The organism is Pseudarthrobacter sp. PH31-O2 (assembly GCF_030063265.1).
In the GTDB taxonomy this organism is placed as follows: domain Bacteria; phylum Actinomycetota; class Actinomycetes; order Actinomycetales; family Micrococcaceae; genus Arthrobacter.
Map to the genome: position 1 here is coordinate 1 of NZ_JASIST010000005.1, position 113,450 is coordinate 113,450.

106 protein-coding genes, 3 tRNA genes and 1 pseudogene (1 of these 110 running past the window's edge) are annotated in these 113,450 nt (G+C 66.4%); 68 read left to right on the plus strand and 42 right to left on the minus strand.

Going from position 1 to position 113,450, the window contains the following annotated elements; all coding sequences use genetic code 11:
• Positions 1-310: 310 nt before the first annotated feature.
• Positions 311-612: pseudogene (locus tag QMG72_RS09130) on the minus strand (recombinase family protein); the annotation flags it as partial.
• A gap of 547 nt (positions 613-1,159) precedes the next feature.
• Here QMG72_RS09130 and QMG72_RS09135 point away from each other — a divergent pair.
• Together QMG72_RS09135 and ppsA are read left to right on the plus strand one after the other, a co-directional pair.
• Positions 1,160-3,772 (plus strand): cation-translocating P-type ATPase, encoded by a 2,613-nt coding sequence (locus tag QMG72_RS09135; protein WP_226774696.1) that lies wholly within the window; start codon positions 1,160-1,162, stop codon positions 3,770-3,772.
• Positions 3,773-3,879: 107 nt separating this feature from the next.
• Positions 3,880-6,270, plus strand: coding sequence for a phosphoenolpyruvate synthase (gene ppsA, locus QMG72_RS09140; RefSeq protein WP_283480315.1), 2,391 nt, complete (start codon positions 3,880-3,882; stop codon positions 6,268-6,270).
• On the opposite strand, the gene QMG72_RS09145 is transcribed toward ppsA, so the two are convergent.
• Positions 6,218-8,143, minus strand: a complete 1,926-nt coding sequence (locus QMG72_RS09145; RefSeq protein ID WP_226774651.1) for a heavy metal translocating P-type ATPase — start codon at positions 8,141-8,143, stop codon at positions 6,218-6,220. The genes ppsA and QMG72_RS09145 overlap by 53 nt on opposite strands.
• A 175-nt stretch (positions 8,144-8,318) precedes the next feature.
• Between QMG72_RS09145 and QMG72_RS09150 the strand changes: the two genes are divergently transcribed.
• The 3 genes from QMG72_RS09150 (at position 8,319) to QMG72_RS09160 (ending at position 13,728) form a co-directional block, all read left to right on the plus strand.
• The gene (locus tag QMG72_RS09150; RefSeq protein WP_226774650.1) at positions 8,319-9,434 is read left to right on the plus strand and encodes an SDR family oxidoreductase; all 1,116 of its coding nucleotides are present in this window, start codon (positions 8,319-8,321) and stop codon (positions 9,432-9,434) included.
• Positions 9,435-9,466: 32 nt separating this feature from the next.
• On the plus strand, positions 9,467-10,444 hold the full coding sequence (locus QMG72_RS09155; RefSeq protein WP_283480316.1) for a polysaccharide deacetylase family protein: 978 nt from the start codon (positions 9,467-9,469) through the stop codon (positions 10,442-10,444).
• Between the two features lie 77 nt (positions 10,445-10,521).
• The gene (locus QMG72_RS09160) at positions 10,522-13,728 is read left to right on the plus strand and encodes an HAD family hydrolase (RefSeq protein ID WP_282359519.1); all 3,207 of its coding nucleotides are present in this window, start codon (positions 10,522-10,524) and stop codon (positions 13,726-13,728) included.
• Here the strand turns inward: QMG72_RS09160 and QMG72_RS09165 are convergent.
• From QMG72_RS09165 to QMG72_RS09185, 5 genes are all read right to left on the minus strand, one after another.
• Positions 13,720-14,727, minus strand: coding sequence for a zinc-dependent alcohol dehydrogenase family protein (locus QMG72_RS09165; protein ID WP_226775892.1), 1,008 nt, complete (start codon positions 14,725-14,727; stop codon positions 13,720-13,722). The two genes, QMG72_RS09160 and QMG72_RS09165, sit on opposite strands and share 9 nt — an antisense overlap.
• Before the next feature lie 163 nt (positions 14,728-14,890).
• Complete coding sequence (locus QMG72_RS09170) at positions 14,891-16,063, minus strand: YihY/virulence factor BrkB family protein (protein WP_226775893.1); 1,173 nt, start codon at positions 16,061-16,063, stop codon at positions 14,891-14,893.
• Between the two features lie 84 nt (positions 16,064-16,147).
• Complete coding sequence (locus QMG72_RS09175) at positions 16,148-16,756, minus strand: DUF3618 domain-containing protein (RefSeq protein ID WP_226775894.1); 609 nt, start codon at positions 16,754-16,756, stop codon at positions 16,148-16,150.
• An 18-nt stretch (positions 16,757-16,774) separates the two neighbouring features.
• Entirely contained in the window at positions 16,775-17,176 is a 402-nt protein-coding gene (locus tag QMG72_RS09180; RefSeq protein WP_282359520.1) for a phage holin family protein, read from the minus strand.
• 8 nt (positions 17,177-17,184) lie between these two features.
• Positions 17,185-18,015 carry a hypothetical protein gene (locus QMG72_RS09185; RefSeq protein ID WP_226775896.1) on the minus strand — a complete coding sequence of 277 codons (831 nt, stop codon included), beginning with the start codon at positions 18,013-18,015 and terminating at the stop codon, positions 17,185-17,187.
• A gap of 212 nt (positions 18,016-18,227) precedes the next feature.
• Between QMG72_RS09185 and QMG72_RS09190 the strand changes: the two genes are divergently transcribed.
• On the plus strand, positions 18,228-19,148 hold the full coding sequence (locus QMG72_RS09190; RefSeq protein WP_226775897.1) for a spermidine synthase: 921 nt from the start codon (positions 18,228-18,230) through the stop codon (positions 19,146-19,148).
• Positions 19,149-19,179: 31 nt separating this feature from the next.
• Here the strand turns inward: QMG72_RS09190 and QMG72_RS09195 are convergent, their stop codons facing one another.
• Positions 19,180-20,097 carry a LysR family transcriptional regulator gene (locus QMG72_RS09195; RefSeq protein WP_283480319.1) on the minus strand — a complete coding sequence of 306 codons (918 nt, stop codon included), beginning with the start codon at positions 20,095-20,097 and terminating at the stop codon, positions 19,180-19,182.
• Positions 20,098-20,238: 141 nt separating this feature from the next.
• Between QMG72_RS09195 and QMG72_RS09200 the strand changes: the two genes are divergently transcribed.
• Positions 20,239-20,988 (plus strand): 3-hydroxybutyrate dehydrogenase, encoded by a 750-nt coding sequence (locus QMG72_RS09200; protein ID WP_226775899.1) that lies wholly within the window; start codon positions 20,239-20,241, stop codon positions 20,986-20,988.
• Here QMG72_RS09200 and QMG72_RS09205 read toward each other — a convergent pair.
• Together QMG72_RS09205 and QMG72_RS09210 are read right to left on the minus strand one after the other, a co-directional pair.
• Positions 20,985-21,224 (minus strand): helix-turn-helix domain-containing protein, encoded by a 240-nt coding sequence (locus QMG72_RS09205; protein WP_226773450.1) that lies wholly within the window; start codon positions 21,222-21,224, stop codon positions 20,985-20,987. The two genes, QMG72_RS09200 and QMG72_RS09205, sit on opposite strands and share 4 nt — an antisense overlap.
• 17 nt (positions 21,225-21,241) lie before the next feature.
• Positions 21,242-21,457: a hypothetical protein gene (locus QMG72_RS09210; protein WP_226773449.1), complete on the minus strand. Its 216-nt coding sequence runs from the start codon at positions 21,455-21,457 to the stop codon at positions 21,242-21,244.
• 401 nt (positions 21,458-21,858) lie between these two features.
• On the opposite strand from QMG72_RS09210, the gene QMG72_RS09215 reads away from it, so the two are divergent.
• From QMG72_RS09215 to QMG72_RS09285, 15 genes are all read left to right on the plus strand, one after another.
• Positions 21,859-22,710, plus strand: coding sequence for an IclR family transcriptional regulator (locus QMG72_RS09215; protein WP_226773448.1), 852 nt, complete (start codon positions 21,859-21,861; stop codon positions 22,708-22,710).
• Between the two features lie 159 nt (positions 22,711-22,869).
• Complete coding sequence (gene hutU / locus QMG72_RS09220; RefSeq protein ID WP_282359522.1) at positions 22,870-24,573, plus strand: urocanate hydratase; 1,704 nt, start codon at positions 22,870-22,872, stop codon at positions 24,571-24,573.
• Complete coding sequence (gene hutH / locus QMG72_RS09225) at positions 24,570-26,192, plus strand: histidine ammonia-lyase (protein ID WP_226773446.1); 1,623 nt, start codon at positions 24,570-24,572, stop codon at positions 26,190-26,192. The genes hutU and hutH overlap by 4 nt, the downstream gene beginning before the upstream one ends.
• 149 nt (positions 26,193-26,341) lie before the next feature.
• Positions 26,342-26,578 carry a hypothetical protein gene (locus QMG72_RS09230; protein ID WP_226773445.1) on the plus strand — a complete coding sequence of 79 codons (237 nt, stop codon included), beginning with the start codon at positions 26,342-26,344 and terminating at the stop codon, positions 26,576-26,578.
• Between the two features lie 189 nt (positions 26,579-26,767).
• The gene (locus QMG72_RS09235; RefSeq protein ID WP_226773444.1) at positions 26,768-27,880 is read left to right on the plus strand and encodes a DUF475 domain-containing protein; all 1,113 of its coding nucleotides are present in this window, start codon (positions 26,768-26,770) and stop codon (positions 27,878-27,880) included.
• Positions 27,881-27,928: 48 nt separating this feature from the next.
• A complete protein-coding gene (locus tag QMG72_RS09240) occupies positions 27,929-28,519 on the plus strand; it encodes a TerD family protein (RefSeq protein WP_226773443.1) in 591 nt (196 codons plus the stop codon).
• Between the two features lie 36 nt (positions 28,520-28,555).
• The gene (locus QMG72_RS09245; RefSeq protein WP_226773442.1) at positions 28,556-29,137 is read left to right on the plus strand and encodes a TerD family protein; all 582 of its coding nucleotides are present in this window, start codon (positions 28,556-28,558) and stop codon (positions 29,135-29,137) included.
• A gap of 64 nt (positions 29,138-29,201) precedes the next feature.
• Positions 29,202-29,783: a TerD family protein gene (locus QMG72_RS09250; protein ID WP_226773441.1), complete on the plus strand. Its 582-nt coding sequence runs from the start codon at positions 29,202-29,204 to the stop codon at positions 29,781-29,783.
• A gap of 29 nt (positions 29,784-29,812) precedes the next feature.
• Entirely contained in the window at positions 29,813-31,000 is a 1,188-nt protein-coding gene (locus QMG72_RS09255; RefSeq protein ID WP_226773440.1) for a toxic anion resistance protein, read from the plus strand.
• 34 nt (positions 31,001-31,034) lie between these two features.
• Complete coding sequence (locus QMG72_RS09260; RefSeq protein WP_282359523.1) at positions 31,035-31,562, plus strand: hypothetical protein; 528 nt, start codon at positions 31,035-31,037, stop codon at positions 31,560-31,562.
• Positions 31,563-31,570: 8 nt separating this feature from the next.
• The gene (locus tag QMG72_RS09265) at positions 31,571-32,113 is read left to right on the plus strand and encodes a TerD family protein (RefSeq protein ID WP_283480453.1); all 543 of its coding nucleotides are present in this window, start codon (positions 31,571-31,573) and stop codon (positions 32,111-32,113) included.
• Position 32,114: 1 nt separating this feature from the next.
• The gene (locus QMG72_RS09270; RefSeq protein ID WP_283480322.1) at positions 32,115-32,942 is read left to right on the plus strand and encodes a hypothetical protein; all 828 of its coding nucleotides are present in this window, start codon (positions 32,115-32,117) and stop codon (positions 32,940-32,942) included.
• 47 nt (positions 32,943-32,989) lie between these two features.
• The gene (locus tag QMG72_RS09275) at positions 32,990-34,174 is read left to right on the plus strand and encodes an HpcH/HpaI aldolase/citrate lyase family protein (RefSeq protein WP_283480324.1); all 1,185 of its coding nucleotides are present in this window, start codon (positions 32,990-32,992) and stop codon (positions 34,172-34,174) included.
• Positions 34,175-34,212: 38 nt separating this feature from the next.
• On the plus strand, positions 34,213-36,846 hold the full coding sequence (locus QMG72_RS09280; protein ID WP_226773436.1) for a phosphoribosyltransferase domain-containing protein: 2,634 nt from the start codon (positions 34,213-34,215) through the stop codon (positions 36,844-36,846).
• Positions 36,843-37,742, plus strand: coding sequence for an HAD family hydrolase (locus tag QMG72_RS09285; protein WP_226773435.1), 900 nt, complete (start codon positions 36,843-36,845; stop codon positions 37,740-37,742). Before QMG72_RS09280 ends, QMG72_RS09285 begins: the two co-directional genes overlap by 4 nt.
• Here QMG72_RS09285 and hutG read toward each other — a convergent pair.
• Positions 37,723-38,691 (minus strand): formimidoylglutamase, encoded by a 969-nt coding sequence (hutG, locus tag QMG72_RS09290; RefSeq protein ID WP_283480325.1) that lies wholly within the window; start codon positions 38,689-38,691, stop codon positions 37,723-37,725. The genes QMG72_RS09285 and hutG overlap by 20 nt on opposite strands.
• A gap of 179 nt (positions 38,692-38,870) precedes the next feature.
• On the minus strand, positions 38,871-40,313 hold the full coding sequence (locus QMG72_RS09295; RefSeq protein ID WP_253031409.1) for an NCS2 family permease: 1,443 nt from the start codon (positions 40,311-40,313) through the stop codon (positions 38,871-38,873).
• Between the two features lie 111 nt (positions 40,314-40,424).
• On the opposite strand from QMG72_RS09295, the gene QMG72_RS09300 reads away from it, so the two are divergent.
• On the plus strand, positions 40,425-41,054 hold the full coding sequence (locus QMG72_RS09300) for a copper resistance CopC family protein (protein ID WP_283480326.1): 630 nt from the start codon (positions 40,425-40,427) through the stop codon (positions 41,052-41,054).
• Positions 41,055-41,060: 6 nt separating this feature from the next.
• On the opposite strand, the gene QMG72_RS09305 is transcribed toward QMG72_RS09300, so the two are convergent.
• Positions 41,061-41,675 (minus strand): NAD(P)/FAD-dependent oxidoreductase, encoded by a 615-nt coding sequence (locus QMG72_RS09305; protein ID WP_283480327.1) that lies wholly within the window; start codon positions 41,673-41,675, stop codon positions 41,061-41,063.
• 385 nt (positions 41,676-42,060) lie between these two features.
• On the opposite strand from QMG72_RS09305, the gene QMG72_RS09310 reads away from it, so the two are divergent.
• The 5 genes from QMG72_RS09310 to QMG72_RS09330 all read left to right on the plus strand — a co-directional run bounded on the left by QMG72_RS09310 (position 42,061) and on the right by QMG72_RS09330 (position 47,100).
• Complete coding sequence (locus QMG72_RS09310; RefSeq protein WP_226773430.1) at positions 42,061-43,098, plus strand: universal stress protein; 1,038 nt, start codon at positions 42,061-42,063, stop codon at positions 43,096-43,098.
• A 58-nt stretch (positions 43,099-43,156) separates the two neighbouring features.
• Entirely contained in the window at positions 43,157-43,894 is a 738-nt protein-coding gene (locus QMG72_RS09315; protein WP_283480328.1) for a hypothetical protein, read from the plus strand.
• Between the two features lie 123 nt (positions 43,895-44,017).
• Entirely contained in the window at positions 44,018-45,181 is a 1,164-nt protein-coding gene (locus tag QMG72_RS09320) for a LolA family protein (protein WP_283480329.1), read from the plus strand.
• Between the two features lie 19 nt (positions 45,182-45,200).
• Entirely contained in the window at positions 45,201-46,193 is a 993-nt protein-coding gene (locus QMG72_RS09325; protein ID WP_283480330.1) for an ABC transporter ATP-binding protein, read from the plus strand.
• 106 nt (positions 46,194-46,299) lie between these two features.
• Positions 46,300-47,100, plus strand: a complete 801-nt coding sequence (locus QMG72_RS09330; RefSeq protein ID WP_256446502.1) for an ABC transporter permease — start codon at positions 46,300-46,302, stop codon at positions 47,098-47,100.
• 38 nt (positions 47,101-47,138) lie between these two features.
• On the opposite strand, the gene QMG72_RS09335 is transcribed toward QMG72_RS09330, so the two are convergent.
• From QMG72_RS09335 to QMG72_RS09350, 4 genes are all read right to left on the minus strand, one after another.
• Positions 47,139-48,575 carry a C40 family peptidase gene (locus QMG72_RS09335; RefSeq protein ID WP_283480331.1) on the minus strand — a complete coding sequence of 479 codons (1,437 nt, stop codon included), beginning with the start codon at positions 48,573-48,575 and terminating at the stop codon, positions 47,139-47,141.
• A 269-nt stretch (positions 48,576-48,844) separates the two neighbouring features.
• The gene (locus QMG72_RS09340; RefSeq protein WP_226773424.1) at positions 48,845-49,297 is read right to left on the minus strand and encodes a metallopeptidase family protein; all 453 of its coding nucleotides are present in this window, start codon (positions 49,295-49,297) and stop codon (positions 48,845-48,847) included.
• A 21-nt stretch (positions 49,298-49,318) separates the two neighbouring features.
• Complete coding sequence (locus tag QMG72_RS09345) at positions 49,319-50,311, minus strand: DMT family transporter (protein WP_226773423.1); 993 nt, start codon at positions 50,309-50,311, stop codon at positions 49,319-49,321.
• Positions 50,312-50,440: 129 nt separating this feature from the next.
• Positions 50,441-51,013: a LysR substrate-binding domain-containing protein gene (locus tag QMG72_RS09350; protein WP_226773422.1), complete on the minus strand. Its 573-nt coding sequence runs from the start codon at positions 51,011-51,013 to the stop codon at positions 50,441-50,443.
• Between QMG72_RS09350 and QMG72_RS09355 the strand changes: the two genes are divergently transcribed.
• From QMG72_RS09355 to QMG72_RS09430, 16 genes are all read left to right on the plus strand, one after another.
• Positions 50,946-51,146: a LysE family transporter gene (locus tag QMG72_RS09355; RefSeq protein ID WP_396021214.1), complete on the plus strand. Its 201-nt coding sequence runs from the start codon at positions 50,946-50,948 to the stop codon at positions 51,144-51,146. The two genes, QMG72_RS09350 and QMG72_RS09355, sit on opposite strands and share 68 nt — an antisense overlap.
• 52 nt (positions 51,147-51,198) lie before the next feature.
• The gene (locus QMG72_RS09360; RefSeq protein ID WP_226773421.1) at positions 51,199-51,837 is read left to right on the plus strand and encodes an FMN-binding negative transcriptional regulator; all 639 of its coding nucleotides are present in this window, start codon (positions 51,199-51,201) and stop codon (positions 51,835-51,837) included.
• 148 nt (positions 51,838-51,985) lie between these two features.
• A tRNA-Glu gene (locus QMG72_RS09365) sits at positions 51,986-52,058 on the plus strand.
• Between the two features lie 96 nt (positions 52,059-52,154).
• A tRNA-Asp gene (locus tag QMG72_RS09370) sits at positions 52,155-52,228 on the plus strand.
• 48 nt (positions 52,229-52,276) lie between these two features.
• Positions 52,277-52,352: transfer RNA gene (locus QMG72_RS09375), tRNA-Phe, on the plus strand.
• A gap of 184 nt (positions 52,353-52,536) precedes the next feature.
• Positions 52,537-52,992: a hypothetical protein gene (locus tag QMG72_RS09380; protein WP_283480333.1), complete on the plus strand. Its 456-nt coding sequence runs from the start codon at positions 52,537-52,539 to the stop codon at positions 52,990-52,992.
• A gap of 108 nt (positions 52,993-53,100) precedes the next feature.
• Entirely contained in the window at positions 53,101-53,565 is a 465-nt protein-coding gene (locus tag QMG72_RS09385; RefSeq protein WP_226773419.1) for an Asp23/Gls24 family envelope stress response protein, read from the plus strand.
• The gene (locus tag QMG72_RS09390; RefSeq protein WP_226773418.1) at positions 53,562-53,753 is read left to right on the plus strand and encodes a hypothetical protein; all 192 of its coding nucleotides are present in this window, start codon (positions 53,562-53,564) and stop codon (positions 53,751-53,753) included. The genes QMG72_RS09385 and QMG72_RS09390 overlap by 4 nt, the downstream gene beginning before the upstream one ends.
• Positions 53,750-54,127: a hypothetical protein gene (locus QMG72_RS09395; RefSeq protein ID WP_226773417.1), complete on the plus strand. Its 378-nt coding sequence runs from the start codon at positions 53,750-53,752 to the stop codon at positions 54,125-54,127. The genes QMG72_RS09390 and QMG72_RS09395 overlap by 4 nt, the downstream gene beginning before the upstream one ends.
• Positions 54,124-54,798, plus strand: coding sequence for a DUF6286 domain-containing protein (locus tag QMG72_RS09400; protein ID WP_226773416.1), 675 nt, complete (start codon positions 54,124-54,126; stop codon positions 54,796-54,798). The genes QMG72_RS09395 and QMG72_RS09400 overlap by 4 nt, the downstream gene beginning before the upstream one ends.
• Positions 54,795-55,406, plus strand: coding sequence for a hypothetical protein (locus QMG72_RS09405; RefSeq protein ID WP_226773415.1), 612 nt, complete (start codon positions 54,795-54,797; stop codon positions 55,404-55,406). The genes QMG72_RS09400 and QMG72_RS09405 overlap by 4 nt, the downstream gene beginning before the upstream one ends.
• Before the next feature lie 236 nt (positions 55,407-55,642).
• Entirely contained in the window at positions 55,643-56,932 is a 1,290-nt protein-coding gene (locus tag QMG72_RS09410) for an ABC transporter substrate-binding protein (RefSeq protein ID WP_253031390.1), read from the plus strand.
• A 7-nt stretch (positions 56,933-56,939) separates the two neighbouring features.
• On the plus strand, positions 56,940-57,977 hold the full coding sequence (locus QMG72_RS09415) for a carbohydrate ABC transporter permease (RefSeq protein WP_226773413.1): 1,038 nt from the start codon (positions 56,940-56,942) through the stop codon (positions 57,975-57,977).
• A complete protein-coding gene (locus tag QMG72_RS09420) occupies positions 57,974-58,861 on the plus strand; it encodes a carbohydrate ABC transporter permease (protein WP_226773412.1) in 888 nt (295 codons plus the stop codon). The genes QMG72_RS09415 and QMG72_RS09420 overlap by 4 nt, the downstream gene beginning before the upstream one ends.
• A 10-nt stretch (positions 58,862-58,871) precedes the next feature.
• Entirely contained in the window at positions 58,872-59,126 is a 255-nt protein-coding gene (locus tag QMG72_RS09425) for a hypothetical protein (protein WP_226773411.1), read from the plus strand.
• A gap of 92 nt (positions 59,127-59,218) precedes the next feature.
• On the plus strand, positions 59,219-60,307 hold the full coding sequence (locus tag QMG72_RS09430; RefSeq protein ID WP_226773410.1) for a LacI family DNA-binding transcriptional regulator: 1,089 nt from the start codon (positions 59,219-59,221) through the stop codon (positions 60,305-60,307).
• A 7-nt stretch (positions 60,308-60,314) separates the two neighbouring features.
• On the opposite strand, the gene QMG72_RS09435 is transcribed toward QMG72_RS09430, so the two are convergent.
• A complete protein-coding gene (locus QMG72_RS09435; RefSeq protein WP_226773409.1) occupies positions 60,315-61,199 on the minus strand; it encodes a DUF8083 family protein in 885 nt (294 codons plus the stop codon).
• A 31-nt stretch (positions 61,200-61,230) separates the two neighbouring features.
• A complete protein-coding gene (locus QMG72_RS09440) occupies positions 61,231-62,037 on the minus strand; it encodes an exodeoxyribonuclease III (RefSeq protein ID WP_226773408.1) in 807 nt (268 codons plus the stop codon).
• 164 nt (positions 62,038-62,201) lie between these two features.
• Here QMG72_RS09440 and QMG72_RS09445 point away from each other — a divergent pair, with 164 nt between their 5' ends.
• The 4 genes from QMG72_RS09445 (at position 62,202) to QMG72_RS09460 (ending at position 66,520) form a co-directional block, all read left to right on the plus strand.
• Complete coding sequence (locus QMG72_RS09445; RefSeq protein WP_226773407.1) at positions 62,202-63,701, plus strand: CoA-acylating methylmalonate-semialdehyde dehydrogenase; 1,500 nt, start codon at positions 62,202-62,204, stop codon at positions 63,699-63,701.
• A complete protein-coding gene (locus QMG72_RS09450) occupies positions 63,701-64,768 on the plus strand; it encodes an enoyl-CoA hydratase/isomerase family protein (RefSeq protein WP_226773406.1) in 1,068 nt (355 codons plus the stop codon). Before QMG72_RS09445 ends, QMG72_RS09450 begins: the two co-directional genes overlap by 1 nt.
• Positions 64,761-65,678 (plus strand): 3-hydroxyisobutyrate dehydrogenase, encoded by a 918-nt coding sequence (mmsB, locus tag QMG72_RS09455; RefSeq protein WP_226773405.1) that lies wholly within the window; start codon positions 64,761-64,763, stop codon positions 65,676-65,678. Before QMG72_RS09450 ends, mmsB begins: the two co-directional genes overlap by 8 nt.
• A 62-nt stretch (positions 65,679-65,740) precedes the next feature.
• Positions 65,741-66,520 carry an enoyl-CoA hydratase gene (locus QMG72_RS09460; protein ID WP_226773404.1) on the plus strand — a complete coding sequence of 260 codons (780 nt, stop codon included), beginning with the start codon at positions 65,741-65,743 and terminating at the stop codon, positions 66,518-66,520.
• Positions 66,521-66,641: 121 nt separating this feature from the next.
• On the opposite strand, the gene QMG72_RS09465 is transcribed toward QMG72_RS09460, so the two are convergent.
• The 3 genes from QMG72_RS09465 to QMG72_RS09475 form a co-directional block, all read right to left on the minus strand.
• Positions 66,642-67,070, minus strand: coding sequence for a DUF1761 domain-containing protein (locus QMG72_RS09465; RefSeq protein WP_226773403.1), 429 nt, complete (start codon positions 67,068-67,070; stop codon positions 66,642-66,644).
• 88 nt (positions 67,071-67,158) lie between these two features.
• Positions 67,159-67,665 carry a MarR family winged helix-turn-helix transcriptional regulator gene (locus QMG72_RS09470; RefSeq protein ID WP_226773402.1) on the minus strand — a complete coding sequence of 169 codons (507 nt, stop codon included), beginning with the start codon at positions 67,663-67,665 and terminating at the stop codon, positions 67,159-67,161.
• A gap of 36 nt (positions 67,666-67,701) precedes the next feature.
• Positions 67,702-69,447: an AMP-binding protein gene (locus QMG72_RS09475; RefSeq protein WP_226773401.1), complete on the minus strand. Its 1,746-nt coding sequence runs from the start codon at positions 69,445-69,447 to the stop codon at positions 67,702-67,704.
• A 264-nt stretch (positions 69,448-69,711) separates the two neighbouring features.
• On the opposite strand from QMG72_RS09475, the gene QMG72_RS09480 reads away from it, so the two are divergent.
• Complete coding sequence (locus tag QMG72_RS09480; protein ID WP_226773451.1) at positions 69,712-70,845, plus strand: acyl-CoA dehydrogenase family protein; 1,134 nt, start codon at positions 69,712-69,714, stop codon at positions 70,843-70,845.
• A 156-nt stretch (positions 70,846-71,001) separates the two neighbouring features.
• Here the strand turns inward: QMG72_RS09480 and QMG72_RS09485 are convergent, their stop codons facing one another.
• Positions 71,002-72,807, minus strand: coding sequence for a sensor domain-containing diguanylate cyclase (locus tag QMG72_RS09485; RefSeq protein ID WP_226773400.1), 1,806 nt, complete (start codon positions 72,805-72,807; stop codon positions 71,002-71,004).
• Positions 72,808-73,002: 195 nt separating this feature from the next.
• The gene (locus tag QMG72_RS09490) at positions 73,003-73,206 is read right to left on the minus strand and encodes a cold-shock protein (RefSeq protein WP_013599688.1); all 204 of its coding nucleotides are present in this window, start codon (positions 73,204-73,206) and stop codon (positions 73,003-73,005) included.
• A gap of 158 nt (positions 73,207-73,364) precedes the next feature.
• Here QMG72_RS09490 and QMG72_RS09495 point away from each other — a divergent pair, with 158 nt between their 5' ends.
• The gene (locus tag QMG72_RS09495) at positions 73,365-74,108 is read left to right on the plus strand and encodes a glycosyltransferase family 2 protein (protein WP_226773399.1); all 744 of its coding nucleotides are present in this window, start codon (positions 73,365-73,367) and stop codon (positions 74,106-74,108) included.
• Here QMG72_RS09495 and QMG72_RS09500 read toward each other — a convergent pair.
• From QMG72_RS09500 to QMG72_RS09510, 3 genes are read right to left on the minus strand one after another with little or no spacing between them, the layout of a single operon-like run.
• Positions 74,105-75,043 carry an alpha/beta fold hydrolase gene (locus tag QMG72_RS09500; protein WP_226773398.1) on the minus strand — a complete coding sequence of 313 codons (939 nt, stop codon included), beginning with the start codon at positions 75,041-75,043 and terminating at the stop codon, positions 74,105-74,107. The genes QMG72_RS09495 and QMG72_RS09500 overlap by 4 nt on opposite strands.
• A gap of 58 nt (positions 75,044-75,101) precedes the next feature.
• Positions 75,102-76,157 carry an alpha/beta hydrolase gene (locus QMG72_RS09505; protein WP_226773397.1) on the minus strand — a complete coding sequence of 352 codons (1,056 nt, stop codon included), beginning with the start codon at positions 76,155-76,157 and terminating at the stop codon, positions 75,102-75,104.
• A gap of 43 nt (positions 76,158-76,200) precedes the next feature.
• Positions 76,201-77,256 (minus strand): zinc-dependent alcohol dehydrogenase family protein, encoded by a 1,056-nt coding sequence (locus QMG72_RS09510; protein WP_226773396.1) that lies wholly within the window; start codon positions 77,254-77,256, stop codon positions 76,201-76,203.
• Positions 77,257-77,600: 344 nt separating this feature from the next.
• Here QMG72_RS09510 and QMG72_RS09515 point away from each other — a divergent pair, with 344 nt between their 5' ends.
• The 5 genes from QMG72_RS09515 (at position 77,601) to QMG72_RS09535 (ending at position 85,524) form a co-directional block, all read left to right on the plus strand.
• Complete coding sequence (locus QMG72_RS09515; protein ID WP_226773395.1) at positions 77,601-79,529, plus strand: hydantoinase/oxoprolinase family protein; 1,929 nt, start codon at positions 77,601-77,603, stop codon at positions 79,527-79,529.
• Between the two features lie 49 nt (positions 79,530-79,578).
• Positions 79,579-80,019 (plus strand): acetone carboxylase subunit gamma, encoded by a 441-nt coding sequence (locus tag QMG72_RS09520; RefSeq protein WP_256446489.1) that lies wholly within the window; start codon positions 79,579-79,581, stop codon positions 80,017-80,019.
• 27 nt (positions 80,020-80,046) lie between these two features.
• A complete protein-coding gene (locus QMG72_RS09525; protein WP_226773393.1) occupies positions 80,047-82,173 on the plus strand; it encodes a hydantoinase/oxoprolinase family protein in 2,127 nt (708 codons plus the stop codon).
• A 63-nt stretch (positions 82,174-82,236) separates the two neighbouring features.
• Positions 82,237-84,579: a hydantoinase B/oxoprolinase family protein gene (locus QMG72_RS09530; RefSeq protein ID WP_226773392.1), complete on the plus strand. Its 2,343-nt coding sequence runs from the start codon at positions 82,237-82,239 to the stop codon at positions 84,577-84,579.
• Between the two features lie 123 nt (positions 84,580-84,702).
• Positions 84,703-85,524 (plus strand): hypothetical protein, encoded by an 822-nt coding sequence (locus QMG72_RS09535; protein ID WP_226773391.1) that lies wholly within the window; start codon positions 84,703-84,705, stop codon positions 85,522-85,524.
• A gap of 11 nt (positions 85,525-85,535) precedes the next feature.
• On the opposite strand, the gene QMG72_RS09540 is transcribed toward QMG72_RS09535, so the two are convergent.
• From QMG72_RS09540 to QMG72_RS09555, 4 genes are all read right to left on the minus strand, one after another.
• Positions 85,536-88,253, minus strand: coding sequence for a helix-turn-helix transcriptional regulator (locus QMG72_RS09540; protein WP_283480346.1), 2,718 nt, complete (start codon positions 88,251-88,253; stop codon positions 85,536-85,538).
• 294 nt (positions 88,254-88,547) lie between these two features.
• Positions 88,548-89,732, minus strand: coding sequence for an acetyl-CoA acetyltransferase (locus QMG72_RS09545; RefSeq protein ID WP_226773389.1), 1,185 nt, complete (start codon positions 89,730-89,732; stop codon positions 88,548-88,550).
• Positions 89,729-90,415, minus strand: coding sequence for a CoA transferase subunit B (locus tag QMG72_RS09550; RefSeq protein ID WP_283480347.1), 687 nt, complete (start codon positions 90,413-90,415; stop codon positions 89,729-89,731). The genes QMG72_RS09545 and QMG72_RS09550 overlap by 4 nt, the downstream gene beginning before the upstream one ends.
• A 32-nt stretch (positions 90,416-90,447) precedes the next feature.
• Complete coding sequence (locus QMG72_RS09555) at positions 90,448-91,188, minus strand: CoA transferase subunit A (RefSeq protein ID WP_282359555.1); 741 nt, start codon at positions 91,186-91,188, stop codon at positions 90,448-90,450.
• Between the two features lie 201 nt (positions 91,189-91,389).
• Here QMG72_RS09555 and QMG72_RS09560 point away from each other — a divergent pair, with 201 nt between their 5' ends.
• Entirely contained in the window at positions 91,390-92,166 is a 777-nt protein-coding gene (locus tag QMG72_RS09560) for an IclR family transcriptional regulator (RefSeq protein WP_226773386.1), read from the plus strand.
• A 33-nt stretch (positions 92,167-92,199) separates the two neighbouring features.
• Here QMG72_RS09560 and nadE read toward each other — a convergent pair whose 3' ends face one another.
• On the minus strand, positions 92,200-93,021 hold the full coding sequence (gene nadE, locus QMG72_RS09565; RefSeq protein ID WP_226773385.1) for an NAD(+) synthase: 822 nt from the start codon (positions 93,019-93,021) through the stop codon (positions 92,200-92,202).
• Positions 93,022-93,160: 139 nt separating this feature from the next.
• Here nadE and QMG72_RS09570 point away from each other — a divergent pair, with 139 nt between their 5' ends.
• Positions 93,161-94,390, plus strand: a complete 1,230-nt coding sequence (locus tag QMG72_RS09570) for an FAD-dependent oxidoreductase (protein WP_283480348.1) — start codon at positions 93,161-93,163, stop codon at positions 94,388-94,390.
• Positions 94,391-94,439: 49 nt separating this feature from the next.
• On the opposite strand, the gene QMG72_RS09575 is transcribed toward QMG72_RS09570, so the two are convergent.
• Genes QMG72_RS09575 through acsA form a run of 5 tightly spaced genes read right to left on the minus strand, consistent with a single transcriptional unit; the run spans position 94,440 to position 99,957 of the window.
• On the minus strand, positions 94,440-94,682 hold the full coding sequence (locus tag QMG72_RS09575; protein WP_226773383.1) for an acyl carrier protein: 243 nt from the start codon (positions 94,680-94,682) through the stop codon (positions 94,440-94,442).
• 41 nt (positions 94,683-94,723) lie between these two features.
• Positions 94,724-96,094: a dihydrolipoamide acetyltransferase family protein gene (locus QMG72_RS09580; protein ID WP_226773578.1), complete on the minus strand. Its 1,371-nt coding sequence runs from the start codon at positions 96,092-96,094 to the stop codon at positions 94,724-94,726.
• Positions 96,087-97,067: an alpha-ketoacid dehydrogenase subunit beta gene (locus QMG72_RS09585; protein ID WP_226773577.1), complete on the minus strand. Its 981-nt coding sequence runs from the start codon at positions 97,065-97,067 to the stop codon at positions 96,087-96,089. Before QMG72_RS09585 ends, QMG72_RS09580 begins: the two co-directional genes overlap by 8 nt.
• Positions 97,064-98,098 carry a pyruvate dehydrogenase (acetyl-transferring) E1 component subunit alpha gene (gene pdhA / locus QMG72_RS09590; protein ID WP_226773576.1) on the minus strand — a complete coding sequence of 345 codons (1,035 nt, stop codon included), beginning with the start codon at positions 98,096-98,098 and terminating at the stop codon, positions 97,064-97,066. The genes QMG72_RS09585 and pdhA overlap by 4 nt, the downstream gene beginning before the upstream one ends.
• Positions 98,095-99,957, minus strand: coding sequence for an acetate--CoA ligase (gene acsA / locus QMG72_RS09595; protein ID WP_226773575.1), 1,863 nt, complete (start codon positions 99,955-99,957; stop codon positions 98,095-98,097). The genes pdhA and acsA overlap by 4 nt, the downstream gene beginning before the upstream one ends.
• Before the next feature lie 136 nt (positions 99,958-100,093).
• Here acsA and pyrE point away from each other — a divergent pair, with 136 nt between their 5' ends.
• From pyrE to QMG72_RS09615, 4 genes are all read left to right on the plus strand, one after another.
• On the plus strand, positions 100,094-100,678 hold the full coding sequence (gene pyrE, locus QMG72_RS09600; RefSeq protein ID WP_226773574.1) for an orotate phosphoribosyltransferase: 585 nt from the start codon (positions 100,094-100,096) through the stop codon (positions 100,676-100,678).
• A gap of 93 nt (positions 100,679-100,771) precedes the next feature.
• Positions 100,772-101,545 carry a GAF and ANTAR domain-containing protein gene (locus tag QMG72_RS09605; protein ID WP_283480349.1) on the plus strand — a complete coding sequence of 258 codons (774 nt, stop codon included), beginning with the start codon at positions 100,772-100,774 and terminating at the stop codon, positions 101,543-101,545.
• A gap of 96 nt (positions 101,546-101,641) precedes the next feature.
• On the plus strand, positions 101,642-102,220 hold the full coding sequence (locus tag QMG72_RS09610) for a hypothetical protein (protein ID WP_226773572.1): 579 nt from the start codon (positions 101,642-101,644) through the stop codon (positions 102,218-102,220).
• Positions 102,221-102,346: 126 nt separating this feature from the next.
• Complete coding sequence (locus QMG72_RS09615) at positions 102,347-103,330, plus strand: thioesterase domain-containing protein (protein ID WP_226773580.1); 984 nt, start codon at positions 102,347-102,349, stop codon at positions 103,328-103,330.
• 6 nt (positions 103,331-103,336) lie between these two features.
• On the opposite strand, the gene QMG72_RS09620 is transcribed toward QMG72_RS09615, so the two are convergent.
• Entirely contained in the window at positions 103,337-104,191 is an 855-nt protein-coding gene (locus QMG72_RS09620) for an HAD-IIA family hydrolase (RefSeq protein WP_226773571.1), read from the minus strand.
• Between the two features lie 67 nt (positions 104,192-104,258).
• Between QMG72_RS09620 and QMG72_RS09625 the strand changes: the two genes are divergently transcribed.
• From QMG72_RS09625 to QMG72_RS09635, 3 genes are all read left to right on the plus strand, one after another.
• Positions 104,259-104,936 (plus strand): TrmH family RNA methyltransferase, encoded by a 678-nt coding sequence (locus QMG72_RS09625; RefSeq protein ID WP_396021218.1) that lies wholly within the window; start codon positions 104,259-104,261, stop codon positions 104,934-104,936.
• A gap of 237 nt (positions 104,937-105,173) precedes the next feature.
• Positions 105,174-106,193, plus strand: a complete 1,020-nt coding sequence (gene fbaA / locus QMG72_RS09630; RefSeq protein ID WP_226773570.1) for a class II fructose-bisphosphate aldolase — start codon at positions 105,174-105,176, stop codon at positions 106,191-106,193.
• 2 nt (positions 106,194-106,195) lie between these two features.
• The gene (locus QMG72_RS09635) at positions 106,196-106,624 is read left to right on the plus strand and encodes a DUF3151 domain-containing protein (RefSeq protein WP_226773569.1); all 429 of its coding nucleotides are present in this window, start codon (positions 106,196-106,198) and stop codon (positions 106,622-106,624) included.
• Positions 106,625-106,710: 86 nt separating this feature from the next.
• Here QMG72_RS09635 and QMG72_RS09640 read toward each other — a convergent pair whose 3' ends face one another.
• On the minus strand, positions 106,711-107,343 hold the full coding sequence (locus tag QMG72_RS09640; RefSeq protein ID WP_226773568.1) for a uracil-DNA glycosylase family protein: 633 nt from the start codon (positions 107,341-107,343) through the stop codon (positions 106,711-106,713).
• Positions 107,344-107,516: 173 nt separating this feature from the next.
• A complete protein-coding gene (locus QMG72_RS09645; RefSeq protein ID WP_226773567.1) occupies positions 107,517-108,725 on the minus strand; it encodes a cobalamin-independent methionine synthase II family protein in 1,209 nt (402 codons plus the stop codon).
• A gap of 396 nt (positions 108,726-109,121) precedes the next feature.
• On the opposite strand from QMG72_RS09645, the gene QMG72_RS09650 reads away from it, so the two are divergent.
• The 4 genes from QMG72_RS09650 to QMG72_RS09665 all read left to right on the plus strand — a co-directional run bounded on the left by QMG72_RS09650 (position 109,122) and on the right by QMG72_RS09665 (position 112,580).
• Positions 109,122-110,411 (plus strand): adenylosuccinate synthase, encoded by a 1,290-nt coding sequence (locus QMG72_RS09650; protein WP_226773566.1) that lies wholly within the window; start codon positions 109,122-109,124, stop codon positions 110,409-110,411.
• A 262-nt stretch (positions 110,412-110,673) separates the two neighbouring features.
• The gene (locus QMG72_RS09655) at positions 110,674-111,159 is read left to right on the plus strand and encodes a hypothetical protein (protein ID WP_283480350.1); all 486 of its coding nucleotides are present in this window, start codon (positions 110,674-110,676) and stop codon (positions 111,157-111,159) included.
• 87 nt (positions 111,160-111,246) lie between these two features.
• The gene (locus QMG72_RS09660; RefSeq protein WP_226773904.1) at positions 111,247-111,795 is read left to right on the plus strand and encodes an RNA polymerase sigma factor; all 549 of its coding nucleotides are present in this window, start codon (positions 111,247-111,249) and stop codon (positions 111,793-111,795) included.
• Positions 111,792-112,580 (plus strand): hypothetical protein, encoded by a 789-nt coding sequence (locus tag QMG72_RS09665; protein WP_283480351.1) that lies wholly within the window; start codon positions 111,792-111,794, stop codon positions 112,578-112,580. The genes QMG72_RS09660 and QMG72_RS09665 overlap by 4 nt, the downstream gene beginning before the upstream one ends.
• Positions 112,581-112,690: 110 nt before the next feature.
• Here the strand turns inward: QMG72_RS09665 and QMG72_RS09670 are convergent, their stop codons facing one another.
• Both QMG72_RS09670 and QMG72_RS09675 read right to left on the minus strand, forming a co-directional pair.
• Positions 112,691-113,188 carry a CoA-binding protein gene (locus QMG72_RS09670; RefSeq protein ID WP_283480352.1) on the minus strand — a complete coding sequence of 166 codons (498 nt, stop codon included), beginning with the start codon at positions 113,186-113,188 and terminating at the stop codon, positions 112,691-112,693.
• Positions 113,185-113,450 carry the final stretch of an O-acetylhomoserine aminocarboxypropyltransferase/cysteine synthase family protein gene (locus tag QMG72_RS09675; RefSeq protein ID WP_283480353.1) on the minus strand. It continues 1,060 nt past the right edge of the window, so 266 of the gene's 1,326 nt are visible here — the last part of the coding sequence; its start codon lies beyond the right edge, outside the window — the gene reads right to left on this strand; the stop codon is at positions 113,185-113,187. The genes QMG72_RS09670 and QMG72_RS09675 overlap by 4 nt, the downstream gene beginning before the upstream one ends.

Sequence of the window (113,450 nt, forward strand, 5' to 3'; positions counted from 1 at the left end):
CGGAACGGCGCCCAGGCGGGGCCGCTTGATAGACGGCTCAAGATAACTACGTCCACCAGGAAGATTTCCGATCCACTGAGCCGCGTGCTGGACGTCATGGCCACGTCTGACCGGACTCTAGATAACGACCGTTTCCGCTACAAGCAATCAGGCGCGTTCAAGAGTGTCGTTTTTCGGAGTCGTCTGCACAAGCACCCGTTAAAGTACGGGGTTGTGCAGACGACTCTGAACATTTAGTTGCTTGAACCCGCCTGCGCAACTCGGCGTTTTGCATCGAAGATGTCTGCACGGAACGGTTGCGGCTATTGCGTTAAGGCCTTCGCTCGGGGCTCCGACGAAATTCCACGCTAAGCGGTCCCGTGGGGTCGCCTGCGCGTTTGATGGTGCCGTAGACGGTGGAACGCGCGACCGCGAAGAGTTCGGCCAGTTCCACGGTCGTGTGGGTCGCTGCCCGGTGTACGCAGACCAGGTGCGCTTCCTGTTTTTTGAGAGCGTGGGCTGCTTCCCCCGCAGGCGGCCCTTCGCCTTGGCGACGGCCATTCCCTCACGGGTTCGTGAGCGGATCAGGTCGGCTTCGAATTCGGCGACCATGGCCAGGACGTTAAAGAGGAGCAACTCATCCGGGCGTGCGTGTTGAGCCAGATCAGGGCCACCGCTACTGTCCACCGTCGCAGGCGTCGACGGGATGGCTGGACAACAAGCCTAAGCGTGCATGCCGGAGATATTTGCGACGGCGGGGTCGACACCACGCATTACCTGGCGGACGGATGCCCACCAGGCAGTGAAACCGCTTGGTCGAGAAGTGTTCCGTGGGACGTTCCCTACGGAAATTTAGTGGGTAGTGCAGACGAGTGTGGACATTCCGTGCAGACGACTTCGGAAACTGACATTTTGTGGCTCACAACCACCTGACCGAATTGCCGCTGCCATGAGCCGGTGCAGCCGTTTCGGTGACTGCGGGATTCCTCGTGGCAGTCCCTCGTCCACACCCGCCGTGACCTTTGGCCCTAACGTGGGCCGGGCGTGGAGGCGCACCCTCAAGCCATGAGCTACCTGATCCGGGTTGGTCCGCAATGTTGCGCCTAAGCGGCTCCGGGGAGCCGTGACGCCGGGGGCCACTTCCGGACGGAGCGGCGTCGGCGGCCCGAGCGCCGGAGCCGTGCCGGGCGTCGCGGGACTGAGTTCGGCGGAGGCCGCCCGGAGGCTGGAACACTTCGGGGCGAACAAGCTCCCGGAGGCCGGCACGGTACCCGGCTGGCGCAGGCTGCTGGCCGAACTCACGCATTTCTTCGCCGTGCTGCTGTGGTGCGCCTCCGTGCTGGCCTACCTGGCAGGGATGCCGCAGTTGGCCATCGCGATCGTCGTTGTGATCCTGGTGAACGGAGTGTTCGCCTACATCCAGCAGGAGCGCGCTCAGCATGCCGCAGCGAAGCTGCGCGAACTGCTCCCGGCGATGGTCTCGGTCCGGCGGGATAACCGCATCATCAAGGTCCACACCACCGAGCTGGTGCCCGACGACGCCGTCGTACTGGTTGCCGGCGACCGGGTCCCGGCGGATCTCCGGCTGGCGTTGGCGGCAGGCTGTTCCGTGGATGAATCGATGCTCACAGGTGAAAGCGAGGCGCTCGCCAAGATCCCCGGCGACACCGTGTTTGGCGGGACTTTTTTGGTTAACGGCCAGGCTGAAGGTGTGGTCGCGAGCACCGGCGGGAAGACCCGGCTCGCCGAAATCGCGGCCCTGACCGGAAAGGTCGAGGCGCCGCCCAGCCCCCTGGCCCGGGAACTGCAACGGATCGTCCGCATCACGGCCGCGATGGCACTGGGCATCGGCGTACTGTTTTTTGTCCTCTCCCTTTTGGTGGGAATCTCCTGGCGGGACGCCTTCCTGTTTGCCATCGGGGTCGCCGTGGCACTTGTGCCCGAGGGCCTGCTGCCGACGGTCACGCTGTCCTTGGCGGTGGGGGCGCAGCGGATGGCGCGGCGCAACGCACTCGTCCGGAACCTGGAAGCGGTGGAGACCCTCGGCTCCACCACCTTTATCTGCACGGACAAGACCGGGACCCTGACCCAGAACCGGATGAACGCCGTCGAGGTCTGGACCCCTGCCGGATTGGTCAGCATCATCGGCGCAGGGTACGGCCCGGAGGCCGAGGTCACCGGAACGGGAACCGGGGAGGCAGGGCACCTCAGCACCGCGGCGCTGGCCGCGTCCGTGGGCCGTGCGGTGCTCCACGAGGGGCAGTGGATCGTCGAGGGCGATCCGATGGAGGCCGCCATCGATGCGCTGGCGGCCCGGCTGGCAGGAACCGGACAGCGCCCCGCTGAGCCCGCGGTGTCGCACCGCTTCGCCTTCGATCCCCGGCGGCTGCGGGAATCCGCAATCGCTGGGACCACCTTGTACGTCAAGGGCGCCCCGGAGTCCGTGATTCCGCTGTGTGGCGGGGCGGGCGGGGACGGTGCCGACGGCGCCGACCGCGCCGTGCAAATGGTCGACCAGATGGCCTCGCACGGGCTCCGGGTACTGGCCGTCGCCGAGCGGAGCCTGCCTGGCCTGCCCGGCGCCGATTTCAAGCTTGAGGACGTTGAACGCGGACTGACGCTGCTGGGGCTGATCGGCCTGCACGACCCACCCCGCGCCGAGGTCCGGGTGGCGCTCGAGGCGGCCCGCGGGGCCGGAATCAAAGTGGCCATGGTTACCGGAGACCATGCCTTCACGGCAGCCGCCATCGCCCGGGAGACCGGGCTGATCGGAACCCCGGAGCTTGTGCTGGAGGGACACCACCTGCCCGAGGACGACGCCGTCCTGACCGCGCTGCTGGACCGCGACGGGGTGGTGGTCAGCCGGGTTACCCCGGAACAGAAACTCCGGGTCGCCCGCCTGCTGCAACGCCGCGGCCACGTCGTGGCAATGACCGGCGACGGCGTCAACGACGGCCCGGCACTCCGGCAGGCGGATATCGGTGTGGCGATGGGGCGCAGCGGCACGGACGTGGCCCGGGAGGCGGCGGACCTGGTGCTGCTCGATGACGACTTCGCCACCATCATCGCCGCAGTGGAGCAGGGACGCGCCACCTACGCGAACATCCGGCGCTTCCTGACCTACCACCTGACGGACAACGTCGCCGAACTTACTCCCTTTGTCATTTGGGCGCTCTCCGGCGGGCGGTTTCCGCTGGCGCTGAGCGTGCTGCAGGTCCTGGCCCTCGACATCGGCACCGACCTGCTGCCCGCGCTGGCGCTGGGCAGCGAGGCCCCGAGCAAGGGAACACTGAAACGGCCCCCGGAGCGGCGGCACCTGATGGACCGGGGGCTGATGATCCGGGTGTTCGGAGTGCTGGGGCCGGTCGAGGCGGTCTTCGAAATGACGGCGTACACCGCTGTCCTGTTCGGTGCGGGCTGGACCCCCGGGGCGGCACTGCCCGCGGCGGATGTGCTGATGGCCGCCTCCGGAGCCGCGTTCACCACAGTGGTCTTGGCCCAGCTCGCTAACGCCTTCGCCTGCCGCAGCGCCAGCGTGCCGCCGTGGCGGCTGGGCTGGTTCAGCAACCGGCTGCTGATCTGGGCGGTGCTGGCGGAGCTGGGACTGTTGGCGGTCTTCCTGTTCCTCGGGCCGCTGGCAACGCTGCTGGGCCAAGCCCCGCCCTCGCCCGGCGGTCTGGCCGTGGCCCTTGCCGCCATCCCAGCCGTGCTGCTTGCGGACTGGCTCTACAAAACGGTCCGTCACCGCCGGGTCGCTCGGGCCGCCGCGGCATTCAAGGTCCAAAGCCTCTGACATCGGATGGTCCGCCGCCACAGGATGGCTCCAGGGGCGCCGGACGCCAGCGGTCACCATCGTGTCCAGTGTTTTCCTTCCCAATTGCCGAAAGCAGGAGTTGCGACATGGCTGAATCCCCGGTGCTGTGGTTTGAAGAGATCGGTATGGGTGACGTCCCGCAGGTGGGGGGCAAAAACGCCTCCCTCGGCGAACTCATCCAGTCCCTCAAAACCAAGGGTGTGCGCGTGCCGGGCGGCTTTGCGACCACCGCGGACGCCTACCGCCGGTTCATCGAGGCCAACGGCATCGAATCGGCGATGCGCTCACAGATCCAGTCCTACCGCGCCGGCGAAACGTCCCTGCGCGCCACCGGGGAAGCCATCAGGGAGCTCTTCCTGGACAGTGAGTTTCCCGAGGACACCGCCGCGTCCATCCGCTCCCACTACCGGGAACTCGGGGAGCGGGCCGGGGTGGACCGGCTCTCCGTTGCTGTCCGCAGCAGCGCCACCGCCGAGGACCTGCCGGATGCGAGCTTCGCCGGGCAGCAGGAGACCTTCCTGAACATCGCCGGGGAACGCGAACTCCTGGACGCCTGCCGGCGCTGCTACGCCTCACTGTTCACCGACCGTGCCATCAGCTACCGCGAGGTCAAGGGCTTCGACCACCTCGACGTTGCGCTCTCGATCGGTGTGCAGCGGATGGTGCGCTCCGACGTCGGCGCCTCCGGCGTGATGTTCTCCATCGACACTGATTCCGGCTTCCCGGGCGTGGCAGTGGTCAGCGCCGCCTGGGGGCTTGGCGAAACCGTGGTCCAAGGCACCATCAATCCGGACAAATACGTCGTCTTCAAGCCGCTCCTGGCCCAGCCGGAGTTCGCTCCGATTATCGAAAAGACGCTGGGCTCCAAGGACCGGAAAATGGTCTACAGCCGGGGCGGCCACGCCCGCACCAAAATGGTGGACACCTCCGACGCGGAACGCCGCGCTTTTGTCCTGGACGACGCCGAGATTCTCGCGCTGGCGCGCTGGGCCGTGAGCGTGGAAGAGCACTATGCCCGGCCGATGGACATGGAGTGGGCCCGGGATGGTGTGACCGGCGAACTGTTTATGGTCCAGGCCCGGCCGGAAACGGTCCAGTCGCAAAAAACCGGCTCCCGGTTCACCCTCCACCACCTGCTGGAGGCGAGCAGCGTACTGGTGCGCGGCGCCGCGATCGGCGATTCCATCGCCCACGGCACGGCCTGCGTGATCCGCAGCGCCGCTGACATTGACAACTTCCGCGACGGCGCCATCCTGGTCACCGAGATGACCGACCCGGACTGGGTTCCGATTATGAAGCGGGCAGCAGGCATCGTGACCGACCGCGGCGGCCCTACCAGCCACGCGGCGATCGTGAGCCGGGAACTCGGGGTACCCGCAGTCGTGGGTACAGGCAATGCCACCACTGTCCTCGCGGAAGACCAGTCCGTGACGATTTCCTGCGCCGAAGGCGACGAAGGCCGGGTCTACCAGGGCAGCCTCGCGTTTGAGACCGAGGACGTGGACCTCGGTGAACTGCCCGAGACGCACACCAAAGTTATGGTCAACATCGCCAGCCCCGCGGCAGCCTTCCAGTGGTGGCGGCTGCCGGCCGACGGCGTCGGGCTCGCCCGGATGGAATTCATCATCAGCGCCCTGATCCGGGTCCACCCGATGGCGCTGGTTCACCCCGAGCGGGTCACCGACCCCCACGAGGCCGAGCAGATCCGTGCCCTGACCAGCGGCTTTGCCGACCCGAAGGACTACTTCGTGGACGCCCTGGCTCTTGGCATCGCCAAGATCGCAGCACCCCACTTCCCCCGGCCCGTGATCGTCCGGCTCAGCGACTTCAAAACCAACGAGTACGCGCACCTGATCGGCGGTTCCGCCTTCGAGGAACCGGAGGAAAACCCCATGCTCGGCTTCCGCGGCGCCTCCCGCTACTACGACGAGCGGTACCGCGAGGGATTTGCCCTGGAGTGTGCCGCCCTCAAACGGGTCCGCGAGAAGCTCGGGTTTAGCAACATTATTGTGATGGTGCCGTTCTGCCGCACCCCCCGGGAAGCGGACAAGGTGCTGGCCGTGATGGCGGAGCACGGCCTGGTTCGGGGCCAGAACGGCCTGCAGGTCTACATGATGTGTGAGATCCCGTCCAACGTCGTCCTCGCCGACAAGTTCGCCACCCGCTTCGACGGCTTCTCCATCGGCTCCAACGACCTCACCCAGCTTGTCCTGGGCGTGGACCGGGATTCGGCGCAGCTGGCCGCACTCTTTGACGAGCGGGATGAGGCCGTGATGGCCATGATCAGCGAGGCTATCCAAAAGGCGCATGCGGCCGGCATCAAGATCGGCATCTGCGGCCAGGGACCCAGCAACCACCCGGAGTTCGCGGCGTTCCTGGTCGGTGAAGGCATCGATTCGATCTCGCTGAATCCGGACAGCTACCTCAGGACCGTTCCGCGGATCGCGGAAGCCGAGAAACTGCCTGCTTCCCGGTAGCGGCGGGCGCCTGCTTCCCGGCCTTCGCTGAGGTGCCCGGACTGAGTGCGCGCAGCGCATTGAGGATTGTCGCCAGGTCCACGAGTTCCTGGGACAAGGCACCTGCGATGGCCGGGACGAAGCCTGCAGCCGCGGCGAGCATCAGCGCCACGCTCAGCGCTATGCCGATCCAGATGCTTTGCAGCGCCACCTTGATGGTGCGCTGGCCGATCCGCACGGCCGCGGCTACCTTGGACAGGTCGTCCAGGATGATCACGACGTCGGCCGACTCGCCGGCCGCCGTCGAGCCGCGGGCACCCATCGCGATGCCGACGTCGGCGGCGGCCAGCACGGGGGCATCGTTGACGCCGTCCCCCACCATCATGACCGGTCGCAGCGGCAGGTCCCGGACGGCTTCGACCTTGTCCGCCGGCAGGCACTCGGCGCGGACATCGGTGAGCCCGGCCGCGTCCGCGATGTGTTCGGCGGTCGCAAGCGCATCGCCGGTCAGCATCACCGTCTGGATAACGCCGAGTTCGGTTAGCTCGGCCAAGGTGCGGCGGGTTTCCCCGCGGATGGGGTCGCTCATCACCAGGGCCCCGGCGAATTCCCCGGCGACGCCGACATAGATGGCGAGTTCGCCGCTGGCCAGCTCGATTTCCTCGACGCCGCCGGCCGATTCAGCCACGAACTTCGGCTTGCCAACCACCACGTCGCGGCCGTCGAAGCGTGCCCGGACGCCGTGCGTGGCGAATTCGTTGGCCTCCGTTGCGGTTTCGAAGACGAGCCCGCGGTTCCGTGCAGCCTCCATTACGGAGGCGGCGAGCACGTGGGAGGAATATTGTTCGGCGGAGGCCGCCAGGGCCAGGACGTCGTCCTTGGTGAAGGACCCGGAGGTCCGGACGCCGACCAGGGAGGGGCGGCCGTAGGTCAGGGTCCCGGTCTTGTCGAAGGCGACCGTTTTGATCCGGCTCAACTGCTCCAGCACGCCGGCGTATTTGACGATGATGCCGCCGCGCGCGGCACGGCTCATGCCGCCCAGGAACGCCACGGGGGCGGCGATCAACAGCGGGCACGGGGTGGCGACCACAAGCACCTCCGCGAACCGGGCCGGGCTGCCGCTGATGATCCAGCCGATCGCGCCGAGAAGGTACGCGAGGGCGGTGAACGGGACGGCATACCGGTCCGCGAGCCGCACCATGGGTGCCTTGCTGTCCGCGGCTTCCTTGACCAGGGCGACGATGCGGCTGTACTGCGAATCCGCCATCAGGGCCGTGACCCGCATCCGGACCGCGGCTTCGCCGTTGAGGGAGCCGCTCATCAGCCCGTCCCCGGCAACCCGTTCCACCGGAAGGCTTTCCCCGGTGAGGGAGGACTCGTCGAAGCTGCCGGATTCAGAAAGCAGGATGCCGTCCAGCGGCACCACTTCACCGGGTCTGACCAGCAGGATGTCTCCGATCCGGACGTCGGTGGCGGCAACATCCTCGAGCTGGCCGCCTGTGCTGGTTTCGGCGGCGGAGCTGCCGTCCCCTTCCCGGTGGGCAGTCTGCGGGACGCGTTCCAGCAGGGAGGTCAGTTCCTTTTTGGCCCGGCCGGCGGCGAAGTCCTCGAGGGCTGTGCCGCCGGCCATCATCAGGACAATGATCATGGCGGCGATGAATTCGCCCACCAGGACGGTGCTGACAATGGCGGTGACCGCCAGGATGTCGATGCCCCACTGGCCACCCATCAGCCGGCGGACCATGCCGACGGCCAGATAGGCCGCTACCGCCAGGGCGTAGCTGCTGGCTGTGATCTGCGCAATCGGCTCCTGCCCGGACAGGAGCAGGATAAGCACGGCGAGCAGGGCCGCGACTGTGCCTGCAACGAGCGGATATCGGAGAAGGATTTTCACGGATATCCTGCCTTAGCATTCGCTGGTTGGTGAGGCGCACTCCACTGCCTTTATCCTACTGCCCGCCCCGTTCGGTCTGTGAGAGGCTGGAGCGGGCGGAGAATGACCTTGGTCTGGCCCGCCGTGCCCCCTGTTGGGACGGCGAGGCGCAGCGGACAGTACGAGGAGGAACAGCGTGGCAAGCAGTTCAGGCACCATTGATACGAGGACCGCCTTGGTGGTCGGGGCCAGCGGCATTGCCGGATCGGCTCTGGTTGACCGGCTGGCCGATGAGGGCTGGGACGTTGTGGCCCTCTCGCGGCACCCGATCCGGCGCGGCGATGTCCGGCACGTGAGCGCGGACCTGACCTCCGTGGAGAGCCTGCGTGAAGCCTTGGCGGGTGAACGGCTCAGTCACGTGTTCTACACCGCGTGGTCGCGGATGGACACGGAACAGGAAAACATCGACACCAACGCTGCCATGCTGCGGAACCTGCTCGCGAGCCTCAGCGGCCAGCCAGTGAAACACGTGGCCCTGATGACCGGGTTGAAGCACTATCTGGGTCCGTTTGAAGCGTACGCGGCGGGGGAGATGCCGGACACGCCGTTCCGCGAATGCGAGCCCAGGTTGCCGACGCCTAACTTCTACTACGCCCAGGAAGACGAGTTATGGGCTGGCGCGGGCCGGCAGGGCTTTGGCTGGTCCGTGCACCGGGCGCATACGGTCATCGGGCATGCGGTCGGCAACGCCATGAACATGGGTCTAACGCTCGCGGTCCAGGCGTCCATCTGCCGGGAACTCGGCCTGCCGTTCATCTTCCCGGGTTCCGAGACGCAGTGGAACTCCCTGACGGACATGACCGACAGCGGGCTTCTGGCAGAACACATGGTCTGGGCGGCCACCGCCGACGGGGTAGCCGACCAGGCGTACAACATCGTCAACGGAGACCTCTTCCGCTGGCGCCGCATGTGGCCTGCGCTGGCCGCCTATTTCGGCGTCGAACCCGTTGGGTACGAGGGCCGGCCACGCCCGCTGGAACAGCAGATGTCCGGCCAGGAGGGCGTCTGGGCAGGCATCGCCGCCCGCCACGGGCTGGCCGAACCCGAGCTCGCCCGGGTCGCGTCCTGGTGGCACACAGACGGTGACCTGGGCCGTAACCTCGAAGTTGTCACGGATATGAGCAAGAGCCGGCTTGCGGGTTTCACCGGCTACCGCCGCACGGAAGACTCTTTCATCCGCTTGTTCGACCGGTACCGGGCCGACCGGCTGATACCGGCAGCGTCGCCGCCCGCCCGGGCCTTTCAGCCCTAGTCCGGCTGTCGCCGGCGGTGCCACAGTCAAGCATGTGGCCGAACCTTTCCGGCCGACGCCGGTGGCTGGTGGCCGCCGCTGCGGTGCTCTTGCTGGCCGCCGCCGTGGTGCTTGCAGTTGTGTTGAGAGCCAACCCGCCGGCGGCTGCCCCGACATCACCGCCGCCGGCGTCGTCAGCTCCGGCGTCGTCACCTGTGGACACCGCCGGCCCGTCGGAGGAGCCGCCGGGCAGCCCGACGCCGGGTTCGTCGCCGTCGGACGCTCCGGTCCGCACCCCCAGCGAAACGGCTCCGGCCGGGCCGGTACCGTTGCCTGCCATCCCGGCGCCCGAGCCGCCCCCGCCCCCGGCGCCGGAGCCGCCCCCGGCCCCGTTCCCCGCCGCGCTCGCCGGCCGCGATCTGGAGGTAGTCCCGGGTGTGGGTGCAGTGGTGGCGCTGACCTTCGACGCCGGAGCCAACGCCGCAGGGTTGCCCAGCATCCTGCAGACACTGGCCACCACTGGCGTTCGCGGCACGTTTTTCCTGACCGGCAACTGGGCGGCCGGCAACCCGGCGGGTGTCGCGGCGATCGTCGCGGGCGGCCACCGGGTGGGGAACCATTCGATGACCCACCCTGGTTTTACCGGGCTCCCCGACGCCGCGATCGGGGACCAGCTGGTTCGGGCGCAGCAGGCCATCCTCGCGGGCGGAGGTGACCCCCGGCCCCTGTTCCGCTTTCCCTTCGGTGAACGCGACGCCCGGACCATCGCTGCCGTGAACGCCTACGGCTACGTGGCCGTCCGCTGGAGCGTGGACACCCTGGGCTGGAAGGGCAGCAGCGGCGGGATCTCGGCGCGCATCGTGGCTGACCGGACACTCGCCGGCCTTCAGCCCGGGGAGATCGTGCTGATGCACATCGGTTCCAATCCCGACGACGGGACCACCCTGGACGCCGATGCCCTGCCCGGGATCATCGATCGGATCCGCCAGGCCGGCTATGGCTTTACCACCCTCGATTCGCTGCTTGGCTGACGGCTATCAGGCCGGCGGGCCGGAATAGCGGTACAACGCCACTGTCGCAGTTGCCGCAGGCCTGATACGACTGAGGAATGACGGAGTCGCCCACCCTAGCCGCAGCCCTGGCGCCCGTCGATGCCGTGATCCTTGACCTGGACGGGGTGGTCACCGACACCGCCGGTCTTCGCTCGGCGGCATGGAAGCAACTCTTCGACGCAGTCCTCCAGGACCCGCGGCTTCCAGCCGGGACCCGCCGGGATCCGTTCTGCACCGAAGACTACCTGGACCTCGTGGCAGGCCGGACGTGGGAAGACGCGGTAACCTCTTTCCTGGCCTCCCGCGGCGGGGCAGTCCCGGACGGCAACCCCTCAGATGGCTCGGGGGAATGGACCGTCTTCGGGCTCGCCGCACGCCAGAACGAACTGTTCGAAAAGCTGCTCGGTGACCAACCGGTCCGGGCGTTCCCGGGCACAGTGGACCTCCTCGGCCGGCTGAAAGCGGGGCGAATTCCGGTGGTGCTTGCCACCTGCGCCAGAAACGCCGGCGCGCTGCTGGCCGCCGCCGGCCTCGGGGACTTCTTCGACCACGTCGTCGACGGTCAGACGGCCCTGGACCGCGACGTTGCGGGCAAGCCGGCCCCCGCGCTGCAGTTGGAAGCGGTGCGGCGGCTCGGGATCCCGCCCGCCCGGGCCATGGTCATCGAGGAATCAGCGGCCGGGGTGGAAGCCGGCCGGCGCGGCGGCTTTGGGCTGGTCGTTGGCATCGACCGGTCCGGGCGCCGGGGACCGCTGGAAGCGGCGGGCGCCGACGTCGTCGTCGAGGATGTCAGCCAACTGGACATTGGACTCGTCATCACGCACCCGTGGCTGCTGGTCTACGAAGGCTTCGACCCGGTGCATGAGGGCCACCGCGAAGCCCTCACCACCCTGGGCAACGGCTACCTGGCCACGCGGGGCGCCGCCCCCGAACACCGGGCCGGGGCCGTGCACTATCCCGGCAGCTATCTCGCCGGCGTTTACAACAGCCTGCGCAGCGTTGTGGCGGACCAGGAAACTGTCGACGAACACATGGTCAACATTCCCGACTGGCTGCCGCTGGACCTCCGGATCGGCGAAGGGGCGTGGTGGTCCGAGGGCGGACTTTCGCTCCGCAGCGAGCGCCGCACCCTGGACCTGAAACGGGCGGTGCTGACCCGGGAGGCGCTTTTGGAGGACAACACCGGCCGGCAGCTTCTGCTGGTGCAGCGCCGCTTGGTGTCCATGGCCGTCCCGCACCTCGCCGCGATGGAAACGGTCGTCACGGCCGTCGGCTGGGACGGCGGCGTCAGCGTTCGCAGCGGCTGTGACACCGGGGTCACCAACTCCAATGTCCCCGAGGACGCGGCGCTGTCCAAGCGGCACCTGGGTTCCGTCCGGGCTACGGCGGCCGGGGACGGCCCGGGTGCCGCCGAACTCACAGTGGAGGTCCGGACCGTCACCAGCGGAATCGGGATCGCCCTGGCGCTCCGGACGGAAATCTCCGGGTCCGACGGGCCGCCCGGGGCAGGGATTCCCGAACAGCTGAATGGGCTGCACACCCACCGCTTCGAAGTTTTCGTGACAGCGGGTGCGCCGCTGACGATCCTCAAGACAGTGGCCGTGACCTCCTCCCGCGATCACGCCATCGCATCTCCCCGAACGGCGGCCCGGGCCGTCCTGGCCCGCGCCTCGGGCGGTTTCACGGCGCTGCAGGCCGAGCACGACGCCGCATGGGCCGTCCTGCTCCAACCCTTTGTCATAGAGTTCGACGCCAGCTCGCAGGCCCAGCTGATCCTGAACCTGCACGTCTTCCACCTGTTGCAGACCCTCACCACCCACACCGCCGAAGTCGACGCCGGTGTACCGGCCCGCGGGCTGCACGGCGAAGGGTACCGGGGGCACGTCTTCTGGGATGAGCTTTTTGTCCTCCCACTGCTGAATTCGAGGCTGCCCGCCCTCGCCCGCGAGCTCCTCGATTACCGCTGGAGGCGGCTCGGCGCGGCCCGGGACGCGGCGCGGGACGCGGGACTTAAGGGGGCCCTGTTCCCATGGCAAAGCGGCAGTGACGGCACTGAACAGACGCCGAAGCTGTTGTTCAACCTGCGGTCCGGGCACTGGATGAAGGACTATTCGCGGCTCCAGCGCCATGTCGGCCTCGCTGTCGCCTACAACGCCTGGCAGTACTTCGAGGCCACCCAGGACCGCGGGTGGCTCACCGGGCATGGGGCGGAAATCATCGTGGAAGTCGCCCGGCTGTTCGCGTCCATGGCGGAATTCGACCCGGTCGAAGACCGCTTCCACCTCCGGGGAGTTATGGGCCCGGATGAATACCATACCGGCAACCCGGGTGACCCGGGCGGCGGGCTGAACGACAATGCGTACACCAACGTGATGGCGGCCTGGGTGTTCGACCAAGCCGTCTGGATGATGCATTCCGTGCGTGGATTCGACATGGACGAACTGCGGACCAGGCTGCTGGTCACCGCCGCCGAGATGACGGCCTGGGAACACCTCAGCCGCCGCATGTTCGTTCCGTTCCACGACGACGGCGTCATCAGCCAGTTCGACGGCTACGCCGCGCTCCGGGAACTTGACTGGGACCACTACCGCCGAAGCTACGGGCTCATCGAGCGGCTGGACCTGATCCTGGAGGCGGAAGGGGACAGCACCAACCACTACCGGCTGGCCAAACAAGCCGACGTCCTGATGCTGCTTTACGTCCTGGGCGAGGACCAGCTGATCCGGTTCCTGGCCCGGATGGACTATACCGTTACCGCAGCGCAGATGGCAGCCACTGTGGACTTCTACCTGGCCAGGACAGCGCACGGATCAACGCTCAGCCGGGTGGCCCACGCCTCGGTGCTGGCGCAGCGGAATCCCGAGCGGGCGTGGGAAACGTTCCGGGAGGCGCTGGACGCGGACCTGGATGACACCCAAGGCGGAACTACCCGCTGCGGCATCCATCTCGGCGCCATGGCCGGCACGATCGACGTAGTGCAGCGCAGTTTTGCCGGGCTGCAGATTACGCGCGATGCCCTCGACTTCGTCCCCCGGCTGCCCGTCGAGCTCAGCCGCGTGGACTTCCAGGTCCGCTACCGGGACCAGATGCTCGCCGTTCACCTGGAGCGCGACCGTCTCAGGGTATCGGCAGCGCCTGGCGACGCGGCCCCGGTGCTGGTGCGGGTGGGCGCCCGCAGCGTCCTGATCCAGCCGGGCCAGGAACACGAATTCCTGCGCGCGGACGACCGATCCGGCCTGCCCGCCACTGGCCGGCTACGTTGAGTCCATCCGGAGCACCGCCGCTCCGGTGACCCGGTCCTCGGACAGATCCAGCAGCGCCCGGTCCGCGGCCTCAAACGGGTAGGCCACTGTGGTGGGCCGGAGCGGGATCTCCGCGGCGACGCGCAGGAACTCCTCGCCGTCGGCCCGGGTGTTGGCTGTGACGCTGCGCAGCTGGCGTTCCTGGAACAAGTCCGTGGCATAGTTCAGCGCCGGAATATCACTTAGATGGATGCCGGCAACAGCGAGGGTGCCGCCACGGTCCAGGGCGCGCAGTGCTACCGGAACCAGGCCGCCGGCCGGGGCGAACAGGATCGCCGAGTCCAGCGGATCCGGCGGCTGCTCATCGGCGCCGCCGGCGAAGGTCGCGCCGAGCTCCAGGGCGAGGGTCCGGGCCTCCTTGGATCGGGTCATTACATACACACGCGCGCCCTGGAAAAGGGCAATCTGGGCCGCCAAATGCGCGGATCCGCCGAAACCGTAGATCCCCAGCCGACCGCCGATGGGCAGATCGGCCCGGCAGAGCGCCCGGTAGCCGATGATCCCCGCGCACAGCAACGGCGCGGCCTCCTCATCCGAGAAGCCCGACGGGAGCCGGTAGGCGAAGTCTTCGGCCACCGTGATGAGTTCGGCGTAACCGCCGTCGCGGTCCCAGCCGGTGAACACGGGGGAGAGGCAGAGGTTTTCATCTCCGCGCAGGCAAAAACGGCAGGAGCCGCAGGTCCCGCCAAGCCAAGGGACGCCGACCCGGTTTCCCGGTGAGAACCGCGTGGCGCCGTCCCCGCACTTAATGACATCCCCAACGACCTCGTGGCCGGGGATGACACCGGGCCGGCGCGGGGCGAGATCGCCCTCAGCCAGGTGCAGGTCCGTGCGGCAGACTCCACACACCCTTACCCGCAGCAATACCTCCCCGGGGCCCGGTTTGGGGTCGGGGCACTCGGCTTGCACAAGGGGGCCTGTCCTCATCGGCCCGGGCTGCCCTACCCGCCATGCTCGCACGGGCGTCCTCCTCTCCAAGTCACCTCCAGCTCCCCTCTGAAGGATTGGTCCGGTGAAGCATGGTCAGCGCACAGTCAAGGCATTGCCGCGCGCTTTGTTCAGGTCAGCCGTGTCCGCCTCCGGTCGGTACTGCGCCCAGTAGAACTCAATGGGTCGGAGCGGGCTAGGGGCTTTGGTCCCGCGGGTTGGGCCGATCCCCCTCGGTAGCGGCAGTGCGACCCGGGACGGCCCCCGCGCCCGCTGTGCTGTGCTGTTCACGGAGTTCGCGGCCCCGTTTGATGTCCTCCTCTTCACGCGCCTGCAGCTTGTCACTCTGCTTGGTGTCCCGGGGTGGCAGCTGGATGGTTTCCTCAGCCTCAATCCCGGCCTGCAGTTGGCGGCCGCGTTCCATTTCGGCGTCGAATTCGGCGCCGAAGAGCAGTGACAGGTTCAGGATCCAGAGCCAGAGCAGCGAGATGATGACGCCGCCGATCGCGCCGTAGGTCCGGTTGTAGCTGCTGAAGTTGGCAACGTAGAACGCGAAGGCCAAGGATGCCAGCAGGAAGATCACCAGGGCGATCAGCGAGCCCAGGCTCATCCAGCGGAATTTGGGCTGCTTTACGTTTGGGGTCGCGTAGTAGAGGATGGCGATCGCAAGCACCACAAGCAACAAAATGACGGGCCATTTGAGGATGTTCCACGCTGTCAGGACGGCACCGCCCAAACCAATGGCGCTGCCGATGGACTCGGCCACGGGGCCGCTGAGGACGAGCATGGCCGCCAGCAGTACAACAATCAGCACGGTGGCGATCGTGACGGCGAGCATCGTGCCCCGGAGTTTGATGAACGGCCGGCCCTCGTCGATTTCGTAGATCCGGTTCATGGCCCGCCCGAACGCCCCGACATACCCGGATGCGGACCAGAGAGCGGTAAGAAGTCCGATCACCAGGGTGAGTCCGGCGGCGGAGGAGCTGCTGAGCTGCTCGATTGGCTGGCGGATCGCTTCCACGGTTTCAGCAGGCGCGAATCCCCGGGCGATCTCCAGGAACGCGGCGGTGGTCTTTTCGGCTTGCCCAAAAATCCCCAGCAAGGACACCAGCGCCAAGAGCGCCGGAAAAACTGAGAGGACCGAGTAGTACGTCAGGGCCGCGGCGAGGTCGGGGCACTGGTCCTTGGTGAATTCCCGCAGCGTTTTCTTCGCGATGAACTTCCACGACGGTTTGGTGACGTCCGTGGGGCTGTCCGGCTTGCGCGAATCGTCCGGAGCGGGCGCCGTGCGGGCCTTGGCTGTGCTGCTCTCCTGGGTTTCGGCGTCGTTTATGCTGCTATTTTCTGCCGTGGCAGGGTTTTGGGTCATGGGATTTTTTCCTTTGTCGGGTTAAGCGCATCGGCCGGCCGTCCGGCGCGTGAGCGCAGGTCGGCCGGCCGGGTTCTCGCGGGATCAGGCCTGCTGGACGGTGTCCTTGGCCTCTGCGGTCCGCTCTTTGACGTCCGCGACCGCGCCTTGGCCCTCGGCTTTGACGGCCTCGGTGGCATCTGCAGCGCTGGCCTTGACGCTTTCCATCGCAGCCTGGGCGGGCTCTTTCAGTCCCTCGGCCATGTGTTTGGCGGCCTCGGTCAGTTCGGTGGTGAACGGCTCGGCCGCTGTCTTGAGGGCATCAGCAGCTTCGCGTTCCTTCTGGCTGGCCGGGATCAGGGCGGAGGCCAACAGGCCCGCGCCGAAGGCAATCAGGCCCGCCGCGAGCGGGTTGCCCCGGGTCCTCGTTTTGACCTGCGCGGGGGCGCCCCCCATCGCTGCCCCGGCGTTGCCGAGGTGCGCACCCGTGTTTCCGGCGGCGGTGTGGACGTTGCCGGCGGTGTGGTCGGCAGCGCCCATGACTTTTTCCTTCACTCCGAAGACGGCGTCCTTGACGTTCGCTTTGACCCTGTCGGTCTGCCGCTGGACGATGTGCGACGGTGTGACCTTGTCCGCTACGGCATCGACGTTCGTGCCCAGCCGTGCGCGGGTTGCTTCAATATCTGCTCGGATGGCATCCGGGTTTTCACTCATCGTGTTTCCTCGCTGGATCTAGGGGGTGGGTTTGAGCGTGGGAGGGATTTCCTGCAGCGTAGCGACGGTCTGGGGCAAGCCCCTGATGGCGTTGAGTTCCTTGCGGCCCGTGGCTGCCAGGGCTGCGGCGATGATTCCCCAGATGACGGCGACGACGACGCCGGACCAGCCCAGTCCCAGGAGCGTCCCGAGCGCCCACCAAAGCGCCAGGGACAGGAATAGCAGGACGAAGTGGCCCGCGACGCCGGCACCGGCCAGCATCCCGCCGCCCTTGCCGGCGCGGGCCGCTGACTGTTTGAGCTCGACCTTGGCCAGCTCCACTTCCTGCCGCATCAGGGTGGACATGTCCCGCGTTACCTCGCCCAGGAGGTCACCCAAGGACGAGGATTCAGCTTTGGCGTGCGCGGCGGTCTGAGGCATGTCGCTGGTCATCGACGGCCGCCGTCAAAGGGGTCATCGCGGAGCGGATCCTGCCGGAGCGGCTCAGTCACGACAGGCTCGGAGGCCCAGCGGTCCTGCCGGGCGGTGTCACCGAACGGGTCATTCCCGGCGGGAGCCGGCGGGTACGTGTCCGCGAAGCCCGCCGTCGTGGTTTCCGGGGCGGGCAGCTGCACGGGCGGCGGCGGGACTGCCCTGCCGGTGTCCGGGACCCTGGTGCCGGGGTTTGCGGTGGCACCGGCGGCGGCCGGTTCCGGTGCGCCGGCGCTGAGGCTGCGGCTGAGCCGGCCGGCCAGCACGCCGGCTCCGGCCGCCAGGAGCAGGAAGGTGCCGGGCCGCTCGCGGGCAAAGGACTTCACCTCGGTCAGCAGCGAGCCCGGATCGCGGCCATCGAGCCACCCGGCGACGGCCGAGGAGCGTTCGGCGGCCTGGCGCACCAGGTCGGTGGCGACGCCGGGCTGTTCGGAAGCTGCGGCCATGGTGTGCAGTTCGGTGGAAATGGAGTGCAGGCCCGCGGCTACCTTCTGCTGCTGCGTGCCGGCCTGATCCGTGAGGTCCGACTTCGCCTGCTGCAGGAGATCCCGGGCGTTCGTCTTCACCTCGGCGGCAACAGTGGCTGCTTCCGTCTTGGCCGTCTCGGACACGTTCCGGGCCGAATCCGCGGCCTGGCGCTTCACATCCGCCGCCTCATCCTTGGCGGCGTCGGTCTTTGCGGACCCGTTGGACGGCGGCGGGAACGTGGATTCCGGCCGGAGGGCCGTCTGCTGGGTAGCCGCAGGAGTGCCGTTGCTGCCGCCCTGGGGCCAGTGGTTCTCTGTCATCTTCGCGCTCTTTTCACGATCGGCTGCTGATCACAAACCAGCAATTGCTGGGGAGTAAATACTAAGCATGATTACTACCTAATAGTAAGTACCCTTTGCTTTATTTCTTTTGTGATGACGGATCGGCGTGCGCCCGCCGCCTCCGGCTCATGGTGACGGCCGCGCAGAGCGGTGAACTACGCTTGAATCATGAGCAAAACGGTGCACAGCTGATGGCGAAGCGGGGCCGGGCTGCTGGCCGAAGCAGCACCGAAAGGACGGCTGGGGTGGTGGAACTCCCGAAGGGAACCCGCCCCGACGGGCCGGTAGAAGGCGTCTATTACATCGACACCGGTGACTGCGAGCTGATCGCGGACCAGGACAACTCCAACGGCTGGCTGTTGCGGATCAATGGTGTGATGAGCTCGCACATCGATCTGGCCGATCCCTTGTTCCTTGACTTCGAGTACATGCGCTGGATCTCGGCCCTGGTGGAATCCCGCTGGGCCCGGGATTCCCGGCCCAAACTGCGTGCCCTGCACCTTGGCGGCGGAGCGTGCTCGCTGGCGCGCTACTTCCACGCCGCCTACCCGGACGCGCGCCAGGTGGTGGTGGAGCTCGACGGCAAACTGGCCGGGTATGTCCGGGGCTGGTTCGACCTGCCGAAGGCCCCGCTGATGCGACTCCGGGTGGGGGAGGCCCGCGCGGTTACCGAAAGCCTGACGCCGCAGACCCGGGACCTGATCATCAGGGACGTTTTCGCCGGCTCGCTGACGCCGCGCCCACTTACTACCAGGGAGTTCAACGAGTACGCCCGGGGCGTCCTGGCACCCGGTGGGATGTACGTGGTCAACTCGGGTGACGCGCCGGACCTTCGGAATGCCCGCGAGGACGCGGCGACGATCGCTGACGCTTTTAAGTACACAGTGATCATCGCCGATCCGGCCATGCTTAAGGGCAGGCGCTTCGGGAATATGATCATGGCCGGAAGCGATGTGCCGTTCGACGACGATCCCGGGCTGGCTCGACGCCTGCTGGGCGGCGGGGTGCCTGCCCATATCTGGAACGACGCCAAGGTTCGGGCGTTTGCCGCCGGCGCGTCAGTCCGTCACGACCCTCCGGCCGCGGACCCGCCGTCGCAGGCTGCTTCTTAGCGGTCCTGCTGCGGCGGGGACGGCGCGGCGCCTACGGGGCCGCGGGCGACATCCGTCCCCGGCCCATCAGCGACTCATGGTGCGCTGTCGTCTGCTCCCGAAGCGCCTGCACCACGGCGGCGACGGCGGGCCGGCGCATGGAGTCAGGCCGCAGCACCATCCAGTACGGCAGCAGTTCGGCGAACTGCGCCGGCAGCAGGCGGACCAGGTCCGGGTGCAGGTCGGCCGCAAAACAGGGCAGGAAGCCGATGCCGGCACCGGCACGGGTCGCCTCCACGTGGACAAAGACGTTGGTGGAGCTCAGCCCGTCCCGCATGGTCGGCACCAGCCGCCGCGGTGCGTCAAGATCGTCCACCTGGAGCATGGAATCGACGAAATACACCAGTGAATGGGCGGTCAGTTCCTCGATAGTTGTGGGCGTGCCGTATTCAGCGAGGTAGCCGCGGGAGGCGTACATGCCGAGCATGTACTCACCCAGCCTGGCGGCCGCGGCCCGGTGCACCTGCGGTTCGCCCACCACGACTTCGATGTCCAGCCCGGAACGCTGCTGGAGTGCCCGCCGGGTCACTGTGATGATCTCGACGCTGAGTCCCGGATGGTCCCGGCGCAGCCTCGCCACGGCCGGGGCCGCAATGTAAGCGCTGAAGCCGTCAGTCGCGGTCATCCGGACGACGCCTGTGATCGGGTCCGGGGCCCGTCCCGGCTGTTCGAGTGTGCAGATCGCAGCCTCCACCCGCTCGGCGACCTGCACTGCTTCCGCACCCAGATCCGTCAGCTCCCAGCCGCCGGAGGCACGCGAGAGCACCCGCCCGCCCAAAGCCTTCTCCAGGGCAGCGATCCGGCGCGAGACCGTCGTATGGTTCAGCCCGAGGGCTTGGGCTGCAGTGGTGAACTTCGCGGAGCGGGAGACGGCTAGGAGCACCAGCAAGTCGTCAGGGTTTGCATTCATATCTGCAATTCTGCACATAAGACGTGCTTGTTTGACCATTGAATCGCCCACTTTGTGCGGCAATACTCAGTGAAGCTGCTCAGTGACGTGCCTCGCGCCTCCTCTGGGCCGTTGACGACCGCGAAACTGAGGAGTGCAGACATGGAGAGCAGCTTGAACGGGCGCAAAGCGCTGGTGACCGGCGGAGCCGGCGGAATCGGAGCCGCCAGCGTCCGCGCCCTCGCAGCACGCGGTGCGAAAGTGGTGATCGCGGATCTGGATGAGGCCGGCGCAGCAGCGCTCGCCGACGAGGTGGGCGGCACCTCCTGGGCGGTCAATCTGCTCGACGTCGAGGCGCTTGAGACCGTCAGCCTGGACTGCGACATCCTTGTCAACAACGCCGGCATCCAGCGGATCAGCCCGATTGAGGACTTCGACCCGGCAGACTTCCGGCGCATCATCACGTTGATGCTGGAGGCGCCCTTCCTGCTGATCCGGGCAGCGCTGCCGCACATGTACGCGAACAACTTCGGCCGGATCATCAACCTGTCGTCAGTGCACGGGCTCCGCGCCTCGCCGTTCAAGAGTGCCTACGTCTCCGCCAAACACGGTCTCGAAGGCCTGAGCAAGGTCACCGCGCTCGAAGGCGGCCAGCATGGCGTCACTTCCAACTGCATCAACCCCGGCTATGTCCGGACGCCGCTGGTCGAGTCCCAGATTGCAGACCAGGCCAAGGTGCACGGGATCCCGGAGTCCGAGGTCCTCGCCAACATCATGCTGACCGAGGCCGCCATCAAGCGGCTGGTGGAACCGGAGGAGGTCGCCTCCCTCGTCGCTTGGCTGTCCTCCGACGGCGCCGGTATGGTCACCGGAGCGAGCTACACGATGGACGGCGGCTGGTCGGCCCGCTAGTGCGCAGCCGACGGGTCCTCGCCGGTGTCGCTGTCCGGTCGCGGCGTGGCCGGTTCTGTGGAGCGGCGGATGTAGTCGTTGACGGCGTCCTCGGGAACCCGGAAGGACCGGCCCACCCGCACCGCCGCGATGGCATGTGACTTCACCAGCCGGTACACGGTCATTTTGGAGACCCGCATGGCCGCCGCGACTTCCGCGATGGTCAGGAAGTGCGAGGACACGTTCGCTGCGCTCATTTCTTCTGGCCTGTCCACTAGTCGGGGCTCTGGAGTTGGCGGTAATCGTAGAAGACCACGTCATCGGGGGAATTGCCGGTTGTCCGGAGGCCCACGTAGGGAGCCTCGATGACAGCCACTTTGCCCAGGTGCCGGCCGTTGAAGGGATCATCGCCAATCAGGACCTGTCCCACCCGGAACGGAATCCGTGGAGTTCCTGCCCGGCCCACTTTTCCGGAGAGAAAACCGGCCATGGTGCGTCTTTGGCGTTGTGTGTGTGGAGATGCGGGGAAAACCATCTGAACCACTCCCTCGGTAGGCGTGCCATTCGGAGATACGGCGAGCCCGGGCCGGCCGCGGCAGGGCTCCCCAGCCAGCGTTCCGGCCGGTCCGGTGCCGCCGTGCAGCCAATGTAACCTTCAGTCCCTTTCGTCACACGAGTAACTTCTACCCCTACCGAAGCTGGCACCACTTGGGTTGCAGCGCCGACTACTTGTCAACCGCAATGCCGGGAGCCGGCCCGGGATCCCGGCGGGCAGCTCACTGGATGTCCGGCATACCAGACACTGCAGCGGGCTTGGGCTGTGCGGGGCGCCCTCCCGGGGGCATGCTTAAGTACGGGATACCGGACACCGTGCAACGTAAATGAGGATCCATGCCAGCCCCCACCAGCACCACAACAGCCAGCGCCGCACCGGCCAGCGACACCACCTCGAAGTCGGTCTCCAAGGTTCCGGCCGCGGAAAACACCCTCCGCATCCTCAAGCTGCTCGCCTCCAGGCGGGGGCCGATGGCGGCCTCAAACATAGCCACCGCGTTGGGCCTGCCGCGCTCCAGCGTCTACCACCTGCTGGGTGTGATGGAGGCCAATGGCTTTGTGATGCATCTGCATGAGGAGCAGCGCTACGGGCTGGGCATCAGTGCCTTCGAACTCAGTTCGGCGTATTCGCGGCAGGAGCCGCTGTCCCGGTTAGGCCGGCCGATGCTCGCCTCGCTGGTGGACGTGATCGGCGAGAGTGCGCACCTGGCCGTGTTGCACGGCCGCGATGTGCTCTACATCGTCGAGGAACGGGCGAAGAACCGCCCGTCGCTGGTGACCGACGTCGGGGTCCGGCTGCCGAGCCACCTCACCGCGAGCGGGCGCGCCATTCTCGCAGCGCTGCCCAAGTCCCAGGTCCGGGCGCTGTACCCGAACGCCGCGGCCTTCAGCGCCCGGCACGAGACGGAATCGCCCATCATGAAGTACTCGGCACTGTCCTCGCATCTGGACCAGGTCCGGCAGCGCGGCTACGCCACCGAGCACGGGGAAGTCACACCGGACTTCGGTTCGATCGCCGCCGCGGTCACCGACCACGTGGGCTGGCCGACGGCCGCCGTTGCCGTGACGTTCCTGGAGGACAAACTGCCGGCGGACCAGTGGCCGGCCCTGGCCGCCAGGGTGCGGAAGGTCGCGGACGAGCTCTCAGTCCGGATCCACGGCCGCCCCGGCCCAACTAGCTCGCAGTAGGTGTCGTTTTGAGCGCCCAAAACGACAATAACTGCGAGCTAGTTGGGTCTGGGATCCCGGACAGCTCCCGCTGATACCCCCTGTTTCCGGGGCTCCGGACAAGCTTTAGTTGATACAGAACCTCATCCCCAAACCAGCAACAGAACAAAGGAGCCCCTGATGGCACCCGCCGATTTCACCACCGGTGCCCGCCCGGTCAAAGCAGCCCGCGGCACCGAGCTCACCGCCAAGTCCTGGCAGACCGAAGCCCCGCTGCGCATGCTGATGAACAACCTGGACCCCGAGGTGGCCGAACGCCCGGACGACCTCGTAGTTTACGGCGGTACCGGCCGCGCCGTCCGCTCCTGGGCCGCGTTCGACGCCATCACCCGCACCCTGGAAACCATGGAAAAGGACGAGACTTTGCTGGTCCAGTCCGGCAAGCCGGTCGGCGTTTTCCGCACCAACGAATGGGCCCCGCGCGTGCTGCTGGCCAACTCCAACCTCGTCGGTGACTGGGCCACCTGGCCCGAATTCCGCCGGCTCGAGGCCGAGGGCCTGATGATGTACGGCCAGATGACCGCCGGATCCTGGATTTACATCGGCACCCAGGGCATCCTGCAGGGCACCTTCGAGACCTTCGCGGCGATCGCCCGCAAGCTCACCGGGGACGAGGACGGCACCCTCGCCGGCACCCTGACCCTCACCGGCGGCTGCGGCGGCATGGGCGGCGCGCAGCCGCTCGCCGTCACCCTGAACGACGGCGCCTGCCTGATTGTCGACGTCGACGAAAGCCACCTCCGACGCCGGGCCGGCAAGCGCTACCTCGACGAGGTGGAAACCGACCTCGACGCCGCGATCGCCAAGGTGCTCAAAGCCAAGGAGGAACGCCGCGGCTGGTCCGTCGGCTACGTCGGCAACGCCGCCGAGGTCTTTCCGGAGCTCCTGCGCCGCCAACGTGCCGGCGAGCTCACGGTCGACATCGTCACGGACCAGACCTCCGCCCATGACCCCCTGAGCTACCTGCCCGAGGGTGTCACGGTGGAGGAATGGCACCGCGAGGCCGCGGCCGACCCGGAAGGCTTCACCAAAAAGGCCCAAGTCTCGATGGCCAGGCACGTGGCGGCCATGGTCGAATTCCAGGACGCCGGCGCCGAGGTCTTCGACTACGGCAACTCCATCCGCGACGAGGCCCGCAAGGGCGGCTACAACCGGGCCTTCGAATTCCCCGGCTTCGTCCCGGCCTACATCCGGCCGCTGTTCTGCGAGGGCCTTGGCCCCTTCCGCTGGGTGGCGCTCTCCGGCGACCCCGAGGACATTGCGGTCACGGATGCGGCCATCAAGGAACTCTTCCCGGAGAACAAGCACCTGCACCGCTGGATCGACGCGGCGCAGGAACGGGTCGAATTCGAGGGCCTGCCGGCGCGCATTTGCTGGCTGGGCTACGGCGACCGCGCCAAGGCTGGGCTGCTGTTCAACCAACTGGTCAAAGAGGGCAAGGTCAAGGCGCCGATTGTGATCGGGCGCGACCACCTCGACTCCGGCTCCGTCGCCTCCCCGTACCGCGAGACCGAGGCGATGGCCGACGGCTCCGACGCGATCGCCGACTGGCCGTTGCTGAACGCCCTGCTCAACACCGCCTCCGGTGCCACCTGGGTCTCCATCCACCACGGCGGCGGCGTTGGCATCGGCCGCTCCATCCACGCGGGGCAGGTTTCCGTCGCGGACGGCACGGACCTCGCCGCGCAGAAGCTCGAACGCCTGCTCACCAACGACCCCGGGATGGGCGTGATCCGCCACGTCGATGCCGGCTACGACCGCGCCGTCGAGGTTGCCGCCGAGCGCGGCGTCCGCATCCCGATGAACGAAGGAACCACAAAGTGACGATCCTCCCCACGAACTCCCGAACCTCGCAAGTCTCCACCCACGAACCACTCACCGTCACCCTCGGCTCCAGCGGTGTCACCCCCGAGGATGTTGTCGCCGTCGCCCGCCACGGCGCCCACGTGGTGATCTCCCGGGAAGCCCTCGACGCCGTCGCCAAGGTCCGCGCCCACATCGACAACCTCGCGCACAGCGGAACTCCGGCCTATGGCATCTCTACCGGCTTCGGCGCCCTGGCCAACCGGCACATCCCGAACGAGCTGCGCACCCAGCTGCAGAAGTCGCTGATCCGCAGCCACGCCGCCGGTATGGGCCCGGCCGTAGAGCGGGAGGTGGTGCGCGGCATTATGTTCCTGCGCGCCAAGACCCTCGCCTCCGGCCGGACGGGCGTTCGCCCCGTGGTGCTGCAGACCATGGTGGATGTGCTGAACGCCAGCATTACCCCGGTGGTCCGCGAATTCGGCTCCCTTGGCTGCTCGGGTGACCTTGCGCCGCTCTCGCACTGCGCCCTGGTCCTGATGGGTGAAGGCGAAGCGATGGGTCCCGACGGCGAGCTGTACGGAGCCAAGGGCGGCCGTCCGGTTGCTGAACTCCTCGCCGCGCACGGGATTGAACCGGTCACCCTGGCCGAGAAGGAAGGCCTGGCCCTGGTCAACGGCACCGAAGGTATGTTGGGCATGCTGCTGATGGCCATCGCGGACCTCCGGCAATTGCTCACGACGGCGGACATTACGGCAGCACTCAGTGTCGAGGCGTTGCTGGGCACGGACCAGGTGTTCCTGCCCGAGCTGCACGCCGCGCTGCGGCCGCATCCGGGCCAGGCCGCCGCCGCGGACAACATGCTCCGGGTGCTGTCCGATTCCCCGATCGTGGCCTCGCACCGGATCAACGACACCAAGGTCCAGGACGCATACTCGCTGCGCTGCGCACCCCAGGTGGCCGGCGCCGCCCGCGACACCGTGGACCACGCCGCACTTGTCGCCTCCCGTGAACTGGCCGCGGCGATCGACAACCCGGTGGTGCTGCCCGACGGCCGGGTCAGCTCCAACGGCAACTTCCATGGCGCCCCGGTGGCCTACGTACTGGACTTCCTGGCCATCGTCGTCGCGGACCTGAGTTCGATCGCCGAGCGCCGCACGGACCGGATGCTGGATCCGGCCCGCTCGCACGGGCTGCCTGCTTTCCTGGCCGCTGACCCCGGCGTTGATTCCGGCCTGATGATCGCCCAGTACACCCAGGCCGGGCTGGTCTCGGACAACAAACGGCTGGCCGTACCGGCGTCGGTGGACTCGATCCCGAGCTCCGCGATGCAGGAGGACCACGTGTCGATGGGCTGGCACGCGGCCCGCAAGCTCCGCCGTGCGGTGGAGAACCTGCGCCGGGTGCTGGCGATCGAGCTGGTGACGTCAACGCGGGCGCTGGACATCCGCAGCCAGCTCTCCGGCGGCCAGCTGAGTCCCGGCCCCGCGGCGGCGGCCGTGATCGCGGCCGTGCGCGACGTGGTCGACGGCCCGGGTACGGACCGTTTCCTCTCGCCGGAACTGGAGGCGGCAGATCACCTTGTTGCCTCGGGCAAGGTCCGGGCGGCCGCCGAATCCGCGGTGGGGAATCTTGCCTGAAAGCAAACAAAGTGCAGGACGGGTGACATTTTCCGGCGCCCCCGAAATAGACGGCAACACGGCGGGCGGGGGCCCGGGAAGTGTAGTACAAAGGGGAAATCACAACAATGAAGTTGTGAGCACGAACCAATACAAAGGGGTAGACGTTCATGAAAGCACGCGGGACGGTTATGACCAGGCGCCTGGCATCGGCCAGTACGGTTTCCGATTGGCGGAGCCTGCAAGCCGGTGACCGGGTCGAAGTCATCAAAAACGCGCAGATTTTGGCGGCCGGTGAAATCGAGGAAGTCTCATTAAGCGGCAGTGTTTTCTGGCTGCTCGCGGCGGACCCGTCCGAGGCCCAGCTCTTCTTAAAATCCGACGGCGTTCAGGTCCGGCGTAGTTAGCCGCGTCTCGTGCTTGTCCGCGCAGAAAGCTGAGTGCCGGCGCCATTGCGCTGCGGGAGGACACGCTGGATAGGGGCAGACCCGGCGGCTAAGATAGGGGCACGAAGTCTTGGGGATAGCTTCCGGGACATTTTCGCCTTCCCGTCGTTCTCGGATCGACGGGACCATCGGTCCAGGAGTTGTTCCAGCGTGTTTTTGAAGACTTTCGGTTGGTCGTTTGCGATCACCAGCATTGCGTTGGTGGTCGCCTTTCTCTATGGCGGCCCCCAAGCCCTGATTCTCTGCCTCATTCTGGGTGTCCTGGAGATCAGCCTGAGCTTTGACAATGCAGTTGTCAACGCCCGCATCCTCGAGCGGATGAACCCGTTCTGGCAGAAAATGTTCCTCAGCGTGGGCATCATCATCGCAGTCTTTGGCATGCGGATCTTGTTCCCGCTCCTAATCGTGGGCGTCACCGCGCAACTGAACCCGGTGGAGGCTGTTAGCCTCGCGATGGAAAAGGGCGATCCCACGGTGCCCGGCACCTACGGTTACGTGCTGCACGAGGCGCACCCGCAGATCGCGGCTTTCGGCGGTATGTTCCTGCTGATGCTGTTCCTGGACTTCATCATGGCTCATCGTGAGATCAAGTGGATCAAGTTCCTGGAGATTCCGCTGGCCCGGCTGGGCAAGCTTGAAGGCGCGTCCCTTATTACCGGATTGGTTGCCCTGGCAATCGCCGGCGCGGCCTCGGGAGACAAGCAGGGAATTGTGCTGCTGTCCGGGCTGCTGGGCCTCATCACCTACTTCCTGGTGAACGGCCTCGGCAACTTGTTCGACGTCGACCAGGACGGCGATGTAGACGCGGACGACGCCAACGCCGTGGTCCATTCCGGGCCCACCGGTGCCGCCAAAGTGGCTGGCAAGGCCGCCTTTATGCTTTTCCTTTACCTGGAAGTCATTGACGCCTCGTTCTCCTTCGACGGAGTCATCGGCGCCTTCGCCATCACCTCGGATCCGATCATCATTGCCCTCGGACTCGGCTTCATCGGCGCGATGTTCGTCCGTTCCCTCACAGTCTTCCTGGTCCGGCAAGGCACCCTTGATGAGTTCGAATACCTCGACCACGGCGCGCACTGGGCCATTGGTGCGCTGGCGGTCATCCTGCTGGTCACCATCGTGGTCCCGATCAACGAAGTCGTCACCGGCCTGATCGGGGTGGTCTTCATCGGCGCCGCGTTCGCAGGCTCGATCCGGCGCAATCGGCGCGCCACCGCTGCCGGCGAGCACGGCAGCCTGCAACCAACTGACGCGGGCAGCTAGTCCACGCTTCAGGATCCACAACCACCACCAAGGAAAGCGAGTACGGCAATGGGTTTGAGTTTGAAAAAAGGCCAGTCACTGTCCCTGACGAAGCAGAACGGTGAATCCCTGACCAACGTCCGGTTGGGGCTCGGGTGGGATTCCGCGGTTCCGGCGAAGCGGGGCTTCTTCGGCGGCACCAAAACCGTCGAGATCGACCTGGACGCGTCGGCCCTTATGTTCGACGCCGCGGGCACTCACCTCGACACGGTGTTTTTCAACCAGCTCACCAGCAAGGACGGCGCCATCCGCCACACCGGTGACAACCTCACCGGCGCCGGCGAGGGCGACGATGAGACCCTGATGGTGAACCTGCCCGGGGTCTCCCCGGCGGTCGCGCACATTGTTTTTGTCATCACGAGCTACAGCCAGCAGACCTTCAATATGGTCGAAAATGCGTTCTGCCGCGTGATCGACGACTCGGTAGCCGGTAGCCCGGAGGTCGCCCGCTACGCCCTCACGGAGTCGGGACCGAACACGGCAATGGTTATGTCCAAGCTCTCGCGCAACGGCAGTGTTTGGAACTTCACGGCCATCGGCGCCCCCGCCAACGGCAGGACCGCCGGCGAGGTCCTCGGCGCCGCTGCCGCCGCCCTCTGATTCCCGTTCAGTACCAGAGCACCTAAGGAGCACCACGTGGCTAGCCTGACCCTGAGCAAGGGAAGCAATCTTTCATTGACAAAAGCGGACCCCGGGCTTCGCAAGGCCATGATCGGCCTCGGCTGGGACCCGCGGACAACGGCCGGGGAACAGTTTGACCTGGACGCCTCGGCGCTGCTTGTCCGGGCTGACGGCAAGGTCCGTTCCAATGACGATTTCATCTTCTACAACCAGCTCTCGTCCGCCGACGGATCGGTCGTTCACCAGGGCGATAACCGCACCGGTGAGGGCGACGGTGACGACGAGCAGGTACTGATCGATCTTGATGCCGTTTCACCGGAAATCCAGAAGATCGTCATTGTCGTTTCAATCGACCAGGCCGAGGTCCGCCGCCAGAATTTCGGGCAGGTGCGCGACGCTTTCTGCCGGGTCGTGAACCAGGAGACCGACAACGAAGTGGTCCGCTACGACCTCACCGAGGATGCTGCCGCCGAAACGTGTATGGTCTTCGCCGAGATCTACCGCAACAACGGTGAATGGAAGTTCCGCGCCGTGGGGCAGGGCTATGCTGCCGGCCTTCACGGTGTCGCCACGGACTTCGGCATCGTACTGGACTAGCACCTGGGGCCCGCGTAGCCGGGCCCGTCAGCACCACCACACAGACCGAACGAGGAGAAAAAGTATGGCTGGCTTGACCCTTACCAAAGGCAGTAACCTCTCGCTCACCAAGACCGATCCGGGGCTGAACAAGGTTCTGATCGGGCTGGGCTGGGATCCCCGGACGACCACAGGCGATGCGTTCGACCTGGATGCCTCCGCGCTCCTGCTCGGCGCCGACGGAAAGGTCCGCAGTTCCGCGGATTTCATCTTCTACAACCAGCCGGCAGCAGCCGACGGCTCGGTAGTCCACCAGGGGGACAACCGTTCCGGCGAGGGCGACGGCGACGACGAGGTCATAGCGGTCCAGCTCTCCGGTGTGGCCGCTGATGTTGAGCGCATCGTCTTTGTGGTCTCGATTGACCAGGCAGAGACCCGCCGCCAGAACTTCGGCCAGGTGCGCGCCGCCTATTGCCGGGTCGTGAACCAGGAGACCGACGCGGAAGTCGTGCGTTATGACCTCAGCGAAGATGCAGCGCCGGAGACCTGCATGATCTTCTCCGAGCTCTACCGAAACAACGGTGAATGGAAGTTCAAAGCGGTGGGCCAAGGCTACGCCACCGGCCTTGCAGGTGTTGCCGCCGATTTCGGCGTCCAGCTCGGCTGACCTGCGACCACAGAAGGAGAACGATACGCATGCAACTCACACCCCCGGAAGCTACGTCCGCTGCGCTGGTACTGAACGCCCCTGAACCCCTGAGCATCGTCAAGGAAGACGACGCGCCGGGGATGGTGCCGGTTCCCGCCGAACGCCAGCAGGAGATCAACGCCCAGGCGCGCGCTTTTATCGGCGAGATCGCGGCGATGAACCCGCACAGCCCCGAATACACCAGCAAGATCGACGGCATCAACCGGCTCGGCGGCGCGGAGCTGGTGGCGTCCGCAAATACCTCCAGCCGCCTGCTGGAACGGTCGTCCACGTCCCTGGCCGGCGCCAAGAAATCGGGCAGCAGTGCCCAGGTCCAGGTGGCGTCCACACTCGGCGAACTCCGCTCCACAGTGGAGGATCTCACACCGAACCACAGCGATTTGAGTGTTGGCCGCAAAATTCTCGGCATCATTCCCGGCGGGAACAAACTGGCCAAATACTTCCAGAAGTATGAGTCGGCCCAGACCCAGCTGGACAAGATCATCAAGTCGCTGATGGCAGGGCAGGACTCGCTGCTGAAAGACAATGCCTCCCTGGCGCAGGAAAAAACCCAGCTCTGGGAGACCATGCAGGGCCTGAGCGAGTACGCCGTTTTCGCGAAGGCTTTGGACGCCGCCACCGCTGCCAAGGTCGATGAAATGAAAGTGTCGGGCCAGCTGGACGAGGCCGGCAAGCTCGATTCGGATGTTTTGTTCCCCATCCGGCAGCGGCACCAGGACATCCTTACGCAGTTGGCGGTATCGGTCCAGGGCTACCTGGCCATCGACATGATCCGCAAAAACAACACCGAGCTGATCAAGGGCGTGGAACGGGCCCGCACCACAACCATCTCGGCGCTGCGGACAGCAGTTATTGTGGCCCAGGCCCTGGCCAACCAGAAGATGGTCCTGGACCAGATCGATGCGATCAACACCACAACTAACAACATGATCCTCAAGACCAGCGAGATGCTCAAGGATCAGACCGGCCGCATCCACCAGCAGGCCGCGAGTTCCGGTGTCAGCGTCGAAACCCTGCAGAAGGCGTTCGACAACGTATTCCAAACCATGGACGCGATCGACACCTTCCGGTCCCAAGCCAACAAGAGTATGGAAGGCACAGTCCATGCCCTTGAATCGGGCCTGGAGCGCGCCCGTCCGTACCTGGACCGGGTCCGCCAGCAGGAGGGGAATTAGCGGCCGCCAGTCCTGAGCAATAGGCTTACGGGCTATGGTCGCAAAATTCTTAGGCTCACTGTTCGGCAGCGGATCGGGTCCCCGTTCCGCTGCCGACGCCGGCTTGCCCGGGGCGGAGTCCGCAGCCCCTGATCCTGCGGCGGACGAGCTGGCCGTCACGGAGGCGGCACTGCACGATCTGCGCCGGACGGTGCTGGGCAGGGGCGCCGAACTGCCCACTTTGGTGGTCTCCCAAATCCTGCTGCTACTGGACACCCTGAACGCGCTGATCGGCTACATTGTCAGCTCCGGGGCCTCCACCGAACAACGGGTGCTGCTGAACGCGATCATCACCGATTACCTGCCGTCCCCGCTGCGCGCCTACCTGAAGCTGTCGGCGTCGGCGCGGGAGACTGGTTCCGCCGACACCGCTGTGCTGCTCGACCAGCTGGACACGCTGTACGCCACCGTCGGCAACCTGGACAACCAGGTCCGGACGGGGGCCGTCACGGAACTCGCCGTTCACGGCCAGTTCCTCAGGGATAAATTCAACGTCGACGGTCTTCGCTTGGAAGGACACTAGTGGCTTCAATGGTCGCGGGCAGCAACGCCGCCCTCACTGCAGAGAACCCGGGCCTGGGGACGGTGCTGCTGGGGATCGGCTGGGACACGGTGCCCAGCCGCGGTCCGCAATCCGAACCGGTCCCCATGATCATTATGTGTGGACCGGACGGGCATGCTGTCTCGGATGAGCATCTTGTGTTCTTCAACCAGCTCGCCAGTCCCGAGGGCAGCATCGCGTTTGCCGGCACAGAGGACCAGGAGCAGATCGACGTAGACCTCAACCGGGTACCCGAGGCCGTCAGCAAAATTGCGGTACTGATCTACATCGACCCGGATGTTCGCGGGCCCGGCACCTTCGGCGCCGTCAGGAACACCTATCTTCGGATCGCCGACGAGAAGGACCGTGAGCTGCTCCGCTTCCAGGTTCCGCCTGTCAACCTGGACAAAATCAACGCCATGATCCTTGGCGAGCTGTACCGGCACGCCGGAGGCTGGAAATTCCGGGCCGTGGGCCAGGGCTACGAAACCGGGCTGGCGGCAGTTGCCGCCGACTTCCGGCTGAAGCTCTAACGTGGTCCGGGACCGCAACGCCCCCAGGGCGGACCTTGACTATCTCAGCCGCAGGCAAAGGCCCCAGGCCACGCGGCAGCAGGCGGTGGCGCCGGCCGCTGAACCGTCCGCTGAACCGGCAGCGGCAGCGGCCAGCCTGAGTCTCGGAACCCGCGGGACCAGGGCCCCGGCTGCTGTTCCGGCCGCGCACGGCGGCGGCCGGCAAGGTGCCGGCGCCCCGGCTGCGGGTGCAGGGCTTGAGCTCCGGCCCGGCGGTGCCCCGCCGGCGAAGGACCGCCCCGCGACGGCGACACAGTCCAGCGTTCCGAAGCCCGGGCAGCCCTTCCCTGCACCCGCCTTCGGTGAGCTCCGACAACTGGACCAGGCACACCCGGTCGTGCGCCTGAATGCCCGGCAGTCAGCGATCGGCTCGCTTCTGGTGACCGGGGCCCGCTCGGTCGCGTGGGAGGATGAACACTTCACCACCGGGGCGCACCACAGTGGCGGGCACCGGGCGGGAACCTCGGTCACTACGCCCGGGAACCGTCCCTTGGCCGGTCTCCAGGACGGGGCCGGGGTGGTGGCCCTGCGCCACGTGCGGCAGCTCCGCCGGGCCTTGTTCATTGCGGGCGAGACCCCGCTCACCATCGGCGTCTTCGACGGGGCGGCTGCGGCGGTTGCGCCGAGGAACGACGCCGGGCTCCGGACGGTGCTCTACCTCGCCCGCATCGGCGCGGTCCTTGAACTGCGTGCCGAGTTCGTTCCGGCCGATGCATCCGATTTGGCCGTGTGGACCTGGTTCGGCTTCAGCATGACGTTACCGCTGGATGAGCGCGTTCTGCGACACTAGTGCGGCGCCGGACCGGCACCACACCCGCAGCTATCACTAAGGGGATTATGCAGCATTTCAGAGCGTTGGCAGAGTCCGTCAAGGAGCGGCTGTTCCATGTGCGGCCCGAGGCGCTGGACCGGGCATCGGATCCCGGACTGCTGGCCGTGGCGATGGGGGCCACCCTCTACACGCCGGCCACCCGGAAGGACCTGGCCGGCGGAATCCGCAAGCAGACAGCGGCAGGCTGCGTGAGCACAGTCATTTGCCTGGAGGACGCCGTGCCGGACGGGGAGGTGCCGGCGGCCGAGGAGAATCTCCTGGCCGCGCTGACCGAGCTTGCTGCCACGGACCGGCCGGACGAGCTGCCGCTGATCTTCATCCGCTGCCGGACACCGGAGCAACTGCTGGATGTGGGACGCCGGGCCGGTGCGGCGCTGTGCGCCGTCTACGGGTTTGTGCTGCCCAAATTTGAGAACGAAACCGGGCGGGCGCGGGCCTTTATGGAAGCGCTGCAGCAGTTAAACCGGGATTCCGGCCGCGCCGGGGATCCGCAGCGGCCCCCGCTGCTGGCCATGCCGATCATCGAGGACCCGGCTACCACCCACCTGGAATCGCGGGTCCGTGTGCTGACGGACAACCTGGCGCTCGTCAACGAGTTCCGCGCGTCGGTCCTCTGCATCCGTATCGGCGCAACGGACATGTCAAGTGCTTTCGGGCTGCGGCGCTCCCGTGACCTGACGATCTATCACGTGAAGGTCGTGGCCAGCGTCATCGGCGACATCGTTAACATCTTCGGCCGGCCGGAGGACGGCTGGGTCATCTCCGGTCCCGTGTGGGAGCACTTCGTCAACACGGAACGGGTGCTGCGGCCGCAGCTGCGCTCCACCCCCTTTGAGGCCGCAAACGAGGGAGAACTCCGGAAGCGGCTCCTGACGGAGAACCTCGACGGACTCATCCGCGAGATCGAATTGGACCAGGCCAACGGGCTGCTGGGCAAGACAGTGATCCATCCGAGCCATGTGCCAGTGGTCCACTCCCTGTCCGTGGTGAGCCATGAGGAGTACCTTGACGCCCTGGACATTGCCGGAGACCCCGGCGGCGGCGCCAAGGCCTCGTCGTACGGCAACAAAATGAACGAAGCGAAGCCGCACCGGGCCTGGGCCGAGCGGACGTTGCTGCGCGCCCGTGCGTTCGGAGTCGCCAGGCCCGGTGTCACGTTTGTGGACCTGCTCGAAGCGAGCATGCGATGAGCGCGCGGCGGACCGAAGGTTCCTGGCATGGAAGCTATGTGCGCGACGCACTGGCCGTCCACATCGAAACCGCACCGGACAGCCTGCTGCCGGTGCCAACCCTGGTGGGGCTGGCTCTTCGGCGCAACCCCAAACGTGCCCACCTGCTCGTATCCCGTGTGCTCGCCAAGCACGTGCCCACCGAACCCGGGATCACGACGGCGGCCGGCCGCCTGCTCGGTCTCCTGGTCCGGGCGGAACTGCAGGCGGACGCCCCGGGCGCAGCTGGCAGCGCCCGCGGCGGCGGCACCGGGACGGCCGGGCCGCTGCGGGCAGCCATCGACCACGCTGCCGCAGCGCTGGCAGGACTCCTGGCCCCGGCCCCGGCGCCCTCCGGCGAGGCCCCGTCCCCGGACGTGGACGCCCGGCAGCAACAGCAAACGCGGCGGGCCAGGACCGCTGCCGCCATGGATCTCTGCGACCAGCTGGAAGCGGAACGGGCGGTGTTTACCGGCGTGGCCACGATCGGCTACGCAGAGACCGCCACCGGGCTGGGGCAGCTGGTGGCAGAGCAGCTGGACAGCTATTACATCCACTCCACCCGGCTCGCCGGGGACAGCCTCGCCCCGGCGCCCTACGGCGTCTTCGAGGAATCGCATTCCCATGCCACCTCGCACCGGCTCCTGCCAACCAGCCACGCCGCCCTGGACCTGGCCGGGACGGTGGTCCTGGTCGATGACGAGCTCAGCACCGGCGAGACGATCATCAACACCATCCGGGAGCTGCACCGCAAGGCCCCGCACAGCCGCTACGTCGTCGCCTCGCTGGTTGACCTGCGTTCAGCGGCCGCCAGGACGCGGCTTGCGGAGCTGGCCGGGGAATTGGGCTGCGCCGTCAGCGCCGTCGCCCTGGCTCACGGCAGCATCCGGCTGCCGGCGACACTGGCGGCCGACGCGGCTGAACTGATCCGAACGGCCCCGGTCCCGGAACCCGCCGTCTGCAGCATCGGGAAGATCCGGCAACTGGACCTGAACGACGTCGTCCCGCCGGTCAGGAGCGGACGCTTCGGCGTTGCCGGCAGGCCGGATGCCCGGCAGGCAGGCGACATCGCAACGGCCCTCGCAGCGGACCTTGGCGCGGGCGCCGGGCCGGGGGAACGGCTGCTGGTGCTTGCCACGGAGGAATTCATGGCATTGCCGCTGGCCGTGGCGCTCCGGCTGCAGCAACTGCTCCCCGGCGTTGACGTCCGGTACTCGACCAGTACCAGGAGCCCGGTCGCGGCCATGGACGAACCGGGCTACGCGATCCGATCAGCCCTGGCTTTTGACAGCGGCGACGGGCCGCCGGACGGCCCCGGGCCCCGGTTCGCCTACAACTTCGCGCACCCCGGGGGACGCTTCGACACGGTAGTCATCATGGCTGAGCCTGGCACGCCCGTCGACGGGCTCACAGCCCCCGGACGGATCGCGGAGGCCGTGGCCGGCGCCGGCTCCGACGTCAGGCTGGTGCTGCTTCCCCGCCAGGAGCAGTTTCCGGCGCCGCTTGCCGGCCCCGGCTTCGGCTCGTACGCGGCCAGCGACGTGCAGTGGCTGCTGAAGGATCTGAGTTTCGCACGGCTGGAGGCGCCGACGGCGGAGCGCGAAGCGGCCATCCAGTCCGGCAAGGCCAGCTACGCGGAATCGTTGCCGCAGGAGTACGAGCCTTCGGCTGAATACGCGGTGTTGTTCCATCAGGCGCTGGAGAGCTCGGCGGCCAGGCTCGCGCACGCCGTCGGGGCCCTTACGGAGCAGGTCCTGAGGCTGCGCGGCAACGCCCCGGTACTGGTCTCGCTGGCCCGGGCCGGAACACCCGTGGGGATCCTGATGAAGCGTTGGGCCCGGGACATCCATGGCCTCGACCTCCCGCACTATGCGGTCAGCATCGTGCGCGGGCTCGGCATGGATCAAACGGCGCTCGGCTACCTCGCCGCACGGCACCAGCCGGAACAGATCATGTTCGTCGACGGCTGGACCGGCAAAGGCGCGATCGCCCGCGAACTGGCGGACGCCGTCGCGCTCTTTCGGAAAACAGACGCCGCTTCCTTCCGGCCGGATCTGGCGGTCCTGGCGGATCCGGGGCACTGTGTCCGGATTTTTGGCACCCGGGAGGACTACCTGGTTCCCTCGGCCTGCCTGAATTCCACAGTCTCCGGGCTCGTTTCACGCACCGTCTTTAACCGGGAACTGATCGGCCCCGGCGATTTCCACGGGGCGAAGTTCTACGCCCACCTCGCGTCCAGCGACGTGTCCACCACGTTCCTGGACGCCGTCACGGCGCACTTCCCAGCGGTCCGGGACGACGTGCTGGCGGCGGCATCCGCAGCACCGGCCAGGGTGGAAGAGCTCCCGGAGCCCGACTGGTCGGGATGGTCCGCCGTCGAGCGCATCAGCAGGGATTTCGGAATCAACAACGTGAACCTCGTTAAGCCGGGAGTCGGGGAGACCACGCGTGTGCTGCTCCGGCGCGTGCCCTGGAAGGTCCTTGTGCGCCCGGACGCGGCGGCCGACATCGGCCATGTGCTGCACCTTGCGCACCAGCGGGGAGTCGAGGTGGTGGAAGTGCCGGGGCTGCCGTACAGCTGCGTCGGCCTGATCCATCCCATCCATACCCCTGGCGCTACCGGTGCCGACGGAAAGAGTGTGATCGACGTATGAGTCCGTCAATCCATCCGCAGCCGCGGGCAACAGCCATTGTGGCGAGCGACCTTGACCGGACCCTGATCTACTCGGCGAACTCGATGGCGCTCCCCGGCGCCGACGACGCGGCGCCGCGGATGGTGGTTTCGGAAGTTTATAACGCGGCGCCGCTGTCATTTATGACGCGGGCGGCCGAGGATCTGCTGGCGGGGATTGTGGAGCGCAGCCACTTTGTCCCGGTCACTACCCGCACCCAGGCCCAGTTCGCCCGGGTCCGGCTGCCCGGCAGCGGCAGCGGGTATGCCGTGACGACAAACGGGGCCGTGCTGTTGGACCACGGGCAGCCTGACCCTGACTGGTCCGCCCATATCCAGCGCTCGATCCGGGGACAGTGCGCCCCCTTGGGCGAGGTCCTGGAACATCTGACCGGCGCGGCGGCCGTTTCCGGGATCCTGCGGGTGCGGACGGCGGAGGATCTTTTTGCCTATTCGATCGTCGACCGGGACGCGCTTTCTGCCGGTTATCTGGAAGAACTGGCGGCCTGGTGTCTTGACCGGGGCTGGACTACGTCCCTGCAGGGCCGCAAGCTGTACTGCGTGCCGGTCCCGATCACCAAGGAAGCCGCCGTCGCCGAAGTGCGGCGCCGGAACGGTGGCGGGATCGTCATCGCGGCCGGCGACTCCCGGCTCGATGCCGGACTCCTGGAAATGGCGGACCTGGCCGTCCGTCCGGCACACGGTGAGCTGGACTCGGACGGATTTACCCGCGCGAACCTGACAGTGACCGCGGCGTCCGGGGTGCTGGCGGGCGAGGAGATCCTCCGGCACATCAGCGGGGTGCTGGAACGGATGCTTCAGCGGACACCGGACGCCCCCGCGGAAGTCCGCGAAGCGCCTACCGCAGCAGTGTATTAATCAGCCGCGCGGCCACCTTCGCGGTGCGGCCGTCAATGTCGAAATCCGGGTTCAGTTCCGCGACATCCAGGTGCAGGAGCTTCCCGCTCGCCCCCACCTGGCGGCACACCGCGCTGATCACAGGCAACGGTACCCCGTACGCCGCAGGGGCGCTGACCCCGGGCGCCACCGATGCCGGGAGGACGTCCAGGTCGATCGTCAGGTACAGGGCGTCCAGCTGCGCCAAAAAGGCCGCCACAAAGGTCTGGGCATTCCCGGCTGAGCAGTCCTCGTCAAGCAGATACTCGACGCCGAGTTCCGCGGCGGTCCGGAAGAGCGCCCTGGTGTTGTTCGGCTCGGAGATTCCGAGGACGGCGTACCTCAGTTCCCGCCCCGCGGCGGCTTCCGTCCGGGCCATCTGCAGGAACGGGGTACCGGAGCTCGGCCGGGCCTCGTCGCGGAGGTCGAAGTGGGCATCGAGGTTCAGGACGCCAACACGCAGGCCGCCGCGCACCGCAGCGGAGCCGGCCACGCCCAAGTAGCTCGCAAACGCGGTCTCGTGCCCGCCGCCGAGCACCACGGGCAACTGCCCGTCATCGAGCAAGCCGGTGATGGCGGCCCCGGCACGGGCCTGTCCGGCCTCCAGGGCGTCCCCGGTCACCGTAACGTCGCCGGCGTCGTGGACGTCCCGGCCCAGGTGGAAAGCGAGCGGACCGAGCGCGGAGCGGATCGCGGCGGGGGCCGACGCTGCCCCGGTCCGGCCCTTGTTCCGGCGGACCCCGGCGTCGCTGCCGAAACCAAGAATCACCGCCGGACGCGCGGACGCGGGGCGCCCTGATGCTGCCTGGACAGGACGCGGGGCATACGGGGTGACGGCCTGCCACCAGCGCCGGTCCTCGGGGCCGTCCCCGTCGAACCGCCCGGTCCAGGGCTGTGGGGGGACATTAACGCCGGGCAGGGGAGGAACCATGCCCCTAGCTCACCGCAGCCGGGGCCGAAAAACCAGCCGCGCCGCCGCCGTGCTGTCCGAAATCCCGGAACCTGCACGTTTAACGGCGCCGAGATGGCATTTCGTGGCAATGTTCCCGGGGGACACTGCCACGAAATGCCATCTCGGCGGGCGGGTAGGCGAGGAGGTGCGGGGGTTCCTTAGTGGATGCCCAGCGCAGCCTCGATCGGGCCGATCCCAAAGAACAGCAGGAACGCCGCGGCGACGGCCCACATCAGCGGGTGCACTTCGCGGCCGCGGCCCTGGACCAGCCGGATCAGCACAAAGGAGATAAAGCCGGCGCCGAGGCCGTTGGCGATGGAGTAGGTAAACGGCATCAGCGTGAAGGTCAGGAACGCCGGGATCGCGATGCCCCAGTCCTGCCAGTCGATCTTGCCGACCTGGGAGACCATCATAAAGCCCACAACGACGAGCGCCGGGGCCACCGCTTCGAACGGCACCAGGTTGATCAGCGGGGTGAAGAACATCGCGACCAGGAACAGCAGGCCGGTGACGATCGAGGCCAGGCCGGTGCGGGCACCTTCGCCAATGCCTGCGCCGGATTCCACGTAGATCTGGTTCGAGGAGACGGAGGCGCCGCCGCCGATTATCGCGCCCAGGGCATCAATCTGCAGCACACGGTCCACATTGGGGATGTTGCCGTCCTTGTCGATGGTGCCGGCTTCGGTGGCCAGGCCCACCATGGTGCCCATCGCGTCGAAGAAGATGCTCAGCAGGATTACGAAGGCCAGCAGGGTCGCTGCGACGAAGCCGAGGTGTTCGAAGGCGCCGAAGGGGTTGGCCTTGCCGATCAGGGACAGGTCCGGCGCGGCCCATTCGGTGAACTTGGGCGCCACAAGGGACCAGCCTTGCGGGTTGAAGTTCTTGCCGTCGAAGCTGGGACCAATGTGGAGCGTGAATTCCAGGATCACGGACAGGACCGTGGAGGTGACGATGCCGATCAGGATGGCGCCCTTGACCTTGCGGACCACGAGGGCGATGGTGAGGACCAGCCCGACGACGAACACCAGCGTGGGCCAGCCCAGCAGTTTGCCGTCGAAGCCGAGGCCGACGGGGACCGTGGTGCCTGCGACGTCCGGGATGCGCCGGACGAAGCCGGCGTTAACCAGTCCGATCAGGGCGATGAACAGGCCGATGCCCACCACGATCGCGGTCTTCAACCCTTCCGGGACGGCCTTGAACACGGCGGTGCGGAAGCCGGTCAGGACCAGGATCAGCATGGTGACGCCGGAGAGGACCACCAGGCCCATCATGTCCGGCCAGGTCAGGCCCGGGTTCGTGGCGACGGTGACGGCCACAAAGGCATTGACGCCGAGGCCCGTCGCGAGCGCGAAGGGATGCTTGGCCCAGGCTCCCATCAGGATGGTCAGGATGCCGGCCACAAAGGCGGTGACGGCCGCGACCGCCGGGAAGCCGAGGGTGGCGCCGGAGGAATCGGGTCCCGAGAGGATCAGCGGGTTCAAAACCACGATGTAACTCATGGCGAAGAACGTGGCGAACCCGCCGCGGATCTCGCGCGAGAAGTTTGACCCCCGTGCGGAGATCATGAAATACCGGTCGAGTGCAGAGCCCTGCTTAAGCATTGGTCCTCCGGGGGATGTGGATGGTTACCTGAATCTTATTAGGCGGGCACGCAGCGTCCGGCCCATTTCGCCTAGTCTGTAAGGAACCCAACACTAGGAGCAGCCTTTTCCATGCGCCTCACCCGACAGTTTCTGAGCGCCCTGCTGGGCACCGCAATCTTCGCCGCCGTCCTGCTGGGCGCCGTTGCGCCGGCCTCGGCCCACGACGTTGCGGAGTCCACCAGCCCGGCCGCCGGCGCCACGGTGGCCACACCGCCAACGCAGGTGTCGGTGACGTTTAGCAAGAATCCGCTGGGATTGGGTGCACAGATCGTTGTGAACACCGGCGACGGCGCCAACTGGGCCGACGGCGCCGTCGAGATCGTGGACAACGTCGCCGCGCAGCGGCTCAAGCCCGGCGCCCCTGCCGGGACGTACACCGTGGCATGGCGGGTCGCCAGCTCGGACGGCCACCCCATTGAAGGCACCTTCACCTTTACGGCCACGGCGGGAGCAGCGGGCTCAACGTCGGCGGCCGCAGTCCCCACGATGGGAACCGCCGCGCCGGGCGTCACAACGGCGCCGGAGCAGCCGGTCGGTTCTGCCGAGCCGTTCCCCTGGAGCATTGTGATCTTCGTGGGGACTGCCATCGGCATCGTGGTGGCCTTGGCCCTGATGGCCAAGCGCCGGCTGGCCGGCCGTGACGAGCAGGGTGGGACTGTCAGCAGCCAGGCGGCCGACCGGAGCGAAAACGGGAACTAGGACTGCCTATGCCGGCGCCGCCAGAGCGTAGCTGCCGGGCACCAGCGAGGAAAAACCATCGGGGTAGACCTTGGCCGAGATCGCCTGGCCCACCACCTTCGCCTGACGCAGGACTTCCTTCGGGGTCGGGGTGATGAGTTCGCCCACCCCCACCAGGTACATCCCGAGGGCGTGCATGGCCGCCATCAGGCTTTGTCCGGCCGCCACGCCGAGCTCGGAAAGCATCCTGCGCAGCTGGCTGTGGGCACAGCGGGTCAGGACGAGATGATCCGCGAGCAGGATCCCGCCGGGCGTGCGGACAGCCCACCGCGGGGTGGGCCCGTCGGCGTCGAGCTGGTCCAGCTGCAGTGCCCGGATATTGGTCCGGACGTCCAACTTGTGGCTGGCGGCGTAGTTCCGCAGGTGCCGGAGGATCTCATTGCGTTCCTGCAAACTGGCGGCGTCGGCCGCGTCGCAACGTTGCAGGGAAGACGCGTTGGCCGGGTGGCCGGCACCCAGCAGATCGAGCCCGTCCACAATGATGGAAGCCACCCCGCGCCGCTGCAGCTCACTCGCCACTGCGAGCCCGGACAAGCCGGTGCCGATCACAATGGCAGCGGTGCGTTCGATATCGGCGGACATTGGCGTGCTCGACACTGCAGGGCCTCTCTTCGAATCGTGCCAGTTGCCGGGCAGGTGCCCCGGACGGGTATCCCCGACCGCGTCGACCACGGTTCCCTCGGGTCCCGGGTTCTGAAACACAAGTTCCGGGTTCTGAAACACGAGTCTCGGTTCAGCAACGAATCGAAGACTACCCAACATTTCCTGCCGTGGATAGGCCCAGCAGGAGATAGGCGCCGCCCGGAGCTTCCGGCAGCTTCTTCCGCCCCGCAAACCGCGAAAAGTCGGCGAAATCAGCGGTTTCAGCCGCAGAATCTTCGGGCACGTCGGCAGCGGACGCGGCATCCGGGCCGCGTCTGGCAGAATAGCCGCAACATCAGGTAAGAATCGCGAGGAGGCGGACCCCATGGGCCCAGAACAGGTGCATCCGGATCCGGCAGGGGATTCCCCCGAAAAGCCCGAGGCTCCGCGGGGGATCGTTGTCGGCGTCGACGGCTCAGACCACAGCAAGTGCGCCCTCGTGTGGGCCGCCCGCGAGGCGCAGCGCCGCAAGCGTCCCCTGCACATCGTGACCGCCTATTCAGTGCCGATCTTTGCGGCGTCCGGACTCGACGGCGGCTACGCGACGGTGGACGATTCGGTGATCCGCGAAGGCGCGGAGGCCATCCTGAAGCAGGCCGTGAACAAGGTCGCCGGGTACCAGATCGACGTCGATGCCTCGGTCGAGAACGGCGACGCATCCGGCGTCCTGCTGGAAATGTCCGAAACCGCTGAGCTGCTGGTATTCGGCACCCGCGGCCGGGGTGGCTTCGTCGGACGGCTGCTCGGATCCGTCAGCAGTGCACTGCCGGCGCACGCCAAATGTCCGACGGTCACGGTTCCCCTGGTCTGCGCCGACCGCCTGGGCGAGACGACTGTCGACAAGCATGTCCTGGCGGAACAGTCGAAGTCCGGGCACGTACCGATCGAAAACGTGGTGGTGGTCGGCGTCGACGGCTCCGAACAGGCCCGGGTGGCGGTAATGGAGGCGGCCGCGCAGGCGGAACGGCTCTCCGCGCCGCTGCGGGTGGTGTGCGCCGTCCCGCAGTACAGCGGGTCGCTGGCATGGGTCCCGGCGCCGATGGACCGCGAGGCGCTTTTCGCCGATATCCGGACGCAACTCGACGCGGGCACTGCCTGGATCAGAAGCCACTTTCCCCGGCTCACCGTGGAGACCCAACTCGTCGACGGTTCGCCAGTGGACATCCTCGTCCAAGCCAGCCGGCAGGTGGAACTGGTGGTTGTCGGCACCCGCGGCCGCGGGGGCTTCGCCGGAATGATGCTCGGTTCCACCTCAGACGGGATCCTCCATCATGCCAAGGGCCCCGTCATGGTGGTCCCTGACCGGGAGGATCCCCGGCTGGCTGACCGGGTCAACTTCGGGCCCATTCTCGGGAATTCTTAAGGAGCCGCGGGCAGCGGTGCTCGGACGCGGCGTTGTTTATGCTGACCGGGCTTAGGCAGTGAGTGACGTGCAGGGTTCCCCGCCCCCGATATCGGACGACGGCGGGACAGACCCGGCCGCGCCTACGCCGGGTTCCATCCCGGGGCCCGGCTTAGACGATCCCTGGCTCCCCGGCTGGCTGGTCCGCCGCCCGCTGAGCGCCGGCTGGGCCTGGACCGGGTTCTGGGCAGCGCTGATCGTTGCGGACGACGTCTTCGACTACGCTGGCTGGGCCTGGTCTGTGCTGGTCGGAATGGCCGCACTGCCAACGGTGCTGGCAACTGTCGCCTTGCTGCATGCCACCCCGCGACGGCATCTTAAACGGCGCAAGGATTCCGTGCTGGGGCACTTCTTCGTGCGGTTCCTGGCCCTCACGGCCGCATTTCTCGTGTGGGGTGTCTCGGTGGTCATAAGCGCCTCGATTTCCACCACTATCCAGTCCCTCGTCGGCGCCTCCGAGCGGGAGGTTACGGCCGTGGGGTTTAATCTCCTGCTGGCCGCCGTTCCGCTGGTGGTCTCCGTGCTTTGGCTGGCGTTTATCGTCCGCTGCGCGTGGTTCCTCCGGCGTCTCCGCGGCTGGAAACAGGACCCCGCTTCGTCCTTGGTGCCGGAGAAGTTCCTGCGCCGGCGCCCGCGGTTCAGGCGTGTTGTTGTCGGACTTGCGCACCCCGGGCTGCTGCTCGTTGCCGGGCTGGGGACCTCGGTGCTCGCGCTTGTGCTCGGGGCGGTCGAGCTGACGCTGAACGTGCTGACCTGAGCGCCCGGCGGGGGTTTTGCCGCGGCGGCAGTCCGCCCAAACCAATTTGGCAGGCACTGGTGAAACCGAACAACCCCGGGCGTACAGTTGAATCATGAGCTGCAAGGTTGGAGCGACGTTACAATGAAGCGCAAATGGCTGCGTTGGATCCCCGCAGTGACGGTGCCTGCCGTGATCGCGGCCGGGATCCTGGCAGGATCCCTGCCCGCGAGGGCCGGGGACCGGCTACCCGAGAAGACCCCCCAGCAGGTACTGCTCCTGATCGCCCAGCACACCGGCAAATCCCTCTCCGGAACACTGGAACAACACTCCGCCACCGGCCTTCCCGAGCTTCCGAAGTCGGCCCCGGAGGCGGCAGCACCGGAAGCAGCCTGGCTGGAACTGCTCACGGGGTCCCACACGGCACGCGTCTACCTTGACGGCCCCGGGAACGCCCGGGTGCAGGTCATGGACCGGATGGCCGAGCGGGACGCGATCCGGCGCGGCAATGATTTGTGGTTCTACAACTCCAAGGACAACACCGCAGCCCACACCCGGCTCCCCGCCGGTGATGCGGGTGCCCACCAGGCAGACCCCGGACCGGCAGCAACCCCCGGCGAGCTGGCGGACAAGCTGCTTGCTACCGTCAACCCGGGTACTGCGGTGACCGTGGGTCCGGACGTTCAGGTGGCGGGCCGGCCGGCATACAACCTCCTGATGACCCCGACTTCGGATGTCACCTTGATGGGCTCCGTCGCCATCGCCGTCGACGGCGAAACCGGACTCCCGCTCAGCGTCGAGGTGACGGCCCGGGGACAGGCCGAACCGGTCTTCAGCCTGGCTTTCACGAGCCTCAAGCTTGAGGCCCCGGACGCTTCGCTATTCAACTTCACCCCGCCGCCCGGGGCAACGGTGCGGGAAGTTCCGCTGCCGGATCATTCGGCCGACGCCGCCACACCGCCGTCGGATACCGCAAAGCCGAAAGAGGCGACGCGGCCCGCTGTCACCGGCAGCGGCTGGGAGTCGGTGCTCGAGGTCCCGGCGGGCGCCGCGGCGCTGCAGGGCCGGACCCAGCGACAAAACGGGGCCCCGGACCCGGCCAAGGACATCCCGCTGCAGCCAGACCCCTCGCTTCCCGAAGGATCAGGTTCCGGCAACGCGGCACTGTTGGATCAGCTTGCCGTCGCCGTCCCGGGAGGGCGGCTCGTGTCGACGTCGCTGCTAAATGTACTGATCCTCGACGACGGGCGGATCTTCGTCGGTTCGGTGCCGCTGGAGCGGTTGCAGGCCGCCGCCACGCCGCAGTGAACCATTCGGTGACTGCCGCGTGACCGCCGCCGCGCCGGTGCCGGAACTGAGCATCGAGACCACCGGTCTGAGCAAGCACTTCGGGCGGCAACTGGCCGTCGACAGCGTCGACCTTGCAGTGCCCAAGGGCTCTGTTTTCGGCTTCCTTGGTCCCAACGGCTCAGGGAAGACCACCACCATCCGGCTCCTGCTCGGGCTGGCCGAGGCCACGTCCGGCTCCGTCCGGGTCCTGGGGCAGGAGATGCCGGGGCAACTGCACGGTGTGCTGCCCCGGGTGGGCGCCCTGGTCGAAGGGCCTGCTTTCTACCCGTTTCTCTCCGGGTCGGACAACCTGTACCGCTTCGATGCCGCGGATCCCCGCGTCTCCGCCGCCAGCCGGAAGGCCCGCGTGCAGTCGGCGCTGGAGCGGGTGGGGCTGACGCACGCGGCGGACAAGAAAGTCAGGGCATATTCGCTCGGTATGAAGCAGCGGCTCGGCATCGCCAATGCCCTGCTGGCACCGCGCGAACTCCTGATCCTGGATGAACCCACAAACGGGCTGGATCCACAGGGAACCCGGGAGGTCCGCAGCCTGGTGCGCTCACTGGCGGCTGACGGAGCCACGGTGTTTGTCTCCAGCCACCTGCTGGCAGAAGTGGAGCAAATCTGCACCCACGCGGCCGTTATGAGTGCGGGCCGTCTGGTGGCCCAGGGGACCCTCGCGGAATTGCGCCAGGGCGGGCAGCCGCGGATCAGGCTTGTGAGCCCGGATGTGGGGGCTGCGTCGGAGGTGCTGGTCCGGCTGGGCTTGAGCCCGGAACCGGATCTTCCGGCCGGCACTCCTTCTGGCGGTGACGGGGTGATCTATGCGCCGTTCCCCGCGTCGGCGCGCCATCCAGCCGTGGCTCCGGAGGCGATCGTCGCGGCGCTGGTGGCGGCCGGGGTCCGGGTGCGAGGCTTCGCCACGGAACAGGTCAGTCTGGAAGAACGCTTTGTGGCGCTGACGGGGGAGGGTTTTGACGTTGCCCGGTAAAGAACCCGGCCCCGGCGGGGCGGCAGACCCGGGCGAGAGCAACCGTGCGGCCCCGGACCACAGCCCGGAACCTGCGCCCCATCGCGGTGGCCGGTGGGGGCATGGGCTGCTCGCCTCGGAACTCGGGGTACTTTTCCGCCGCCGCCGCACCTGGGCGATGCTGGGTGCGCTCGCGGCAATTCCGGTCCTGATCGCCGTGGCCGTCCGGGTGTCCTCCGCGGCGCCGCCAGGGCGGGGACCGGCGTTCCTGGACCGGATTTCCCAGAACGGTCTGTTTGTCGGCGTGACAGCCATGCTCGTCGCCGTTCCATTGTTCCTGCCGCTGACCGTAGGCGTCGTGGCGGGGGATACCGTGGCCGGCGAGGCCGGCCTGGGCACCCTGCGGTACCTGCTGGTGGCGCCCGCGGGCCGGGTCCGGCTGCTGCTCGTGAAGTACACCGGAGCGGTCGTCTTCGCCGTGGCGGCGCCGTTGGTCCTGGCTTTGGTCGGGGCCGCAGTCGGGGCGTTGCTCTTCCCGGTGGGACCGGTCACGCTGCTCTCCGGCGATTCGATCGGTGCGGCCGATGCGTTGCTGCGCCTGCTGCTGATCGCGGCCTACCTTACGGTCTCGCTGATGGGTCTCTCCGCGATCGGGCTCCTGATGTCCACCCTCACTGACGTGCCGGTGGGGGCGATGGCATCCACGGTGGTGCTCTCGGTGCTCGCACAGGTCCTGGATGCGCTCCCGCAGCTCGAATGGCTGCACCCGTGGCTCTTCAGCCACTATTGGCTGGACTTCGCGGACCTGCTGCGCCAGCCTGTCGTGTGGGATTCATTCCTGGCGAATGTGCTCCTGCAGGGTGGCTACGTCACCGTCTTCGGCGCACTCGCCTACGGCAGGTTCATCACGAAGGACATACTCTCCTAGGCCGCCCGCCGGCAAACGGGCGACGGTGGACCCCCGGGTCAGTACCGGGCGGCGACGGGGTACAGCTGCATCCCGGACATATAGGCCAGGTCCGTCACTGTAAGCCCGGCGTCCTCGTTCAGCGCCTGGACCACACGGCCGCCGCCGAGGTAGATCGCAACGTGATAAAACCCCGGTGCGGAGCCCCACACCAGTAGGTCTCCGGGGACGGCCTGCGACAGCGGAACGTGTACAGGGGCTTGGGCGAACTGCTGGGACGCGGTGCGGGGCAGGTACTTCCCGGCAGCGGCGAACGCGTTTTGCACCAGGCCGGAACAGTCGAAGCCATAAGGCCCCGTTCCGCCGTACTGGTAGAAATAGGGCGACCCCACCTTACCGAGAGCCACGGAGATCGCGGTCTGGATGGAGCCGCCGGGCGCTGGCGCCGGCGCTGGTGCTGGCGCCGGCGCTGGTGCGGGTGCTGGCGCCGGCGCTGGCGCTGGTGCGGGTGCTGGCGCGGGTGCCGGTGCAGGTGCGGGTGCCGGGACCGGCGCGGCGGCTGGCGGAGCCGGGTTTGGAACGTTGATGACCGGGGCAGCCGGGAGGTTGGTCCCGGGAGCGGCATTTCCCGCAGCGGAGGTGTTTGTGGCGGGGGTCCCGACGCCGGCCTGCGACCCTGCCGCCGGGGCTGCGGCAGCAGTGACTGCCCCGAGCCGATCCTGCTGTCGCTGACGTTCCAGGGCATCCACCCGGGCCGATTCCAACGCAACCGTGGTGTTCTTGAGATCCGCGAGCTGTTCCACAAGCACGGTCCGCTGCGCTTTGGCCTCGGCCACGGCCGTCCGCTGGGCCTCGTTGGCATGCTCGGCGTCGAGCTTCCGTGCCTCCGCCGTCCGTGCGGCTTCATCGGCGGCCCGGTTGGCGTCGGCGGCTGCGGCCGTCAGCGATTCCGCGGCCGCGGCCGCGGTTTCTGCCGATTCGAAGGCCCTGGTTCGGCCAGCCGTCACGGCCTCGAGGGTTGCGGCCTGCTGCAGGGCGTTGGTGCCACCGCTGACAAAGCTGCTCAGTGCGGGATTAAGTCCGCCGTTGCGGTAGAGGTCGCCGGCGAGCTGGCCGATCTGCTTGCGCGTTTTCTGCTGTTCCATCCCGGCGGCGGAGGCTTTGGCGGCGGCAACCGTGGCGGCGTCCCGACGCATCTGGAGCTCCCCGAGGGCTTCGCCGTAAGCGTTATTGGCCTGCAGGGAGGCGGCGAGGCTGGTGTCCTGGGCTGCGGAGGCGTCGGCCAGCAGCCGGTCAATCGAGGTGACTTGCGCTGCCGTCGCGCCTTCACTGGCTTTCGCGGCTGCGATCTCGTCAGGAGACGGGACCGCCGGCGAGGCCGGGACCTGGAAAGCCGGCGGCAGGGTGGCGGCGTTGGCGGGCAGGGCCAAGGATCCCAGAAGTACAACTGAGGCGCACAGTGCGGCCGTCTTTCGGCCGGAACCGGTCCAAATCATGGGTCAACCTCGTTGCAGTGTCGGGCTGGAGCGGGCGGGCCGGGTTTCCGGCAGATGAAAACCCGCGGCTGATCCCCAGCACGGTCGAGGCTACGTGCCAATTGCCACTTTGGCAACAATGGTCACATCAATAACATAAACAACAACAATGTCATTTGTTGTCATTGTGCCGGGTGTGTCGCCACAAGGGGCGCACAGCGCTGTCCCGCGGCGGTCCTCCCGGGCAAGGGCAAGGGCACGGCTGTGGCCGTGCGCCGGTGGCTGCCGGGCTAGCCCCAGCCGAGTTCGTGCAGGCGCTCGTCGCTGATGCCGAAGTGGTGCGCGATCTCGTGGACCACCGTCACAGTCACTTCCTCGATCACGTCCTCGCGGGATTCGCAGATCTCCAGGATCGGCGCGCGGTAAATCGTGATGCGGTCCGGCAGCGAGCCGGCGTCCCACCATGAGTCCCGTTCGGTCAGCGGCACACCCTCGTATAAGCCCAGCAGCACGGTGTCCGGGTCCTCGCCGGGCTGGGGGATGTAGTCGTCCTCGATGAAGATGGCCACATTGTTCATGGTCTTGGCGAGTTCAGCCGGGATGTGGTCCAGGGCGTCAGTCACCGCGGCTTCGAAGTCCGACTCGGACATCGGGAACGGTGCGCGGGTGTGGCCGGTGCCGTGTCCGCCGTCGTCCGGTCGGTCCGGGATGATTGGCAGGCCTGGCGGCAGGGAAGCTGGCATAGCTGAAACCCTAGCGCCGAATCAGCGGGACCTGCGCCGGGTCAGCCCAACCCCCACGAGGCAGATGGCACCGCCCACCAGGCCCCAGACGGTAGGGATCTCGCCGAGCACAAGCCAGGAAATGAGGATCGTGGTGCCGGGCACCAGATAGGTGGTGGCGGCGAGCCGGCCGGCATCGATCATCGAGAGTGCATAGGCCCAGGTGGTGAACGCAATCGCGGTGGGGAATACGCCGAGGTAAACGAGTCCCAGGGTGGCCGGCAGCGGGGCGGCCTGCAGTTCGGCAAACAGTTGTCCGCTGAAGGGCAGGCAGCAGACGGCGCCGACCATGATTCCGAACCAGGTGGCCTGGGCAGCGGGAATCTTCCGCAGCACGGGCTTCTGCACGATCACACTGACCGCGGCCAGGGCAGCGGCCAGCAGGCAGAGCAGCACCCCGGTGACGTCCGCCGGCGACCGCTGGCCGGAGCCGAGCGCGATCACGGCAACCCCGCCAAACGCAACGAGGCTGCCGATAATCAGCCAGCGCGGGAAGCCTTCCTTGAGGATCACCCCGGCCATGATGGCGACCATAATCGGGTTGACGTTGATCAGCAGGGCCGCCGTGCCGGCGTCGAGGAGATGTTCTGCGGCGTTCAGTGCAACGTTGTAGCCGCCGAACCACATGATGCCGTAGGCCAGGATCGGCCACCATTCGCGTCCCCGGGGGAGCTTGCTGTTTTTCAGCAGGCGCGGCAACACCACAAGGCCAAGAACGACGGCGGCAATCGCCAGTCTGCCGAGGGTCAGGGAGCCGGGGGAGAAGCTGGGCCCCACGGCTCGAATGCCCACAAAGGCCGAGGCCCACAGGACCACTGTGACGATGACGGCGGCAATGCCGAGCCGACTGATCTGTCCCGTGTCGGGGGCGCGCTTCAAGGGCTGGACTGCGGGAGTGTTCGGCGGCACGCTGTCGGTGCCGTCCGTGTGCGCGCTGTCCGGTTGGGGGGAGCCTGTCTGGGCTGTTGTTGCCATACAGCCAATCTAGTGCGTCCAGGGTCTTTGGGACTGGCGGAAATCGGCCACGTCCAGCCGGGTCCCCGGCAGTTGCGGCCGGACGGGACCTAGCTGCCGACGCGGCTCACCGCAGGGGCGGGCGGCGGCCTAAATGGCCGCAGCGACCGCAGCGAGCGCGGTCGATCCGTGCCGCCACTGCTGCCAGTGGAGGGGCACATCCACATGCGCTGCAGGGTCCAAAGTCACGAGCGTACGGCGCTTCAGCTCCGCCGAGACCTCGATTTCGGGGAGCAGTCCCCATCCCATCCCCCAACGGATGGCTTCGCCGGACACATGGGCGGCCGGGACGTAATGCCGCGGCGGCTGGAGTTCCACGTTGCCCACGTCCCGCAGGTACCGGTCCTGCAGGTCGTCCTTGCGGTCGAACATGATGACCGGGGCGCCGGCAAGTGTTTCCGCCGCCGTCCCGCGGGGGAACCACCGGGCGGCGAAGTCCGGCGTGCAAACCGGCAGGCAGCGCATGACACCCAGCCGCCGGGAGGAACAGGCCGGCGCCGCCTTGGCCGTAGTGGTGATGGCCGCGGACGCGGCACCGCTGCGGAGGAGCTCCAGGGAGTAGTCCTGGTCCTCGCGCGGAATTTCCAGCTGGACCGTGCCGGCCACCGCGGCCAGTCCGGACAGGCGGTGGTGGTTTGCTGCCGGCGCCGGGCTGGGCAGCATCGCGTGGTTCGGCGCACTCGGGGCCGGCGCCCGGCTCCTGGCGCCGGTATTCGCCCGGCCGGGCAGCTGGCGCATGTTCGACGGCGGCATCGCCCTGGTCATGGTCACCCTGGCTGTCATGCTCGTAGTCTGAACCTGTCAGCCGTTCCGCATTGCACGTCACTCAACACCCCAAGGGATTCCCCATGTACGTCCCCTCGCATTTCTCCGCCGACCGGCTTGCCATCAAGGAGCTGCTCTCGAACCCCGGGGCGGCCAACCTCGTGACATCAACGGAAAGTGGACTGCTCGCTACGCTGCTGCCGTTCGTCTATGACCCGGAGGCGGGTGGGCACGGGGCACTATTGGGCCATGTCGCCCGCAACAACGACCAGTGGCTGCAGCCGGCCCTGGGCGAATCCCTGGTCATCATCCAGCGGGCCGATGCCTACATTTCCCCGTCCTGGTACCCGTCCAAGGCCGAACACGGCCGGGTTGTGCCAACGTGGAACTACACCACCGCGCACGTCTACGGCCGGCTCGTCGTCCATGACGACCCGGTCTGGGTGGAGGACCTTGTCCGGCGGCTGACCGCACTGCATGAAGCAGCCTCGGCGAAGCCGTGGACGGTGGACGATGCCCCTGGCCGTTTTGTCGCCGGCCAGCTCCGGGCAATTGTCGGCGTCGAACTAGTCATTACGAGGGTGGAAGCAAAACGAAAGCTCAGCCAGAACCGGTCGACGGACGATATTGGCGGCGTCATTACCGGGCTGCGGGCCAGGGGAGAGCTGGAATCGGCCGGCGATGTCGAGCGGGCGCAGCAGGAGACAATCCAGCGCAGCTGAGCACTCCGCGGCCGGGCGGTTAGAAATTTTTGGAAATTCCGGGCGTCTGCCCTTATAGTTTTATAGTCCAGTTCGGAGCAACTCGAAAGGACAAAAACGAACGGCTTCGGCCCTTTATTTTTGCCCTGGTGAGCCGAATTGAGTCTTGGCCCCCATCGTCTAGCGGCCTAGGACACCGCCCTTTCACGGCGGCGGCACGGGTTCGAATCCCGTTGGGGGTACGCAAGGAACTGGTCAGGCCGGATGGGAAAGTCTGGTAGGCTAAGAGCCTTGAAAAATTGCAGTAGCGATACTGCAGAGAAGCAAGAAAATAGCAAGGCCCTGTAGCGCAGTTGGTTAGCGCGCCGCCCTGTCACGGCGGAGGTCGCGGGTTCAAGTCCCGTCAGGGTCGCTCTGATGGCCAGAAGAAATTCCGGCCATCATGGTGACGTGTCACCTAGGCTCTGTAGCTCAGTTGGTAGAGCGTTCGACTGAAAATCGAAAGGTCACCGGATCGACGCCGGTCGGAGCCACCACTGGGAAGCATCAGTTCTTTTGGAACTGGTGCTTTTCTTCTTTAACGCCGCGGATGCCGCTACCCCCGTTTGTGGGGCCGCGCGCCAACAGGGCTAGACTCGCACGCTGGGGAAAGAACGCTACGACCGCCGGCAGCCTGATCGGGCCGGTGGTGCAATCTCAACCGAAAAGTGATTCCTACACGTGATCTTGAAGAATGCTGCACGAGCTCTGACCACTTGCACTTTCCTGGCCGCCCTGGCCCTCACCGGCTGTTCTGCGCCGGACGCCGGGAGCGCGCCGTCGTCCGCGGCTGCCAGCGGCGCGCCGTCGTCGGCAACGGCGAGTCCCAGCAGCTCCTCCAGCCCCTGGGGCGACTTTGCTACGGCGGGCGAGGCTTGCACCGCGATTTCCGAGCAGGCCACAGGCTCCACCCTGCTGCCTCTTGCTGCCGCACAGGGCACTGCCGCCGAGCTGGAACAGACCAAGACAGAACTGAGCCGCACCGCCAAGCGCGCGCCCGAGAGCATCAAGGCCGACTTCACCACCCTCAGCCAGGTGGCCATCGCTGGAATCACGGATCAGACAGTTTTTTCCAGCGGTAAACTGCAGGACGCCATGGCGCCGGTGCAGAGCTGGCTCACCGCCAACTGCAAGTAGCAGGAATCCGGCACCGGTTCCTAACCTCCCGGCCGACGCTGGCCCCGAAGCGGTCGCCTTGTCGGGGCCAGGGACTAGGGTGGTGACAAAGAGAAGGGGAAGTGCCGCATGGAATACCAGAATTCTCAGCCCGCAGCCGCAGCGGTGGCCGGGATGTCCGCCGAGGTGCCGATGCCCGGTGGTGGCCGCACCGTCATATCCGAGACCGCTGTGGCGAAGGTCGCGGGCATTGCCGCCCGCGCAGTCCCCGGCGTGTATTCCTTGGGATCGGGTCCGTCCCGGGCGCTGGGGGCTTTCCGCGACGCCGTCGGCAGTGCTGACCATGCCGCCGGTGTCCGCGCTGAAGTGGGCGATACCCAAGTGGCCGTCGACATCGATTTGGTAGCGCTCTACGGCACACCCCTTCACGCCCTGGCGGACCAGATCCGCGCCGCCGTGTACTCGGCGGTCGAGGAGCTCGTTGGTCTTCAGGTCATCGAAGTTAACATCGACATCAATGACGTCTACGTGCCTGGCCCGGCGAAATCCGGATCCCCGGCCGAGGCCCGGGCGGCAACGGAGGCAATCCAGTGAATCTGACAGTTGCGGGGATCGCAGTCGGCGCGTTCGTCGCGTTTATGTCGTTTCAGTTCGGCGTCTGGGGCTTTCTCGGTGCCTTGTTGTTCATGGGAATCGGCGCCCTGCTGGGCCGCGCCGCGGAAGGGAAACTGGACCTGCGTAGCGTGCTTGACGCCCTCACAGGCCGGCGTTCTTCCTCATGAGCGACGCTGCCGGGCCGAACGGTACGGTGCGGTCCGGACACACCAGGATCAGCAACCAGGCGCTCACCAGCGTGGCGCAGACCGCCGCGGCCGAGGCCCTCGGCGTCACCCCGCAGGAGGTCCGCGCCGCATGGTCTGACGATAACGGGTTGCTGGCGCTGTCCGTCGTCGCGCCCATCACCGTCCCGCCGCTGACCGCGGTGCTGCGGGACGCCGGGCGGGTCGCGGGTTTTGGCGGTTCCGTCTGGGATCGTGCCGTGGCTGCCAAAGCCGAGATTCTCCGCCGGGTGACCGAGCTGAGCGGTGCCCGGCTGAGCCGGGTTGACATCCGGATCAGCGGCGCCAGCATGAGGGAAGGGGGGCGGGTCCGGTGAGCCATACCTCCGATCATGCTGCTGGGAGCGGGCGCAACATCCCGCCCGCTCCGGCCGACGCGCCGTCGGCCGGGAACACGGCACCTGCAGGGGCCGGCGCCAAGGGCGTCCAGCAGATCCTCAAGCGCGAGACCCACTCCTCACGCGCCGTTGCCTCGATCATCGCCGCAGCCCTGGTTATTGCCCTGTGCGTTTTTGCCCTCCTCGAAACCGCGGTCCGGGCCATCGGACAGCCCGCGTGGCTTGTGGATCCCCAGACTGCGGCGGAACAGGCGGTGGCGCTCCCGAGCGGGATTCCGCCGCTGCTGCTTGGCGTGGCCGGCGCGGTGTTGGTGATGGCGGGTTTGTTCTTTTTCCTAAACGCCATCCTGCCGGGACGCCGGGCGCGGCACCTTCTGCGGGACGGCCGTGCCGCCGTCGTTGTGGACGACGAGGTGATTGCCTCCGCACTGGCGCGCCGCGCACGGGTGGCCGCCAACGTAAGTCAGCAGCAGGTGATGGTGACGGTGTCCCGTCAGCAGGTCCAAGTCAACGTCCGTCCCACCTCCGGAGTCCCGCTGAAACCCGAGGTGCTTCTCGCCGCTGTCCAGGATGAGCTGCGGGACATGCGGCTGTCCCCGTTTCCTGAAGTTCGAGTCAATATAGCCCAGGCCGGGGTGATCGGCGCATGACTGGATCCCCGCGGATCCTCAACCGGATCCTCCTCGCCGTCCTTGGCCTCAAATTTCTGGCCCTCGGCGTTCTGCTCATCCTGCTGGCGAGCGTGCCGGCCGTGGGCGTGTGGTGGCACAGTTGGGCGGCAGGAGTCTGGAGTTCCTGGCGTAATCTCCTGGACAGCACCCGCGTTCCGGGGAGCCAGGAGAGCTGGCTCTGGATTGTGGTGGTGCTCGCACTGCTGCTGGTGATCGTCGCCATGGTGACCTGGGCCGCGCAGCAGGGGAAAGGCCGCGCCAACCTGCTCGTGTCCGAACAGGATCCGGGCGCGGTGCCCGGGAGCGTCAGGATCGGCAGTGGCGTCGCCGAGCAGGCGCTCCGGGCGGCACTGGCGGACCGTGCGGACCTGGCCGGCGCCACCGTCGCGACCTACGAATTCCGCGGCGAACCGGCCCTGAGAATCAGGGTCCAGCCCCGCCAGGGCGTGGCCCCGCACCGGCTGGCAGCAGAGGTCTCCGGCCTCGTGGAAGCGCTCGACGCTGCACTCGGCAAAAGCACCCCGGTGCTTATTCATATCGCCTCGGGTGCCCGGTCGCGGTTCGGACGGGCGGAACGGGTCCGCTGACCCGGGCCGTGCGGGCGCCGCCACGGCGGCGGAAGTGGGGCGAACCCTAAGCGGGGTCCGCGACCGCCACTGTTGCGCGGCTGCTGGGTTGCGCGGCTTCGCCGCAAAAACAACCATCACCTTTCCATAAAGGTATGTGTAAACGCTTGCATTCGGCCCCGCTTGTTGATTACTGTGATTCTCGACACGTCAAAGCACTGCCGATTTCTGTCCGGTACTCAGCGAGGAGACCCAGCATGAAAACCCCGAAGTTCCTAGTTCCCGTAGCCACAGCAGGCGTCCTGGCCCTCACCCTCTCCGCCTGTGGCGGGGGCGGAAATAGCGGCGGCGGATCGCCCGCCGGCGACGCCGCGTCGCAGGGCCTCGACAGTCGGGGCCCCATCACCTACGTCCAGGGCAAGGACAACAGCAACGTGGTCCGTCCGTTGCTCGAGAAGTGGAACGCGGCGCACCCGAATGAACAGGTCACGTTCAAGGAGCAGACCGACAATGCCGACCAGCAGCACGACGACCTTGTCCAGAACTTCCAGGCCAAGAACACCGGCTACGACGTCGCGAGCGTCGACGTCGTCTGGACGGCCGAATTTGCTGCCAAGGGCTGGCTGCAGCCGCTGAAGGACAAGATGGCGCTCGATACCGGCGCCATGCTGAAGCCAACCGTCGACTCCGCCTCCTATAAGGGCACGCTCTACGCGGCACCGGAATCATCCGACGGCGGCATCCTCTACTACCGCAAGGACCTGGTTCCCACGCCGCCGAAGACCTGGGACGAGATGATGAGCATGTGCTCCATCGCGACGGCCAACAACATGGGCTGCTACTCGGGCCAGTTCAAGAAGTACGAGGGACTGACCGTCAACGCCTCCGAGGCCATCAACTCCGCGGGCGGTTCGGTGTTGGACAAGGACGGCAAGCCCAGCCTGAACACGCCGGAAGCAAAAGCCGGCCTCGGAAACCTGGCCAAGGCCTACGCCGACGGTCAAATCCCGAAGGAAGCCATCACCTTCCAGGAGGAGGAGAGCCGGCAGGCGTTCCAGGACGGCAAGCTGCTGTTCCTTCGCAACTGGCCCTACGTGTACAACCTCGCCACCACTGAAGGGTCCTCGAAAGTCAAGGATGTCCTGGGCATGGCTGCCCTCCCGGGCAAGGACGGCCCCGGCGCCTCGTCGCTGGGCGGCCACAGCGCCGCTGTCAGCGTTTACTCCAAGAACAAGGCCACGGCCCTGGATTTCCTGAAGTTCCTCACCTCTGAAGAGAGCCAGAAGTTCTTTGCCACCCAGGGCTCGCTTGCCCCCGTTCTCGGCGCGCTCTACGACGATGAGGAACTCGTCGCCAAACTCCCGTACTTGCCGGTGCTGAAGACGTCGATCGAGAACGCCGTGCCCCGCCCCGTCACGCCGTTCTACCCGGCCGTCACCAAGGCCATCCAGGACAATGCGTACGCTGCCATCAAGGGCGAGAAGACCGTGGATGCGGCCCTGTCTGATATGCAGAAGTCCATAGAGTCCGCCAGCGCGGGACAGTAGGTCCATCATGACAACCGAAGCAGGCCCGACGCCGGTCAAGACACCGGCGTCGGGCGGGGCCCCGGTCCCGCCCGCGGCCAAGGGTGTAGGCGAGGACAACCGGATCGCGACGCAGGGGCGCTGGGCATCCTGGCTCCTCGCGCCGACTGTTGTGGCATTGGGAATCGTGATCGTGTACCCGATCATCAGTGCCATGGTCATGTCATTCCAGAAAGATGCCGGACTGGACCCCGCTACGGGTCTTTTCACCGCCGGCGGGCCGGCAGGCTTCTCCAACTATGTGAACTGGCTTTTCCAACAGTGCGCTGCCGGCGGCGGCGGAACCGTGGCCTGCCCGCCGGGAACGCTTGGTGCGCAGTTCTGGTCCGCCACCAGCACAACCTTTTTCTTCACCGTCGTGACTGTGGCACTGGAAACGGTGCTCGGCTTCTGGATGGCCATCATCATGGCCCGGGCCTTCAAAGGCCGCAGCCTGGTGCGTGCGGCAGTCCTGGTACCGTGGGCCATTCCCACCGCCGTTACGGCAAAGCTGTGGCTGTTCATCTTCGCCTTCGAAGGCATCGGCAACAAACTCTTCAACACCACAATCCTGTGGACCGGGAGCGAATGGCCGGCCAGATGGGCTGTTATTATCGCGGACGTCTGGAAGACGACTCCCTTTATGGCGCTGTTGATTCTCGCGGGCCTGCAGATGATCCCCGCCGACGTTTACGAGGCCGCGAAGGTCGACGGTGCCAGCGCCTGGCAACGGTTCCGGATGATCACACTGCCGCTGGTGAAGCCGGCGCTGATGGTGGCCATCCTGTTCCGAACCCTGGACGCGCTGCGGATGTTCGACCTCCCGTACATCCTCACCGGCGGAGCGAACAACACCACCACACTCTCCATCCTGGTGATCAACCAGATCAGGCAAGGCTTCAACGCTGCGGCGGCCCTGTCCACCATCACATTTATCATCATCTTTCTTGTGGCTTTCATCTTTGTACGCTTCCTCGGAGCGAATGTGGTGGAGCAGCAAACCGGCGCAGCTAAGGGGAAGAAATGACAGCCGCGACCGAACTCCGCGCAGAGCAGGACCGGGGCCGGAAGACCGCGCAAAACCGCGAGAAGTGGACCCAGGGGCGCACATATATCAGTGCGGCCGTTATCCTCATCTGGTGCCTGGCGCCGGCCTACTGGATGGTCGTCACGGCGTTCCGCGACGTCGGCTACACCTACGACACCTCCCTGCTGCCGACGCACGTGACGCTGGACAACTTCCAAACGGCGTTCGACACGTCATTCGGGAACCATTTCGGCCAGGCACTGCTCAACAGCTTGTTCATCGGCGGGGTTGTCACAGCGGTGTCGCTGCTGATCGGCGTTTTCGCCGCCTACGCGCTGGCCCGGTTGAACTTCCGGTTCAAGTACCTGGTGCTGGGCTTTATCCTGGGTGCGTCCATGTTCCCAGGCGTCGCCCTCATCACGCCCCTGTTCCAGCTGTTCACCAATATCGGCTGGATGGGGTCCTACCAGGCCCTGATCATTCCGAATATCTCCTTCGTCCTGCCGCTGACGGTCTACACCATGACCTCGTTCTTCCGGGAAATGCCCTGGGAGCTTGAGGAAGCGGCCCGGGTCGACGGGTGTACCCAAGGTCAGGCGTTCCGGAAGGTGATCATGCCGCTCGCGGCGCCGGCGATTTTCACAACAGCGATTCTGGCGTTCATCTCCTCGTGGAATGAATTCCTTATCGCCAGCCAGCTCTCGAGCGACGCTACGCAGCCGGTCACGGTGGCCATTGCCAGCTTCGCCGGGGCGCAGCCGAACCAGGTGCCGTACACCGCGATCATGGCAGCAGGCACCATTGTGACCATCCCCCTGGTCATCCTGGTCCTGGTGTTCCAGCGCAAGATCGTGGCCGGGCTGACGGCTGGCGCCGTCAAATGATGGGTGCACGATGACTGCCGGGCGGACCGACGGCCATGTGCCGGCGACGCGACGCAAGGTTCGTTCCGGCGAGGATTTCGACATCATCATCGGCTTCCTGGGCTTCTGGGCGTTCGTGCTGCTGGTGGTCACCGTCTGGATGGAGGTGACCGCCCAGCCGGCGCTCGGCTGGGCGCTCGGTTTGCTGGGCATCTTGCTGGCGATCTACGCCATGATCCGGCTGCGCCGTCGGCTGCCCCGCCGGACGGCAACCAGGCCAAGCTAGGGCTCGAAGCCGCGGATCCAGGGTCGTCGGGGCTAACCAGGACCGCCTGCGTCCAGCCAGTGGCGTCCACAGAAAATCAATGAGGGGACACGGTGGCGAAGACAACAGACAGGGCTCAGCGCGGCGGCCATTCGGGCGTCAGCATCGAGGACGTCGCCGCCGCCGCCGGAGTGTCAACCGCCACCGTGTCCCGTGCTGTCCGTGGCCTGCCCCGGGTCTCCCCGGCCACCCGGGAAAAGATTCTGGGCATCGCCGAAGACCTCGGCTATGTGGCGTCCTTGTCAGCGTCGGGGCTTGCTACCGGGCGCACAAAGACTATCGGCGTGTTGGCACCCTTCGTCAGCCGCTGGTTCTTCTCCAAAGCCATCGAGGGCGCAGACCGTGAACTGCACACCCGGCAGTACAACCTGTCGCTCTTTAATCTCGGTGGCCACGGCAGCAACCGCGAGCGGCTCTTCAGCAAGACCATGGTCTATAAACAGATCGATGCGCTGCTGGTCCTGTGTATGGCGCTGACACACGAGGAAATCGAACACCTTCAGAAAATCGATATCCCGCTGGTCGTCGTCGGCGGCCACGTCGAAGAATGCCCGTATATCGGGATCGACGACTACGCCGCCGCAGCGACGGCGGTGCGGCACCTGATCAGCCTCGGCCACAGGGATATCGCCCTGCTGCACGGAGACGATGAGACCGACCTCAACTTCGACGTCCCCCGGGTCCGGATCACGGCCTTCCAGGATGTTATGGCGGAGGCCGGGCTGAGGGTCCGGGACGAATGGGACGAATGGGGCGACTTTACGCTCAGCAGTGGCCAGGAAGCCTTCCGCCGGCTCTGGGCCCGGCCCGGCCCGAGGCCTACGGCGATCTTCTGCGCTTCCGATGAGATGGCCATGGGGGTCATTTTCGAGGCGCGCCGCGCCGGTGTGCGGATCCCTGAGGAGGTCTCCGTGATCGGGATCGATGACCACGACTTCTCGGAGGCCATGGGTCTCACGACGGTCAGGCAGCGTCCGGACGAGCAGGCGGAGCTGGGCACGAAAATGCTGTTGGACGAACTCGACGGCATCACCGGTTCAGTGCAGTCGGCGGTGGCCCCACACCAGCTCATTATCCGAAGCACGACGGCGCCGCCCCGCAGCGCCGGGCTGGTTGCCCGTGCGGCCGCGGCGGGGGCCTGACAGCCGGTCAGGACGCGCGGGCCAGCTGCCGGATGGGGATCCACCGTGATGCCAGCCGACGGTAGGCGGCGGCAGCGCCGGTCATGTCCCCTTCGGCGAGGCACTCAATGCCCAGCCTTACATCCATCGGTGAGTCATCCGGGTAGACCTTGTCCGCCACGGCCCCGTAATCCAGTTCCACTACCGAGCCCGGGTGGAAGAGCTCCAGCCATTCGGTGAGCTGGGTGAGGTCCTCCAGCATGTCCAGATCCGGGGCGGCCAGGGCCAGATGCGCCACTGCGTAGCGGACGCGCTCCAGCGCCTCGCCGATCGTCGCGCGGATGCGTACGGTGACAATGCGGCCATCGTATTCCACCACGTCGGCAGGGTCTGATTCGGTGAAGAGGCAGAACCAGCTGAACGGGATGCCCCACGTCGACGCCCTGGTGTGGAGCCGTCCCAGCCCGGCATGTGAGCGTGCTTCATCGATGCGTTCCTGGTGCCGTTCGCGCTGCTCCGCCGGGATCAGCAGCCGGGCCAGCGGACCGTGAATGCCCTCCATCAGGGCGTTGGCTGCCAGCCCTGCCCGGAGAACCAGCTGACTGGGGCAGTACAGCATCCGCTTTGGTTGCCCGGCGTCGGATGCCGCTGCGCCCCCGGCGCTTCCCGGCACCGCGAGGGCCCGCACCAGATCGGTTGCCCCAGTGGGGAACGGGTCCCCGCCCTGGCGGGTAATGCGGCCAAGAGAAGCGAGTAGCTCGGCGTTTTCGACCTCAGCCCGGGAATCAGCGCGGGCTTGGGTTGCGCGCAGCTCCTCCTGCTGGTCCGCGGGGAACGCCTCCAAGGGTTCGTAGATCCGCAGCGACGAGGAGAACGGCAGCCCGGCCTGCCCGCGGTAGAGGTTCCCCGTCATTGGATCACGCCGTTTACCTGGGCCCGGCACATCAGTCGCTCAGCTCCACGATCACGGGGGCGTGGTCCGATGCGCCTTTGCCCTTGCGTTCCTCGCGGTCGATTGAGGCTCCGGTGGTGCGGGCGGCCAGTGCGGGGGAGGCAAGGACGAAATCGATCCGCATGCCCTCCTTTTTGGGGAAACGCAGCTGGGTGTAATCCCAGTACGTGTAGACGCCCGGGCCGGGGGCGTGCGGGCGCACAACGTCTTGGAAGCCGGCATTTTCGAAGGCGCGGAAGGCGTCCCGTTCCGGTTCGCTGACGTGGGTGAGGCCCGCGGTGCGAAAGTAGTCGATGTCCCAGACGTCCTCGTCCCGCGGAGCAATGTTCCAGTCGCCCATCAGGGCGATCTGCGCTGCGGGGTCCTGTTGCAGCCAGCCCTCGGCGTGGGTCCGCAGGGTGTCCAGCCAGTTGAGTTTGTACGGCATGTGTTCATCGTCGAGGGCCCGGCCGTTGGGGACGTACAGGCTCCAGACCCGGACTCCGCCGCAGCTCGCACCGATGGCGCGGGCCTCCTGCACGGCGTCCTTGCCGTTTTTGCCGAAGACGGGCTGGTCAAGGAAGGTCCGTTCGACGTCGTCGAGCCCCACCCGGGAGGCGATCGCCACCCCGTTCCACTGGCTCAGGCCGAAATGCGCCACCTCGTAGCCCATGTTCTCGAAGAGCTCCCACGGGAAGTTGTCGTCCTTGCACTTGGTTTCCTGGATGGCCAGGACATCACAGTCGGAGCGTTGAAGCCAGGCTTCGACGCGGTCGGCGCGGGCGCGGAGCGAGTTCACATTCCAGGTAGCTATCTTCACAGTTCCTAACCTACCGAACTTGGCTGCCGGACGAAGCCGCCGGCCGGGGCCCCTCTGGAATTTAGTAGGAAGTCCGAGTATATTCGGGAGCAGAAGATGGTGCAGGTCACATCCGGCCTGTTCCGTTACTGCGGCAATCACACGGTGCAAAGGAGCATTCCCTTATGGTTCGCGAGCTATCCCACTACATTGACGGACAGCATGTTGAAGGCACCTCGGGGCGCTTCAGCGATGTCTACGATCCCTGCACCGGCGAGGTCCAGGCCCGGGTGCCGCTGGCCAGCGCCGAGGAGGTCCGCAACGTGGTCTCCAACGCGGAAAAGGGCCAGCTTGAATGGGCCGCCATGAACCCGCAGCGACGCGGCCGGATTTTGCTCAAATTTGTCGATCTTGTCAACCAGAACATGGACGAACTCGCGACCCTGCTGTCCTCGGAACACGGTAAGACTTTCCTTGACGCCAAAGGGGACGTCCAGCGCGGCATCGAGGTTGTGGAATTCGCCGCGGGAGCCCCGCACCTGCTTAAGGGCGAGTTCTCGGATAGCGCCGGGACCGGCATCGATGTCCACTCGATGCGCCAACCGCTCGGCGTCGTCGCCGGGATCACCCCGTTTAACTTCCCGGCCATGATCCCGCTCTGGAAGTCGGGGCCGGCCCTCGCTGCGGGCAACTCATTTGTGCTGAAGCCCTCCGAACGGGACCCCTCGGTGCCGCTGCGCCTCGCAGAGCTGTTCACCGAGGCAGGCCTGCCGGACGGGGTGTTTAACGTCGTCAACGGCGATAAGGAAGCCGTGGATGCGCTGCTGGAAGACCCCCGGGTCCAGGCCATCGGCTTTGTGGGCTCCACGCCGATTGCCCAGTACATCTACGCCACTGCCGCCGCTAACGGCAAACGCGCCCAGTGTTTCGGCGGCGCCAAGAACCACATGGTCATCATGCCGGACGCGGACCTGGACATGGCCGCGGATGCGCTGATGGGTGCAGGCTTTGGCTCCGCCGGCGAACGCTGCATGGCCATTTCCGTTGCCGTCCCGGTCGGCAAGGCCACCGCCGATGCACTCGTCGCGAAGCTGCAGGAGCGCATCGCGGAGCTCAAGGTCGGCCACAGCCTCGCCAAGGACTCCGACTTCGGCCCGGTCGTGGCGGCTTCCGCCAAGGAACGGATCGAAGGGTATATCCAGGCCGGCGTCGACGAGGGCGCAACCCTGCTGGCCGACGGACGCGGCCTTACAGTCGAGGGCTATGAGGGCGGCTTCTGGGTCGGCCCCACCCTGTTCGACGACGTGACAAAGGATATGGCGATCTACAAGGAAGAGATCTTCGGCCCGGTCCTCAGCGTGCTCCGCGCCGAGGACTACGACGAGGCCCTGCGCCTGTGCAGCGAGCACGAGTTTGGCAACGGCGTCGCCATCTTCACCCGCGACGGTGACTCCGCCCGCGACTTCGCCAGCCGGGTCCAGGTGGGCATGGTCGGCATCAATGTCCCCATCCCGGTGCCGATCGCCTACTACACCTTCGGCGGCTGGAAAGCCTCCGGCTTCGGCGACCTCAATCAGCACGGCGCCGACGCGTTCCGTTTCTACACCAAGACCAAAACGGTCACCACCCGCTGGCCCTCCGGCATCCGCACCGGTGCCAGCTTCGTGATGCCGGAAGGCAGCTGATGCCGGACCAGGCGGCCGACGGGACCGCCGAAGTCCTGTTTGAGCGCCGCGGCCGGCTCGGCGTCGTCACCCTGAACCGGCCCCGGGCTGTCAATGCGCTCACCGCAGGGATGGCGGCCGCCATGCTGGACCAGCTCACGCTCTGGACCAGCGACGACGCCGTCGCGGCCGTGCTGGTCCGCGGCGCCGGTGACCGTGGGTTGTGCGCGGGCGGCGACATTGTGGCCATCTACCGTGACATGCTTGACGGCGGCGACGCGACCGCCGGTTTTTGGGCCGGGGAATATGCACTGAACTCCCTTATCTCGGACTACCCCAAGCCGTACGTCGCGTTGATGGACGGGCTGGTCCTTGGCGGCGGAGTGGGGATCTCCGCGCACGGCTCAATCCGGATCGTCACCGAACGTACCCGGATGGGCATGCCGGAGACCACCATCGGTTTTGTGCCCGACGTCGGCGGGACCCTGCTGCTCTCGCGCTCACCGGGGGAGACAGGCACCCACGCGGCACTCACCGGCGCGCACCTAAGCGGCGCCGACGCCCTGTTCCTGGGGCTCGCGGACCACTTCGTTCCATCGGCGAACCTCGTGGAACTTACCCGGGCGCTGGAAAATGAAGCGGCGGACACCGCCGTCGCGCGCTTTTCAGAGCAGGCGCCAGCCTCCGTTCTAGCGGCACAGCAGGAATGGATCGATGCCTGCTACGCCAGCGACGACGCCGAGGAGATCCTTCGCCGGCTGCGCACAGTGGGCGGGGAAGCATCCGATGTCGCCGACACCATCGAAGCCAAGTCGCCCACGGCGGTGAAAGTGGCGCTGGAATCCCTGCGCCGGGTCCGCGGACTAAACCTGGAGGAAGCCCTGGAACAGGAATACCGGGTGGGACTGCGGTTCCTCGCCGGATCCGACTTCCGCGAAGGCATCCGCGCCCAGGTCGTGGACAAGGACCGCACCCCGCATTGGCAGCCGCCCAGCCTCGCGGAAGTCAGCCGCGCCGACGTCGAATCCTATTTTGCGCCGCTGGGTGACCGTGAACTGAAGCTTGCAAAGGAGCGCGACAATGTCTGAAGCCCTGCCCTCTGTTGCCTTCCTGGGCCTTGGCCACATGGGCGGACCGATGGCCGTCAACCTGGTCAAAGCCGGCTACACAGTGACCGGATTCGATGTGGTGCCGGCCGCACTGGAAGCTGCCCGGGCGCACGGCATCGCCACCGCGGGCACCGCCGCCGAGGCCGTCGCCGGCGCCGGCGTGGTGCTGACCATGCTGCCCAGCGGCAGGCATCTGCTCGATGCCTACCGCGGTACCGGCGGCCAACCGGGACTGCTGGCCGTGGCACCGCCCGGCACGCTCTTCTTGGATTGCTCCACGATCAACGTGGACGAGGCGCGCGAAGCCGCGGAACTTGCCGTTGCGGCCGGCCACCGGGCCGTTGACGCCCCGGTTTCCGGCGGCGTTGTGGGTGCCGAGGCAGGCACGCTGACCTTTATGGTGGGTGCGCTGCCGGCGGACTTTGCGGCGGTGACACCGATGCTCGAAGTCATGGGACGGCGCGTCGTCCACTGCGGGGAGCACGGCGCCGGGCAGGCCGCCAAGATCTGCAACAACATGATCCTCGGCGTCTCCATGATCGCTGTCAGTGAGGCCTTTGTGCTCGGTGAGAAGCTGGGCCTGACCCACCAGGCTCTTTTTGACGTCGCGTCGGCGGCCTCCGGGCAGTGCTGGGCGTTGACCACCAACTGCCCGGTCCCCGGACCGGTGCCGGCAAGCCCGGCCAACCGGGACTACCAGCCCGGTTTTGCCGGCGCCCTGATGGCGAAGGACCTCAAGCTGGCGCTCAACGCGCTGGAGAGCACCGGTGTTGCCGCCCGGCTGGGGCCGCTCGCTGCCGAAATCTACGATACCTTTGCCGCGGAAGGCGGGGCGGGCCGGGACTTCTCCGGCATCATCACCGATATCCGGGACAAATCCGCGGACTAGCCGTTCCGGACGCCGACACGTCGAACACCAACCACTTCCGAACAACAACTGAGGGGACTGACATGACGGAGCAGTACACAAACATTTTGGTGGAGCGGCGCGGCCGGGTGGGGCTCGTGACGCTCAACCGGCCCCAGGCCCTGAACGCCCTCAACAAGGCCACCATGGACGAACTCGTGGCCGCCGTGTCCGCGATGGATACCGACCCGGACGTGGGTGCGGTGGTACTAACCGGCTCAGCCAAGGCCTTCGCGGCCGGGGCTGACATCAAGGAAATGCAGTCCAAAGGCTACATGGACATGTACGCGGCCGACTGGTTCCGGGGCTGGGAAGAGTTCACCAGGCTGCGCATCCCGGTGGTGGCGGCCGTGTCCGGATTCGCCCTCGGCGGCGGCTGCGAGCTGGCCATGATGTGCGATTTCATCATCGCCGGGGACAACGCCAGGTTCGGCCAGCCGGAAATCAACCTTGGTGTGCTGCCCGGCATGGGCGGCTCACAGCGCCTGACCCGCGCGGTGGGCAAGTCCAAGGCGATGGACATGATCCTGACCGGCCGGTTTATGGACGCCGATGAAGCCGAACGCGCCGGGCTGGTATCCCGCGTGGTGCCGGCCGCGGACGTTGTGGAGGAGGCCCTCAAGGCCGCCGAAGTGATTGCCTCCAAGTCCAAGCCGGTGGCGATGGTGGCCAAGGAAGCAGTAAACGCCGCCTTCGAAACCGGGCTGGCCCAGGGCGTGCTCTTTGAACGCCGCGTGTTCCACTCGCTGTTCGCCACCGAGGACCAGAAGGAAGGCATGGCGGCCTTCACCGAGAAGCGCCAGCCCGTCTTCACGCACCGCTAAGCAGGGCGCCGCGCCCCAGTTCCTGCGCACTGGCACAGTTCCTGTCACACGCAAAAGCCCTGCCGCTGCCGAATTCCGGTGGCGGCAGGGCTTTTGCGTGTCACCGGGCCCGATCCGCGGCTCAGGTAGCGCTGATCCCGAACAGGCCGATGATCAGGGCCATCACCATCAGGGTCACGAGTTCGTGGACGCAGTTCAGCACGGTGAGTCCGGCCGGACGGCGCTCGAAGGCATCGTGGGTGATGAACCGCGCGGCCGTGAAGCCGGCCCAAAGTATCAGGCTGGTGACCAGGGTGTTGAGCAGGAAATTGCCGCCGTAAAAGTGCTGCGAGATCGCGGCGGACCCGGCCAGCACCCAGGCGCTGACGAAGCTGACCACCAAGGTGACCAGGATCGGCTTGACGGCATCCTTGGCCTCCCCGCTTGGATTGACTTTGGCGACCCGCATCCAGTAGTTGCCGAACACCTTTGGCGTGTACCAGACGGAGCCGACCACCATGCTTGACAGGGTGGCCAGCAGCACCGCCCAGATGTTAATTTCCGGAATCATCGGTCTCTCCTCAAGTCCAGGATGGGTACTTCACGAATCCTATTTGGCCACCGGCCGTGTGCTTCGTCTGCTCCAGCGTCCGCCGGGGTCAGCCGCTGAAGTCGCCGGCGTCGCGGCGGAAGGTGCCCAGGATCCGGATCAGTTGGTCGACGTCCTGCGCCGGAAAGCCTGGCTGGGCGAACACCTCGGAGTTGAGCTCCGCCGTGGCCCGCTGGGCCAACGTCCGCCCCTCCGTGGTGAGCTCGATCAGGGTGGTGCGCCCGTCCGTGGGGTGCGGGGAGCGGAAAACCAGCCCGGCGCCCTGTAACCGGTCGACGGCGTTCGTCACCGAGGTGGGATGGACCTGCAGCAGCGCGCTCGCCTTATTCATCGGCAACGCACCGCCGCGGGCGAAGCTCAGCAAGGCGAGCAGTTCGTACCGGGCGAACGTCAGCCCGAACGGCTTAAGGACCCCTTCGATCCGGGCCAGCAGGATCTGCTGGGTCCGCATGATGGCGGTGATGGCAGCCATCGGTGCGGCGACGTCGGACCAGCCGTGCCGCTCCCAGTTCAGCCGGGCGTCGGCGATCGGGTCACGCGGCAGCGGCGTTGCCACGATGCTCCCTGCTTTCGGTGCTGAATCCCATCGGGCTCAGCCTAGCTTCTTGGAAGTGCTCTTCAACCCGGGGAAGTCGGCTTCCGAGTACTCAGTGCCCAGTCCGGCCGGAACCGTTCCGCCGCCATGGCGAAGTTCCTCGCTGCGCCGCAGCTCGACCCGCCGGATCTTGCCCGAGATGGTTTTGGGCAGTTCGGCGAATTCCAGCCGGCGGATTCGTTTGAACGGGGCGAGGTGGTCGCGGCAGTAACGCAGGATGTCCTCGGCCAGTTCGGGGCCCGGCTCGTGCCCGGCGGCCAGGACCACAAACGCTTTGGGCACCGAGAGCTTGAGCGGGTCGGGGGAGGGTACGACGGCGGCTTCCGCCACTGCCGGGTGCTCGATCAGCACACTTTCGAGCTCGAAGGGAGACAGCCGGTAGTCCGAGGATTTGAAAACGTCGTCGCCTCGGCCCACGTAGGTGATGATGCCGCGCTCGTCCCGGCTTGCCATGTCGCCGGTGTGGTAGTAGCCGCCACGGAAGGCCTCCGCGGTCTTTTCAGGGTCGCCGTAGTATGCCTTCATCAGCCCTACAGGGCGGGGCTCCAGACGGAGGCAGAGCTCACCGTCGTCGCCCTCGGCCCCCGTCGCGGGGTCCACGAGGACGACGTCGTAGCCGGGAAGCGGTTTGCCCATGGCTCCGATCTTGATTGGCTGGCCGGGCGTGTTCGCGATCTGCACGGTGGATTCGGTCTGGCCGAAGCCGTCGCGGATGGTCTGTCCCCAGGCACGGTGGACCTGGTCAATGACCTCCGCGTTGAGGGGTTCACCGGCGGAGACCACCTTGCTGGGCGGGTTCTTGAGCAGGGTCAGGTCAGCCTGGATGAGCATCCGCCAGACCGTCGGCGGGGCGCAAAAGCTTGTCACCGATTCGCGGTCCATCTGCTCCATCAGCGCCTTGGCATCGAAGCGTTCGTAGTTGTAGATGAACACGCAGGCTTCGGCGATCCAGGGCGTGAATACGTTGGACCAAGCGTGCTTGGCCCATCCGGGGGAGGCCACGTTTAGGTGCACATCGCCGGGTTCCATTCCAATCCAGAACATGGTGGATAAGTGGCCCACCGGGTAGGACGTGTGCGTGTGCTCCACGAGTTTGGCCTTGGACGTGGTGCCTGAGGTGAAGTAGAGCAGCATAGTTTCGTCGGCCAGGGTCGGCACGTCCGCAGTGAATTCTTCCGCTGCACCGGCGGCTTCGGTGTACTGCAGGGCGGCCGTGTCCGTTTCGTCGCCGTCGCCGTCGCCGATTTCGATTAGTCTGTAGCCGCCCGGAACCTCGTCGAACTTCTTGATATTGGCGCTTCCGACGGCGGCCCAGTTAGCGCCGCCGCGCTCCACCCGGTCATTGAGGTCCGCCGGTCCCATCAAGGTGGTTGTGGGGATCATAACGATGCCCAGCTTGATCCCGGCGAGCATCAGTTCCCAGAGTTCAACCTGGTTGCCGAGCATAATGATCATCCGGTCACCGCGCCGCACACCCTGGCTGCGCAGCCAGTTGGCCACCTGGGCCGAGCGACGGGACAGGTCCGCGTAGCTGCGCCGAGTGGCCGTGCCGTCCTGTTCGACGATCACGAGGGCGGGCTTGCCCGCCTTGGCCGGGTCCGCCGCGATCTGGTCGAACCAATCCAGGGCAAAGTTGAAATACTCAAAGCGCGGCCACTGGAATTCGCTGCGCGCCGCTTCATAGTTATTGCGGAGATCGAGCATGCGGTCGCGTGCCGCGCGGAATTCCTCAGTGACTGTCATGGTGCACCTTTCGACGTCTGGTGGCGCAGCCGTTTCAGCCCGGCGCCGTTGCCCGGCGATCACCCGTTCCCTAGTGATCGCCGTCACTGTGCAATATACTAGGACATCCAAGGGTTTGGAAGAGCCGGCTCGGTTCACGAATGGATCACAACGAAGGGATACATGCCCGTGCAGCCACAAGGACGTGTCAGCGGACAGCAGGCCACTGAGGGTAGGGCAGCCGTGGACGGTGCAGCGCCGCCGCCCTTCCCGGACGCCGATCTGATGTACATCGTGGATTTGCTTCCCCCGGCGGAACAGAACCGCTACCAGGAAATCCGCGATTTCCTCCAGTCCCGGATCCGGGCGGCCTCGATCGACTACTGGAACCGTGAGGAGTTCCCCTTCGGTCTGCTCGCCGAGCTCGGAAAATACGGCCTCGGCGGCCTCCAGACGGACGGCACCTCCAAGCTGTTCAAGGGCCTGATGTATGTGGAGGTGGCCCGCGCCGATGTGTCGCTCTCGGCGCTCGTCGGGATCCACAACGAGCTGATTGTCGGCATGATCGACCAGCTCGGCTCCGAGGCGCAGAAGGCACGCTGGCTGCCCGGGCTTACCGCCTTCACGCAGATCGGCGCCTTCGCCCTGACGGAGCCGGAGCACGGCTCGGATATTGCCGGCGGGCTGGCCACCACGGCCCGGCTGGAAGACGGCGAGTGGGTCATTAGCGGCGCCAAGCGCTGGATCGGCGCCGGCACCATCGCGGACTTCGCGCTGGTCTGGGCCCGGGATGTCGCTGACCAGCAGATCAAGGGCTTTATCGTGGAGACGGACCGCCCCGGATACACTGCCACAAAAATCGCGAACAAGATCGGGCTGCGGATCATGCAGAACGCGGACATCGTGCTCGACGCGGTCCGCATCCCGGAATCCAACCTCCTCCCCGGGGCTACCGACTTCTCCAAGGCCAACGAGCTGCTGCGCGATTCGCGCGCCTGGGTGGGCTGGCAGGCCGCCGGCATCCAACTGGCCGCGTTCGACGTCGCGCGTTCCTATTCGCTGGAACGCAAACAGTTCGGCAAGGAACTGGCCCGTTTCCAGTTGATCCAGCAGCAGTTGGCCGAGATCCTGGGCAACGCCTCGGCCTCGCTGTCGCTGATGGCGCAACTGGCCCGGATCCAGGAAGACGGAAAGCTTGAGATGGTGCAGGCCGCGATGGCCAAGTCCACCACCACCCGGCTGGCCCGGGCGTCGGTGGCGATGGGGCGCTCGCTGATGGGCGGCAACGGGATCAGCAGCGACTACGAGATGGGCAAGCTCTTTGGCGACGCCGAAATCCTGTACACGTACGAGGGCAGCTACGAGATCAACTCGCTGATCGTCGCCCGGGCCGTGACCGGGAAGTCAGCTTTCGTTTAGTCCGTGGACGTGGGCAGATCTAGCGTTTTAGCTTGAGCGATTTTTCGTTCCAGCGGCCGCCCCGGAATCAAGCTGCCGGACGCCATCCTGCGCGGCTTCCTGTCTTAAGCGGGGCCCCGGTCAGCGTAGGGCTGTGGCGCCGGGTTCGCCGCCGCTTTAGGCGCTTCGTCTGTCCTGCGCAGCCGCGGCCTCAAGGTCGGCCATCCCGGCGTCGTCCGCTGAAGGGACGTGGTACCGCTGGCAGCGGTTCCGGCCGCCATGCTTGGCGGCGTACAGCGCACGGTCCGCGCAGGAGAGCAGGCTATGTGTGCCGGCTTCCAGCAGTTCGCAGACTCCAGCGGAGATCGTGATGGACCCGACGCCGTCAAAGGGCTGGGACGCGATGGCTTCGCGGGCTCGTTCGGCGGCCTCCAGCGCCTCGGCTGCGTCGCGGCCGGGCAACAGCCAGACGAACTCCTCGCCGCCGAACCTGGCGACGGTCTCGCCCTGGCGGGCTACCCGGCGCAGTCGTTCGGCGACTTCGGAAAGAACTGTGTCGCCGGTGAGGTGGCCAAAGGTGTCATTGACTCGCTTGAAGAGATCGATGTCCAGGACAACGGCGCTGAGCGCGCTCCCGCTGGTCTGCGCGAGCTCCACCTCCCTGTCGAGGGTTTCTTCCAGGGCCCGGCGGTTTGGCAGCCCGCTGAGCATGTCGGTGCTTGCTTGCCGTTCCAGGCTCGCCCGGGCCTCGGCGTTGGCGATGGCAATCTCCACAAGCTCGGCAAATTGCGCGAGCCGGGCCAGCACCGACTCCGTCAGGGCCGTGGCGGACTTCGACGTCAGGGCGAGCACGCCCCACAGCGAACCATTGACCCGAATGGGTGCTGCGGCGCTGGACCGGAATCCGCCGGCAAGCATCTGCTCAGAGGTGAAGCCGCCGTCGGGGCCGTAAGTGACCAAGGCAGGCTTGCCGGTGACAGCGACCCGGACAGTGGCGGAAGAATCGGTGGCCGTGAAGATGTGTGTTCGGCTCAGCGTGGGTGGAAGTACGGGTGCCATCGCTACGATTTCGGCGGACGTGGGGCCGGTCAGGCGCGCCACGGCGGCCGAATCGACGTCGAAAAGTGTCCTGACAATGGTGGCGACCTGGCCTGCGATCTCCGCCGGGGCCTCGCTGCGGGCCACCGCGGTGGCGATTTCATGCAGGGCTGCCCAGGTCTTTTCCTGCTGCCGGCGGACGGTCACGTCCACGGCGACCACCATGCCGGCGGCGTCGTCGTCGGAGAAGACCGGGCGGGCGGTCAGAAGGTAATGGCGCTCGCCGATGGTCCGTTTCCAGGTGACTTCCTTACCGGCGAGGGCGGCCCGGTACCGCGGCTCCAGTTCGTGGGCCAAGCCTGCGTTAAGGGCGTCGTGGAGCAGCCGGCCTTCCATGGCTTCAGGGTTGTAGCCGAATGCTTCCAGCTCCTGCCCCTCCGCCACCAGGTAGCGCAAGTCCGCATCGAACAGAAGTACAAAGACCCCGGGAATGCTGCGGGCCAGTGTCCGGTACCGGTCCATGTCGCGCTGCTGGCGGCGCTCGGCCAGGACCCGCTCGGTGATGTCGGTGACCAGCACAAAAAAGCCCTGGACAGCGCCATCCCTGACGTCCGGAACGTAGGATGCCTGGGCGTATCGGGTTGCGCCAGCGGCGTCCACCAGGGTCCGGTCAAAGAGCTGCGGTTCACCGGTGAGCACTTTCTCGATGTACTGCCGGTTTACGGCGAAGAGCTTCTCGCCGAGCAGGTCCTTGATATGGAGTCCGTGCATCTGCCGGGGATCGACCTTGAACCACTCACCGTAGGCGTCGTTGGCGAGGCAGTTGCGCAGATCCTTGTCCCAGTAGCCAATCATTGCGGGAATCCCGTTCAGGACTGCCCGGATCAGTTCCGGCAGTGGCGGCGGGATTGCTGCATCCCGGTTCAGAGGACTGCGAGTGGTCATTTTCCTAGTATCCACGCCATGGCCCCGCAGGGAAGAACTGTCACGGACATCGGAGGAACCACACGCTCCGCACCGGGCCGCGTACCGGAGGCGTCCCGGACGACAAACGCCCCTCCCGAGAAATCCTCGAGGGGGGCGTTTGTGGTCTTGGGGAAAGCATGGCGGCCGGCTGGCCGATGCTGCTATCCGGGGTATTTAGAGCGGGCGGATGTTCTCAGCCTGCGGGCCCTTCGGACCCTGGGTGACGTCGAACTCGACCTTCTGGTTCTCGTCCAGGGAGCGGTAGCCGCTGCTGGCGATTGCCGAGTAGTGGGCGAAAACGTCGGCCGACCCGTCATCCGGGGCGATGAAGCCAAAACCCTTTTCGGCGTTGAACCATTTAACTGTGCCTGTAGCCATGCCATATCCTTCTGAAATGCTGCTGATCTCCGGCGGCCCGGAGGCCAACGGCTGCGGAGACATTCGTCCGCTGTTGCCCAACCTACGGGGCCGAGGGCCATGGTGCAAGAGGCTAACGGGGGCATTTCCCCACGCCGCGGGTCTATAGTCGGGGCACTATGACAACAATCTCGGTGGTTATCCCTACCCGGAACGATGCTGACATGCTCGCTGTGTGCCTGGCCGCACTCGCCCGCCAGACCCGTCGGGCCGACGAAATCGTAGTGGTGGACAATGCCAGCACTGACGACACCGCACGGGTTTGCGCCGCCGCGGGCGCCCGGCGGATCGCCGTCGAACTGCCGGGAATCGCCGCCTCCACGGCGTGCGGCTTCGATGAAGCCCGCTCCGAGCTGATCGCGCGGCTGGACACGGACTCGATCCCGGCAGCTGACTGGCTCGAGCGAGTAGCGGCGATACTGCAGGAGGCGGGCCCGCTATCCGCCGTTTCCGGCCCCGCAGATTTTTATGGCGAAGGCCGCTTCGCCCGATGGGTGGGCCGTCGCATCTATATTGCGGGATATTTCTGGGCCGTCGGCTGGCTGCTGGGGCATCCGCCGTTGTTCGGCTCGAACTTCGCGATGTGGTCCGATGTCTGGGACCGCGTCCGCGGCTCCGTCCACCGGGGCTTCCCGCTCGTCCACGACGATCTGGACATTTCCTACCGGATCCCGCCCGAAGTGACGGTGATCGCCGCCCCGTCGCTGCGGGTGCAGGTCTCGGCGCGGCCGCTGGCCAGCTGGCGCTCCGTCGGGCGCAAGCTGTCGATGACCTGGACCACCTTCGGCGTCGAGTTCGCGGACGAGCCACCGTTCCGGCGGCGTCGCCGCCGTCGGCAGTGGGAACGGGACCACCGGCGCTAGGCGGACTCGTAAAGCGCGATCAGATCGCGGCTCAGTTGGTACGGCGAGGTTTCGTTTGGGCTGTGGCCGCCCCGGTAAACCACAATGCGGGCACCGATCGACTGGGCGAAGCGGCGGTGCAACGCCAGCGGCCAGAGGTCATGCTCGCCGACGGCGACAAGTTTTGGCAGCGTCGCCGCGGCCAGCGCCGCCCGAAGGTCCGGCGCACGCTGCATCAGGGCGAAGATGTCATTCACGGAGCTCCGGCGGGTGAAGCGGAACCGGTGCTTCACAAACCGTAGACGCTGGGGCGGGACGTGGATCACATTCGCGCGGATGCCCCAGACCATCAGCGCGGCACCGATTCGCGGGTTGGCCCGGCCGCTGAAGCGGCCGATGCGCTTAACCCCACGAAAGCCCTGGCCCGGTTCGGGCGGGCAGCTCAGCAGCGTGAGGCTCCGGAACTTCTCCGGACGCCGGATGCAGGCCAACTGGGCAACTATCGCGGCGAAGGAATACCCGACGACGTGGGCGGCCCCTTCTTCTCCGTCCAGCATCGCGACCAGGTCACGAGTGAACAAGTCGTAATCGTAGTGCGTGCGTTCGGGCATGAGGTGTTCAGGGCCGGCCGCCGCGGAGTCGTACTGGCCGGCGATGTCATAGCTCACGGCGAAATAGCCAGCAGCGGCGAGCTCCGGAAGCATCAGGACAAAGTCTTCCTTGGAGCCCGTGGCCCCGGGAATCATCAGCACTCGAGGGTTACCCGGTGTACCCATGGAGAGTGTGGCGAGGGGGCCGCTGGGGGCGTCGAAGGTCCCCCGGACAGCGCCCTCGGGCACGGCGGCCCAGTCCACGTCGCCCAGGGCGGCATCCCGGCGGGCGGCTTCGTCAACCAGCGCCGATCCGAACCCCTCGGGTTCCGGACCGTTGTGCGCAGTGCTGTCAGCGGACGCCATGGACTAAACATAGCCCCGTAGGGATCCGGCCGGGGCTACCCGGCTGGGCTGACCGCGCTCAGGCCACCTTGCCCACGAAGGCGCGGAGCCGGCGGTACACCTCCTGCGATTCCGGGTAGCGGTAGTTCTGCTGCCAGGTGTGTTCGGTATTGGCGCTGTCCCAGGCATAGACAAGGCTGTCCACGGGAACGGAATGTTCGTGCAGGCGGGCGATGAAGTTCATGTTGGCGGCGTAGAAGAAATCCCGTTCAGATGTGGTCACAAAGACCGGCGGGAAACGGGAATCCAGCCATTCGATGGGTGAGAGAAAGATTGCGCCGTTGCGCAGCGCCTCGAGCCGGCCGGAACTGGAGCCGCGGAACCTGCTGCCGAAGCGGAGGCCCGGCATCAGCATCCTGATGAAGTCCAGGCTCAGCACGAAGCCCTTGTCGAAAAAGACGGAGAAGTCCACCACGCTGCAGTGCTGGACCAGGCCCTTGAAATCTGCCGCGGGCACGGCTGGCGTCAGCCCGTGATGCCGCGCGAGCTCCGGCCGGAAGCTGGCTGCAGTCAGGAGGGCAGCAATCTGGCCGCCGGCTGAGTCGCCGCCAAGCACGATCCGGGATCCATCGCCGCCGTAACCGTCGATGTTGCGCCGCACCCAGGCGAGCGCGGCGTTGGCGTCCGCCAGGACGTGGCCCATATGGAACCGCGGCGCCATCCGGTAGTTGACATTGACCACCACCATGCCGCCCTCGGCCTGGCTCGCGCAGTACTTGGTCAGTGAGGCCTTATCTCCGGAGGTCCAGCCGCCGCCGTGGAAATACACGTAGACGGGCAGCGATCCCGCCGCAGCGGACCCGGCCGGTGCGGTGACTTCGGGGTGGGGGGTGATGACGTCCAGGCGGTGCGCCCGGATGCCGTCGCCGACAAAATCGATGTCGTGGAAATATTCGACGCCGGTAATCGGGTCGGTGTTGAAGCGGGAATTCTCGCTGGCCCGCACCGAGTGCATCAGCACCCGCCACGTCCACACCGGAACCCGCCGCAGCACGTTCCGGGCCCGGCGGGCCAAGGCAAAGGTGCCACCGGACTGTTGGGGTCGGTGGACGGGCTGGCACGCCGGCGTTGTCATGACCCCATTCTATCTGGCACAACTGTGCTACGGCTGTGCGGCCTCAGGGAGTCAGCAGGACCTTGATGGCACGCCGTTCATCCATGGCCCGGTAGGCTTCCGGGGCTTCCTCCAGCGGCATCACCACGTCGAAGACCCGGCCCGGATTGATCGTGCCGTCGAGGACGTCCGCCAGCAGCTCCGGGATGTAGGTCCGGGCCGGGGCCATTCCACCGCCGATGGAAATATTCGTGTCGAACAGGTAGCGCAGCGGGATCTCGCTGCCGCCGGTGGGGACACCGACAAAGCCCAGCGCGCCGCCCGGGCGGGTGCTGCGCAGCGCCTGGTCCATGGATTCCTTGGTTCCGACGCACTCAAGGACGGAATCGGCCAGTACCCCGCCGAGGAGTTCGCGGACCCTGGCGACGCCGTCGTCTCCGCGTTCTTCCACAATGTCGGTGGCGCCGAACTCCCGGGCGATCGCTTGCCGGTCGGCGTGGCGGGACATCGCGATGATCCGTTCGGCCCCAAGCCGCTTGGCGGCCAGCACCCCGCAGAGCCCGACAGCGCCGTCGCCTACCACCACGACGGTCCGGCCCGGCCCGACCTTCGCGGCGAGGGCAGCGTGGTGGCCGGTGGCCATCACATCGGAGAGCGTGAGCAGGCTCTTCCGGAGGGCGTCGTCGGGTTCGCTGATTCCGGGAACCTTGACCAGGGTAGAACCGGCCAGCGGGACGCGGACCGCCTGGCCCTGGCCGCCGTCGACGCTCAAGCCGCTATCGTCGGTGCCGCCCCAGCCGGCCAGATGCTCACAGGCCACTGTTACACCGTTGAGGCACTGCGGGCAGGCCCCGCAGCTGACCACAAACGGTGCAATCACCAGGTCCCCGATGGCAAGGCTGGTAATTGCCTCGCCGACGCTCTCCACCGTGCCGATAAATTCGTGTCCGATGGCGGACGGCCTGTGGGTGGGCTTTACCCCCCGGTAGGGCCACAGATCGGAGCCGCAGACGCAGGACGCGGTGACTTTCACAACGGCGTCGGTGGGCAGCTGGATGGTGGGGTAGTCGCGGTCTTCGACCCGGATGTCACCGGGGCCATGGATGATGGTGGCGCGCACGAAGGCTCCTTGCGTGGGGGTGGGCAGGCTTGGACCGAGTTTAGTCCTCCCGGCCCGCGGGGCGAAGGGGGATCACTTCCCTGATCTGCGGTTCAGCCCTTGTGCTTGCCGCGGCTTTTACAACTAGGCCTGACTCCAACGCGACCCCGCGTTGCTTTATGCCCCCTCCGCCACCCACCCGGGTAGTCGTCCAGTCCTTGAAGAGTCCACCCGGTCAGGTGGTTGCGGGCCACTCCGGCCGCTGAGCCACACTGAGACCAGTCCTCAATGTGGCTTGGATCACAGTCGAAAGTTGAGGAATTCGCCGCTGGTGTCACCGCGCCTCAACATACAAAGGAGTATCAATGGAACGGCTCATTAACATCGACAACGGTGGGACGCTGACCGATATCTGCGTCTGGGACGGTGAGAATTTCTCGTTCACGAAGACTCTCACCACGCCCTTTGACCTCTCCCAGTGTCTCTTCGACGGCATGGCCAAAGCTTCCAAGGAAATCTTTGGCGAAGAGGATCTCCCCGGGCTTCTGCACTCAACCCGTCACATCCGGTACTCCACCACCCAGGGGACAAATGCCCTCGTGGAGCGCAAGGGTCCCCGGATTGGTATCCTCACAGACAGCCCCGCGCTGGCCGGTGAGCTCCGCAAGGGCGGGGCGGCCGCTGAGCTGTTTGAAGACCTTGTCGGGACGCGGGTGGCAGTCATCCATGCCGACCAGGACGTGGAGGAGCTCGCCCAGGAAATTGTGAAGCACGTCAACCGGCTGACGACCGACGGCGCCGCCCGGCTGGTCATCGCCATGGCCGACCGCAACAAGGAGAAGGCCGTCAAAGGCGTTCTGCTCCGAAAGTTCCCCCGCCACCTGCTGGGCTCGGTACCCATGTTGTTCTCCTGGGAATTCACGCCCGACACCGTCCAGGCCCGCCGGGTGTGGTCCGGAATCATCAACTCCTTCCTGCACCCCACCATGGAGCGGTTTCTCTACAGCACCGAGCACCGGCTGCGGGACCATAAGGTCAAGAACCCGCTCCTCATTTACCGCAATGACGGAGCTTCGTCGCGGGTGGCCAAGTCTGTCGCGTTGAAGACCTACTCTTCCGGTCCGCGCGGCGGGCTGGAAGGGACCAAGGCCCTCTCGGAGGCCTATGGACTCGCGCACGTTCTGATGATCGACGTCGGCGGTACCACCACTGACGTCGGCTCGGTCAAGAACTCGACCATCTCGACGGACCGCAGGGGCGCCATTCAGGGAGTCCCGGTGTCATTCGAGATGAGCAACGTCCATTCCAGCGGCGTGGGGGGCAGTTCCGTCATTGCCCTTCGCCACGGCGTCATTACCGTCGGCCCCGAGAGCGTCGGAGCTGCACCGGGTCCCGCTTGTTTTGGTTTTGGGGGCAAGCAGGCCACGATCACGGACGTAAACCTACTGCTCGGCGTGCTCGATCCGGACACCTACCTCGATGGAGGCTTCAGTCTGGACGCGGAACGCTCCCGCGCAGTCATCACCGAAGTCATCGCGGAACCTTTGGGGATCACCCTGAATGAAGCCCTGATCCGGATGGAGGCCGCCTACTTCGAACGTATGTCGCAGTCCTTTGCCGCCGACGTCGAGGCTGCGGACGCCACAACAGTTGCTGCGTTCGGAGGTGCCGGACCGATGAGCGCGTGTGGTGCCGCGCGGATCGCCGGCGTCCGCCGTGTCCTGGTGCCCAAGATGGCCGCCGTCTTCTCAGCCTTCGGAATCGGTTTTTCCGACATTGCTCAGACCTATGAGGCCAACGTCGCGGGAATGGACGCGGAAAACTTCGGCGCAACCAAGGCGACGCTGCTGGCCCGGGCGGCGCGGGACATGTTCCAGGAGGGCCACGAAATTGACGAATGCCGGCTCGAATGGAATGTGGTGCTCGAAGACGCCGACGGCCAGCTGGTTTCCGAGCTGCCGTACCTGGCTTCCGACCCGCAGCCCGGCACCAGCAACCACAACACCTTGCTGACCCTGACGGCCCGGTATGAACTGCCGCACGCATCGATCAGGCGGGCCGAATCAGTGGCGAAGACGCCCGCCGTCGCCGCCTCCACCCGAAAGGTCCGCTCCGCCGTGGACAAGGTCGACGATGTTCAGGTCTTCGACCTGGACAGCCAAACGGCCGGGGCTTCGGCGGCTGGCCCCGCAATCGTCGAAGGCCCCTACTTCACGGCCCGGGTGCCGCATGGCTGGGTCTTCGACGTGACGGTCTCCGGAGACCTAATGCTCACAGACACCCTCCAGAAGTGACCCCAAACTACAGCCAAGAAAACAGGTGAGACACGCTATGCGAATTCCAATGACGGAATATCTGATCATCGATCTCGACACTGAACGGTGGAACTGCAAGGTCTGCAACCAGGACCTCGGCGAGGCCAGAGGCAACTACAAGGAAGGGACACTGGTCTACGACCGGGACCCCACGGAAATCCACCAGTCGATCCTGGACCCGGAGAAGTACGAATTCACCTTCGCTCCGGACCCCACATTCTGCCGGATTCTTGAGTTCTACTGCCCGGGTTGCGGGACACAGCTGGAGACGGAGTACGTACCGCCGGGACACCCGCCCACGGTGGACATGCTGTGGGACATCGACTCGCTCCGCGAAACCTGGATCAAGCGGGGCACCAAGCCTGAGACCGTCATCAACTACGGACCCGGCGAAGAGGCGGTCGCCGATTTCAGCCCGCCACTCGGCTCCTACAACACCCACAACCATTCCCCCCATTCGTTCAGCTAGTACTTGGAATAAAGGAGACCACTGGTCATGAAACGAATCTCCGTCGACATCGGCGGCACATTTACCGACTGCTTTTTTGCCTGGGAAGACCAGTACGTTGAAGCAAAGGCGCTCACCACGCACCACAACCTGGCCCAAGGCTTTAATGAAGCACTCGACCTCGCCTGCTCACGCGCCGGACTGGACCGGGACCTCGTCCTGAAGGAAGTCGACTCAGTCCGCTATGCCACCACCCTCGGCACCAACGCCCTGATCGAAGGTAAAGGCCCACGTGTGGGGGCGCTGGTCACCCACGGCTTCGAGGACACCATCCCGCTCTCCCGAGGCCGTGGCTACGGCGAAGGACTGGACCCTTCCAAGCAGCAGAACATGCCCGATGCCACCCGGCCGGACCCGCTTGTGCCCCGCGCCTTGATCCGGTCGGTGAAGGAGCGGATCAACTCGGCCGGCAAGGTGGTCGTTTCGCTGATGGAAGACGATGTCCGCAGCCAGGTGCGCGAACTCGTGGACGCCGGAGCGGAAGCGATCGTGGTCTCCCTGGTCAACTCGACCGAGAACCCGGTCCATGAGCAGCAGATCCTGGAGATCATCCTGGACGAGTACCCTGCCCACGAGCTCGGAGCCATCCCGGTCCTGTTGGGAAGCCAGGTTTCGGGACGAAAAGGCGAGTACGTCCGTGCGACGTCGACGATCGTGGACGCGTTCCTGCACGAGATCATGTTCCACGCGCTGGGGCAGCTGTCCAACAACCTGCGTACGTCCGGTTACGACAAGCCCATGCTGGTGATACACAACTCGGGCGGCATGGCGCAGTCCAACTCGACGGATGCCCTGCAGACCATCCATTCCGGGCCCATCGCCGGAGTGGGCGCTGCCCAGCACCTGGCTAACAGCACTGGTCTGGGAAACGTAATCTCGACGGATATGGGCGGCACGTCCTTCGACATTGGCCTGGTCCCGGAGGGCGGCGTCAAGCACTACGACTTCCAGCCGACCATAGGCCGCTGGCTGGTATCGGTTCCCATGATCCACCTGCTGACGCTGGGTGCGGGAGGAGGTTCGATTGCCAGCTATGACCGCATCCACCACGCGGTACAGATCGGGCCGGAATCGGCAGGTTCGGATCCGGGCCCCGCGTGCTACGACCGCGGCGGCCTCCGCCCCACAGTCACGGACGCTGACCTGGTCCTGGGGTACCTGGACCCGGACAACTACGCCAACGGCTACATCAAGCTGAACAAAAAGCGTTCCGCCTACGCAATCGACGAGGTCCTCGCTGATGACCTAAACATGGATACCATCCAAGTTGCCAAGATCATCAAGAATGCTGTCGACGAGCAGATGGCGATCGGAATGGCCAAAGAGCTGCGGGTCCGGGGATACCTTCCGGAAGACTTCACCATGCTGGCCTACGGCGGCAACGGCCCCCTGCACGCCTGTGGCATTGCCGACCACGCCGGCATTCGCAGGATCCTCGCGCCGCCGTTTTCCTCGGTATTCTCGGCCTGCGGCGCCGGCAACATGAAGCCACTCCACATCCACGAGCGCGGCTCCCACGTGGTGCTTTACAACCCCACTGACCGCAGCCTCTACCAAAGCTACGACGAGCTGAACAATGTCATCCAGGAGCTGGAAGCGAAGGGCAAGGAAGACCTGATCCGCCAGGGGTACGACCCCGCCGACATCCGCTACAGCCTCGAGATGGACATGCGCTACGGGAACCAGCTGGTGACCACGGCCGTCGTTTTCGACATCAACCGCGTGAACGGCGTCGCCGACGTCCTTCACCTGATCCGGACGTTCTCGGATATCTATGGCAAACGCTACGGTGCCGGCAGCCAGGCTCCCGAGGCCGGTATCCGGGCCCAGACCGTGCGGGTGTCGTCCTATGTGGACGGGGACGTGGTCAAGTTCGATTCGATCGACTCCGGACACGACAGGACCATGCCCAGCCCGGTCGGCACCAGGCAGGTCCACTTCGTGAAGATCGACGGGGCCGTCGACACTCCGGTGTACGACGCCGAGGCCCTCCACCACCAACACGTCATCCACGGCCCGGCCATCGTCACCACCGAAAACACGACGTATCTGGTGGAACCGGGATGGCGCCTGGAACCGACATCCCAGGGAGCCGTGTGGTTCCTCAAAGACTGATCCCGTGCCGCACGGATCCCATCCAGACCTTCCAGCTCATCCCATTGAAGGAGCTCGACAGCAATGACGCTTACAGCAAATGAACGCAGCACTGCCGGCAAAGCCGGAGATACAGCCGACGACGCTTCCCAGCCGCTGACTGCCCAGGAGCAGCAGTGGGTGGCCCAATTTATGGACGAAACAACCCTGTTCCTCGGCCCGGACCCGGCCATCATGCGAAGCCACCAGATCACGTCCCGCTCCGCTTACGAGGAGGAGTGCATCTCCAAGGGCGTGGACCCGATCAAAGTGGACCGCATCCGCAAGCGCCTCGCCGGCGCCCTGGATGAGGGCTACGAAATGTGCGAGGCCATGGGTGCCGCTCCCGGTGCCAAATGGGGGGACCTGACGACGGCGATTTACACCGCCGAAGGGGACGTCACCTACCTGTCCTGCCACGGTGTGATCGCGTTCTCGGCGATCCTGCATCACCCGATCCGCTACATCATGAAGTACTGGAAGGACGAGCCGACGGTGGGGATCAACCCCGGCGATGGATTCATCCACAACGATGCCCGGTACGGAAACGTCCACAATACAGACCAGTCCATGATCATGCCGATCTTCCGCGAGGGAAAGATCATCGCCTGGGTCGCAGCGACCATTCACGAAGGCGAAAACGGGGCCTGCGAGCCCGGCGGAATGCCCTCGGGCTCCGAGACCCCGTTCGACGACGGACTCCGGATGTCCCCGTTCAAGATCGTTGAAAAGGGCGATCTGCGCCGGGACCTGCTGACGTTCCTGCAGCACTCGGTTCGCGATCCCAAGCTGCAACTGGCTGACCTCAAGGTCAAGATCGGTGCCGTCCAGCGCATCCAGGAACGCGTCGACAGCATCATCGACGAAGTGGGAGTGGAGACCTTCGTCGCTGCCCTGCGCGTCACCGTTGAAGACGTGGAGCAGGAAGTCAAGCGCCGCATCAGTGAACTGCCGGACGGGACCGTGTCCTTCAACCAGTTCATGGACTCCACCCTCAAGGAGAACATCCTGATCAAGTTCGCCTGCAAGGTGACGGTCAAGGGAGACAAAATGACCGTGGATCTAAGGGGGACGGGTCCCGAAATCCTCAACCGGGCCATCAACTCCCCGCTGTGCTCGGTCAAGTCGATGATGATGCAGGCGATCTTGGCGTTCTGGTGGCCTGACCTGCCCCGCTGTACCTCGGCGATGTCACCCATCGACATCATCTCGGATGAACACACGTGGGCCGACGCTGGTTACGACGCTCCGATGGGGCAGTCGCTGCAGGCGTCGTTCCGGGGATTCTCTGCCCTGCAGACTGCCTTTGCCAAGATGCAGTTCTCCAATCCGGAGAAGTTCTCCAACGTCCTCGCTCCGTGGTTCAACCAGATCAACACCTTCCTGTGGGGAGGCCTGACCCAGCACGGCGACCAGGTGGGCAACCTGTGTGCCGACCTCAACGGCATGGGCGGCGGTGCCAAGGCCTTCCGCGACGGTGAGGACGCCGTCTCACCGTTGTTCTGCGCCATGGCTGACACCGCTGAACAGGAAGTCATGGAGGAGGAAGTTCCTTTTATGCAGCTGGTCAGCAAGCGGATCGTCCGCGACAACCAGGGCTTCGGCAAGAACAGCGGCGGCATGGGCTACGAGATGATCGTTGCCGCCGAGGGAACGCCGATGTGGGGCTTCATGACCGTCACCTCGGGATCCAAGTTCTCGTCCGTGACGGGAATGTTCGGCGGCTACGGCTGCAGCACGACGCCGCTGGCCATGGTCAAGGGCATCAACATCTACGACGTGATCCGCAAGGACTCCAGCAAGTTCGATTTGTCCATGGAACGGATCATGAACGAGCAGCCCTACGAGGGCGGCAAGTACACCACTTCCCATATGGGCCTGCAGTTCGACGTCGCCAAGGATGGCGAGATGTACATGATTGCCCAGGGCTCCGGCGGAGGGTATGGCGACGTTCTGGAACGTGATCCGGAGGCGGTGGCCAAGGATCTGGAACTCGGCCGCATTTCACCGAAGGTCGCCACCAGCATCTACGGCGTCGTCTGGGACCCTGAGACTTTCGTGGTGGACCAAGAGGCAACCACCCAGTTGCGCCACGACTCACGGCAGGCCCGGATCGCCCGTGGCAAGCCGTACAAGGAATTCCTCGAAGGATACGTGAAGGCCGAGCCCCCGAAGGACCTGCTCTACTACGGGTCCTGGGGCGACGACACGGAGGAACTCACAGCCACCCACTTCACCAACAACGGACCGGAGCGGGTCAAGGCGACCATCGACAAGCTGCCGCTGATCATGCTTCCAGACCGCAGGGAAGTCAAGATCAGCGCCCTGGAGGACCGAATCCGTGAGCTCGAACTGAAGCACGGGGAAGTTGTCCACCGTAAGTCCTAGCCCGCTACGGCACGTCCCGGCCCGGGACGCAGCAACTCACGAACCCTTCAGCGCCGCATCCTCCCCATCCAGGACGGTGCGGCGCTGAAAGCCTTTATTCGCCAATGTATGGAGAAAGACGTCATGACCACTTCCACTGCCACCACCCTCGCCAACGTTGTTGCCTGCCCTCCGTCGGGGCGGCCGAAAGCCGTGGTCTTTGACCACCACGAGTACGCAGCCTCCGTCATTCTTCGTGGCCGGCCTGTCCCTTGGGACAACGCCACTGCCTACGCGGCATTCTTTGCCCAGGCACAGGGGCTGCTCCGGCCGGACGTCGCGCTCCTGGACCTGAACCGGCTGTACGGTCATTTGACCACCGGCAACACCGGGCTCGAGTCCGGCATGGCGGCCAGATCCCGGACAGGTTTCGCGCTGCGGACGTTGCTGGACGACGACGACCTCAACCGCGCGGTGCTGGACTTCGTTACTGTGTTCACCAAGACAGCCCGCCAGCCTGTGGTGCTGCGCATCCCGTCGCCGATGGCCTGGCTCACCGGAACGCACCACTTCTCGGGCGCGGACGGCACCACCGACCTCGACGCCGACAACGCCGAGAATGCCTCCATGTATGTCAGTGACTGGCTCCGGGCGTTCGCGGCGCTGCCCGTCGCGGGACTTCTGCTGGATAACCGAACGGCTGCAGGCGCGTCCCGCGGCGTGCACGTTCCGCTGGAGGCCTACACTCCGATTGCCAATCTGGCCAGCAACTACCGGTGGACGCTGGGGCAGCTCGACGACGACCAGGCGCGACTGCACGGGGACACCGCGGTTGGCGCCTATATTCCTGCCGGGTTCTGGCTGGAGACGGGCGTGGAACTCCCGGCCGGGGACTTCTACCTGGGCGACATCCCCAGCGCGGCTTCTCCGGAGGGCGTGCTGGCCAGGCTGGAAACCCTGGGGTAGTAGCCCCCTGGTTACTTGGGCAGCAGGTGCCGCCGTCGGGCCTCTGTGACGCAGGCCCTTCGGTCACTGACGCCCAGAGCGTTGAACAGGCTCTTGAGATACCACTTGACGGTGTTGATGCCCAGATGCAGCTCCTGGGCGATTTCGCGGTTGGACCGTTCCTTCTCGACGAGGCGCAGGATCATCTGTTCGCGTTGTGACAAGCCCGGTTCCGGAACAGTGGTGCCCGTGCCGGGGGGAGGGACCGGCTCCGCTGACCACCCTGCATCCCGGTTGGTCCTGGCCTGCGCTTCCAACCGGATGAGGATGCTGAGGAAACGCGGCAGTTCGGGGCTGCCCAGCTCCGGGGCGGGCTCGCGTCGCAGCCTGGCCGAAGTGGCCCGCACCAGTTCCAGGCAGCTTGGGCCGCCATCGAGGACGGGCCGGACGAGGCCCAGCCGGGAACACGTCTCCAGGGCAGGCCATAGCGTCGATTCCGCTTCCTTACGGTTCCCCGCCTGTTCAAGCGCGGCCGCCAGTAGGATACGGGCATTAAGTTCTGCCCGCGGCCCCAAGTAGGCGGCGGCCCGCGCCAGCAGGCGGCGGGCGCCGGTCACCGTGTCCGATTTGCCCGGGGGTTCCTGGCTCCCGTGACCGGCGTCAGCCATGGCGGATCGCAACTGCGTGGCCAGCTGGATCTGGGCCTTGGCCTCGGCCAGCCCTTCCAGCCGTGGTCCGGTGATGTCCGCCGGTTCCCGGACAGCTGCCGCGCCCGGTAGGGCACGGTCTGGTTCGGCGTCGATCGCCCGGGGGCCGATTCCCAACTGCACGCGTTCCAGATTCATGACCAGCCTAAGCCGGTCAAGGCCGAGGCTGTCGGCCACCAGATCGCCTTCGTCGAGTATTTCCCGGGCCCGTGGGGTGTCCCCCCGGAGTGCCTTTATTCTTGCCAGCGTGGCGTATGTGGACACCATAAAGTCCACCACCCCGCCTTCGGAACCCAGCTCGCGGGTTTCTTCCAGCAACTTCTCCGCTTTGTCGAGTTCGCCGCGTTCATAAAGGAGCTGGCCCATCATCGCTCCCGCCAGCCGCGCTGCATGTGAGTATCGTCCAGCCTTGCGCCGGCCGAGCTCCACGGCCGCGGTGAAGTGCTGGTCCACGCGGTCCAGATCAAGCAGGGCGTAGGCGGCAAGACCGGAAAAACAGTGTCCATACACTCCGCTGAAGGGGCCCGAGGTGAGGCCGTGGAACTTCGCGGCCCAGCGCTGTTGCTCCAGGGCGAGACGGTAATCGCCGTCGTGGATCTTCTTGAACGTTGACACGTTCGCTGCCACCGAGACGATCCAGGGCCGGAGCAGGTTGGCCTGGGCGAAGCACTTCCCGTCCAGTTCATCCACGTGGTTTACTCTGTCGCCGTACATGTCGATGCAGCTCTGAACAACGAGCCCTTCGACGCCCAGCTCAAAACGGTCGTGTTCGGTCAGGGTCGCATCGGCGGGCATCACGCTTTCGGCCAGGTTCAAGGCCCTCTGCGCCGCCCCGGATTGGTTCAGCAGTGTATGGGCCCAGGCTATTGCCGTCTGGAGCCGGGCCTGGCCGGCCGCATGGTCGGCCGGGATCTTGCTGACGAGTGCCAGCAGGGTCGACATGCTCGAGTGCTCCACCAGCCACATCGCGCGGAGTTCGACGATTTCCACGGCGAGCTCAACGTCCCCGGCGGCGAGGGCATGGTCCACAGCGTCGCTGGGGAATCCGTTTTCCGAATACCAGCGGGCAGCGACCAGGTTCAGTTCCCCGGTCCGGCCCGGGTAGTCGCGCTCCAGGCGGCGGCGCAGGTAGTCCTCAAACAGGTGGTGATAGCGGTACCACGTGCCGTCGTCGTCGAGCGGCTGCAGGAAAAGATCCTGCGCCTGGATCTTCTCCAGCATGGCCTGGCCCAGTTCCACCCCTGAGAGCGCGGACGCCAGCCCCGCGCAGAGGCGTTCCGGAACCGAGGTCATCAGGAGGAAATCCAGTGTTTCGGGGTCCAAGGTGTCGAGGACGTTTTCGGCGAGATACTCACCAATGGACGCGTGCCTGCCGGAGAGCCGTTCAATCAGGTCTGAGGCCCCGCGGTGGTCCCTGAGGGACAGGGAAACCAGTTGCAGCGCGGCGATCCAGCCCTCAGTCGTCCGGTGGAGGCTAGCCAGGTCTCCCGCATCCAGATCGAGCCGGTTGATCCCGACCAGGAAGTCCTGGGACTCGTTTTCATCAAACCTCAAGGCGACGGCGTCCACCTCGATCAGCTGGTCCCGCACCATCAGCCGCCCCAGTGGCAGGCCCGAGCGGTTGCGGCTGGTGATGATGAAGGACAGATGCGAGCCGCCGGCTTCGAGCAGCCGTTCCACTACCGCCCTGGTCCTGGGCTCCGTGACCAGGTGCCAGTCATCCAGGGTTATGACGATGTCCTGGCCGCCCTCATCGATGGCGTTGATGAGCGCGGGAACCACATAGTGCTCGGCGTCGTCGGGCCGTTCCTCCAGTAATTGCTGCAGTTCCTCGTCAAGTCCGGGACGGGCTTTGCGGATTGCCTGAAGCAGATGTGACAGGAACCAGATGGTGTTGTTGTCATCGCGGTCCAGGGACAGCCAGACGGTGACGAGGTCCTGGGCCGCGAGGAATTCCATCCATTGGGCGGCAAGGGTTGACTTGCCAAATCCGGCCGGGGCATGGATCAACGCGAGCCGCCGTTTCCGGTCCGAGTGGAGCATCTCAGTCAGTCTCGTGCGGTGGACCCACTGGCCAACCGGCTCGGGCGCGCGAAACTTGCTTGACGCACTGGGTGGTCCTGTCGGCATCCGCCACCTCCTTGTGGTCCGGCGGTCGCCGGGAATGCATTTGGCCCTCTGAGATTCTATGGGAACGGCGGCGCCTAAGACAGGTGTGACCCTTGGCAACTCCTCCGTGCGGGTCCCAGGCTCCCGAGCGCCGGCAGCTCTGCCAACGTGGGTCAGATACGGCCCATTCCGACGCCCGGCATCGGCTGTATCTGACCCGCGTTGGCGTCAGAGCGCTTCAAGCACGCTGACGTAGTTGGCGATGCCGACGCCGCCCATGTTCTGCACGGCGGCGCGGCGGGCGATGGGCAGCTGCATGCCGCCGGCGGTGCCGGTGAGCTGCATCGCGGCGATGACGTGCTGCGAGACGCCGGTGGCGCCCACAGGGTGGCCCTTGGCCTTGAGTCCGCCGGAGACGTTGACTGGCAGCTTGCCGTCCTTGAAGACCCAGCCTTCCTCAATAGCGCGCGAGCCCTGGCCCGGTTCGGTCAGTCCCATGGCCTCGTACATCAGCAGCTCGGCGATGGTGAAGCAGTCATGCACCTCAGCGAAGTCCAGATCCTCCAGCCCCACGCCGGCCATCCCCAGCGCGCGCTGCCAGGAGACCCGCGTCGCGGCGAAGGCGGTGGGATCGCGGCGCTCGGCCGGGAAGAAATCGTTGGCCTGGCCGAACCCGGCGAGCCGGACCGGTGCAGTGGCCCCGCCGGTGGGGGCGACGCTCAGCACGACGGCGGCGGCGCCGTCGGACACAGGCGAGCAGTCGGTGCGGCGCAGCGGGTCGGCGACCATCGGGTTCTTGTCCGAAACGGTCCGGCAGAACTCCTCGCCGAGGTCCTTGCGGAGCTGGGCGTAGGGGTTGTCGACGCCATTGCGGTGGTTCTTCGCGGCGATGGTGCCCAGCACGTCCGAGATCGGTCCGTAGCGCTTCCCGTAATGCTTGGCGACCTCGGCAAACAGCCCGGTGAAGCCGGTGCTGGAGGCTTTACCGGCCATGTCGTAGTCCGCGCCGAGCAGCGCCGCCCCGACGACATCGGCCCCGGCGTGGGTCATCTTCTCGGCGCCGATCACCAGGACGGTTTTCGCGGTGCCGGCCAGCAGCGATTTGGTGCCCTGCTGGAACGCTGCCGACCCGGAGGCACAGGCGTTCTCGACCCGGGTGGACGGGACGTTGGCCAGCTGCTCCGAGACCTGCAGCGCCAGCGAGGACGGGAAGGCCAGCGGCATCATGCCGGAGTTGAACTGTCCGAGGTAGATCTCGTCGATCTGGCCCGGCTCGATCCCGGCGTTGGCGATCGCCTCCGTGGCGACCTGCACGATCAGGGACTCGAGGGTCTCGTCCGTGAGCTTGCCGAAGCGGCTGTGTCCCCAGCCGGTCAGCAGGACATCCTTGCCGAACTGTTCGCGCAGGCTCATGCTGTGGCTCCTTCAAGGGTGGGGGTTGTGTCGACGGAGGGCGCGACGTCGAAATCGGCTTCCGTCTTTTCGCGGATTTCCTCGACAGTCACGCCCGGGGCGAGGCGGGTGAGCGTGAGCTTCCGTCCGCCGTCGACCTTTTTAAGGTCAAACACGGCGAGGTCGCTGATGATGCGGTCAACGCAGCTCAGGCCGGTCAGCGGCAGGGTACATTCCCTGACAATCTTGGCGGTGCCGTCCTTGGCGTTGTGCTCGGTGAGGACCACAACGCGCGGGGTGCCGGCAACGAGGTCCATGGCGCCGCCCATGCCCTTGACCATTTTGCCGGGGATGGTCCAGTTGGCGAGGTCGCCGCCGCCGGAAACCTGCATGGCGCCGAGGATCGCGACCTTGACGTGCCCGCCGCGGATCATGCCGAAAGATGCTGCGGAGTCGAAGATGCTGCCGCCCGGGAGGACCGTGACGGTCTGCTTGCCGGCGTTGATGAGGTCCGCGTCCTCCTCGCCCTCGAAGGGGAACGGTCCCATGCCAAGCAGGCCGTTCTCGCTCTGCAGGACAACGCGGACGCCCTCACGCAGGTTGTTGGCGACCAGCGTGGGGATGCCGATGCCAAGGTTGACGTAGTCGCCGTCGTTGAGTTCTTCGGCCGCGATGGCAGCCATTTCATTCCGGGTCCAAGCCATGATGATTCTCCTGAAGAAAGTAAGGGCGGCGCTCAGGCCGGAACGGGTGCGGTTTCTGTGGCGTCGGCCGCTTCCGCCCGGGGACGGACCGTGCGCTGTTCGATGTCCTTGACCCGGGCGTTGGCCCGGACGAGGCGCTGGACAAAAACGCCGGGCGTCACGATGTGGTTGGGGTCGAGCGCGCCGGGTTCAACGATTACCTCGGCCTCCGCGACGGTCACGACACCCGCCGTCGCGACCACCGGGTTGAAGTTCTGGGCGGTGTAGCGGTAGATCAGGTTGCCGTCGGTGTCGGCGGTGTGGGCGTGGACCAGGGCGACGTCGGCCTTGATGGCGCGTTCCTGGACGAACGTTTCGCCGTCGAATTCGGCGAGCGGCTTGCCTTCGGCGACGAGGGTGCCGACCCCGGTCTTGGTGTAGAAGGCCGGGATGCCGGCGCCGCCGGCGCGTAGGCGCTCGGCGAGGGTTCCCTGCGGGGTGAACTCGACCTCCAGCTTGCCGGCGAGGTACTGCTCGGCGAAGAGCTTGTTCTCGCCCACGTAGGAGGCGATGACCTTGCGGACCTGGCCGGCTTCGATCAGGATGCCGAGGCCCTTGCCGTCCACGCCCATGTTGTTCGAGACCACTGTGAGGTCTTTGACACCGGAATCGCGTACCGCCTCGATCAGGTCGGCCGGGATGCCGCTGAGGCCAAAGCCTCCGACGGCGAGCGTCATGCCGTCCCGCAGCACGTCCTGCAGCGCGGCTGCCGCGCCGGATTTCAGCTTTGACATCTGCATCTCCTCATTGAGCTGTTGACGCAATCCACTTTGTGGACTGCTCCTCTGCTGTTGGAGCCTACGGTGCCAAAAAGGGGGCTGTCAATGGATGATTTTGCCCTCCATAGTGCCATTTTTACAGTGTGGACGGTAGGCTAATGACTGTCCACAATATGGATACTTTAAGACGATTGAACACAAAACCCGAGGAAGAAGATGACTTCATTACCGGTCCAGGGCGCACAAGTCGTCAGCCGCGCCGCCTCCCTGCTGCGTATTGTCGGGCGGAAACCGGAAGGATCCCCGCTCGTTGAACTCGTCAGGGAATCCGGGCTCACCCGCCCCACCGTGCACCGGCTGCTCTCCTCGCTGGCCTCCGAGGGCCTGCTGGACCAGGACCCGGTCAGCGGCAACTGGGTGCTGGGTCCGGAGATCCTGCTGATGGGCTCTGTGGCGTCGGCGCGCTTTCCACTCGAGGAGATCGCCCGGCCCAGCCTGCGCCGGCTCGCAGAGGAGACCGGCGAAAGCGCGTTCTTCTCCATCCGGCGCGGCGCCGAGACGGTGTGCCTGCTCCGGGAGGAGGGCAGCTTCCCGGTGCGGTCCTTTGTGCTGCACGAGGGCGTCCGCTTCCCGATCGGGGTCGCCTCCGCCGGGACCGCCATCATGGCATTCCTGCCGGAGGCGGAGCAGGAAGAGCTGCTGGCCGGCTGGACAGCGCACGCCGGCAGCTTTGCGGCCGCCCACACCCGGTCCCTGGTCCGGGAGAACTTGGAAGCGACGCGGCAGGCTGGCTATTCGGTCAACCCCGGGCTCGTGCTGGAAGGCAGCTGGGGGATGGGGGCAGCGGTCTTCGACCAGCGCGGACGGCCCGCCTGGGCGCTGTCGCTGACCGGCATCGAGCAGCGCTTCCGTGCCGAGCGGCAGGAGATGCTGGGCCGCCTCCTGATGGACGAGGCGCACCGGATCTCCACCCTGCTGCAGGGCGCCAAATAGGCCGGTGCCCGGGCGGAGCGGGTCTTGGGGCGGCTATTTCCACCAAGTGTCGAAGATGGTGACCGGGACGGTTCGTTTGTGCCGGGTGCGGAGGTATTTCTGCTCGATCAGCTCGGCTGCTGCCACCGGGATGTCGCGGCCTTCGAGGTAGTCGTCGATCGTGTCGTAGCTCAGGCCCAGCTCGTCCTCGTCGGTGCGGCCGGGCTGACCGTCGAGGAGGTCGGCCGTGGGGACCTTCTCCCAGATCCGCGCCGGGGCGCCGAGCTCGGCAAGGAGCGCCCTGTTCTGGCGCTTGTTCAGCCCGAACAGCGGCAGGATGTCGGCGCCGCCGTCGCCGTACTTCGTGAAGAAGCCGGTCACGGACTCCGCGCCGTGGTCGGTGCCGATCACCAGGTAGTTGTGCTCACCGGCGAGGGCGTATTGCGCGATCATGCGGGTCCGCGCCTTCGTGTTGCCCTTGTGAAAGTCGGAGATCCCGTTGCCCACGGTCTTCTCGAATTCGTCCTCGAAGCCGTCCACGGCGGCCGAGATGTTGAATGTCCACTCGGTTTTGGCCTGGATGAAGTCCAGGGCGGCCTGGGCGTCGTCTTCATCGCGCTGCACTCCGTAAGGCAAGCGGACGGCAACGAAGTTCGCATCCACACCTTCGGTCGCCAACTCCTCGACGGCGAGCTGGGCCAGCCGGCCGGCGAGGGACGAATCCAGTCCGCCGGAAATGCCCAGGACGAATCCCTTGGTGTGGGTCGCCTTCAGGTAGTCCTTGAGGAACGTGACGCGTTTGCGCACCTCCCCGGCCGGATCGATCCGGGGCTGCACGCCCATTTCTTCGATGATTTTCGCCTGGATGTCACGCATGAACCAAAGCCTAGCCAGAGGTGTCAACCGGACTCAACTGTGTCGCCCCGCCCGACCCCGCGGATGAGGCTTTGCAGGGAGCAAATTCCCGCCGCGTTGGCCCCTGCCGCGGCACCCCCGGCAGGAGTAGCGTATGGCCATGGAGACGACCGGGTGCGTGGTGGTCGGCGGGGGTCCGGCAGGCATGATGCTTGGGTTGCTGCTGTCCCGTGCCGGAGTGCGCGTTACGGTACTGGAGAAGCTTGCCGACTTCTTCCGGGACTTCCGCGGCGACACCGTCCATGCGTCCACAATCCGGCTGATCGACGAGCTGGGCCTGGGCGACGAGTTCCGCCGGTTGCCCCAAAGCCGGCTCAGCAGCATCGCTTTCCCGGTGCCCGGAGGTCCGCCGGTGACGGTGGGGAACTTCGATTCGATGCCTGCGCCCTACAACTACATTGCCATGATGCCGCAGTGGGACTTCTTGGACTTCCTGGCCGGCGCCGCCGCCCAGGAACCGTCCTTTGAGCTGCGGATGAGCCATACAGCCACGGCGCTGGTGCGGAACGGGGGCCGGGTCGCCGGTGTGAAGTACACAAACGCCGACGGTGCCGGGGGAGAGCTCCGGGCGGATCTGGTGGTTGCCACCGACGGGCGGCATTCCACGCTGCGCCGCGCGGCCGGGCTCGCGCCGAAAGAATACCCCGTGCCCTTTGATACCTGGTGGTTCCGGTTGCCCCGCTATTCCTCCGAATCGGGTGCCGTGGCGGGAATCGTTCCCGCATTCGGCCGGGGCGAGGCCTTGGTGACTCTAAACCGCAGCGACTACTATCAGCTGGGGTACTTGGCGCCCAAGGGCGCGGATGCCAGGATCCGGGCCGAGGGAGTCGAGGGAATCCGGCACCGGGTTGCCGCCCTGCGCCCAGACCTCGCGGACCGGGTGGGGGCCATCGCCTCGCTGGCGGAACTGCACTGGCTGGACGTGCGTCTTAACCGGCTGCGCCAGTGGCACGTCGACGGACTCCTCTGCATCGGCGACGCCGCGCACGCCATGTCGCCGGCCGGCGGCGTGGGGATAAACCTCGCCATCCAGGACGCCGCCGCAGCCGCAGCGATCCTTGCCCCGGCACTGCTTCGGGGCAAGGTGCCACGCACGGAACTGGCGAAAGTCCAACGACGGCGGCGGCTGCCCACCGTCGTAGTGCAAACCGGCCAACGGGTGATGCACAAGCTCCTGTTCGAGCCGATCATGATCGGGAAACGGTCCGGGGCGCCGGCGGCCCTGCTGTCCGTGGCACGCCATAGCCCGGCCATCAGACACCTGCTGCCCCGGTTTATCGCCTTCGGGCCGCGCCCGGAACACGCGCCGGCGTTCGCCCGGCGCGCCTAAGCCCGGCCCCAGCCGCACCCCTAGCCGGGGCCCGGCGACCGGGCCGGGATCAGCCGTGGGCTGCGAGGTAGCCAATCAGTCCCTTGACCGTGGCCACCTCCGGGTAGTCCCGCTCCGGGATGTCGACGCCGGTGGCCGTGTCGATCGTTTCGACCAGCCGGAGGAAGTCCAGCGAATCGAGTTCGAGGTCCTGCCGCAGCCGGGCGTCTTCGTTCACGCCGGCGAGGTCCACGTCCGGTGCGACCTTGCCGATCGCCGACTGTACCGCCGCCCGGGCGTCGTGTTCGTTCATGGTTCCTCCCGTTTCACATTACCCATCCGGACCCACCCGGTTCACAGGTCTTCCGGCTTCTGCAGCAGCTCGTCGATCCGCGCCAGGTAGCGGCCGCCGCGCAGCCCGTCGCTGACCCGGTGGTCAGCGGAGAGGGTGGCGACGACGGCGGGCCGGACTCCGAGCATCCCGTTCTGCGCCCACGGCTGTTCCAGCACCCGGCCGAAGCCGACCATCGCGACCTGCGGGGGATAGATGACGCCGAAGACGCTCTCCACCCCGAGATCCCCGAGGTTCGTCACGGTGATCGTGGGGTCGGCCATTTCGGCGCGCTGCAGCCGCCCGGCGCGGGCGCGGCTGACGAGGTCCCGGAGCTGCTCCATCAGCACATCTACCGGCAGGGTGTCCGCGTCGTGGATGGCAGGGGCCACGAGGCCGCCCTGGCGCAGGGCCACGGCGACACCCAGGTGCACGGACGCGCTGGGCCGGAACCCGCCGTCGTCGTAGAAGCCGTTCACCTCCGGGACCTCCTTGGCCGCGAGCGCCGCTGCCTTGAGCAGCAGCGCGGAGGGGACCAGCCGGGACGCAACCGGCCGCTGGGCGTTGACAGACTGCATCCAGTCGACGGCGGCCCGCAGGTCCAGTGTGGTGCTGAGGTAGTAGTGCGGGATGGTCTTCTTCGAGCGCGACATCAGTGACCCGATGGCCCGGCGCAGGCTGGCCACGCGCTCGCGGGCCTCCGAGGGTTCTTCGAGGGAAACGGGTGGCCCCGCGGCCGGTGCCTCCGGGGCCGGCTCCGGGAGACCGGCCCCCGGGGCACCTGCCGCCGCGGTGCCTGCCGCCGGGTGGCGGGCCGCGGCGCGCTGCACGTCCGCCACGCTTACGGTACCCTCCGGTCCGGTGCCGCTCACGGCGGAAAGCTCCACGCCGAGTTCGGCGGCCAGCCTCCGGGCCCGGGGCGAGGAGCGCACGCGTCCGGCGGCGGACGGCCTTGCCGCCCCGGCGTGCTCCACATCCGCCCTCGTGACGGCGCCGCCCTTGCCGGTGCCGTGGATCCTGGCGGTGTCCACCCCCAGCCGGTGTGCCAGATGGCGCACGGGAGGGGCGATCGGGGGAACTTCCTTGGCAGTGAGAGCAACGGCGGCGGCCCCATCCCGGGGCGGCGGCGCCTCATGGCGGGGGGCCCCGACCTCAGCCGGGGTCTGCGTGATCCTGGCCAGCGGGGTGCCCACCGGAACTGTTTCGCCGAGGTCCACGAGGAGCTCGGCGACCACTCCCTCCTGGAAGGACTCCACATCCATGACGGTCTTGTCGGTATCTACCACCGCCACAAGGTCCCCGCGGCGCACGTAGTCACCGGGCTTGACCAGCCATTCGACGATCTTGCCGTGCTCCATGTCAGCACCGAGTGACGGCATTAGGAAGTCAGCCACGCGCGCCGACCGCCTCCCGGGCTGCAGCGACAATCCGCTCGACGGACGGCAGTGCCGCCAGTTCCAGCTGCTTGGAATACGGGATCGGCACTTCGGCGCTGCAGACCCGGCCCACCGGGGCATCCAGGTCATAAAACGCCTGCTCGGTGATCCGGGCGCTGATCTCCGCGGAAATGCTTCCGCTGCGCCATCCCTCATCCACCACCACGGCCCGGTGGGTCCGCCGCACAGAGGTGAGGATGGCTTCGTCGTCGAGCGGCCGCAGGGTGCGCAGGTCCAGCACTTCGGCGTCAATGCCTTCATTTGCGAGCTGCCCGGCGGCGTCCAGCACTGCCGGGAGGGTTCCGCCGTAGGTGATGAGGGAAACATCGTTCCCGGGGCGCCGGACCGCGGCGGTGTCGATGTCAACCGGGCCGGCGGCGTCGTCGAGCTCCCCGGTGACGTTGTACAGCGAGCCGTGCTCGAAGATCAGGACCGGGTCGGGGTCCTGGAGAGCGGTCCACAACATGCCACGGGCGTCGGCGAGCGTGGCGGGGGCGAGGATGCGCAGCCCGGGGATGTGGGCGTACCAGCCCTCAAGGCTGTGGGAATGCTGCGCCCCGAGCTGGCGGCCGGCGCCGGTGGTCATCCGGATCACGACCGGGACATTGAACTGGCCACCGGACATGTGCAGCAGGGAAGCGGCGTTGTTCACGATCTGGTCCAGCGCGAGGAGGCTGAAGTTGACGGTCATGATCTCCACGATCGGCCGCATCCCGCCGAGCGCCGCGCCGATCCCTGCCCCGACAAAGCCCGACTCCGACAGCGGGGTGTCGCGGATCCGGTCGGGCCCGAATTCCTCCAGCAGCCCCAGGCTGACCGCGAAGGAGCCGCCGTAGGCTCCCACGTCCTCGCCCATCAGGAAAACCCGCTCGTCCCGGAGCATCGCGTCGCGGATGCCGGCCCGAAGAGCCTCGCGGTAGCTTGATTTCATGGCCCGGTCCGCCCGCCGATACTGGTTTCCGGGCCGGCGCCGCGCTCGCTGTAGACGAACCGGGTGAGGTCCTCGAGCGGTTCGGGGCTGCCGGCTTCGGCGAACTCGACGGCGGCGGCCACCTCCGCGTCGGCGTCCGCCTCCAGCTGCTCCCAGTCCTGCGCGGAGAGCTGGCCCGCGTCCTCCAGCGCGGCGCGCAGCAGGACGATGGGGTCACGTTCGAGCCAGCGGGCGACTTCGGCTTTCTCGCGGTACCGTTCCGGGTCGAACATCGAGTGCGCCCGGAACCGGTAGGTGCGCAGCTCCAGGAAGTGCGGTCCGCCGCCGGAACGGACGGCGTCCACGGCGCGCCGGGCCGTTTCCTCGACGGCCAGGACGTCCATGCCGTCCACGGCCCACGCGGCGATCTCATAGGCGGCGGCCTTGAGGGCGATGTCCGGCTGCGATTCCGAACGCCCCAGCGCCGTCCCCATGGCATAGAGGTTGTTCTCGCAGCAGAACAGCACCGGCAGTTGCCACAGCGCGGCGAGATTGAGGCTTTCGTGGAATTCGCCCTCCGCGACGGCGCCCTCGCCGAAGAAGCACACGGTCACGCGGGAGCGTCCGGCCATCTTGTCCGCGAGAGCCAGCCCGACGGCGAGCGGCAGGCCCCCGGCGACGATTGCGTTGCCGCCGAAGAAGCGGGTGGCGGCGTCGAACAAGTGCATGGACCCGCCGCGGCCGCGGCAGCAGCCCTCCACGAAGCCGTACATCTCCGCCAGGATCGCACCGGCGGAGACCCCGCGGAGGAGGGCGTGGCCGTGCTCCCGGTAGGTGGCGACGACGGCGTCCTCCGGGGCCAGGGTTTCCAGCACACCGGTCGCGACGGCTTCCTCGCCGATGTAGACGTGCAGGAAGCCGCGGATCTTGGCGGCGCTGTAGAGCTCGACGCATTTCTCCTCAAGACGGCGGACCCGGAGCATCTGCAGCAGCAGGTGCCGGCCGTGGGCCGGATCCGGGTGGCTGCCGGGCACGTCCGCGGACCCGGTCATGTCCGGGCCTCCGGTGCTTGGGGCCCGGGTGCGGCAGCGTCCGGCTCCGGCGCCCCGGCCGGGGCCTCGATGGTCGAGGTGTCGCCCTCCGGCAGGCCGAGTTCACGGGCCTTGAGCAGCCGCCGGAGGATCTTGCCGCTGCGGGTCCGCGGCAGGGCCGTGGTGAAGTCCAACAGCCGGGGCGCCACCGCCGGGCCGAGTCTCTTGCGGGCGAAGCCGATGATCGCCAGCTGCAGTTCCTCGGAGGGTTCCCAGCCGGGCCGCAGTTCCACGAACGCCTTGACCACCTCGCCGGCCACCGGATCGGGGACCCCGATCACCCCGGCTTCGGCCACGGCCTCGTGTTCCATCAGCAAGCTCTCCACTTCGAACGGGCCGATCAGGTGACCCGAGGACTTGATGACGTCGTCGCCGCGTCCGACGAACCAGTAGTATCCGTCGGCGTCGCGCCGGGCGAGGTCGCCGGTGAGGTACCAGCCGCCCACGAAGCACCGGCGGTAGCGTTCCTCCTCATGCAGGTAGCCGCGGAACATCGAGGGCCAGCCCGGCCGCAGGGCCAGTTCGCCGACGGCGTCCGGCGCCGTCACGAGGACCGCCTTGCCGTTGCGGACAATGGGCTTGTCCTGGGCGTCCCGGGCCACGATGGCCGCCTCGACGCCGGGCAGCGGCCGGCCCATCGAGCCGGGGCGGATCTCGGTGGCAGCGAAGTTGGAGATCATGATGCCGCCCGTTTCGGTCTGCCACCAGTTGTCATGCACGGGCTGGCCGAACGCCTCCTGGCCCCAGACGACAACCTCCGGATTGAGCGGTTCCCCGACGCTGGCGACGAAGCGCAGCGCGGACAGGTCATGGCCCTTGGTGCGGTCCGCGCCGGCCTTCATCAGCATCCGCAGCGCCGTGGGGGCGGTGTACCAGACCGTGACGCGCTGTTCGGCAAGGATCCGGTACCAGCGGTCCGCGTCCATCTCCTCTTCGTCCACGATCGTTGTCACCCCGTGGGTCAACGGCGCGATCACACCATACGAGGTGCCGGTGACCCAGCCGGGGTCGGCCGTGCACCAGTAGACATCCTCCGGGTGCAAGTCCAGCGCGGAGGTGCCGGTCGCATGGTGGGCGGTGACGGCGTCGTGTACGTGGATGGCGCCCTTCGGGGTTCCGGTGGTGCCGGACGTGAAATGCAGCAGGGCCATGTCCTCGGCCTGCGTCGCGGAGATCCCGCCGTCGGCCGGCGCTGCGGACATCAGCGCGGCGAGGTCCAGCGTTCCCGGCTCCGGGCTGCCGTCGGCGTCGGTCAGCAGGACGTGCCGGAGTTCCGGCAGTGAGTCGCGGAGCTGGGCAATCTTCTTGCGGTACAGGGCCCGGGTGGTGACCAGGGCCCGGCCGGAGCCCAGCTGCAGCCGCTGGCGGACGGGTTCGGGGCCGAACGCGGAGAACAGCGGGCAGAAGACGCTGGCGTTCTTCAGGGTGCCCAGCACCGCGATGTACAGCGCCGGGCCGCGGCCGGTGAGCGAGAAGACGCGCTCACCGCGCCCGATGCCGAGGGCGCGCAGCACCCCGGCAAAGCGGGTGGTCTGCTCTGCAAGTTCGGCGAACGTGAGTGAGTGGCTGCTGCCGTCGGCCCGGACGAACCGCAGCGCCTCGTGCCCGGCGAGTCCCCCGGCTGCGTGCCGGTCCACTGCTTCGTAGGCGATGTTGACGCCGCGGCCCCCTGGCAGTCCGGACAGTTGATGGCGGGCTTCGTCCCAGGAGAACGCGGCACACGCAGCGTTATAGTCCACCAGGTTCGGCCGGACCCGGAGGCCGCCGACGTCTTTGGCAATGGTGGGCCAGCGGGTCGAGGGTTCCGTGCCTGCCGTCATGGTTCCATCGCACTCCTGCCAGGCAAGGGTTCCTAGAGGACAAAGACCCGGCGCGTGCCGGGAGCAACCGGGTGACGGCCCGACATCAACGGGGCGGCTGGGAATCCGGCGCCGGCCAGCCACTAAACTGGGTCCCATGACTGCCAACAGTGCCCCCGCAGCTGACACCGCTGCCGCCCGTGCCCGCCTTCTTGAACTGATCAAGGAGCTGGCCGTCGTCCGCGGCAAGGTCATCCTCTCCAGCGGCGCCGAAGCGGATTACTATATTGACCTGCGCCGGATCACGCTGCACCATGAGGCGTCCAAACTGGTGGGCCAGGTGATGCTCGCGATGCTGGCCGACGCCGGTATCGACTTCGAGTGCGCGGGCGGGCTCACCATGGGTGCCGACCCTGTGGGAACCGCCGTGATGCACGCCGCCGTCGACGCCGGACGTCCGGTGGATGCCTTTGTGGTCCGCAAGGCGCAGAAGTCCTACGGCATGGGCCGCCAGGTGGAAGGTCCCGCCGTCGAGGGCCGCAAGGTGCTCGTCCTGGAGGACACGTCCACCACCGGCGGTTCCGCGCTGACTGCTGTCGAGGGCGTCCGAAGGGCCGGCGGCAACGTGGTCGCCGTCGCGGTGATCGTGGACCGTGACACCGGTGCGAAGGAAAGAATCGAAGCGGCGGCCGGTGTTCCCTACCTCTTCGCCTTCGGCAAGGACGAGCTCGGGCTGAGCTAGGGCGCTGGTTCCTTTAGCCGGCACGCATGGTCCGGAGGGTGGCGGTGACTTATTATGTCGAATATCCATCAAGCGCCTCCGGAGGCCACAGCCATGCTGCTCCCCGAAGAAATCCTCGGCACTGAGCCCCTCAGTACCCTCGACCAGATTCAGAACCTCATCCTGGAAAGCGCGGATTTCGAGGAATTCCTCGATGAACTCGCCCGCTTTTCCGCCCACCAGGTAGCCGGTTCCGGCGACGACGCGCTGTGCGGCATCACACTGTTGCGCGACCGGAAGGCCGCCACGATTGGCTGGAGCAGCGATACCGCCCGTGAAGTGGATGAAATCCAGTACAGCCTCTCGCAGGGCCCGTGCCTGACGGCGGCGAAGGAAGAGCGCGAAGTCTATGTGCCGGACCTTCTGGATGAGGACCGGTGGGGCCCTGACTACGCCAGCGCCGTCGCTGCACATGGCCTGCGTTCCGTTCTCTCCGTGCCGTTCCATCTCCAGGGGGAAGCCCAGGCGGCGCTGAACCTCTACTCTGATGTCCCGCGCAAATTCGACGGCGACGTCGCCGCCAGGGCTCGTGGTTATACCCGGCAAATTTCACAGGCGTTGCGGCTCGCGGTCCGCTTTTCCATGCACGCCGACGGTGCCACGAACCTTCGGGCCACGCTCAAATCCCGCACGGTGATCGACATGGCTATCGGGATTGTGATGGCGCAGAACCGGTGCAGCCAGGAGGCAGCCGTCAGGATCCTCACGGACGCTTCCAGCAACGGCAACGTTAAGCTGCGTGATATCGCAGCGTCCCTGGTGACGTCTGTGGGCGGCGCCGCGTCCCGGACACATTTTGAAGAGCCTGGTGGGAGAGCGGCTGGCTGAACTGGCAGCACACTGTGACTTGTGCGCCCCTCGGGGGGGCCTATATTCTGGGTGAGGTTGAGCCGTCGGCCATAGCAACCCTCTTTTGGAGTACCTATGGATACCTCGCTGAACGCTCAAGCCGCACTGGATATTGCCGCGGATATCTTCCGGATCGATGTCCGGGGAAGCCTCTCCCAGGACTCTCGCCCTGAGCTGATGCAGCTGATTCAGCGCATCCGGCGGATGGGCATCACCTCGCACATCCGGGTGTGCCTCGGCCGGGCGCAGTTTGTGGAATCCGCAGCTTTGGCGGGCCTGCGAAACGATCTTAACGTCATTGACGGTGCAGCCGCACTGGTCGACGCGGCGGGCGCATTGCCAGGCTCGGCAGGAGTCTCGCTCGAGCTGAACCCCCACCCGGACAGCGCCGTCGCCGCGTTGACGTCCATCGATGTTTCGGCGGACCTCACATCGGCCGTTCACGCAACGGGCCCCAGGCCATTAAACGGCTTCTCCAATGATGAACTGTTCGCTGCGAGTGACTCAGTGTTCGGGTTGCTGGACAACCCGGCTAATATGGCCCGTTCGCAACTGCTTGCCACCTATGACGAAATCGGCCTCGAAATCAGCCGGCGCGAAATCTGTCTCGAACCCGGCCGCCCGGACGCCGCCCGCGAACCCGAGCCGGCCTAGGCCGCACTTCCGTCCGGCTGTGGCTGAGCTGTTACCGGGTGCGGTTTCTGATCCGCGTTCTTTGATGGCTACGGTAGAGGGGTGCCGCGTGAGCCGGAAGTTGAGGATGTGGGCGATGCCTCCCGGATGCTTCGCCACGCCGCGGAACTGAAACGGTTCTCCCGGCGGGGTTTCCTGGCCGGGACAAGCGCGGCTTCCGTGCTGGCTGCCGACATGCTGTTTACCCGGCGTGTGCAGGCCGAGCGCCGCGTCCACAAGATCCTCCCGGTGCCGGACGAGACTGCGGAGAAGTACTTCCCGCACACCAGCTGGTTCCTTTTTCCAGGCTACAAAACGAGCTGGGAAGAAGCCCAGTGGATCCTGACGGCGCTTCGCGGGACGCTGACCAAGCGGGGCCAGCTGGCCGCTGTCGGATACTCCAACGTCGGCATTGACATCGACGAGATTGTCATCGCCGTGGTGGAGTACGCGCGGGCCCATCAGCTGACCACCTACTACTTCTACGGCCACAGCTTCGGCGGTATGGTGGCGACCCAAGTCGCCGCCCGGCTCCGTGAACTGCATGGCATTGAAGTGGCCTTCATTCTGTTGGATTCCAGTCCCAGCAGCCGGCACGACGTTCTGGACCAGAGCTGGTTTGAGGGTGTTGTGTTTCTCTACGAGAGCGGCTTCCGCTTCCCCACGGTGCTGCGCGGCGGCTACGAACTCGGCGAGCGGATGCTGCACAAGGACGAGCGCAGCTGGGGACAGATCCTGGACCAGACGCTGGAACAGCTCTCTCCGATTGCCCCGTCCAGCGTGCTGATCCAGACCGAGTCGGCCTACATCTACCACTTTGATCCCACCAGGTTCGCGGGAAAGCTCGGCGGAACGCGGATGGCTTTTGTCGGCAATCCACGCGACCAGACCGTGGACTACGAATCGGCACGGGACTCCTGGTCCTTGATCTTTAAGGAAAACATGGCCTCGGACTCGTTCACGACCGACGGCGCCCGGCCGGCGCACGCCAGCCCCGGCTGGAACCCGTTCGTTTACCGGCCCATCATCGACGAACTTCAGAACGAAATCCTGCCGCTGCCGTCCGGCGGAGGGAAAAAAACCGCCTTCTAGGGCTGCCTAAATCTGGCTCTTCAGGTCGGCAACGGAGTTCAGGATCTGGTTGGGCCGGAACGGGTACGCGGCGATGTCGTCCTTGTGGGTGATGCCGCTGAGCACCAGCACCGTGTGCAGACCCGCTTCCATGCCGGCGATGATGTCGGTGTCCATCCGGTCACCGATCATGGCGGTGGTTTCCGAATGCGCGTCGATCTGGTTCATTGCTGAGCGGAACATCATCGGGTTCGGCTTGCCGACGATGTAGGGCTCCCGCCCGGTCGCCTTGGTAATAAGCGCAGCGATGGCGCCGGTGGCAGGCATCGGACCATCCTTCGAGGGCCCGGTGGCATCAGGGTTGGTGGCGATGAACCTCGCGCCGCCCAAGATCAGCCGGATGGCCATGGTGATGGCCTCAAACGAGTAGGTGCGGGTTTCGCCCAGCACCACGAAGTCCGGGTCCTGGTCGGTGAGGATAAAACCTGCTTCGTGCAGCGCGGTAGTGAGGCCCGCCTCGCCGATCGTGTAAGCGCGGTTGCCGGAATCCGAGCCGCGCACCTGATCCTTGAGGAACTGGGCCGTGGCCAGGGCCGAGGTCCAGATATTCTCCTCGGGGATTTCCAGGCCCGAGCTCTTCAGCCGGGCTGCGAGGTCGCGGGGTGTGAAGATGGAGTTGTTGGTCAGGACCAGGAAGCGTTTGGAGGTGTCCACCCAGCGTTGGATGAGTTCGGCGGCGCCGGGAATGGGCTGGTTTTCGTGGACCAGGACACCGTCCATGTCCGTCAGCCAGCACTCAATCTCCTGGCCGCTGCGGTACACCGATTTTGATGAGTACACGTCGTCCGCGTCATCCCTGTGGTCTGCCTGCTGATCCGCCATGCTGTCCTCCGCCGATAATGTGCCGATGCCAGTCCCAGTCTAATGTTGAGTGGTGACTGAACCCGAGATAACCAGCGAATCCCTTCCCGTTACGGCGGAGGCGGGGGAGGCGGCCGCCGGGGCAGAGGCCAAGGCGGAGGTCGGCGTCGGCCCTTGGGAAGGCGAACTGCCGGACGGCGATCACTGGGACCCGGACCTCCTGACAGACGGGGACCGCCGCAACGTGGTGGACAAGTACCGCTACTGGAGGCACGAGTCGATCGTGTCGGACCTGGACGCCAAGCGGCACAATTTCCACATCGCGATCGAAAACTGGCAGCACGACATGAACATAGGCACCGTCGTGCGGAGCGCCAACGCGTTCCTGGCCAAGGAAGTGCACATCATCGGACGACGCAGATGGAACCGCCGCGGGGCTATGGTCACCGACCGGTACCAGCACATCCGCCACCACCCCACAGTGGCGGACTTCGTGGCGTGGGCACAGGGGGAGGGGCTGGCCATCATCGGCATCGACATCTTCCCGGACTCCGTCCCGCTGGAGACCTACGAACTGCCCAAAAACTGCGTACTGGTGTTTGGCCAGGAGGGCCCGGGGCTGTCCGCCGAGGTCCACCAGGCGGCGGTGGACACCTTGTCGATCGAGCAGTTCGGCTCCACCCGCTCAATCAATGCCGCCTCGGCCGCTGCCATTGCGATGCACGCCTGGATCCGCAGGCACGTGTTCAACCAGCTCCCGGGGTAAGCCGCACGAAGGGGCGGCGCCCGGGACCCCGCGGGTTGGCAGTTCGCGGCAGTCTGTCGCGAAACACCGCAGCGAAGTGCACACCCGGCGAAGCGGAACAGCAACGGCCGCGACTATGACGGACCCGAGTGACCGCAGACACTGCCGCGGCGCAGGAGTGGCTAGGATGGTTCGTAGCCGACGAGGTTTACTCCAGGGTCAACCAGCCCGCAGACGAAATTCACTTTAGGAGTCAGCATGCCCATTGCATCCCCAGAGATCTACTCCGAGATGATCGACCGCGCCAAGTCGGGCGGCTTCGCGTTCCCGGCCGTCAACGTCACCTCCTCCCAGACCCTTAACGCAGCCCTCCGCGGCTTCGCCGAGGCCGAGTCCGACGGGATCGTCCAGGTCTCCACCGGCGGCGCAGCCTACTGGTCCGGCGCGTCCACCAAGGACATGGTCGCCGGTTCGCTTGGATTCGCCGCGTTTGCCCGCGAGGTTGCAAAGAACTACGGCGTTAATATCGCCCTGCACACGGACCACTGCCCCAAAGACAAGCTGGAGGGCTTTGTCCTGCCGCTGCTCGCCGCTTCCGAGGCCGAGGTCAAGGCCGGTCGAAATCCACTCTTCAGCTCGCACATGTGGGACGGCTCCGCCGAGACCCTCCCGGAGAACCTCCGGATTGCCCGCGAACTGCTCGCGCGCACCGCTGCCGCCAAGATGATCCTTGAGGTCGAAATCGGCACCGTCGGCGGCGAGGAAGACGGCGTCGAGAACGCCATCAATGACAAGCTCTACACCACCGTCGAGGACGCGCTGGCCACGATCGAGGCACTCGGCTCCGGGGAGAACGGCCGCTACATCACGGCGCTGACCTTCGGCAACGTGCACGGCGTCTACAAGCCCGGCGGCGTTAAGCTCCGCCCGGAAATCCTCAAGGACATCCAGGAACAGGTCGGCGCCAAGCTCGGCAAAGCGAACCCGTTCGACCTGGTCTTCCACGGCGGCTCCGGTTCCTCCGAGAAGGAGATTGCCGACGCCGTCTCCTACGGTGTGATCAAGATGAACATCGACACCGACACCCAGTACGCATACACCCGGCCTGTAGTGGACCACATGCTGCGCAACTATGACGGTGTGCTGAAGGTCGACGGCGAGGTCGGCAACAAGAAGCTGTACGACCCCCGCGTCTGGGGTGCGTCCGCCGAGGCTGGCCTCGCGGCCCGCGTCGTCGAGGCTGCCCAGCAGCTCGGCTCAACCGGCAGGACGTTCTAAGGATGTCGGAGGAGTTCCGCAGGAATCTGATGGGCCCGGAGCCGACGCTCCTGCCGGCCGAGACTGACATCCACAGGGGGCTGGATGCTGGTCAGGAAGCTCTCGACCTGGTGGAAAAGCACCCGACCTCGTCGCTGCTGTGGGCCGTGCTGGCCGAAGAAGCGTGGGCCGAGGGCCGGACCATCGACTCGTACGCCTACTCCCGTGTTGGCTACCACCGCGGCCTGGATTCGCTGCGCCGCAACGGCTGGCGCGGCGTCGGAGCCATCCCGTGGGAGCACGAACCGAACCGCGGCTTCCTGCGCGCCCTGTACTCGCTGGGCCGGGCCTCGGCGGCCATCGGGGAAGCCGAGGAGCCCGAGCGGATCGAGAAGTTCCTTAACGATTCGGACCCCAGGGCCAAGGCGGCCATCGAAGCCGAGAAGCGCTAATTCGCGCCTAAACCTACCCGCGCTTAAATGACGACGGCGGCCGCCTACCTCATGGTGGGCGCCCGCCGTCGTGCGTTGGCTGGGGGCTAGCTGGTCTTGGCCAGACCGGTGCGGGCCATGGCGTCGGCGTAAACCGTGCCCATCTCGTCGAGGTACTGTTCCTGCCGGGCGGGGGTGCCGGCGAAGGCGCGGCCGCTGAGTGAGCGGACCTTGTAGGTCTTGAGGCCGCGGCGCCAGATCATGGGTACCTCGGTTTTGAGGAGCAGGTTCGCGAGGCGGTTGGCTTCGGTGCCGTGCGCCACGATAACCGAGGCGCGGGGCACCACAGCGAGGAATTTCAGCAACGGCTTCAGGCCCGCGGAAATCTGATCCGGGGTGAACTTGCCGTTCGGCTCGCCCGGGACGTACCAGGGGTGCACGTTCCACGGCATCACGTACTCGGGGCGCAGGCCCAGCTTCCACTGGACACCGAGCAGGCGGGTGGCGGCTTCATCATCACCGGCGGTGATAAAACCAGACTCGTCCTCCGTCCCGATGTTGGAGAAGAGGCTGATGATGCGGCACTCATCGACGTCGTGAATCGGGTCAACGTAGGGGACGTTCGTGCCAGCTTTGGTTGCCTGCAGCGTGTCGCACAGCTCGTTGACGGCCGCGACGCTAGTTTCATAGCGGCGGCTCAGAAGCTGTTCGCGGGAATTTTCAGTGGCCAAGGCTGTCATATATTGCTGAGTCTCCTGCGGGATTGGTAAAGCTGCCGGACCGGACGAGGGCACGCCTAACACCGGGGCACGCCCAATATGGTGCGGTTTGAAAAGGTGGTGTGGACCGATTTCCTAGTCGATCCTTATTAGTCTATCAAGCCCTGCGAAATGGCGGACCTGCCGCCGCCGATCTACCAGAGCCGTGCGCTGGCGCGGCGCGCACCCTCGCCCAGGGCTTCCAGCTTGGCGTAAGCGATTTGCGGGTGCACGCGGCCGCCGAGACCGCAGTCTGTGGAGGCAATCACATTTTCGCGGCCCACCAATTGGGCGAAACGTACGATCCGGTCAGCTACCAGATCCGGGTGCTCGACGACGTTTGTGGCGTGGGAGACGACGCCGGGGATGATGATTTTTCCGTCCGGAAGCCGGGTGTCTTCCCAGATCCGCCATTCATGCTCGTGGCGGACGTTGGCTGCCTCGAAGGAGTAACCGCCTGCCTTAATCTGCAGGACGGAGCCGATAATGTCCGCGAAGGGGACGTCCGTGGTGTGCGGCCCGTGCCACGAGCCCCAGCAGACGTGCAGCCGGATCTTCTCCTGTGGCAGCCCGCGCAGTGCCCAGTTTGTGGCTTCGACCCGGAGCTGGATGAATTTGAGGTAGTCGGCCAGGCTTGGTTCCGGGTTAATCTGGTCCCAGCTTTCGGCCAGCGACGGGTCGTCGAGCTGGACCGTGAGCCCGGCGTCGATGATGGCCTTGTATTCCTCGCGCATGGCGTCGGCGCAGGCATAGAGGAGTTCCTCATCGCTGCTGTAGTACTCGTTGGCGACGCGGGCACAGGATCCGGGGGAGAGGGAAGCCACGAAGCCCTCGGTGAGTCCGGCGGCGGCCAGCCCCGCCCTCAGGTTGGCGGTATCCGAGCCGACGAGGGCCTGCCCGGTATAGCTCAGCGGTCCGGCAATTTTCGGTTGCGTGACACTCTTGCGGTGCGCGAGGATCCCCGCGGACGGATCGTTGTAGGCCTCATTGAACTTCTGCCTGTCGCGCCGGTCCGGGAACGAGGTCAGCACGATGTTTCCGGGGCTTGAGCGGCGCACCGCGGAGTCGGCCCAGCGGTCCACGTCGGTCGGTTCAAGGCCGCCCAGCCGGCTGAAGGAATAGTTCCACCACGCACCGTAGTCCACAGAGCTGGACATCGTGTGTCCGTATTCGCCGTCGTTGGGGATATCGATGCCGAGGTCCTTCTGGCGCTGCACCACATCCACCACGGAGGTTGCCAGCAGGTCCAGGAATTCCGGGCTGATGCCGTCTGCGTCCTTGGCCTCATTCGCGGCGATGAGCTCAGGGGTGCGGGGCAGGGAGCCTGCATGGGTGGCCCGGATGTGGTCGGTGTTCTGGTGCATGGGGCGCTTCCTTTCCATCGGTCCTGGCGGTAGCACCCTGAACCGCCACAAGCTGCGAACGGAGGGGTTGCTGCGGCGTCAATGGTCCAGGTCCCTCGGCCGCTCGGGATGGTCACCTCTCACCTAATTCCACCGGGCGGGCCTGCGCAAGTCCTTCCGCCCGCGTTCCGCAGGCTGGACAGCGGGGTGCGTGCACCATCGGCGGGAAGTCCATTGGATGGTCAAATGAGCCGCAGCTACCGCGATCGGCTAAACTTGGGTGGTAAGAGCCCCGGACTCTGGCGTTGATGACAAGAGCACAGCGGTAGATTCGGGGCATTCTCATGAACGGCGCTGAGATCCGCGACCACCCGTGGATCACCCGGATTTCGGCCCGAACGAATGGGGGAGGATCCCATGCCAGCAATCGTGATCGTCGGAGCCCAGTGGGGCGACGAAGGCAAAGGTAAGGCCACTGACCTGCTTGGTGGCCGAGTCGACTACGTCGTCAAGCCCAACGGCGGCAACAATGCCGGGCACACCGTCGTCGTAGGCGGTGAGAAGTACGAGCTAAAGCTCCTTCCGGCCGGCATCCTGAGCCCCAACGCGGTTCCGATCATCGGCAACGGCTGTGTGGTGAACCTGGAGGCGCTGTTTGAGGAGATCGACGGCCTCGAAGCCCGCGGCGCCGACACTTCCAAGCTGCGCGTCTCCGCCAATGCCCATCTCGTCGCGCCTTACCACCAGGTCCTGGACAAGGTCACCGAGCGGTTCCTCGGCAGCCGCGCCATCGGAACCACCGGCCGCGGCATCGGCCCGGCCTACATGGACAAAGTCGCCCGGCTTGGCATCCGCGTCCAGGACGTTTTCGACGCCTCCATCCTGCGCCAAAAGGTCGAAGGCTCGCTGCGCCAAAAGAACGAACTCCTGGTCAAGGTCTACAACCGCCGCGACATCGAGGTGGAGGAGATTGTGGAGTACTTCCTGTCCTTCGCCGAACGCCTGCGCCCGCTGGTCATCGACAGCACCTACGTCCTGAACACCGCATTGGACGAGGGCAAAGTCGTCCTGATGGAAGGCGGCCAGGCCACCTTCCTGGACGTCGACCACGGCACCTACCCCTTTGTGACCTCCTCGAACCCGACGGCGGGCGGCGCCTCCGTGGGTTCGGGCATCGGCCCGACCCGCATCTCGCGCTCCATCGGCATTATCAAGGCCTACACCACCCGAGTGGGCGCCGGGCCGTTCCCCACCGAACTCTTCGACGACATGGGCATGTACCTGCAGAAGACCGGCGGCGAGTTTGGCGTCAACACCGGACGCCCGCGCCGTTGCGGCTGGTATGACGCCGTGCTGGCCCGCCACGCATCCCGCGTCAACGGCTTCACGGACTACTTCGTCACCAAGCTGGACGTCCTCACGGGCATCGAGCAGATCCCGGTCTGTGTGGCGTACGACGTGGATGGGGTCCGGCACGATGAAATGCCGATGACCCAGACCGAGTTCCACCACGCCAAGCCCATCTTCGAGTACTTCGAAGGCTGGACCGAGGACATCACCGGGGCCCGCACCCTGGCGGACCTGCCCGAGAACGCCAAGAACTACGTGCTGGCGCTCGAGAAGCTCTCCGGCACCCGTTTCTCCGCGATCGGCGTCGGCCCGGACCGGGACCAGACCATTGTTATCAATGACTTGATCAACGACTGACGCAACAACTGACGCACGACGGCGGCGGGTCACCTGGATAAGGTGGCCCGCCGCCGTCGTCGTTAACCGTCCCGGACCTGAAAAAGAACTTCCAATCCGCGCGTAACCTTTTGGGGCGCCTCAGCGATTACTCCTTTGTAAGCGCCGCCGGAACCTGGACCCCCATCAGGTATCCGGGGCCTTCCACTGCAAGTGCTGCCGGCGCCTGCCCCCATCGGGCGGCGCCGGCCAGCCTTCAATCAACCAAAGGATGCACGTTTTTATGAAGAGTGTTAGCACGAGCACCAAGATTGCTGTCGGCGCCGCTGTTCTCGCGGTTGGAGGCTTCTCCGGAATCGGCCTGGCCAACGCGGCCCAGGTTTCGAGCACCCAGCAGGCTGAAGTGAACCACGCTACGCCCGCCACCCCGGCAGTTCCGTCCGTTCCGGCAACTCCGGATCTGCCCGCTGTTCCCGCCACCCCGGCAGTGCCCGCCACCCCGGCAGTGCCCGCCACCCCGGACAGTGACGGCGCCGCGAAGGCCGGCGCCGACGTTGAGGATACCGACAGTGCCGCCGAGGGTTCCGTTGCCGCTGCGAAGGACGGCGTCTCCGTCCAGGGTGCAGCCAACGCCAGAGGAGGTGCCGAGGCCAAGGCCCACGCCGGCGTGACAGTGGCCACCCCGGCAGTTCCCGGCGCCCGGAACGTCCCCGCTGTCCCCGCTGTTCCGGCACTGCCGTCGGCCGAGCTGCCCAAGCTCGACAAGTAAGCACTGCACGCCTCCCTTCGGAGGTAACGGGGTGCGGCCGCTACACTATCGGGGCCGCACCGCCAGCAGTAACGGAAGGAAAGCCACTTGGCAGACCAGCTGAGCGATGACGATCTGTCAGCAGCCTTGGCTGGCGACCCGTCCGGATTCAGCGCCGTCTACACCTTGATTTCCCCCGCAGTGCTCGGTTACTTCCGGGCCAAGGGCGTCGATGACGCGGAGGCCCTGACCCAGGACGTATTTGTGGACGTTCTGCCGAAACTGGCGAATGTCACCGGTGGCCACAAAGGCCTGCGAACCTTCATTTTTTCGGTCGCCCACGCCAGGCTTGTAGACCACCACCGGCGCTCCGAACGGACACCGTGTCTGGCTGAATATAACCCGTTGAACGACGCGCGGTATTCCGCATCCGCCGAGGACGAGGCCCTCGGTTCCCTCGGCGGCCTGTCCTACACACTCTCCCGGCTCAACGGCGAGCAACGGGAAGTCCTGGTCCTGCGGATCGTCGCGGACCTTTCCATCGACCAGGTGGCCGGCATCATGGGCAAGAGCCCGGGTGCCATCAAACAGCTTCAGCGACGCGGGCTCAGCGCCCTGCGCGAACTCGTCACCGAAAAGGACCACGCAGCATTATGACCGGCACACGCGAACCCCTGCAGGATGGCGGCATTCAGGCGATGCTCCGTGATTCCGGTCTCGAGGGTGCCGCCGAACTCGGCAGCACCCTGGCGCAGCTCCAGGCCATGGTCCCGGACCGGGCCCCTACTCCCCGGGCCGACCTCGCGGCAATGCTCACCGCCGGCGGCAGCAGTTCCGCCGCTGCAGGTCCTGCTGCACACCCGACGGCGGCCGTACCCGCTGTGACGCCGGTGCCAGGCGCCATTGCCGGGGTCCTGCCGTGCGGGGTGGTCAGCCTCGGCGAACGCCGCGGCCGCAAGCGCGGGTTGGCGATCCTGGGCGGCGCCGTCGTGGGTGCAATGACGCTCGGTGCCGGCGCGGTCGCCGCCTCAAGCGAGGACTTCCGCAAAAATGTCAGCCACACTGTAGGCGGCATTTTCCAGCCCGCCGGCCCGACTCCCGACGTTGCTCCGGAGCCCGCCGCCCCGTCGCCGGCGGATATTCCGGCCCCGGTTGTGCCCGCCAACCCAGCCGGCAACCCTGCGCTGCCGCCGTCAGTGGACGCTCCTGAGGCACCGGAAACCCCCGCCGCGAAGCCTGCGAAGCCCGGCGGCGCGGGCACTCCGGCGGCTGAAGGCCGGGGTGGACTCCTCCCGCTGCCGCCCCATCGCCCTGTCATACCGGCCGTCACGCCGGCCGTGCCGGGACTTCCCGGCGCGGGCGAGAGCCGGACCCTCCCCAAGGCTCAGCTGCCGGGGCGGGCCATTCCCCGGGTGCTCCCTTCGCTCCCGGGCCAGCCCTAGGCCACGCGCTCCCGATCCGCCCAGTTCGCCGGTAGCGTGCGGGCTCGCCGTAGGACAACAGCGAGCTCGCACGTTACCGGCGAGTTCGGCATTCGAACGCGCCGGAAGCGCTAGGCCAGGACCTGCCGCTTGGCGGAAATGACCCCAGTGTCGAAGCCGGCCAGATGCAGACCGCCGTGGAACCGGGCATGCTCAATCTTCACGCAGCGGTCCATCACGACGTCGAGCCCGGCGGCTTCGGCTTCTTTCGCGACTTCCTCGTGCCAGGACCCAAGCTGCAGCCAGAGCGTTCCGGCTCCGGCCGCGATGGACTCCTCCAGGACTCCCGGCAGGTCATCGTGCTTGCGGAAGACGTCCACGATGTCCGGGCTCTCCGGCAGGTCCGCGAGTGAACTATACGTCGGCTGGCCCAGGATCTCCTCCACCACCGGGTTCACGAAGTACAGCCTGTACGGGGTGGAGGACTGCAGGTAGGTGGCCACAAAATAGCTTGCCCGGGACGGTTTGTCCGAGGCACCCACAATCGCGATGGACCTGGCGCTGCGCAGCAGGTTGAACCGTTCCGGTGTGGACGGCCCGGTCCAGGTACGGCTTTCTTCCCGGCTCATAGCAGCGCTCCGATCGTGCGCGCTTTGGATGCGGACTCTTCCGAGGCCGCATCCAAGGCCTGGTCGAGGTCCCACAGGATGTCCTCAAGGTCCTCGAGGCCGATCGAAATCCGGACCAGGTCCTCCGGGACTCCGGCGGATTCGAGCTGTTCCGGGCTGAGCTGCTGGTGGGTAGTGGAGCCCGGGTGGATGACCAGGGTCCGGGAGTCTCCTACGTTGGCCAGGTGCGAGGCCAGCTGCAGGGACTCGATGAACTTCTGCC

Bases quoted from the DNA above. Each gene is read 5' to 3' on its own strand.
- QMG72_RS09200 (WP_226775899.1), top strand. From the start codon at position 20,239: ATGGAGAGCAGCTTGAACGGGCGCAAAGCGCTGGTGACCGGCGGAGCC.
- pyrE (WP_226773574.1), top strand. From the start codon at position 100,094: ATGACTGCCAACAGTGCCCCCGCAGCTGACACCGCTGCCGCCCGTGCC.
- QMG72_RS09205 (WP_226773450.1), bottom strand. From the start codon at position 21,224: ATGAGCGCAGCGAACGTGTCCTCGCACTTCCTGACCATCGCGGAAGTC.
- QMG72_RS09265 (WP_283480453.1), top strand. From the start codon at position 31,571: ATGGTCGCGGGCAGCAACGCCGCCCTCACTGCAGAGAACCCGGGCCTG.
- QMG72_RS09350 (WP_226773422.1), bottom strand. From the start codon at position 51,013: ATGCTGCCCAGCCCGGCGCCGGCAGCAAACCACCACCGCCTGTCCGGA.
- QMG72_RS09285 (WP_226773435.1), top strand. From the start codon at position 36,843: ATGAGTCCGTCAATCCATCCGCAGCCGCGGGCAACAGCCATTGTGGCG.
- acsA (WP_226773575.1), bottom strand. From the start codon at position 99,957: ATGACGGCAGGCACGGAACCCTCGACCCGCTGGCCCACCATTGCCAAA.
- QMG72_RS09605 (WP_283480349.1), top strand. From the start codon at position 100,772: ATGCTGCTCCCCGAAGAAATCCTCGGCACTGAGCCCCTCAGTACCCTC.
- QMG72_RS09520 (WP_256446489.1), top strand. From the start codon at position 79,579: ATGACGGAATATCTGATCATCGATCTCGACACTGAACGGTGGAACTGC.
- QMG72_RS09610 (WP_226773572.1), top strand. From the start codon at position 101,642: ATGGATACCTCGCTGAACGCTCAAGCCGCACTGGATATTGCCGCGGAT.
- QMG72_RS09320 (WP_283480329.1), top strand. From the start codon at position 44,018: ATGAAGCGCAAATGGCTGCGTTGGATCCCCGCAGTGACGGTGCCTGCC.
- QMG72_RS09535 (WP_226773391.1), top strand. From the start codon at position 84,703: ATGACCACTTCCACTGCCACCACCCTCGCCAACGTTGTTGCCTGCCCT.
- QMG72_RS09485 (WP_226773400.1), bottom strand. From the start codon at position 72,807: ATGACCACTCGCAGTCCTCTGAACCGGGATGCAGCAATCCCGCCGCCA.
- QMG72_RS09260 (WP_282359523.1), top strand. From the start codon at position 31,035: ATGGTCGCAAAATTCTTAGGCTCACTGTTCGGCAGCGGATCGGGTCCC.
- QMG72_RS09185 (WP_226775896.1), bottom strand. From the start codon at position 18,015: ATGACAGAGAACCACTGGCCCCAGGGCGGCAGCAACGGCACTCCTGCG.
- QMG72_RS09555 (WP_282359555.1), bottom strand. From the start codon at position 91,188: ATGTCAAAGCTGAAATCCGGCGCGGCAGCCGCGCTGCAGGACGTGCTG.
- QMG72_RS09505 (WP_226773397.1), bottom strand. From the start codon at position 76,157: ATGACAACGCCGGCGTGCCAGCCCGTCCACCGACCCCAACAGTCCGGT.
- QMG72_RS09405 (WP_226773415.1), top strand. From the start codon at position 54,795: ATGACTGGATCCCCGCGGATCCTCAACCGGATCCTCCTCGCCGTCCTT.
- QMG72_RS09620 (WP_226773571.1), bottom strand. From the start codon at position 104,191: ATGGCGGATCAGCAGGCAGACCACAGGGATGACGCGGACGACGTGTAC.
- QMG72_RS09250 (WP_226773441.1), top strand. From the start codon at position 29,202: ATGGCTGGCTTGACCCTTACCAAAGGCAGTAACCTCTCGCTCACCAAG.
- QMG72_RS09395 (WP_226773417.1), top strand. From the start codon at position 53,750: ATGAGCGACGCTGCCGGGCCGAACGGTACGGTGCGGTCCGGACACACC.
- QMG72_RS09300 (WP_283480326.1), top strand. From the start codon at position 40,425: ATGCGCCTCACCCGACAGTTTCTGAGCGCCCTGCTGGGCACCGCAATC.
- nadE (WP_226773385.1), bottom strand. From the start codon at position 93,021: ATGCGTGACATCCAGGCGAAAATCATCGAAGAAATGGGCGTGCAGCCC.
- QMG72_RS09585 (WP_226773577.1), bottom strand. From the start codon at position 97,067: ATGAAATCAAGCTACCGCGAGGCTCTTCGGGCCGGCATCCGCGACGCG.
- hutG (WP_283480325.1), bottom strand. From the start codon at position 38,691: ATGGTTCCTCCCCTGCCCGGCGTTAATGTCCCCCCACAGCCCTGGACC.
- QMG72_RS09495 (WP_226773399.1), top strand. From the start codon at position 73,365: ATGACAACAATCTCGGTGGTTATCCCTACCCGGAACGATGCTGACATG.
- hutU (WP_282359522.1), top strand. From the start codon at position 22,870: ATGGCACCCGCCGATTTCACCACCGGTGCCCGCCCGGTCAAAGCAGCC.
- QMG72_RS09540 (WP_283480346.1), bottom strand. From the start codon at position 88,253: ATGCTCCACTCGGACCGGAAACGGCGGCTCGCGTTGATCCATGCCCCG.
- QMG72_RS09340 (WP_226773424.1), bottom strand. From the start codon at position 49,297: ATGCCAGCTTCCCTGCCGCCAGGCCTGCCAATCATCCCGGACCGACCG.
- QMG72_RS09450 (WP_226773406.1), top strand. From the start codon at position 63,701: ATGCCGGACCAGGCGGCCGACGGGACCGCCGAAGTCCTGTTTGAGCGC.
- QMG72_RS09640 (WP_226773568.1), bottom strand. From the start codon at position 107,343: ATGACAGCCTTGGCCACTGAAAATTCCCGCGAACAGCTTCTGAGCCGC.
- QMG72_RS09415 (WP_226773413.1), top strand. From the start codon at position 56,940: ATGACAACCGAAGCAGGCCCGACGCCGGTCAAGACACCGGCGTCGGGC.
- QMG72_RS09180 (WP_282359520.1), bottom strand. From the start codon at position 17,176: ATGCCTCAGACCGCCGCGCACGCCAAAGCTGAATCCTCGTCCTTGGGT.
- QMG72_RS09560 (WP_226773386.1), top strand. From the start codon at position 91,390: ATGACTTCATTACCGGTCCAGGGCGCACAAGTCGTCAGCCGCGCCGCC.
- QMG72_RS09215 (WP_226773448.1), top strand. From the start codon at position 21,859: ATGCCAGCCCCCACCAGCACCACAACAGCCAGCGCCGCACCGGCCAGC.
- QMG72_RS09385 (WP_226773419.1), top strand. From the start codon at position 53,101: ATGGAATACCAGAATTCTCAGCCCGCAGCCGCAGCGGTGGCCGGGATG.
- QMG72_RS09410 (WP_253031390.1), top strand. From the start codon at position 55,643: ATGAAAACCCCGAAGTTCCTAGTTCCCGTAGCCACAGCAGGCGTCCTG.
- QMG72_RS09435 (WP_226773409.1), bottom strand. From the start codon at position 61,199: ATGACGGGGAACCTCTACCGCGGGCAGGCCGGGCTGCCGTTCTCCTCG.
- QMG72_RS09445 (WP_226773407.1), top strand. From the start codon at position 62,202: ATGGTTCGCGAGCTATCCCACTACATTGACGGACAGCATGTTGAAGGC.
- QMG72_RS09670 (WP_283480352.1), bottom strand. From the start codon at position 113,188: ATGAGCCGGGAAGAAAGCCGTACCTGGACCGGGCCGTCCACACCGGAA.
- QMG72_RS09195 (WP_283480319.1), bottom strand. From the start codon at position 20,097: ATGAATGCAAACCCTGACGACTTGCTGGTGCTCCTAGCCGTCTCCCGC.
- QMG72_RS09275 (WP_283480324.1), top strand. From the start codon at position 32,990: ATGCAGCATTTCAGAGCGTTGGCAGAGTCCGTCAAGGAGCGGCTGTTC.
- QMG72_RS09465 (WP_226773403.1), bottom strand. From the start codon at position 67,070: ATGATTCCGGAAATTAACATCTGGGCGGTGCTGCTGGCCACCCTGTCA.
- QMG72_RS09190 (WP_226775897.1), top strand. From the start codon at position 18,228: ATGGCGAAGCGGGGCCGGGCTGCTGGCCGAAGCAGCACCGAAAGGACG.
- QMG72_RS09655 (WP_283480350.1), top strand. From the start codon at position 110,674: ATGAAGAGTGTTAGCACGAGCACCAAGATTGCTGTCGGCGCCGCTGTT.
- QMG72_RS09295 (WP_253031409.1), bottom strand. From the start codon at position 40,313: ATGCTTAAGCAGGGCTCTGCACTCGACCGGTATTTCATGATCTCCGCA.
- fbaA (WP_226773570.1), top strand. From the start codon at position 105,174: ATGCCCATTGCATCCCCAGAGATCTACTCCGAGATGATCGACCGCGCC.
- mmsB (WP_226773405.1), top strand. From the start codon at position 64,761: ATGTCTGAAGCCCTGCCCTCTGTTGCCTTCCTGGGCCTTGGCCACATG.
- QMG72_RS09255 (WP_226773440.1), top strand. From the start codon at position 29,813: ATGCAACTCACACCCCCGGAAGCTACGTCCGCTGCGCTGGTACTGAAC.
- QMG72_RS09305 (WP_283480327.1), bottom strand. From the start codon at position 41,675: ATGTCCGCCGATATCGAACGCACCGCTGCCATTGTGATCGGCACCGGC.
- QMG72_RS09530 (WP_226773392.1), top strand. From the start codon at position 82,237: ATGACGCTTACAGCAAATGAACGCAGCACTGCCGGCAAAGCCGGAGAT.
- ppsA (WP_283480315.1), top strand. From the start codon at position 3,880: ATGGCTGAATCCCCGGTGCTGTGGTTTGAAGAGATCGGTATGGGTGAC.
- QMG72_RS09240 (WP_226773443.1), top strand. From the start codon at position 27,929: ATGGGTTTGAGTTTGAAAAAAGGCCAGTCACTGTCCCTGACGAAGCAG.
- QMG72_RS09525 (WP_226773393.1), top strand. From the start codon at position 80,047: ATGAAACGAATCTCCGTCGACATCGGCGGCACATTTACCGACTGCTTT.
- QMG72_RS09480 (WP_226773451.1), top strand. From the start codon at position 69,712: ATGTACATCGTGGATTTGCTTCCCCCGGCGGAACAGAACCGCTACCAG.
- pdhA (WP_226773576.1), bottom strand. From the start codon at position 98,098: ATGACCGGGTCCGCGGACGTGCCCGGCAGCCACCCGGATCCGGCCCAC.
- QMG72_RS09360 (WP_226773421.1), top strand. From the start codon at position 51,199: ATGTACGTCCCCTCGCATTTCTCCGCCGACCGGCTTGCCATCAAGGAG.
- QMG72_RS09575 (WP_226773383.1), bottom strand. From the start codon at position 94,682: ATGAACGAACACGACGCCCGGGCGGCGGTACAGTCGGCGATCGGCAAG.
- QMG72_RS09345 (WP_226773423.1), bottom strand. From the start codon at position 50,311: ATGGCAACAACAGCCCAGACAGGCTCCCCCCAACCGGACAGCGCGCAC.
- QMG72_RS09570 (WP_283480348.1), top strand. From the start codon at position 93,161: ATGGAGACGACCGGGTGCGTGGTGGTCGGCGGGGGTCCGGCAGGCATG.
- QMG72_RS09460 (WP_226773404.1), top strand. From the start codon at position 65,741: ATGACGGAGCAGTACACAAACATTTTGGTGGAGCGGCGCGGCCGGGTG.
- QMG72_RS09170 (WP_226775893.1), bottom strand. From the start codon at position 16,063: ATGACCCAAAACCCTGCCACGGCAGAAAATAGCAGCATAAACGACGCC.
- QMG72_RS09175 (WP_226775894.1), bottom strand. From the start codon at position 16,756: ATGAGTGAAAACCCGGATGCCATCCGAGCAGATATTGAAGCAACCCGC.
- QMG72_RS09155 (WP_283480316.1), top strand. From the start codon at position 9,467: ATGTGGCCGAACCTTTCCGGCCGACGCCGGTGGCTGGTGGCCGCCGCT.
- QMG72_RS09645 (WP_226773567.1), bottom strand. From the start codon at position 108,725: ATGCACCAGAACACCGACCACATCCGGGCCACCCATGCAGGCTCCCTG.
- QMG72_RS09420 (WP_226773412.1), top strand. From the start codon at position 57,974: ATGACAGCCGCGACCGAACTCCGCGCAGAGCAGGACCGGGGCCGGAAG.
- QMG72_RS09490 (WP_013599688.1), bottom strand. From the start codon at position 73,206: ATGGCTACAGGCACAGTTAAATGGTTCAACGCCGAAAAGGGTTTTGGC.
- QMG72_RS09650 (WP_226773566.1), top strand. From the start codon at position 109,122: ATGCCAGCAATCGTGATCGTCGGAGCCCAGTGGGGCGACGAAGGCAAA.
- QMG72_RS09310 (WP_226773430.1), top strand. From the start codon at position 42,061: ATGGGCCCAGAACAGGTGCATCCGGATCCGGCAGGGGATTCCCCCGAA.
- QMG72_RS09335 (WP_283480331.1), bottom strand. From the start codon at position 48,575: ATGATTTGGACCGGTTCCGGCCGAAAGACGGCCGCACTGTGCGCCTCA.
- QMG72_RS09515 (WP_226773395.1), top strand. From the start codon at position 77,601: ATGGAACGGCTCATTAACATCGACAACGGTGGGACGCTGACCGATATC.
- QMG72_RS09545 (WP_226773389.1), bottom strand. From the start codon at position 89,732: ATGAGCCTGCGCGAACAGTTCGGCAAGGATGTCCTGCTGACCGGCTGG.
- QMG72_RS09230 (WP_226773445.1), top strand. From the start codon at position 26,342: ATGAAAGCACGCGGGACGGTTATGACCAGGCGCCTGGCATCGGCCAGT.
- QMG72_RS09615 (WP_226773580.1), top strand. From the start codon at position 102,347: ATGCTTCGCCACGCCGCGGAACTGAAACGGTTCTCCCGGCGGGGTTTC.
- QMG72_RS09425 (WP_226773411.1), top strand. From the start codon at position 58,872: ATGACTGCCGGGCGGACCGACGGCCATGTGCCGGCGACGCGACGCAAG.
- QMG72_RS09500 (WP_226773398.1), bottom strand. From the start codon at position 75,043: ATGGCGTCCGCTGACAGCACTGCGCACAACGGTCCGGAACCCGAGGGG.
- QMG72_RS09210 (WP_226773449.1), bottom strand. From the start codon at position 21,457: ATGGCCGGTTTTCTCTCCGGAAAAGTGGGCCGGGCAGGAACTCCACGG.
- QMG72_RS09475 (WP_226773401.1), bottom strand. From the start codon at position 69,447: ATGACAGTCACTGAGGAATTCCGCGCGGCACGCGACCGCATGCTCGAT.
- QMG72_RS09550 (WP_283480347.1), bottom strand. From the start codon at position 90,415: ATGGCTTGGACCCGGAATGAAATGGCTGCCATCGCGGCCGAAGAACTC.
- QMG72_RS09665 (WP_283480351.1), top strand. From the start codon at position 111,792: ATGACCGGCACACGCGAACCCCTGCAGGATGGCGGCATTCAGGCGATG.
- QMG72_RS09635 (WP_226773569.1), top strand. From the start codon at position 106,196: ATGTCGGAGGAGTTCCGCAGGAATCTGATGGGCCCGGAGCCGACGCTC.
- QMG72_RS09160 (WP_282359519.1), top strand. From the start codon at position 10,522: ATGACGGAGTCGCCCACCCTAGCCGCAGCCCTGGCGCCCGTCGATGCC.